This is a genomic window from Aeromonas sp. INTO2 (assembly GCF_049860605.1).
GTDB classification, from domain to species: Bacteria; Pseudomonadota; Gammaproteobacteria; order Enterobacterales; family Aeromonadaceae; genus Aeromonas; species Aeromonas caviae.
The window spans coordinates 2,774,445-2,886,201 of sequence record NZ_CP187588.1 but is presented as its reverse complement, the minus strand read 5'-3'; the positions used below and the strand labels follow the sequence as shown (position 1 = coordinate 2,886,201).

The window sequence follows — 111,757 nt, the reverse complement described above, 5'->3', positions numbered from 1 at the left end:
TGGGCACCAGCACCAGGTCGTTCACCACGTTGGTGTTGATCTCGGCCAGGTCGAATTTGACCTTGTGGTCACCCAGCTTCTCGACACCCTTGATCTGGGTCCAGATGGAGCGCTCGTCCAGCGCCTTGTTGGCCTTGACCAGGTTGAAGGAGAAGAGGATGTCGTCGGCGGTGAAGGCTTCACCATCGGACCACTTGACCCCTTCGCGCAGGTCGAAGGTGACGGATTTCAGATCATCGCTGAAGGCGTAGTGGGTGGCCAGACGATAGACGGGTTTGCCACCCTGCATATCGTTGAAGATCACCAGCGGCTCATAGATGAAGTGACGGGTGGTGTGGAGCAGACCCGCTTGCAGGAAGGGGTTGAAGTTCTTGACCCATGCGGTTTCCTGCTGGGCAACCAGGGTCAGCACCGTCTTGTTGTCGGCGGCCATGGCTGTACCGGTGGCACCGGCAAGCAGAGTTCCCAGCATGACTGAGGTTGCGATTTTGGATACTTTGGCAAGCATATTTTTTCCTTTCTTATTGGTCTTCCATGGTTTTGGAATGGAGCACCGACATCGCATGCTTGGATACCGGCCCTCGCTGTTGGTCAGGTTTTGCACCCTTGTAGTTGTGTCGTCCAACGCCCTTAGAAAAGCAGAATTAACAGGAAAACAACAACTCTTCATTTCGTCGATATCGTAAAAATTGCACGGCGCACGTCATTATCGTCAAAATGCATTTTAAATCCTTTTAAATTATAAAGTTGCATTAATTCTCACAAAGTAAAAAGTCACCTTGCCACTCCCTGTTACAACGATAATGTGAGCTGGATCGTGCTCGTTTTTTCCCCGTTGACACGGCTTATTTTTGCGCAGGAAACAAGCGGCTCATGTGGCAGGAGAGAAGTGTGCGCTGGTTCACGGGCGCGTGCGAAAAGGGGGAGGGGAGGGAGATCGGTGATGAGGGGCGGGACAGGGGATGACAGGGGGCATGCAAGAGCCTGACGGGCGGCGGACATTAAAAAAGCCAGTCGGTGAGACCGACTGGCTTTGAGGGGGAGTGGCGTGATTATTCCACCAGGCTGGCCCAGAGGTCGTACTCGTCCGCTTCGTCGATGCGGACCTTGACCATGTCGCCGGGCTTGAGGCCGGTTTCACCGTTCAGGTAGACCAGGCCGTCGATCTCGGGGGCATCGGCGGCGGAGCGGCCGGTGGCGCCCTCTTCGTCCACCTCGTCGATCAGCACCAGCATCTCTTTGCCCACTTTACGGGCCAGCTTGCGGATGGAGACCTGCTGTTGCAGCTCCATGAAGCGCTGGAAGCGTTCTTCCTGCACCTCGGCCGGCACCGGATCCGGCAGCTCGTTGGCCTTGGCACCCTCGACCGGGCTGTATTTGAAGCAGCCAACTCTGTCCAGTTCCGCCTTGTCGATGAAGTCCAGCAGCATCTGGAACTCTTCCTCGGTCTCGCCGGGGAAGCCGACGATGAAGGTGGAGCGCAGGGTGATCTCGGGGCAGATCTCGCGCCACTTCTGGATCCGCTCCAGGGTGCGCTCGACGGAGCCGGGGCGCTTCATCAATTTGAGGATGCGCGGGCTGGCGTGCTGCAGCGGGATGTCGAGGTAGGGGAGGATCTTGCCGTCGCGCATCAGGGGGATGACGTCATCCACGTGCGGGTACGGGTAGACGTAGTGCAGGCGCACCCACATGCCGAGCTTGGCCAGCTCTTCGCACAGGGCCACCATGCTGGTCTTGACCGGCATGCCGTCGTAGAAACCGGTGCGGTGCTTGACGTCCACGCCGTAGGCGGAGGTGTCCTGGGAGATCACCAGGATCTCCTTCACGCCAGCCTCTTTCAGGCGCTTGGCCTCGGCCAGCACTTCGCCGATGGGACGGCTCACCAGATCCCCGCGCATGGAGGGGATGATGCAGAAGGTGCAGCGGTGGTTGCAGCCTTCGGAAATCTTGAGATAGGCGTAGTGGCGCGGGGTCAGCTTGACGCCGTGGGCCGGCACCAGGCTGGTGAAGGGGTTGTGGGTGGGTTTTTCCACGTATTTGTGGACGTGGCCCAGCACCTCTTCATAGGCGTGGGGACCTGTGATCTCGAGCACCTTGGGGTGGATCTCGCGGATCTGGTTCTCTTTGGCACCCAGGCAGCCGGTGACGATCACCTTGCCGTTCTCGGCCAGGGCTTCACCGATGGCTTCCAGGGACTCCTGCACCGCGCTGTCGATGAAGCCGCAGGTGTTGACCACCACCAGCTCCGCATCGTCATAGCTGGGCACCACGTCGTACCCTTCGGTACGCAGCTGGGTCAGGATGCGTTCGGAATCGACCAGGTTTTTGGGGCAACCCAAGGAGACGAATCCTACTTTGGGGGCCTGTTTTGTGTTGGACATCGCTCAATCACTCTTAGGTGGCTCTTATTCAAGGGCGCGGATTTTACCGGAATGGCTAACCAAAAACTATACAGCCGACACGTCGGAAGCGAACAATCTCTTTGCCCGGGGACGCGGGGTGGGGCGGGCGTGACATGACCACGGGCAGGGAGGGGGCCGTCGCCAGTGCGGGCGGGATCACGATCCCTGTGCGCCGTCACCATTTGGCAGGAGGGGCAAAACGGGTGTCACTATACTCCCAACAGGCCTATCAGAAGGATGTGCGGGATGGAGAGTTCATTTGGTGAGAAAGTGCAGAACGTGCACGCCACCCTCAGGCAGCGGTTTGACAAGTTGAGCCGGGTGGCGATCGCCATCTACGACCCGCAGACGGACCAGCTCAAGACCTTTGCCCACAGCACGGACGGGGCTCGCCGCTGTTGCAGTACGAGGTCAGGCTGAGCGAGGTGCCTTCCCTGCGCTACCTGGCCGAGCACCAGCAGCCCAGGGTGCTCGATACCCTGGATTCCCTGCTGGGCTCCCCCTCCGAGCACAGCCGCAAAGTGCTGGCGGCCGGTTACGCGTCGAGCTATACCGAGCCGCTGCTGCTCAACAGTCGCTTGTTCGGCTTTCTGTTTTGCGATGCCAAAGAGCCCGGTTACTTCGATGGCGCCATTTGCGGTGAGCTGGCGGCCTATGCCCAGATCCTGGCGGCCATCATCGCGGTGGAGTTCTTCTCCATCCAGACCCTGAACGGGGCTCTGACCACGGTGCGGGAGTTCAGCCGCTACCGGGACGAGGAGACCGCCAATCACCTGCACCGGATGTCGGCCTATTCGCGGCTCATCGCCCGGGAGGTGGCGGCCCATTACCCCTTGAGTGACGAGGAGGTGGAGTTCATTCACCTCTTCTCCGAGCTGCATGATATCGGCAAGATTGCGGTGCCCGACGCCATCCTGCTCAAGCCGGGCAAGCTCACGGCCGAGGAGTACGGGGTGATGAAGACCCACCCCTTCAAGGGGCGGGAGATGATCGCCCTGATGATCCGCGAGTTCGGCCTGGACGGCATCCATCACACCGACATGCTGAAGAACATCATCGCCTACCACCACGAGCGTTTCGACGGTCAGGGCTACCCGGAAGGACTGGCGGGGGAGGCGATCCCCCTGGAAGCCCGCATCGTCGCGGTGGCGGATGTGTTTGACGCCCTCACCAGCGAGCGTCCCTACAAGCAGGCCTGGCCCCTCGAAACGGCCTTTGAATACCTCAAGACCCATGCCGGCAGCCAGTTCGACCCTGTCTGCGTCGCGGCGGCGCTGCAAAGCCGGGAGGCGTTTTGTGCCATCCACCGGCAATATCGGGATCCCGTGATCACCTGATTGCGCCCCCCTCTCTCCTCCCCGGTTTCTCCCGGATTCCCCAGGCCCCGTCATCTGATGGCGGGGCCCTGGGGCCCTCTCGTTTCATCGCCTTTTGGTGCATCCGGCGCCGGGGGTTGTTCTGCGGCATTGCGGCTTTGCGGCGGGGCAGGGCGCCGCGGTGAGCGGGGCGGCCAACGGGAGGATTGTCCGGGGTAAGGTCATAAGAGTGCCTTATAAAAAGAGGCCAGATATTAGCCGTATGACTGACATGAGGCCGCTGGCGGGCACGACATGGCCGGGGCGGCGCCTCTGGCGGCCCGTCCCGTCGCGATGTCGGCTCGGTGGTGGCACTTTGATCATTTCAATAATTCTTGTATAGTTGAAATGAAGCATCCAAGGGGGGAGACCCATGAACAAAGAGACGGCCACCAAGGTCTTTGAATCGCTGGCTTCCGGCATCCGGCTCGAGGTGTGGCGGCTGCTGGTCAAGGCCGGGCTGAAGGGGCGGGTCGCGGGGGAGCTGGCCGGCGAGCTCGACATCGCCCCCAATACCCTCTCGTTTCACCTCAAGGGGATGCTCAACGCCGGTCTCTTGTCGGTGGAGCAGGAGGGGCGCTTTCTGCGCTACCGCGCCAACATCCCCCTGATGCTGGGAGTGATCGCCTACCTCACCGAGGAATGCTGCGCCGGTCATCCCGAGGCGTGCGGCCTGCTGCCCGCCGGGCCCGGCAGCGCTTCCCGCGCCGAGGGGCCGTCGCCCTGCTGCGGCGAGTCGTAACGGGCCAGGGCTGTCGATGCCCATGTGCCGTGTCATTCATCTATTCAACCTGGGGTGCGAGCGTGGATCGCACCGGGAGTCATCATGTCTGCAAGCTGTGAGGCCAAGGCAGCCCCTGCCATCGGCTTTTTTGAACGTTATCTGACCGCCTGGGTCGCCCTCTGCATCCTGGTGGGCATTGGTCTGGGGCAGGGGTTGCCGAGTCTCTTCAAGGCCATCGGCGCCATGGAGGTGGCCAGGGTCAACCTGCCGGTGGGGCTGCTTATCTGGGTGATGATCATCCCCATGCTGCTCAAGATAGATTTTGGCGCCCTGCATCAGGTGAGGGGGCACCTCAAGGGGATTGGGGTCACCCTCTTCATCAACTGGCTGGTCAAGCCCTTCTCCATGGCCTTCCTCGGCTGGCTCTTCATCCGCGTGCTGTTTGCCGACTGGCTGCCGGCGGATCAGCTGGACAGCTACGTGGCGGGCCTCATCCTGCTGGCAGCGGCCCCCTGCACCGCCATGGTGTTTGTCTGGAGTCGCCTCACCAACGGCGATCCCTACTTCACCCTGTCGCAGGTGGCGGTGAACGACCTCATCATGGTGTTTGCTTTTGCTCCGCTGGTGGCGCTGCTGCTCGGGGTCTCCAGCATAGTCGTGCCCTGGGATACCCTGCTCACCTCGGTGGTGCTCTACATCGTCATCCCCGTCATCCTCGCCCAGCTGCTGCGCAAGGCCTTGCTGAGAAAGGGGCAGGCCCATTTTGACGGCGTCATGACCCGCATCCAGCCCTGGTCGGTGGCGGCCCTGCTGCTCACCCTGGTGCTGCTGTTCGCCTTCCAAGGCAACGCCATCATCGAGCAGCCGCTGGTCATCGCCCTCCTGGCGGTGCCCATCCTGATCCAGGTGCTGTTCAACTCCGGGCTCGCCTACTGGCTCAACCGCAAGGTGGGGGAGAAGCACTCGGTGGCCTGCCCTTCCGCCCTGATCGGGGCCTCCAACTTCTTCGAGCTGGCGGTGGCCGCCGCCATCAGCCTGTTCGGCTTTCATTCGGGCGCGGCGCTCGCCACCGTGGTCGGGGTGCTCATCGAGGTGCCGGTCATGCTGCTGGTGGTGCGCGTGGTCAACGCCAGCAAACCCTGGTACGAGGCGGGACTAAGGCGCTAACGGATGGCCACTAACCCATTTCTATTCACTTGAGTCATGAGAGACAGGCAAATGAGTGCAATCACCCTCTATCACAATCCAGAGTGCGGCACCTCCCGCAACACCCTCGCGCTGATTCGCAACAGCGGTGTGGAGCCCACCATCATTCACTATCTGGAGACACCACCCTCCCGCGACGAGCTGGTGGCCCTGATCGCCGCCATGGGCATGCCGGTGCGCGATCTGCTGCGAAAGAACGTGCCCCCCTACGAGGCACTGGGGCTGGCAGAAGATCGCTTCAGCGATGACGAACTGATCGACGCCATGCTGACCCACCCCATCCTCATCAACCGGCCCATCGTGGTCACCCCCCTCGGCACCCGGCTGTGCCGCCCGTCGGAGGTGGTGCTCGATATCCTGCCTGACCCGCAGCAAGGGGCGTTTGCCAAGGAGGATGGCGAGCAGGTGGTGGACGGTCAGGGTAAACGGCTTCGTTGAGCCCCTGCGCGTCAGCGTCTGACCCGCGCCGGGGGGATGCCCTTAACGGGCAGGCGCCAGATCTGCTACTGTGACCTTCGACTCATCACAGAGGGTGGAAACAATGAAGATTCGATTCCTGGTGATAGCCACGGCACTGGCGCTGGCCTCAACCCCCGGTCTGGCCGACTGGGCAAAGCTGAAGGAGGCCGCCTCCGACCTCGGTACCGCGGTGAGCGATACCAGCAAGGAGGCGTGGAAGGGGATCACCGATTTTTCCAAGGAGACCTGGGAGTCGGTGTCCAGCTGGGGGGCCGAGGCCTACAACAAGGCGGGGGCCTGGACGGCAGAGAGCGCGGCCACCGGCAAGGAGTGGCTGACCGCCGCCGACAAGAAGCTCGACACCATGCTCGAGCCCAAGACCCCGGAGGAGGCGAGAACCGCCCTCGATACCATGGCCGATACCGCCCTGGTGCGGCTGTTCAACGAGCAGCCCTCGGCCAAGTTGCTGTTTGACAAGGCTTATGGCTATGCGGTGTTCGACTCGCGCAAGTTCTCCCTGATGATCCACACCAATCAGGGGGCCGGAGTGGCCGTCAATCGCACCAGTGGCAAGCACACCTACATGAAGATGTTCGGTGCCGGTCTCGCGGCCGGGATCGGCGGCAAGTTCTACCAGCAGGTGATCCTGTTCGAAGACAAGGCGAGGTTCGATGCCTTCGTCAGCAAGGGGTGGGAAGCCACCTCCGAGGTGGGCGCCGTGGCGGGCAAGGAGAGCGCCGAGCTCACCGCCAAGTACAATGGCGGCATGGCCATCTACCAGATTGGCGAGAAGGGGCTGTTGCTTGACGCCAACATCTCGGGCTCCAAGTATTGGCTGGATGATGACCTGAACAAGTGATCCCTGCCGATCTGACTCGTTTTTTCTTGGAGGAGACCGAGGCGCACTCTGTTTACTTGTCGGGACTTGCAGTAAAAAGAGGGCCTTGGGCCCTCTTTTTCATGGGCGCCGCACAGAGTCCGGCGACCAGGAGAGCAAGATGACCCATGAGGCCGAGCAGGATCGGATGGCTGCCCACCGCCGGGAGTGGGACAAGCAGAGCATCTATCTGCGGCGGCGGCTGGGCGATCCCCCCGGATCTGCGACCTGATCCCCGGATGGCCGGTGCCCGCCGGCCTGATCGCGCCCCGCTTTTATCCCTGATCTCGAGATCTCGCTCTGGTTGGCACCTTTATTGCTTCAAGCCAGTCAGTGTCAATGATTTGTCTGGGAAGGGAAGATGGAAATTAGCGCAAGCAGCCTGATGCAAGAGATGCAGGCCCTCAAGGTGGAAGCCGGTGCCACGCCGTTGACCCAGCCCGGTCGTCCGGTCAGCTCGGATTTCGGCCAGATGCTGCAACAGGCCCTGGACAACGTCAACGAGTTGCAGGGCACCGCCAACGATCTGCGTACCCGCTTCGATCTCGGCGACAAGTCGGTGGATCTCTCCCAGGTGATGATCGCCGGCCAGAAATCCTCCATCGCTTTCGAGGCGACGGTGCAGGTGCGCAACAAGATGGTCGATGCCTACAAGACCATCATGAACATGCCGGTGTAACTCGGGCCCATGGCGACCGATCATCATGAAGATGTCAGCAACAAGGACATAAACCGTGGCAACTGATCAAAACGGCGATCTGCTGATCAACAACGAGGGGGCGGCCGCCCTCGACGAGCACGAGCAGAAGAGCTCGGCGCTGGGCTTCCTGTCCAACACCGATGTGTTGCGCCAGATCACCCTGATCCTGGGGCTGACCATCTGTCTGGCCATCGCTGTCTTCATCCTCTTGTGGGGCAAGGAGCCGGAGATGCGTCCCCTCGGCACCTTCACCACCCAGGAGCTGGTCTCCACTCTGGATTACCTGGATCAGCAGAAGATCCCCTATCAGGTGGATGGCAAGAGCGTGCTGGTCAGTGCCGAAAACTATGCGGATATCCGGTTGCGCCTGACCCGCGCCGGTCTGGCCAACAACAGCGACGCCAGCAACGACGGCGAAGCCATCCTGCTCAAGGACTCCAGCTTCGGCGTCAGCCAGCGCATGGAGAGCGAGCGCCTGAAACTGAGCCGCGAGCGCCAGCTGGCGAGCGCCATCGAGCAGTTCCAGAACGTCGCCAAGGCCCAGGTGCTGCTGGCCATCCCGAAAGACAACGTGTTCGCCCGCAACGAACGCAAGCCCAGCGCCACCGTGGTCCTGAGCCTCAAGGGCAACGCCCTGGGCCAGGGTGAGGTGGACTCCATCGTCGACATGGTCGCCTCCGCCGTTCACGGTCTGGAGCCGACCCGCGTCACCGTGACCGACCAGAACGGTCGCCTGCTCAACTCCGGCTCCCAGGATCCCCTCTCTGCCCAGACCCGCAAGGAGTTTGCGATGCAGCAGAAGCAGGAGCTCGAATACAAACAAAAAATTGACGCCATCCTGATCCCGGTGCTGGGGGCCGACAACTATACGGCGGAGGTGGATCTCTCCCTCGACTTCTCCCAGCAGGAACAGACCCGCAAGACCTACAACCCGGACCTGCCGGCGGTGCGCTCCGAAATGACCATGGAAGAGAACAGCGCCAGCGGCAGCAACGGCGGGGTGCCCGGCGCCCTCTCCAACCAGCCGCCCGCCGCGTCCAACATTCCCGAGCAGGCCGCCGGCGGGGAAGGAACCGCCTCTTCCGGCCGTTCCCGCAAGGAAGCGACCCGCAACTTCGAACTGGATACCACCGTCAGCCACATCCGGCGCCAGCAGGGCGGCATTCGCCGCATGACGGTGTCGGTGGCGGTGGATTACAAGGCCATCCCCGGCGCCGACGGTGCCGTGACCCGGGAAGCCCGCAGCCAGGCCGAACTCGATACCCTGCGCCGTCTGCTGAGCGGCGGTCTGGGCTTTGACGTGACCCGGGGGGATACCCTGGAGGTGGTCGCCATTCCGTTCAACCGCCCGGAACTCGAGACCGTGGCCGACATTCCCCTCTACGAGCAGCCCTGGTTCTGGCGCGCGGTGCGCATCGCCGCCTCCGTGCTGGTCATCATAGTGCTCATCGTCACCGTGGTGCGACCCATGCTCAAACGCCTGCTCTACCCGGACGCCAAGCCGGAAGGGGAGCTGGATTTCGACAACCACACCGTGCTGGGTGGCGACGACGAACTGAGCCTGCTGGCCGCCCAGGCCGAGGCCGAACCGGTATTCGGTCTGCGGGATGGTCAGCTCAAGCTGCCTGACCTGCACCGTGACGAGGATCTGCTCAAGGCCGTGCGCGCCCTGGTAGCGAACGAACCTGACCTGGCCGCCCAGGTCATCAAAGAATGGGTAACCAAAGATGCCTGAAGAGAATAAAAGCCAGGTCACCGGCAACGACATCACCGAAAGCCAGCGCCTGATCCTGGATCAGATGGGGGGCATGGAGATGGCGGCGGTACTGATGCTGAGCCTCAACGAGGAGGACGCGGCCCAGATCTTCCGCCACCTCGAGCCCAAGCAGGTGCAGCGGCTCGGCATGTCCATGGCCTCCATGTCGGATTTCAGCCACGATCGGGTGGCGGCGGTGCATCGTCAATTTATCGACGACATCCAGAAGTACACCAACATCGGCATCGGCAGTGAAGACTTCGTGCGCAAGGCCCTGGTGGCGGCGCTCGGGGAGGACAAGGCCAGCAACCTGGTGGATCAGATCATCCTGGGGTCAGGTGCCCGCGGCCTCGACTCCCTCAAGTGGATGGATGCCCGCCAGGTGGCCAGCATCATCCAGAACGAGCACCCGCAGATCCAGACCATCGTCCTCTCCTATCTGGAGCCGGAGCAGTCCGCCGAGATCCTGAGCCAGTTCCCGGAGCAGGTGCGCCTGGATCTGGTGATGCGCATTGCCAACCTCGAAGAGGTGCAACCGGCGGCGCTGCAGGAGCTCAACGACATCATGGAGAAACAGTTCGCCGGTGCAGCCGGTGCCCAGGCGGCCAAGATGGGCGGCCTGAAGGCGGCGGCCAACATCATGAACTACCTGGACACCAACATCGAAGGGCAGCTGATGGACTCCATCCGCGAGTCGGACGAGGAGATGAGCCAGCAGATCCAGGATCTGATGTTCGTGTTCGAAAACCTCATCGACGTGGACGATCGGGGCATCCAGACCCTGTTGCGGGAAGTGCCCGGGGATCTGCTGCAACGGGCCCTCAAGGGGTCGGACGACCAGATGCGGGAAAAAGTATTCAAGAACATGTCCAAGCGGGCCGCCGAGATGCTGGCGGACGACCTCGAGGCCATGGGGCCGATCCGGGTCTCCGAGGTGGAGGCCGCCCAGAAGGAGATCCTCTCCACGGCGCGCCGCCTGGCGGATGCGGGCGAGATCATGCTGGGGGCGGGTGGTGGCGAAGAGTTCCTCTAAGCCATGGGCCATGGAATGTGCGATGATGTCGGCCCCTGTACCCGGCCCTCGATAGGAGTCTCTTCGGCACATGAATGACAAGAACAGCAAACTGCGCGGCTATCTGAGGCCCGAGTCCGACACGGCGCAGATTGAGACCTGGGGCTGGCCAGAGATGGAGACCGAAGCCGAGGTCGAGACCAATGCCCTGGGGCTGGCTCCTGACTGGTATCGTCAGGAGCAGGCCGATGCGGCCCTGCCGGAAGAACAACCCGAAGAACCCGCCCCCAGCATCACCGCCGAAGAGGTGGAGGCGATTCGTCAGGCCGCCTGGGAAGAGGGGATGCGCGATGGGCGCGAGGCCGGTTTTGCCAAGGGACTGGAAGAGGGCAAGCTCGAAGGCTTGCAGCAGGGCCACCAGGCCGGGCTGGAGCAGGGCAGGGAAGAGGGACTCGCTATGGGGCGGGAGCAGGTGGAGCTGGAGATAGCCCGCTGGCAAGCCCTGGTCTCACGCCTGGCCACTCCCCTTGGCGAGATGGACGAGGCGGTGGAGCAGCAGCTCATCGCCCTGGTGCAACAGCTCGCCCGCGCCCTCATCCGCCATGAGGCGCAAACCTCCCCCACGCTGCTGCTGGAGGCCCTCAAGCAGGGGTTGGCCCTGCTCCCTGCCGCCGAGCAGGGGGTCACCCTGATGCTGCACCCGGAGGACGTGACCCGGGTAGAGGCCGCTTTTGGCGCCGAGGAGTGCGCCAGGCGCCACTGGCGGCTGCAAAGCGAGCCCACCTTCTCCCCCGGCGATCTGCAACTGGCCACCGAGCTTTCCAGCATCGATCTTACCCTCTCCGGGCGCATCGATCAGCTGCTGCGCAATTTCCTGCGTGACAACGCGAGCTGAGCCATGGCCCGGTTCGAACCCGTCGTGCAGCGCCCTGCTGACGGCATCATCAGGCACCCATCGTCGGAGGCGACATGACGGCATCCCTTCTTGATCGGCTTAAAGGCTACCGGGTTCGCGAGCAGGCCCCCATACCGCCGGTGGCGGGCAAGCTCACCCGGGTGGTGGGGTTGACCCTGGAAGCCATTGGCTGCCGCGCCGCCATCGGCTCCCTGTGCCGCATCGATACCCAGGATGGGGCCCTGGAGGCCGAGGTGGTGGGGTTTGCCGGGGATCGCCTGTTCTTGATGCCGAGCGAGCAGCTCAAGGGGGTTATTCCCGGCGCCCGGGTGGTGCCCGTCACCGAAGATCACGGCATTCCGGTGGGCATGAGTCTGCTTGGCCGGGTCATCGACGGTATCGGCCAGCCCCTGGACGGGCTCGGCCCCATCCTCTCGTCCCAGACGGTGCAGTTCGCCCAGCACCGCATCAATCCCCTGGCCCGTCGCCCCATCCATCAACCCATGGACGTGGGGGTACGGGCCATCAATGCCGTGCTCACCGTGGGCCGGGGTCAGCGAATGGGGCTGTTCGCCGGCTCCGGTGTCGGCAAATCCGTGCTGCTTGGCATGATGACCCGGGGCTCGGTGGCGGATGTCGTCGTGGTGGGCCTCATCGGCGAGCGGGGCCGGGAGGTGAAGGAGTTCATCGAGGAGATCCTCGGCGCCGAGGGGCGCGAGCGCGCCGTGGTGGTGGCCGCCCCTGCCGATGCCTCGCCGCTGATGCGCCTCAAGGGGTGCGAGACGGCGCTCGCCATCGCCGAGTATTTCCGCGAGCAGGGGCTCAACGTGCTGCTGCTGATGGACTCCCTCACCCGCTACGCCCAGGCACAGCGGGAAATTGCACTGGCGGTGGGGGAGCCGCCGGCCACCAAGGGCTATCCCCCCTCGGTGTTTGCCAAATTGCCGGCGCTGGTGGAGCGGGCCGGCAACGGCAGCGACGGCCAGGGCTCCATCACCGCCTTTTTCACCGTGCTGACGGAGGGGGACGATCTGCAGGATCCCATCGCCGACGCGGCCCGGGCCATCCTCGACGGCCACATCGTGCTGGCGCGGGAGCTGGCGGATGCGGGCCACTATCCGGCCATCGACATCGAAAAATCCATCAGCCGGGTCATGCCCATGGTGACCTCACCGGAGCACATGGAGCTGGCGCGCACCTTCAAGCAGTTCTACTCCCTCTACCAGCAGAACCGGGACCTCATCACTATCGGCGCCTACAGCCAGGGATCGGATCCGCGCATCGACCGGGCCATCATCCAGAAACCCTATCTGGATCAGTTCTTGCAGCAGAAAATGCGCGAGGTCATTCACTACGATGAAGGCCTGCAATCCCTGCAACTGGTGGCCATGCCCCTGATGCGTTGACCGGTGGAGAGCCCTTATGAGTAAAGGATTGACGTTGCTGGCGAGTCGGCTGGAGGAGGCCGAACAGCAGGCCGCCATGGCGCTGGCCAAGGCCCAGCAGGATCTCAAGCTGTTCATGGATCAGCAAAACGCCCTCAACCAGTATCGCCAGATCTACCACCAGCAGTGGACGGAGCGCGGTCTGCAGGGGATCAGCCCCCAGCAGAACAGCCAGTATCACGCCTTCATCAACAAGCTCGAAAACGCGGCGACCCAGCAGTACCAAGGGGTGTTGCAGGTGCGCGAGGCACTGGCCGAGTGCCGCACCCAGTGGCTCGAAGCCCAGCAGCGGCGCAAGGCGGTCGAGCTGCTGCTGGAGAAGAAGGCGGACAAGGTGCGCCAGAAGGCCCAGCGCCAGGAGCAGAAGATGCTGGATGACTACGCCATCCTGCGTCGTTATCACCAATCTGGCCTGTAATTTGCTTTCTTCCGGTCATGCGAGGCCGATGGGCCAAGCCATGACCGCACGTGCGGCCGTCACCGAATCGTCGTCAGGGATCCCAGCATGATACAGACCCCCTTGATTAGCACTCTCCCCCAGGCGCCTTCTGCCGATGGCAGCGCCACCCTGCTGGCTCCCACCGTCGGGGGCGAAGGGGGCGTGCAGCCGTCAGGCGAGGGCAAGGCCGCCTTCTCGCAAGCCATGGCCATGGCCCAGCTGATGGGCAAGGCGCCAGCCAGTCAGGGCAATCCACCACTACAGGGCCCCGCCGAGGGCGCCCGGGAGGGGCTTGCTCCGGCTGCCAAATCTTTGGCGTCTGACGAGCCCGCCACCGAGTCTGCGTCTTCCTTGAAGGGGGCGGACGACGAGGGCGAGCTGCCTCCCGACGACTTCCTGCAACAGTTGCAAGCCTCCCTGCGCCAGGATGTGAGCCTGGTGGTGCCCCCGACATCGCCCGCCATGGCCGGTGAGGCGGCGGCGCCTGTGGACGGCAACCCCTTGCCGCCTGGCGCCGCTGCGCCTGGGATGGCAGAGGGGGTGGGAATGGCAGAGGACGTGGGGTTGGCAGAGGGCGTGGAGGCGGCAGAGGGGAGCGCCTCCCTGCCGCAGATGGCGCCAGAGCGTCAGCATGAAGGGAACAAAACGAAAGCCATCCCCGGTGCGGCCCAAGGCGCCAGCGCCGTGCCGAGCGGTCAGGGGGCTCTGCCGCTGGGGGCGGAAGAGCCCCCCTTGGCCGATGACGCTGCCGTGGCCGACCAGGGCGGAGCGACCCGCCAGCCCATGGCAGGGAAGGGAGCGGAGCCGGATGCCAAGGGGGCCGAGCCCCCTCTCTCGGGTCAGGAGCGTGCCGCCCTGCTCGCCAAGGTGGTGGCAGGAGAAAACGCCCAGGCTCCCACTGTCACCCGGGCTGACTCATCGCAAGAGGCACGGGTGACCAATCCCCTGGCGTCGGCCGGACAGGGGGCAACCGCTTCCCGTGCCACCAGCGCCTATGGCGATGGCGTGATCCGGACGGTGGCGCAGGGGCCGGCCCCTGCGGCCACACTGGAGTCCGTCCCGCCCGCGACGGCGGCAGGGGCAGAGAAGGACGCCCCTGTCGCCGGTGAGGCCAGACAGGCCGAGGCCGCGAGCGGGCAGGGAGCCCGTGCAGGGGCCGAGCCTGTAGCGAATGCAGGGAGCAGCCAGCCCGTGACGACGGAGGACCCGGCCCCAGTCCAGGCGGCGCCGCAGATCCTGGCCCGTCACGAATCCCAGGGGGCACAGGCCCCCCTGACGGCCCTCTCGGCAGGCCTGGACCAGATGGAGAGCGCCCCCGTGGTGGCCGCCGGCGTTGCCGTGTCGGTGAAGCCCGCGGTGGACAAGTCCCGGCTCGAAGAGCTGGGCAAACAGTCGGGGATGGAGGTCAAGGGCAGTGAACCCGCCGAGGGGAGCCAGCCTTTGCATCAGGCACAGAGCCAGGTTGGCGAGAACCGACCGCTGGCCGAGTCGACCGTCAGACGGGAACCTCAGAGCCTGCCCCACCTCAAGCTGGCGACCCCTGAGGCCCCCGAGCAGCTGCACCACAAGGTGAACCTGATGCTGGCGGACAAGCTGCAACAGGCGGAGATCCAGCTAGACCCCCTGGGGCTTGGCAAGATGAAGATCCAAATCCAGATGGATGCCTCCAGCCAGGCCAGCGTGCACTTCGTGGTGCAGCATGGCCAGACCCGTGAGATGCTGGAGCAGGCCATGCCGCGCCTGCGCGACATGCTGGCAGGGCAGGGGATCCAGCTCGGCCAGACCGTGGTGCAACAACAGGCGCAGCAGCAAGCCTTCCAGCAGCAGGGGCAGTCATCCTCCCAGGGTCAGTCCGGTTTCGGTGACCAGGGGCGACAGGGGGGAAATGGCGGCGGCAGCGATGGCAGAGAGGCCGAGGGGAGCGCTCGCAACCTCACGCTGCTGGTGGAATCGGCAAACGATGCCGGAATCGATTTCTATGCTTGATGCATTCTTAAGTAAGTTTATGATACCGAACAAGTTTGAGACTAGGGTGGACAAGGGATGGCAGACGATAACGAACTGACGCTGAAGGATCCGGCGGCAGGCAAGAAAAAGAAGCTGATCATGATAGTCGCCCTGGCCGTCGTGCTCCTTGGCGGGGGCGGCGCCGGCGCCTGGTTCATGCTCGCCGGTGGGGATGAGCCCGCTGCCGAAAAGAGCGAGGCCAAGCCTGAGGCGAACACGCCCCAGCCCTCGCTCTATGTGGGCATGCCCCGTCCCTTCGTGTTCAACGTGGCGGGAGGCCAGCGGGATCGGCTGGTGCAGATCAAGATCCAGCTGATGGTGCGCGGCACCGCCGACGAAACCCTGGCCAAACAGAACATTCCCCTGATCGAAGGCACCTTGCTGCGGGTCTTCAGCTCGGCGACCGCCGAACAGCTGATGACCTTCGAGGGCAAGGAGAAGCTGCGTCAGGATTCGCTGGAAGAGTGCCGCCGGGTGCTGAACGACCTGGTCTCTTCTCCCGTAATCGAACAAGTGCTGTTTACCGGCTTTGTCATGCAATGAAAGGTGAAGCGTGAGCGATCTGTTAAGTCAAGACGAGATTGATGCCCTGCTGCACGGCGTCGACGATGTCGAGGAGGAGGAGCTGGGAGCAGCCGGGGATCCCGGGATCGCCCAGTTCGACTTCTCCTCCCAGGACCGCATCGTCCGCGGCCGCATGCCGACCCTGGAGCTGGTGAACGAACGGTTTGCCCGCCACATGCGCATCAGCCTGTTCAACATGATGCGGCGCACCGCCGAGGTCTCCATCAACGGCGTGCAGATGCTCAAGTTCGGCGAATATGTCCACACCCTGTTCGTGCCCACCAGCCTGAACATGGTGCGTTTCCGCCCCCTCAAGGGGACGGCGCTCATCACCATGGAGGCGCGGCTCGTCTTCATCCTGGTGGAGAACTTCTTTGGCGGTGATGGCCGCTACCACGCCAAGATCGAGGGGCGCGAGTTCACCCCCACCGAGCGGCGCATCATCCAGATGCTGCTCAAGCTGGTGTTCGAGGACTACAAGGATGCCTGGGCGCCGGTGATGGACGTGGGCTTTGAATACCTCGACTCCGAAGTGAACCCGGCCATGGCGAACATCGTCAGCCCCACCGAGGTGATCGTGGTGAGCTCCTTCCACATCGAGCTGGACGGCGGCGGCGGTGACTTCCACGTGGCCATGCCCTACTCCATGCTGGAACCCATCCGCGAACTGCTGGATGCGGGGGTGCAGAGCGACAAGGGGGATACCGACGTGCGCTGGAGCAAGGCCCTGCGCGACGAGATCATGGACGTCAAGGTGGAGCTCAAGGCCAAGCTGCTGGAGACCGAGCTCTCCTTGCGTGAGCTGATGGAGCTCAGACCCGGGGACATCATCCCGGTGGAGATGCCGGAGAACCTGCTGGTCTTTGTGGAGGATCTGCCCACCTTCCACGCCAAGATGGGGCGCACCAAGGAGAACGTGGCGCTCAAGATCACCGACAAAATCAAGCGCCCTGACGGGGTCAAGACAGAGATGCATCTGGTGACCCGCGGGGGCGTGCGCATTGATGGCGAAGCCGAGCTGGAAGAGCTCGAGCGAAGCATCTCTGATAAACACCCTGATTGATCCTCCCCTCGGGGGAGGTGTTGCAACACTGAGGAATTGAAGATGAGCGGAACCGATGACGAGCAGGATTTGATGGCTGACGCCTGGGCGGCCGCACTGGAGGAGCAGGTTACGGCCGAAGCCAAGCCTGCCCCCCTGGAGGAGTTGAAGGACGAAGCCCCCATCAGCGCCGAAGAGCGGCGCAAGCTGGACACCATTCTGGACATCCCGGTGACCATCGCCATGGAAGTGGGCCGCAGCCAGATCAGCATTCGCAACCTGCTGCAACTGAACCAGGGCTCGGTGGTGGAGCTGGATCGGGTGGCGGGTGAACCCCTGGACGTGCTGGTCAACGGCACCCTGATCGCCCACGGCGAGGTGGTGGTGGTGAACGACAAGTTCGGTATCCGCCTTACCGACGTCATCAGCCAGATTGAAAGGATCAAGAAGCTCAAATGATCCGTGTGCTCCCGTTGTGGCTGTTTTCCCTGCCTGCCCTGGCCAACCCGGGGGTAGGGGCCAATCCCCCCAGCCTCACCTCCTGGCTGCTCTCCAGCCTGATGGTGATCGGCCTCATCCTGGTGCTCGGCTTTCTGCTCAAGAAGAGCAAGCTCTCCCAGGTGATGGGAGGGGGCCAGATGAAGGTCATCGCCACCCTGCCCCTTGGCTACAAGGAGAAGCTGATGGTGGTCAAGGTGGGCGGCCAGCAGCTGCTGGTCGGGGTGACGCCGCAGCAGGTCAACTTCCTCTATCGCCTGGAGGAGCCGCTGGACGAGAGCCAGCCCCAGGCGTTCTCCGAGCAATTGGGCAAACTGATGGGCAAGCATGAAAAACGTTAACTGGACAGGGTGGCTGGCACTGCTCTCCCTGGTGCTCTCGCCCCTGGCGATGGCCCAGGACGGCATGTCGGCACTCACCGTCAAGACCATGGCGGATGGCAGTCAGGAGTACAGCCTGACCCTGCAGGTGCTGGCGTTGATGACCGCGCTCTCCTTCCTGCCGGCCATGGTGATCATGATGACCTCCTTCACCCGGATCATCGTGGTGCTCGGCATCCTGCGCCAGGCCATCGGTCTGCAGCAGAGCCCCTCCAACCAGGTGCTGATCGGCATCGCCCTCTTCATGTCGTTTTTCATCATGTCGCCGGTGCTGGATCGCATCAACAACGAGGCGCTGCAGCCCTATCTGGCCGAGACCATCGGGGCCAAGGAGGCCCTGGAGAAGGCGGAGCTGCCCATTCACCAGTTCATGCTGGCCCAGACCCGGGTCAAGGATCTCAATACTTTCATGGAGATAGCGAACGTGCAGGTGGCCGAGCCTGCGGACGTGCCGCTACGGGTGCTGATCCCGGCCTTTGTCACCAGCGAGCTCAAGACCGCTTTCCAGATAGGCTTCATGTTGTTTCTGCCTTTCCTGGTCATCGATCTGGTGGTCGCCAGTATCCTGATGGCCATGGGGATGATGATGCTCTCCCCCATGCTGGTCTCCCTGCCGTTCAAGCTGATGCTGTTCGTCATGGTGGATGGCTGGAACCTCATTCTGGGCTCCCTGGCCACCAGCTTCGGGCTGGGCTCAGGTGGTTAGGGGAGGGCAGACCCTCCCCCTGGCTCTCCCCTTCACTCGGGGAGGGCGCGAGGCCTCTCTTTCTCTCGAAGGAGGAGGCCGGGAGGATGCGGCCCTGGGCAAACCCATCACAAGGAGCGAGCAATGAGTCCTGAAACCTTCGTCGACGTCTTTCGCGAGGCGCTTTGGCTGGTGACCATCATGGTGTGCGCCGTGATCCTGCCGAGCCTGATGGTGGGGTTGGTGGTCGCCATCTTCCAGGCCGCCACCTCCATCAACGAACAGACCTTGAGCTTCCTGCCCCGTCTGGTGGTCACCCTGCTGGCCCTGGGAGCGGGGGCCCACTGGGGATTGCAGAGTCTGATGGACTTCTTCCAGCTGATGGTGAGCCAGATCCCCGAGGTGGTGGGCTGATGCCAGCCAAGGGCCACCCTTTCGCTCTGGCAGACCGGTGCCTGCGTCCTCCCGTTGGCCTGCCCCTGCCGGGAGTGCCGCTGTCATGACCTACACCACGGCGCTCATCATGGAGTGGCTCTCCTCCATCCTCTGGCCCCTGGCCCGGGTGAGCAGCCTCCTGATGGTGATGGCGGTCTTTGGCAGTCGGCTCGCCCCCGCCCATATCCGTATCGGCCTGGCGCTGGCGATCACCCTCATCATCGCCCCCCTGCTGCCCCCCATGCCGAAGATCGAGCTCTTCTCCCTCGGCAGCTTCCTGGTGCTGGGGCAGCAACTGCTCATCGGCATCGCGCTCGGCCTCATGACCCAGTTCCTGCTGGAGACCTTCGTGATGGCGGGTCAGGTCATCGCCATGCAGACCAGCCTGGGCTTTGCCACCCTGGTGGACCCCATGAACGGCCAGTCGGCTCCCGTCGTGGGCCAGTTCTACCTGATGCTGGCGACCCTGGTGTTTCTCGCGGTGGACGGCCACCTGCTGATGCTGCGCATGGTGGTGCTGAGTTTCGAAACCCTGCCGGTATCTGACAGCGGGCTCACCCTGCCTGCCATCCGCAGCCTGGTGAGCTTTCTCGGGGTCATGTATCAGGCTTCTCTGGTGATGGCGCTTTCGGCCATCATCGCCCTGCTGCTGATCAACTTCGCGTTCGGGGTGATGACCCGTGCGGCCCCCCAGCTCAACATCTTCAGCATCGGCTTTGCGGTCAGCATGATGTCGGGCCTGTTCATCCTCTGGCTCACCATAGGTGGCTTCATGGGACACTTCGACGCGCTCTGGGAGCGGGTGCAGGAGACCAGCTGCGAGCTCATCAACGTTCAGTGCTTCGGGGGCCAGCATGACTGAGGCCCTCCCGGTTGCGGCCCTTTTGCCGCCAGTCTGGCGGGCCGCCAGTCGGCTGATGCCGGCAGGAGGCCAGCATGGCTGATACCGATCAGGAACGCACAGAACAACCCACGGGCAAACGACTGCAACAAGCCCGGGAAAAAGGGCAGATTGCACGTTCCAAGGAGCTGGGTACCGCCAGCGTCCTGCTGGCGACCGTGTTCGGCCTCCTGATGATCAAGGAGAGTCTGGCAGGGGCCATGATCAAGGTACTCACCATGGGCTTTACCCTGGACCGGGATCAGGCGTTCGACCCCAATGCCATGGGGGCCATGGTGCCTGCCCTGCTGGGGGAGCTGATCCAGCCTCTGGGGCTGCTGTTCATGCTGGTGATCATCGCCGCCTTCGTCGGCAACACCCTGCTCGGCGGGATGAACTTCTCCTCCGAGGCCATGCTGCCCAAGTGGAGCAAGCTGAGCCCCCTGAGCGGCATCAAAAGGATGTTTGGGGTGCAATCCCTGGTGGAACTTGTCAAATCCATCGCAAAAGTGGTGTTTATTAGTCTGTTCGCCTGGTGGATGCTGTCAAGCCAGTTCAACCATCTGCTGAATCTCTCTCTCGAGGGCTTTCCCGGCGGCATCGTCGATGCCCTGGACCTGCTGCTCTGGATGCTGATCATCCTCTGCTGCGCCCTGATCCCCATTGTCGCCATCGACGTGCCGTTCCAGAGCTGGAACCACAATCGCCAGCTCAAGATGACCAAGCAGGAGATCAAGGACGAGTTCAAGGACAGCGAAGGCAAGCCCGAGGTCAAGGGGCGGATACGCCAGTTGCAGATGCAGATGGCCATGCGCCGCATGATGGGGGATGTCCCCAAGGCCGATGTGATCATCACCAACCCGACCCACTACTCGGTGGCGCTCAAATACGATGCGGGCAAGCCGGGGGCGGCGCCCAAGGTACTGGCCAAGGGGGTCGACGAGGTGGCGATGAAGATCCGGGAGATCGGGCGCGAATACGACATCCCCGTCATGTCCTCCCCGCCGCTCACCCGGGCCCTTTACCACGCCACCGAGATTGGCCAGGAGATCCCGGAGGGGCTCTTCGCCGCCGTCGCCCAGGTGCTGGCCTATGTCTATCAGCTCAAGAAGTTCCGCCGTGGCCGCGGCCGGCGTCCGACCCCCATCGCCACGGATCTGCCCATTCCACCCGAGTTTCGCAAATAACGCAGTGGAGGCAGCCTGATCCCGGGTGCTCTCCCTTGCGCCCCCGCGTTTCGCAAATAAAGCGGTGGGATGTCCCCACCATCCGATCTCTCCCTTGTGTCGAAAACAAGGCCGCAATCTCCCTGTCGAGGCGCGGCGCCTCGCCCCATGGCCTGGGCTGGCCTTTGGCCGGCTTGGTGAAGGCAGCTTCCCCCTGTCACCATTCCCCGTGACGCCAACGACGGACTTCTGACAGCGTTAAAATAAAAGCCATATAGATCAATGCATTGAATCCTTGGCTTGATATTTGCTTTAATCCGTCATTGGCAGTTTATCATTGAGAAGCACGATGGGATTCAAAGCGGGACTGGGCCGTTTCAAAGAGTACAAGTGGCTGCTCAGCAGAGGGGTAGGGACGCCGCTGCTGGTATTGGCCTCTCTGGGGATGGTGGTACTCCCCATTCCGCCCCTGATGCTGGATATCCTCTTCTCATTCAACATCGCCCTCTCCATCGTGGTGCTGCTGGTGGCGGTCTATACCCGCCGCCCCCTGGAATTTGCCGCCTTCCCCACCGTCTTGCTGATCGCCACCCTGCTGCGGCTCGCCCTCAACGTCGCCTCCACCCGGGTGGTGTTGCTGGAAGGCCACAACGGCAGCGCGGCGGCAGGCCATGTGATCGAGGCGTTCGGCAACGTGGTGATCGGCGGCAACTATGCCGTGGGCATCATCGTCTTCATGATCCTGGTGATCATCAACTTCGTGGTGGTCACCAAGGGGGCGGGCCGGATCTCAGAGGTGAGCGCCCGCTTCACCCTTGACGCCATGCCCGGCAAGCAGATGGCCATCGATGCGGATCTGAACGCCGGTCTCATCAACCAGGAAGAGGCCAAGAAGCGCCGTCAGGACGTGACTCAGGAAGCGGACTTCTACGGCTCCATGGACGGTGCCTCCAAATTCGTGAAGGGGGATGCCATCGCGGGCATCATGATCCTCTTCATCAACATCATCGGCGGCTTCATCATCGGCATGATGCAGCACCAGCTCACCTTCGGCGAAGCGGCCCAGGTCTATACCCTGCTCGCCATCGGTGACGGTCTGGTCGCCCAGATCCCCTCGCTCCTGCTCTCCATTGCCGCGGCCATCATCGTCACCCGTCAGAATACCGACCAAGACATGGGAACAGCGGTACTCGGCCAACTGTTCGAAAATCCCAAGGCGCTGGTGATCTCCGCAGGCATCCTGCTGATGATGGGCAGCGTGCCCGGCATGCCGCACCTGGCTTTCCTGAGCCTGGGGGCGGTGGCGGCGGCGGGCGCCTGGTGGCTGCTGCGCCGCGAGAAGCAGAACAAGGCGAAGGCGGCGAGCGGCGAACTCATGCCGGCCCAGGGGGATGCCCCGGTGGAGCAGAAGGATCTCAGCTGGGACGACGTCATGCCGGTGGACATCATCGGCCTGGAGGTGGGTTATCAGCTGATCCCGCTGGTGGACAAGAATCAGGGGGGCGAGCTGCTCAACCGGATCAAGGGGGTGCGCAAGAAGCTCTCCCAGGAGCTGGGCTTTCTGGTGCCTGCCGTCCACATTCGCGACAACCTGGATCTTGCCCCCAACCAGTACCGCATCACCCTGATGGGCGTGAGTACGGGGGAAGCCACCGTCTATCACGACAAGGAGATGGCCATCAACCCGGGGCAGGTGTTCGGCCAGATCCACGGTATCGCCACCCAGGACCCGGCGTTCGGGCTGGAGGCGGTCTGGGTCGCCAAGGAGCAGGTCTCCCAGGCCCAGACCCTTGGCTACACCGTGGTCGATGCGGCCACCGTGGTGGCTACCCACCTGAGCCAGATCCTCTCCAACCATGCGGCGCTGCTGCTGGGTCATGACGAGGTGCAACAACTGCTCGACATGATAGGGAAGCATCAGAGCAAGCTGGTGGAAGGACTGGTTCCCGAGGTGATCAGCATGGGCAACCTGGTGAAGGTATTGCAGAATTTGCTCAATGAAGGCGTGCCAATTCGCGATATGCGCACTATCCTGCAGACCCTCGTGGAATATGCGCCCCGCAGCCCGGACCCGGAAGTGCTGACCGCAGCCTGCCGGATCGCCCTGCGTAGATTGATTGTGCAGGAGATTGCCGGCCCCGAGCCCGAGCTGCCGGTGATCACCTTGTCACCAGAACTGGAACGTATATTGCATCAATCCCTGCAAGCAGGTGGGGGAGATGGCGCCGGTATCGAACCGGGACTGGCGGAGCGGATGCAACGCTCCCTGGTGGAAGCCACTCAACGACAAGAACTGGAAGGCCAGCCGGCCGTGCTTCTGACATCGGGGATATTGCGCAATACCCTGGCGAAATTTGTCAAGAATGCCATTCCTGGATTACGCGTGCTGTCCTATCAGGAAGTGCCTGACGACAAGCAGATCCGCATCGTCAGTGCGGTGGGACAGGGCTAGTTAGCGGAGATGACGGGTGAAGATTAAGCGGTTTTTTGCCAAAGACATGCGCACGGCGCTGGCCGAGGTCAAGGAGACTCTCGGACCCGATGCCGTCATCATGTCCAACAAAAAGGTCACCGGTGGGGTGGAGATAGTCGCGGCCGTCGATTATCAATCCCAGGTACCGGGGCCCAAAGACGCGCCGGTTCGCCGTCAGTTGAATGAAGAGAGCGTCAATATCTCGTCTGCGGGCAAGCAGATGACGAGGTCGGCGCCACCCAAGGAACAGAACGAATACTACGCCGATACCCTGGCGGCCCTGCTGGCACGCCAGCAGAAGCTCAATCCGGCCAACCCGGCGGGTGGCAATGCCGCACCGGGATCATGGTCTGGCAACGGAGGCAACGGTCAGCCGGCCTCGGCCTCCTGGCCCGCCAATGGCGCTGCCGGCACCCAGTCCGCCGGACTGGCGGGCGCGGCCAGTGCTCCCAGAACCCTGGCCGAACAGGGCCAGTGGGGCGCCGCTCCCGAGCCCGCCAAGCCCAAGGCCCGTCCTGCCGCCGCCCCGCGCCAGGCCCAGTCCGCCCAGCGAGATCAGGAGATGGAGGGGATGCGCAAGGAGATGGCCAGCATCCGCAAGCTGCTGGAGCACCAGATCTCCGGCCTGATGTGGCAGGAGGTGGAACGCCGCGAACCCATGCGCGCCCTGCTCATCAAGGAGCTCAAGAAGATGGGGTTTGACGACGCCTTCGCCGATCAGCTGGCGGGCCTCATCCCCGAAGACATGCCGATCCATCAGGCCATGGCCCAGCTGGCCGAGGTGCTGACGGCCCAGCTCAAGATCAGCGAGGACGAGATCCTGCGTCAGGGAGGGGCGGTGGCCCTGCTCGGACCGACCGGGGTGGGCAAGACCACCACCATCGCCAAGCTGGCGGCCCGCTTTGCCATGAAGTATGGCGCCGAGCAGGTGGCGCTCATTACCACGGACAACTACCGGATCGGGGCCCACGAACAGCTGCAGACCTATGGTCGCATCATGGGTTGCCCGGTGCGTCAGGTGCGGGACGCCGAAGAGCTGGCCAGTGCCCTCTATCAGTTCCGCCATCGCCGGCTGGTGCTCATCGACACCGCCGGGGTGGGTCAGCGGGATATCCGCCTGACCGAACAGCTCGACACCCTGGTGAAGAATGCCAAGGTGCGTATACGCAGTTATCTGGTCATGTCGGCCACCTCCCAGCGACGGGTGATGCAGGAGGCGGTGGATCACTTCCGGCGCATTCCGCTCTCCGGCTGCATTCTGACCAAGCTAGACGAGAGCCTGAATCTGGGTGAAGTGATCAACGTGTGCATTCAAAACGCCCTGCCCATCAGTTACATCACCGACGGGCAACGGGTGCCGGAAGATATTCAAGTTGCCAACGCGGCGCTGCTGGTCGGTGCCGCCATGGGGTCGCTGGAACGGGAAGCAGAAGATCCCTATTTCTGGGGATCGGGTTTTGGCGAATCCGAAGATTCGGAGTTTTATGAGTAACATGTATATGGATCAGGCGAGTGGTCTGCGCAAAATGCGTCAAAACAATCGAGTGAAAGTGATCGCCGTGTCCGGAGGCAAGGGGGGCGTCGGCAAGACCAACGTGACCCTGAACGTGGCGGGAGCCATGGCCGCCCAGGGCAAGCGGGTGTTGGTGCTGGACGCCGACCTTGGCCTGGCCAACGTCGACGTCATGCTGGGGCTGAGGGTGCATCGCAACCTCTCCCATGTGCTGGCGGGGGAATGCACCCTGGATGACATCATCGTCGAGGGGCCCTACGGCATGATGATAGTGCCAGCCACCTCGGGTACCCAGTCCATGGTCGAGCTCTCCCCGGTACAACATGCCGAGCTCATCCGCGCCTTCAGCGAGATGAAGACCCAGGTGGACGTGTTGCTGGTGGACACGGCGGCGGGGATTTCCGACATGGTGCTGAGCTTCACCCGCGCCGCCCAGGACATCATGGTGGTGGTGTGCGATGAACCCACCTCCATCACGGATGCCTACGCGCTCATCAAGATCCTCTCCAAGGATCACGGTGTGTTCCGCTTCAAGGTGGTGGCCAACATGGTCCGCTCCCTGCGCGAGGGGCAGGAGCTGTTCGCCAAGCTGACCCGGGTCACCGACCGCTTCCTGGATACCTCCCTGGAGCTGGTGGCCTGCGTGCCTTACGACACCAACCTGCGGGCCGCGGTGCGCAAGCAGAAACTGATAGTTGAGGCGTTTCCAAAATCCCCTGCCGCCCTGGTATTTCGTGCCCTGGCGAACAAGGCGGCGAGCTGGCCCATCCCGAATCAGCCGGGCGGCCACCTCGAATTTTTCCTGGAAAACTTGTTGCAAAAGCCGGTCATAACACAGGAAGACTCCCGTGAATAAAGCCCAAGCATACTTGCGTCATCAGGATTCCTACGTGCTGGTCGAGCGACACGCTCCGCTGGTCAAGCGGATTGCCCAGCATTTATTGGCTCGCCTGCCAAGCAGTGTCTTGCTGGATGACCTGATCCAGGCAGGTATGATTGGGCTGCTCGAAGCTTCCCGCAACTTTGACGGCAGCAAGGGCGCCAGCTTTGAAACCTATGCCGGCATCCGCATCCGTGGTGCCATGCTCGACGAGATCCGCCGTGGGGACTGGGTGCCCCGCTCGGTGCACCGCAACAGCCGTGCCATCGCAGAAGCGATCGAGAACGTGGAGCAGGCCCATGGCCGGGATGCCAGAGACACCGAGGTGGCCGCCAATATGGGGGTGTCCCTCGGGGAGTACCATGCCATGCTGCAGGATGTCTCCTGCGGCAAGATCATCGGCATTGAGGATCTGGGCGTCAGTGAAGATGTCATCGGTCATCCCGATGACGGCAACGGTCAGGGAGGATTCGACGATCTGGCGGCCGAACGCTTCCAGGGGGCTCTGGCCGAGCACATCGCCCGCCTGCCGGAGCGGGAGGCGCTGGTGCTCTCCCTTTATTACGATGAAGAGCTGAATCTGCGCGAGATCGGTGAAGTATTGAGTGTGAGTGAGTCTCGGGTGAGCCAGATTCATAGTCAGGCCATGCACAGGCTGCGCGCCCGTTTGCGAGATTGGAATTTATAAGTGGTTGTACTGGCTACACTGGAGCACAACTCTAAGGCATAATCCGCACCATAAAACCTGCGATCTGCATCATGTAAGTGAGCCGTCTTGGCGGCTATTTAGGAGGAACTTTGGACAAGAACATGAAAATCCTCATCGTCGATGACTTTTCAACGATGCGCCGGATTATCAAGAACTTGCTGCGTGACCTGGGATACAACAATACCCATGAAGCAGACGATGGCAACACGGCGTTGCCGATGCTGAAAAATGGCGACTTCCAGTTCGTGGTCACCGACTGGAACATGCCCGGCATGCAGGGCATCGACCTGCTCAAGGCGATTCGCCTCGACGACAAGCTCAAGCACCTGCCGGTTCTGATGGTGACTGCCGAAGCCAAACGCGAGCAGATCATCGAAGCCGCCCAGGCCGGGGTCAATGGCTATATCGTCAAGCCGTTCACCGCTGCCACCCTCAAAGAGAAGCTCGACAAAATCTTTGAACGTATCGGCTAAGGAGCGGCAGGGATGAAGGCCAAAACGAGTGCCATGATCTCGCTTGACCAGGCAAGGATGCTGGTTGCCCACCTGGAGCGGGAAGAGTTTGAACAGGCCGATACCATCCTCGCCGATGTGTGCGCCCCCAATGCGGCGGCCCTGTTTGACAAGGTGGGGCAGCTGACCCGCCAATTGCACAACTCATTGCAGGATTTTCGCCTGGATCCCAGGATCCCCGACCTGGCCACCCATGAGATCCCGGATGCCCGGGAGCGTCTGAGCTATGTCATCGACATGACGGACAAGGCGGCCAATCGCACCATGGATGCGGTCGAGGCAAGCCTTCCCATCGCCGATCGACTCAACGACAACATTCAGCTGGTCATGCCCAACTGGAATGCTCTGATGAGCCGGGATCTCGAGCTGGGTCAATTCAAGGCGCTGTGCCATCAACTGAATGATTTTATTAAGGCTTCTGAGACGGATGCCGATAAGTTACGACAACTGCTGACGGAAATTCTGATGGCTCAGGATTTCCAGGACCTGACCGGTCAGATGATCCGCAAGGTGATCAAACTGGTGCAGGAAGTTGAAACGAAGTTGATAGAGATGCTGACCATGTTCGGTGAGGGCGTTAGCGACAATTCGGCACGTAGCCTGCCAGCGAGCGGCATCGAGGCGGAAGGCCCCATCATGAACCCGCAGACCCGCTCAGATGTGGTCAATGGTCAAGATGATGTGGACGATCTGCTGTCTAGCCTGGGATTCTAATGGAGTGACGCATGGCCTTCGAAGTTGATGAAGACATACTGCAAGACTTTTTGGTCGAAGCATCAGAAATATTGGAACAGTTGTCTGAACAACTGGTCGACTTGGAAAAGCGGCCCGATGACAAGAACCTGTTGAACGCCATCTTCCGCGGCTTCCACACCGTCAAGGGGGGAGCGGGCTTCCTCTCCCTCACCGAACTGGTGGATGTCTGTCACGGTGCCGAGAACCTGTTCGACATGCTGCGCAACGGCAAGCGGACCCTCAGTGCCGAGCTGATGGATGTCATCTTGCAGGCGCTGGATGCCATCAACGTCATGTTTGCCCAGGTCCAGAACCGCGAAGAGATAAGCCCCGCTTCTCCCGATCTGCTGCACGATCTGCACGAGCTGTGCAAGCCGGAAGGGCAGGAGCAGCTGCGTACCGCCAGCGTGGCGGCCCAGCCAGCACCCGAGCCTGAGCCCGAACCAGAACCCGAGGTCATCGCCGAGGTGGCGCCTGTCGCCGTCAATGGCGGTGGCTCCATCGACGAGATCTCCGCCGACGAATTTGAACGCCTGCTCGATGAGCTGCACGGTGTCGGCAAAGCGCCGACGGTCTCTGCCGCCCCCGTGCTGAGCGGTTCAGGTGACATCACAGACGACGAATTCGAAGCCCTGCTCGACCAGCTCCATGGTCAGGGCCAGCACGGTGGTGCCCCCGATCTGGCCCCCCTGCAGTCGGTCCAGAAAGAGGTGGACGAGCTCATCGACGACGACGAGTTCGAGCGCCTGCTGGATGAACTGCACGGCCGTGGCCAGGCGCCCCAGCACAGTCTGGCGTCTGCTCCTGCGCCCGCTCCCGAACCCAAGGCCCCGGCACCCGCTGCCCCCGCAGCCCCGGTGACGCCGCCCAAGGCGCCTGTGGCCGCCAAACCCGCGCCGGCAGAGCCCCCAGCGCCAGCCAGGGCCGCCCCCGCCAAGCAGGCGGCTCCCGCCGAGAGCAGCGCGGTACAGAGCGATACCACGGTGCGGGTGGATACCAAGACCCTGGACGTCATCATGAACATGGTGGGCGAACTGGTGCTGGTGAGAAACCGCCTGGTGAGCCTCGGCATCGCCAGCAATGACGAAGAGATGTCCAAGGCTGTCGCGAACCTCGACGTCGTGACCGCCGATCTGCAGGGCGCGGTCATGAAGACCCGCATGCAGCCTATCAAGAAAGTATTCGGCCGCTTCCCGCGCGTGGTGCGCGATCTGGCTCGTACCCTCAAGAAGGAGATCGAGCTGGTGATGGTGGGTGAGGACACGGATCTGGACAAGAACCTGGTGGAGGCTCTGGCCGACCCCCTGGTTCACCTGGTGCGCAACTCCTGCGACCATGGCGTCGAGATGCCGGACGTGCGCGAGAAGGCGGGCAAGCCCCGTCAGGGCACCATCACCCTGAGCGCCTCCCAGCAAGGGGACCACATTCTGCTCTGCATCGAGGATGACGGCGCAGGGATGGACCCGGAGAAGCTCAAGTCCATCGCCATCAGCCGTGGCGTGCTCGATGCTGACAGCGCGGCGCGCATGAGCGACAACGATGCCTACAACCTGATCTTCGCCCCCGGCTTCTCCACCAAGTCGGAGATCTCCGACATCTCCGGCCGTGGAGTGGGCATGGACGTGGTGAAGACCAGCATCGTCAGCCTCAATGGCTCGGTGCACATCGATTCCACCTGGGGCAAGGGCACCCGTCTCGAAATCAAGGTTCCCCTGACCCTGGCCATTCTGCCGACCCTGATGGTGGAGGTGGGTCAGCAGACCTTCGCCCTGCCCCTCGGTTGCGTGAATGAAATTTTCCACCTGGATCTGAAAAAGGCCAACGTGGTGGATGGCCAGCTCACCATCATCGTCCGTGACAAGGCGATTCCGCTGTTCTACCTGCACAAGTGGCTGGTACGCGGTGCCGGCAAGACGGCCCGCCAGGACCAGGGGCACGTGGTCATCGTCCAGATAGGGACCCAGCAGGTGGGCTTCGTGGTAGACAACCTCATCGGTCAGGAAGAGGTGGTGATAAAGCCCCTGGACAACCTGCTGCAAGGTACCCCCGGCATGGCCGGCGCCACGATTACCAGCGACGGCGGCATCGCCCTCATTCTGGATGTGCCCAGCCTGCTCAAGGCCTATGCCCGTCGCCACTGAGCGCCAGGCTCAAGGAGTTAAAAGAATAACAATGGCAGTCAAGGTATTAGTGGTCGACGATTCGAGTTTCTTCCGCCGTCGGGTCAGCGAAATCATCAATCAGGATCCCCTGATGACGGTGATCGACACGGCCCAGAACGGGCGGGAGGCGGTAGACAAGGCGCAGCAGTTGCGGCCCGACGTCATTACCATGGACATTGAAATGCCGGTGCTCGACGGCATCAGCGCCGTGCGCGAGATCATGGCCAAGTGTCCGACCCCCATCCTGATGTTCTCCTCCTTGACCCACGAGGGAGCCAAGGCAACTCTGGATGCGCTGGATGCGGGCGCCCTCGATTTTCTGCCCAAGAAGTTTGAAGACATCGCCCGGGACAAGGACGAAGCCGTCAACCTGCTGCAGCAGCGGGTCAAGGAGATCGCTCGCAAACGCTTCCTGATGGCGACCCGGCCCCGTGCCCCCGAGCCTGCCGCCCGGCCCGCCGTCACGGGGACCCTGAATCGCCCCTTGGCCGAACGCCAGCCCGAGCCTGCGCGGGCAGCGGCGGCTCCCGCCGCGTTCAAGCGCAGTGGCAAGAGTTACCAGCTGGTTGCCATCGGTACCTCCACCGGCGGGCCGGTGGCACTGCAGAACGTGCTGACCAAGCTGCCGGGGGATTTCCCTCATCCCATTCTGCTGATCCAGCACATGCCGGCCACCTTCACCGCTGCCTTTGCCGCCCGCCTCAACGGGCTGTGCCAGATAGGGGTCAAGGAGGCGCAGGATGGCGACGTGCTCAAGCCGGGTCAGGCCTATCTTGCCCCCGGTGGCAAGCAGATGTTGCTGGAAGGGCGCGGGCCCGGTGCCCGTCTTCGCATCATCGATGGCAATGACAAGGTCAACTACAAACCCTGTGTGGACATCACCTTCGCCTCCGCCGCCAAGACCTATGGCGACAAGGTGCTGGCCATCGTCCTGACCGGCATGGGCGCGGATGGCCGCGACGGTGCCCGTCTGCTCAAGGAGCAGGGGGCGACCATCTGGGCGCAGGATGAAGCCTCCTGTGTGGTCTATGGCATGCCCCAGGCCGTTGCCAAGGCGGGCATAGCAAGCGAATCCCTGCCGCTGGATCGGGTGGCCCAGCGCATTCTGGTCGAGTTGGGCCGCTGACCATGGGCATGCTCGGCCTGGTGCTGGCGCTGGGGGCCGTCGCCATCGCCCAGTGGTGGCATGGCGGGAGCCTGCTGACCCTGCTGGATGGCCCGGCCTTTGTCATCGTCGTCGGGGGAACCTGGGGGGCGGTGATCTTGCAGACTCCCCGCAGGTACCTGCTCAGTGCCCTGAGGCAGGCTACCTGGATGCTGTTTCCGCCGCAGCTGGATCTTGCGGAGCAGGCCGAGCGCCTGAAGGCGTGGGCCCAGTTCGCCCGCCAGCAAGGCTTGCTGGCGCTGGAAAACCAGGCCGAGGCCGAGCCCGATCCCTTCACCCGCCAGGGGCTTTCCATGATTGTGGATGGCGTCTCCATCGAGGATATCCGCAGCCTGTTGGAGGCGGATATCGACATCGAGCAGGAGCGCAACGAGCACTCGGCCAGGGTGTTCGAGTCCATGGGGGGGTACAGCCCCACCATCGGCATCATCGGGGCCGTGATTGGCCTCATCCAGGCCATGTTTCATCTGGAGGAGCCAGGCACCCTGGGGGCGGGCATTGCCGTGGCCTTCGTCGCCACCATCTACGGGGTGGGCTTTGCCAACTTGCTCTATCTGCCAATTGCGAATCGGTTGCGCGCCTTCCACTACCATTACGGCCTCTATCAGGAGATGACCCTGGAGGGGCTTCTGGCCATCGCCCACGGGGAGAACGGCCCGCAGGTTGAAAGGCGGTTACGGGCTTATCTGAAAGGGGAGTAGCCATGCGCAAGCGCTATCGTTTGCACCTGCAAGGGCGAGAGCATCTCGATCGCTGGCTGGTCTCCTATGCCGATTACATGACGCTCATCTTCGCCCTTTTCGTGGTGCTCTACTCCGTTGCCATCGTCAACAAGGAGGAGTACCGCGCCGTCATCGAGGGCATGACCCAGGCCTTCAACCAGGCGCCGCGCAGCGATGGCCTGCTGGAAGGGCGGGGCAATGCCTTGTTGGACAACCCGGTCTCGGCCGCCCCCAGCCTGCTGGAGAGCCAGGCCTCTGCGTCCCCCTCGCGGGCACCCATCACGGGCACGCCCGTCTCGCAAGATGGCACGGCTCTTGCGCAGATCGACATGCAGATCCAGGAGTCCATGGGCGCCCTGGTCGATGCAGGGGTGGTGAAGCTTGCGCAGGATGACAACTGGCTGACGGTGGAGCTGAGTTCAGGTCTCCTGTTCAACAGTGGCAGCGCTTTTCTGGGGAGCAATGCCGCACCCGTGCTCGATACGCTTTCAGGTATTCTCAAACCGGTCGATAACTATGTCAGGGTGCGGGGCTACACGGATAACCAACCGATAAACAACGAAATTTTCCGCTCCAACTGGACATTGTCAGCGGCCCGTGCCGAGGCAGTGCTCAATGCCCTGGTGGGCAAGGGGGTGGCTCCCGGTCGGCTAGCCTACGAGGCGTACGGAGAGTTTTCCCCCTTCGTCGACAATGGCACCGAGCAGGGACGATTACAGAATCGCAAGGTGGTGGTCGCCATATCCAGGTTCGCCTGGGTGCCGCCAGCCCCCGTCAAACCGCTGACGGCGGCACCGGTGCAGGACGCACCGCAGAGTGTCGACAGTGAAAAGATCAGGGTGATCGCGCTGCCCGGTGGGGGCATACGCATAACAACAAGGCAGGATTGATACAGTGATTGTTTGGACGGTTGCCAATCAGAAAGGTGGAGTCGGTAAAACCACCACGGTCGTCTCCCTGGCGGGCATTCTGGCCCAGCGTGGCCAGCGGGTACTGCTGATCGACACCGACCCCCACGCCTCCCTGACCTCCTATCTCGATTTCGACTCGGACAGGCTGGAAGGCACCCTGTACGAGTTGTTCCAGGCGGCCAAACCCAGCGCCGAGCTGGTCAACCGGATGACCCTCAAGACCCGATTCGAGAACATCAGCCTGCTGCCCGCCTCGATTACCCTGGCCACGCTGGATCGGGTGATGGGCAACCGGGAAGGGATGGGGCTGGTGCTCAAGCGCGCTCTGCTGCGGGTGCAGGATCAGTTCGACTACGTGCTCATCGACTGTCCGCCGGTGCTGGGGGTCATGATGGTGAACGCGCTGGCGGCCTGCGATCGCATCCTGGTGCCGGTGCAGACCGAATTCCTGGCCCTCAAGGGGCTGGAGCGGATGATGAAGACCTTCGAGATCATGCAGCGCTCCAAGCGGGAGAAGTTCCGCTACACCATCATTCCGACCATGTTTGACAAGCGTACCCGTGCCTCCCTGATGACATTGCAGTCCATCAAGGAGCAGTATGGGGAGGCGGTGTGGAATGCGGTCATTCCCATCGACACCAAATTCAGGGATGCCAGTCTGGTGCACATTCCTCCCTCCATCTATGCACCGGGCAGCCGGGGCACCTATGCCTATGAGACCCTGCTCAACCATCTCGACGCGCTGGAGCGTCAACGGACCCAGGAGGTGATGCCGTGAGAGAGACCACCCAGGTTCGGGCCATGGACGACTATTTCCACTCCCTGCTGCTGGACGATGCCCTGCTGCGGGAAGATCCCGAAGACGAAGCACCGGCCCCTGCGTTGCAACGTCAGACCGTCGCCGTGCCGGAGGTGGCTGCCACCCCCTATCTTGAAGCCGATACCCGACTGGCCCAGCTGAGCGAGCTGCTTGCCCAGGTGGGACAGGTCCAGTTCGAGATGGATGCCCTGAGCCACGAAGATGTGCATGTCGAGCCATTCCAGCTCGAGGCGGAGGTGGTTGACAGTGAGCCTCTGGTCGCCCTGGCAGAGCCGGTGGTGGAAGCCGTGGCGGAGGAAGTCGAGCCCGTCGCCCTCGCGGTGGCAGAACCCGCGCCCGCCCTCGAAGCGGCGCCCGCACCGTCGACCTGGGAGAACCTGGATACCGGCAACGAGTTTCAGGCGCTCTTCTTCGACGTGGCCGGGGTGACGTTTGCGGTGCCTCTGACCGAGTTGGGGGGCATCCATCAACTGGGGGAGGTGACCTCTCTCTTCGGCCAGCCGGGCTGGTACAAGGGGATCATGACCTCCCGCGAGCAGAAGATGAACGTGGTGGACACGGCCCAGTGGGTCATGCCGGGCCAGCATCTGGAGATGGACGATTACAAATATCTGATTATGCTGGGAGAATCACCCTGGGGATTGGCCTGTCACCAGTTGAAGGGCACAGAACTGCTGCACCGGGACCAGGTGAAGTGGCGCCATCAGGAGGGCAAGCGCCCCTGGTTGGCCGGCATGGTCAAGGAGAAGATGTGTGCCCTGCTGCACGTCAGGGAGCTCTTGCTGCTGCTTGGCCGGGGCGTGAACATCGAAGGCCGCTGACAACGTCGGCATCGCCATGGTTTTATTGCTAATTTTACCCGTTGACGGGTTCATACAAGGATCAAGAAGATGACAGAGAAGCGCAATATTGCACAGAATCTGGCCGAAGACGAAGTGCTGCAGTGGGTGACCTTCCAGTTGGAAAATGAGACCTATGGCATCAACGTGATGCAGGTTCAGGAAGTGTTGCGCTACACCGAGATCGCTCCGGTCCCGGGTGCACCTGACTACGTGCTGGGTATCATCAACCTGCGTGGCAACGTGGTGACCGTCATCGATACCCGCTCCCGTTTCGGCCTGCCGGCCGGGGACGTGAGCGAGAACTCCCGCATCGTCATCATCGAGGCGGAGAAGCAGGTAATCGGCATCATGGTGGACAGCGTGGCCGAGGTGGTCTATCTGCGCTCCTCCGAGATCGATGCCGCCCCGGCGGTGGGCACCGAGGAGAGCGCCAAGTTCATCCAGGGCGTCAGCAACCGTGACGGCCAACTGCTGATCCTGGTGGATCTCAACAAGCTGCTCTCCGACGAAGAGTGGGAAGACATTGGTTCCCTGTAACAGGGACGGGAACGTGCGGACGGGGGCGATGGCACCTGTCCGCCTCCCTGTGACGGTAAGGTGATGGTTTGATGATTGAATTTGCAGCCTTGGGGTTGTCCTTGCTCGCACTGGTGCTGGCCCTTTACGGGATCCTGGGGCACCGTCGTCGCCAGCGAGAGTCCGAGGCCAGGGTGGAAGCGCTGCAGGGGCAGCTCGAGAGTCTGCGCAAGCAGATGATGGAGTTGCACACGGGCGCCATCGGTATGGGTCAGCGTCTGCAAGCCGCAGAAGGGGCCATGCAGAAGATCCACGACAGCCAGCAGGAGCTGACGTTGCAGGATCCGGAGCGCCGCCTCTACAGCCGCGCCGCCAAGATGGTGGAGCTGGGTGCCGATCTGGACGAGGTGATGAGCGAGTGCGAGTTGCCCCAGGCGGAAGCGGAGCTGCTTATTTCCTTGCGAAAGGGACGCAGCTGACGGATGTGTCGCGGGGAGGCCGGTGCCTCCCCGCTTTCTGTTCGGCCCGTGGCCACCTCTTTCTTGATGCCGGGACGGTGGATAATCCTTTGGCATCAATCTCTTTGGTGGGGGCGCGATCTTCCCCACAAATCCTGTTGATTATTGGCATCTTTGAAAAGACGCCTCCGGATCCTGTGTTAAGATGCAGGCCGCCTCATTTTCAACGATTACATCCCCATGCTGCTTCAAGCGAACAATCTGAGCTGCGTGCGTGAAGATCGCACCCTGTTTGAACATCTCTCCTTCGCGGTGCGTGCCGGGGATTTGATGCAGATTGAGGGTCCCAACGGGGTGGGCAAGACCAGCCTGTTGCGCCTGCTCACCGGCCTCTCCGAGCCCTTTGCTGGCGAGGTGTGCTGGAATGGGGAGAATATCCGCCATTGCCGGGATGAATACCACGCCAGCCTGCTTTACCTGGGCCATCAGCCCGGCGTCAAGGCGACCCTGACCCCCCTTGAGAATCTCTCCTTCTACCAGAAGCTTCATGGCCCTGCCGGGGACGGCGTGGATCTCTGGCGGGTGCTGGCCCAGGTCGGCCTCGCCGGTTTCGAAGACTATCCCGCGGGACAGCTCTCCGCCGGGCAGCAGCGACGGGTGGCGCTGGCCAGGCTGTGGCTGAGCGAGCGACCGGCGCTCTGGATCCTGGACGAGCCCTTCACCGCCATCGACAAGCAGGGGGTCAGGGTGCTGGAGCAGTTGTTCCTCGCCCACGCGGACAGGGGGGGCATGGTGGTCCTTACTACCCACCAGGATCTGACCCTGATGCAGGGACGGCTCAAGACCCTCTCTCTGACCTCGCTGTTGCAGGAGTAGCCCATGCTGCGCGCCGTCATACACCTTATTCACCGCGAGTTGCTGATGGCCCTGCGCCAGCGCGCCGACATCTTCAACCCGCTCTGGTTCTTCCTCATCGTCATCACCCTGTTTCCATTGGGGATCGGGCCCGAGCCCCAGTTGCTGGCCCGCATCGCTCCCGGCATCATCTGGGTGGCGGCCCTGCTGGCGGCCATGCTCTCCCTGGAGCGGCTGTTTCGTGACGACTTCAGTGACGGCGCCCTGGAGCAGATGATGCTGATGCCTCATCCCCTGGGGTTGCTGGCCCTGGCCAAAGTAATCGCTCACTGGTTGCTGACCGGTCTGCCGCTGTTGCTGGTCTCCCCCTTGCTCGCCATCCTGCTCTCCCTGGAGCTGAAGACCTATCTGGCCGTGGTGGCCACCCTGGCGCTCGGTACGCCGGTGCTGAGCCTGCTCGGGGCGGTCGGAGTGGCGCTGACCGCAGGGCTGCGCAAGGGGGGCGTGCTGCTCAGCCTGTTGCTGCTGCCGCTCTATATTCCGGTGCTTATCTTCGCCACGTCCGCCATCGACGCGGCGAGCATGGGACTGCCCTATGCCGGTCAGCTCGCCATCCTGGGGGCCATGCTGGTGGGGGCATTGACCCTGACGCCCCTGGCCATCTCGGCGGCGTTGCGGGTGAGTGTCAACTGATTGATTTGGTGAAAAGATTTTCGTTTGAAGCCTTGTTAGGGGCGAGATAGTTGAGATAGATCAAGGGGATGGCTGCTTATTGCTTTCGGGGGATATGATGTTTTTCCCCCATGGGTATGGTAGCCCTCGCCACTTAAAAATTAATAACTGAAAGGTTTCGTGAGCTATGTGGAAATGGTTGCACCCTTATGCCAAACCCGAGCGCGCCTATGGGCTGGCCGGCACCCTGCTGCCCTGGTTTGCCGTGACAAGCCTGCTCGCCTTCATCATCGGCACCGTCTGGGGGCTGGCTTTCGCACCCGCCGATTACCAGCAGGGCGACTCTTTCAGGATCATCTATATCCATGTGCCTTCCGCCATCCTCTCCATGGGCGCCTACTCCACCATGGCGGTGGCCGCCTTCATTGGCCTGGTGTGGCAACTGCGCATGGCAGACATGACGGTGGCGGCCATCGCCCCGGTGGGGGCCGTCTTCACCTTCATTGCCCTCTTTACCGGCGCCGCCTGGGGCAAACCCATGTGGGGCACCTGGTGGGTGTGGGATGCCCGGCTCACCTCCGAGCTCATCCTGCTGTTCCTCTATCTGGGTGTCATCGCCCTCTACAACGCCTTCAGCGACAAGGTGGTGGCGGGCCGCGCCGCCGGCATCCTGGCGCTGGTCGGGGTGATCAACCTGCCCATCATCCACTACTCGGTGGAGTGGTGGAACACCCTGCACCAGGGGGCCACCATCACCAAGTTTGACAAACCCTCCATCTCCCCCGAGATGCTGTGGCCGCTGCTCATCATGATCCTGGCGTTCGCCGCGTTTCTCGGTGCCCTGACCCTGATGCGTTTTCGCAATGAGCTGCTGATGCGGGAGTGGCACCGCCCCTGGGTCGCCGACATCGCCAGGCAGGAGAAGTAAGCATGCACTTTGCCTCGTTCAGTGATTTCATGGCCATGGGAGGCTATGCCTTCTACGTCTGGCTCTCCTTCGGTCTGACCCTGCTCTGCCTGGTCGGCATCGTCATTTCCACCCGGTTGAAGACCCGCAGCCTGCTCGGCGAACTGCGCAACAAGCAGGCTCGGGAGGCACGCCGCAAGGCAGCCCAGCAGATGGAGAACACCCTATGAACCCGCGCCGCAAGAAACGCCTCACCATCATCCTGGCCATCAGCCTGGGCCTTGTCAGCGTGATTGGCCTGGTGCTCTATGCCCTGAGTCAGAACATCGACCTCTTCTACACCCCGAGCGAGCTGGTGGAAGGGAAGGGGCCGGAGAAGATCAAGCCCGAGGAGGGGCAGCGCCTGCGCATCGGTGGCCTGGTGGTGCCGGGGTCTGTGGTGCGGGATCCCCAGAGCCTCAAGGTAGCCTTCAAGCTGGTGGACAACGGCGGCCATCTGGTGACGGTGGAGTTTGACGGTATCCTGCCGGACCTGTTCCGCGAGGGGCAGGGCATTGTCGCTCAAGGCACCCTCAAGGATGCCACCACGGTCGCCGCCTTCGAGGTGCTGGCCAAGCACGACGAGAACTACATGCCGCCGGAAGTGGCCGACGCCACCAACGGCATGCACTTCAAGCCCGAATACACAGAGGCGCAGTTGCAGGGAGCCAAGCAATGATGCCGGTATGCGCCAAGAATTCACTTCTTTATACCGCCAAATCGGCAGGTTTCTCCGTGCAATCGAGAGGGAATAGTCAATGATCCCGGAATTAGGGCAGTTCTCACTGATCCTGGCCTTCGCCACCGCCCTGCTGCTGGGCAGTTACCCGCTGATCGGGGCCCATCTCGGTCGTCTTGGCATGATGTCGGCGGCCCGCCCGCTCGCCTACAGCCAGTTCCTGCTGCTGCTGCTGTCGTTTATCTGCCTCACCTGGGCCTTTATCGACAACGACTTCACCGTGCAGTACGTGGCCACCAACTCCAACAGCCTGCTGCCCCTGCAATACCGCATCTCGGCGGTGTGGGGAGCCCATGAAGGCTCGCTGCTGCTCTGGGTGCTGACCCTGGGGGGCTGGACGGCGGCGGTAGCCCTCTTCAGCCGTCGCCTGCCGCTCGATGCGGTGGCGCGGGTACTCGGGGTGCTCGGCCTTATCTCGGTGGGCTTCACCGCTTTTGTGCTGTTCACCTCGGATCCTTTCACCCGCACCCTGCCGTATTTCCCGGTGGACGGGCGGGATCTCAATCCGCTTCTGCAGGATCCCGGTCTCATCTTCCACCCCCCCATGCTCTACATGGGCTACGTGGGCTTCTCGGTGGCCTTCGCCTTCGCCATCGCCTCCCTGATGACGGGGCGTCTGGACGCCACCTGGGCGCGCTGGTCCCGTCCCTGGACCATGGCGGCTTGGGTCTTCCTGACGCTGGGCATCGTGCTCGGTTCCTGGTGGGCCTATTACGAACTCGGCTGGGGCGGCTGGTGGTTCTGGGACCCGGTGGAAAACGCCTCCTTCATGCCCTGGCTGGCGGGCACGGCCCTGCTCCACTCCCTCGCGGTGAGCGAGAAGCGCGCCACCTTCAAGGCCTGGACCGTGCTGCTGGCGCTCTCGGCCTTCTCCCTGAGCCTGCTCGGCACCTTCCTGGTGCGTTCCGGCGTGCTGGTGTCGGTCCATGCGTTTGCCTCGGACCCGACCCGGGGTCTGTTCATCCTGGGCTTCCTGCTGGCGGTGATAGGCAGCTCCCTATTGCTGTTCGCCTTCAAGGGCTCTCAGGTGAAGAGCCATGGCAAGCATGAGCTGTGGAGCCGCGAGACCCTGCTCCTTGGCAACAACATCCTGCTGGTGGCGGGCCTGCTCACCGTGCTGCTCGGCACCCTGTTGCCCCTGGTGCACAAGGAGCTGGGGCTTGGCAGCATCTCCATCGGCACCCCCTTCTTCAACCACATCTACAGCTGGCTCATCATCCCCTTCGCCCTGCTGCTGGGGGTGGGCCCCCTGTTCCGCTGGCGCCGCCAGGATCTCGGTGAGCTCAAGGGCAAGGTGATGCTCGCCCTGGTGCTGAGCCTGGCCGCGGCTCTGCTGTTGCCCAAACTCTTTGCCGAGGCGTTCAAACCCTGGGCTGCGCTCGGTATCGGGCTTGGCGTCTGGATCATCGTCACCAGCGTGCAGGAGACCTGGGCGCGGGCCACCCACAAACACGGTTTTGCCACCGGCGTGCGCAAGCTTGGCAACAGCCACTGGGCCATGATCCTGGGGCACGTGGGGCTCGCGGTGAGCATCATCGGCATCGCCTGCACCCAGAACTACAGCATCGAGAAGGACCTGCGGATGCAGGCCGGCGATCGCGTCCAGTTCGCCGATTACGAGTTCGTCTTCACCGGCATCAAGGAGAAGAACGGCCCCAACTACGACGGTTTCAAGGGCGTGCTGGAAGTGCACCGGGATGGCAAGCAGGTAGCCCTGCTCAAGCCCGAGAAGCGGATGTACACCGTGAGCCGCATGCCGATGACCGAGGCGGCCATCGATGCGGGGGTTACCCGGGATCTCTATGCGGCGCTCGGCGAGCAGCTCGACAACGGCGCCTGGGCGGTACGGATCTACTACAAGCCCTTCGTGCGCTGGATCTGGTTCGGCGGCGTCTTCATGGCCATCGGCGGCGTGCTGGCCATGCTGGACAAGCGCTACCGTTTCGGCCGTCGTGACGAGGAGACCAAGGCATGAGCAAGAAGACCTGGCTCTATCTGCTGCCCTTCATCATCTTCCTGATGGGGGCCGTATTCCTGTTCAAGGGGCTCTACTCCGATCCCACCAAGCTGGAATCCGTGATGGTGGACAAGGAGGTGCCCGTGTTCACCCTGCAGGACATCTATGACCTGGGCAAGCAGCACGACAGAAGCATCTTCAAGGGGCGCCCCATGCTGCTCAACGTCTGGGCCACCTGGTGCCCGACCTGTTACGGGGAACACACCTACCTCAAGGAGCTGGCGGGGCAGGGGATCTACATCGTCGGCATGAACTACAAGGACGAGCGTGACAAGGCCATCAAGTGGCTGGCGGAGCTTGGCAATCCCTACCAGGTCAACCTCTATGATCCGGACGGCATGCTTGGGCTGGATCTCGGTGTCTATGGCGCGCCCGAGACCTTCTTCATCGACAGCCAGGGCATCATCCGCTATCGCCACGTGGGGGACATCAACCCAGACGTCTGGGCCAGTACCCTCAAACCCATCTTCGATGCCATGAAGTGAGGCCTCCCCGATGAAAACACTGATTGCATCCCTGTTGTTGCTGGCCGGTCTCGTCTGTGCCGGACAGGCCCGCGCCGCCATCGATGTCTACACCTTCGAGAGCGACGCCCAGGAGCAGACCTTTCGCGAGCTGACTAAGGAGCTGCGCTGCCCCAAGTGCCAGAACCAGGACATCGCGGATTCCAACGCCGGGCTTGCCAAGGATCTGCGGGACAAGACCTACCAGATGGTGCGCGAGGGCAAGGAGAAGCAGGAAGTGGTGGACTACATGGTGGCCCGCTACGGCAACTTCATTCTCTATGATCCCCCCCTGATGGCCTCGACCCTGATCCTCTGGCTTGGCCCCTTGCTGGTCATCGTGATTGGCGTCGTCACAGTGGTGGTGCGAAGCCGCCGCCATGCCCCTGCTCCCTTGCAACAGCCTGAAGGCACCCTGAGTGCAGAAGAGCAGGCCAGGCTGTCCGCCCTGCTCAAAGAGGAAGAGAAACCATGACCCCATTCTGGATACTGGGTGCGGCCCTGCTGGTGCTGGCGAGCCTGGCGCTGATCGTGCCGCTCTGGCGTGGCGAGGGCAGGCAGAGCATCAGTCGCTCGGCCCTCAACAAGCAGCTCTATCGCCAGCGCCTGCTGGAGATAGGGGAGGAGCGGGAGCAGGGGATACTGGCGGAGGAGCCGGAATCCCTGGTGGAGCTGCAGCGCAGCCTCCTGGACGACATTCCCGACGTGGAGCAGACCGCCCGTGGCGGCAAGAGCCTGATCTGGATCCCCGGTGTGCTGGTGCTGGCGGTGGTGAGCATCGGCCTCTACGCCAAGCTCGGCGCCTGGCAGGAGGTGAGCCGCTGGCAGGATGCCAGCAGCCGGTTGGGGGAGCTCAGCAATCGCATCCTGGTGGAGCGCGACACCCGGGTGACCGAGCAGGATCTGCTGGACTTCACCCTGGCCCTGCGAACCCGGCTGAAAGAAGAACCGAACGACTACCGTGGCTGGCTGCTGCTGGGGCGCCTGACCCTGGATGGCAATGATCCCGAGATGGCCCGCGAGGCGCTGGAGCGTGCCTACGCTCTCGCGCCCCAGAAGGCCATGGTGGCGGTGCCCTATGCCCAGGCCCTGATGATGACGGGGGAGGAAGCCCGTGCGGATCAACTGTTGCAGGCGGTCATTACCGAGGACCCGGCCAACATCGAGGCTCGCTCCGTCCACGCCTTCATGGCCCTGCAAAAAGAGGATTTCCAGACCGCCCTCGACCGCTGGCAGGGGATGTTGCCGCTGCTGGAGCCGGGCTCGGCCCGCTACACCATGGTGGAACGCTCCATGGAGTACGCCAGGCAGCAGCTTGGCCAGCGTGGCATCGCCGTGACTACCCCGTCTGCCGAAGGCCAGGTACAAGCCGAGGTGCTGGCGGTGAAAGAGGGGGAGTTCCCCCTGCACATCACCCTGGCGCCGGGCATCAAGATGCCGGAAGATGCCCATCTGTTCGTCTTTGCGGTGATCCCCAACGGTCCGCCCATGCCCATCGCGGTCAAGCGCATTGCAGGCCCGCATCTCCCGCTCACCCTCTCCCTGGGGGACGGGGATGCCATGATGGAGGGGAGCAAGCTGGCGGCCCATGCCGAGCTGCAGTTCAAGGCGCGCCTCTCCCGGGGCGGCAACGTCATGAACAAGGAAGGCGCCTTTGAAGGGGTTTCGGTCACCGTGCCGACCAGCACCATCCCCACAGCGCCGATTGACATCCGCATCGATCACGCCCTCTAATACGCTTTTGGCCCACCCCTTGGGGTGGGCCCCCTGTATAATTCATATCAATACCCAAAAAAATCTTAGGACTTTCATATGTATCTGCGTTCAGGAGCATTGGCGGTGGCATTGCTGCTCGCGGGCTGTGCGGGCGGCCCTCCCAAGCCGGGCCCGGAGAGCCTGGATCTCGGTGAGACCCCGAGCCGCCCCGGGGCATCCAGCACGGCCAGCGATCCTCGCGACCCCTTCCAGGGGCCCAACCGTGCCATGTGGGCCGTCAACTATGACGTGCTGGAGCCCTATGTAGCGCGCCCCGTGGTACACGGCTATGCCCGCTATGTCCCGCAAGGAGTGAGGGACAGCATCGAGAATTTCGTGGACAACTTCGACGAACCGAGCAGCATGGTAAACCACCTGCTGGTGGGTGATCTGAAAGGGGCCGGTACTAACCTGGGCCGCTTCACCCTCAACACCACTGTGGGCCTGCTCGGTCTGTTCGACGTGGCCAAGCATGCGGGCCTGGCTCGCAACACGCTGGAAATGGACACCGTGCTCGGCAAGGCCGACATCGGGGATGGCGCCTATCTGATGGTGCCGGTCTACGGTCCCACCACCACCCGTCAACTGGTTGGGGATACCATTGATACCATCTACTTCCCCTATGCCCTGCTGACCTTCCCGCTGAAGGTGGTGCACTGGGCGCTGGATGGCCTCGGTACCCGCTCCAAGCTGATCGATCAGGAGCGCATCATCGACAACGCGCTGGATCCTTACGCCCTGACCAAGGACTTCTACTTGCAGTACAACGATGGCAAGGTGACGGGTCGCAAACCCGAGCTCCAGGAGCAGAAGCCAGAGGCGGCGTATGATGGCAACCTCGACGATTACATGGACGAGATAGACCAGTAAGCACGGTCATCTTCCACAAGGCGCCTACGGGCGCCTTTGTTGTCGATGGCAGGTATTCGACCATAAAAAAACGCCCCGCAAGTGCGGGGCGTTTTGGCAAGAAAGGCTTATCAGGCAGCCAGGTTCTTGGCCACGAATTCCCAGTTGACCAAGGCCCAGAAGGTTTCCATGTACTTCGGACGCAGGTTGCGGAAATCGATGTAGTAGGCGTGTTCCCACAGGTCGACGGTCAGCAGCGGGGTGGTACCGGCTTCGGTCAGCGGGCAACCGGCGTTGGAGGTGTTGACTATGGCCAGGGAGCCGTCAGCCTTTTTCACCAGCCAGGTCCAGCTGGAGCCGAAGTTGCCGATGGCAGACTTGGTGAACGCATCCTTGAACTCGGCGAAGGAGCCGAAGGCCTTGGTGATGGCATCGGCCAGGGCGCCAGTGGGCTCGCCACCGCCGTTCGGGGAGAGGCAGTGCCAGTAGAAGGTGTGGTTCCAGATCTGGGCAGCGTTGTTGAAGACGCCACCAGTGGAGGTCTTGATGATCTCTTCCAGAGACTTGCCTTCAAACTCGGTACCCGGCACCAGGTTGTTCAGGTTGACCACGTAGGTGTTGTGGTGCTTGCCATGGTGGTATTCCAGGGTTTCCTGGGAGATGTGCGGTTCCAGAGCATTGATTGCATAGGGCAGAGCGGGAAGTTCGAAAGCCATTTTCTACTCTCCATTGGCTGGTCCGTGCGAAGGCGACGGTTGCAAGACATTGCGTACTCTTTTCTATCTTGAAAAGAATTGTTCTTGAAATGAGGGGGCCAGACGGCCCAAAGCCCGTCGATTGTAGCAGTATCAAAGATGGGCGAACAACCCTTGATTCTTGCCATGATCCGGATCAAGCTGCGGCGTATTGATGCATGACTTCTTTCATTCGCAACGGTTTGCCAGTTTGTGGTCTGCCCGGATTGCAGTAGAATGGCCGCCGAAATCGCTCCAGTGAGGCATTTATGGAAACTATTGAAAAGATCAAACAGCAGTTGGCTGAGAATCCCATCATCCTCTACATGAAGGGATCCCCCAAGCTGCCCAGCTGCGGTTTCTCTGCCCAGGCCTCCCAGGCCCTGATGTCCTGCGGCGAGCCTTTCGCCTATGTCGACATCCTGCAGAACCCGGACATCCGCGCCGAGCTGCCGAAATTCGCCAACTGGCCCACCTTCCCGCAACTGTGGGTCGAGGGTGAGCTGGTCGGTGGTTGCGACATCATGATCGAGATGTTCCAGGCCGGCGAGCTGCAGACCCTTATCAAGGAAACTGCCGCCAAGCACAAGCAGGATGACGCTGCTGCCGAGTAAGGCCGCATCCATACCATGCAAAAAGGGGAGCCACTGGCTCCCCTTTTCTTTGTGCCCACGACAGACATCAGGCGATGCGTTCGAGGCGCGCCATGTAGAAGCCGTCGAAGCCGGTCTCGGCCGGGCTGACGTTGTGATCGCCGATCAGGCGGAAGTGCTCGTTGGCGGCGAGGAACTTGTCCACCTGCTGGCGGTTCTCCTCGGGCAGGATGGAGCAGGTGGCGTAGACCAGCAGGCCGCCCACCTTCACCATCTGGCTGTAGCGCTGCAGGATCTCCTCTTGCAGGGCGACCAGCACCGGCAGGCGCTCGGCGGTGTCGCGCCACTTGGCATCCGGGTTGCGCTTGAGCACGCCAAGGCCGGAGCAGGGGACGTCCAGCAGCACGCGATCGGCGCTTTCTTTAAGGCGCTTGACGGTCTTGCTGCTGGTGATGACCCGGGTCTCCACGTTGTGGGCACCGGCGCGGCGGGCGCGCTGCTTGAGGTTCTCCAGTTTCCACTCTTCCACGTCCATGGCCAGCAGACGACCCTTGCCCTGCATCATGGCGGCCAGGTGCAGGGTCTTGCCGCCGGCACCGGCACAGGCGTCGATGACCCGCATGCCGGGCTTGACGTCGAGGGCCGCGGCCACCAGTTGGGAGCCGGCATCCTGCTGCTCGAAGCAGCCATCGGCAAAGGCCTGGGTACGGAACAGGGCGGCGTCCGAGGTCACTTGCAGGGCGGTCTCCACTCCGTCGACGGGCACTGTGGTGACATGCTCTTTGGCCAGCATGGCTTGCAGCTCGTCCCGGGTGCACTTGAGGGTGTTGACCCGCAGGTAACGCTTGGGCATCCAGGCCAGGGCGGCACGCTCGGCCGGCCAGGCGTCGCCCAGTTGCTCGCTGCCGAGTTTTTCCAGCCAGGCAGGGCAGCCGTCCATCAGCACGGGGTTCTTCTTGGCCTCGGTCAGGCGGCGGCGGAACGCCTCCTCGTTGAAGCGATCCAGGGTCGGGTGGTTGGGCTGATCTATCTTGTGGAAGGCGTGCCAGCTGTGCAGCAGCGGCCAGACATTCTTCTCCGCCTGACGGACCTGGATGCCGGTGAGGAAGCAGTAGAGGCTGAGGCGGCGCAGCAGATCGCCGGTGACCAGGGCAATCCTTGCCTGTTCTTGCGGTTTGAGTTCGATGCCGGAGAAGTGACGGGCATAGGCGCGGTCGAGGGTAAGACCCTGACCCAGCACATCGTCAACGATGGCAACGACCAGATCCCCGAAACGGGGCAACAGTGGGGACTTGAGCATGAGATTAACCTTGGCCAAAGAAAGAGTGAACCGGCCCCGTCGAAGAGGGGTTCTGGAACGGACAAATCCGCGCCATGATAGGGGCTAGTCTGCATTGGTGCAACCTTCCCCATTCGGGGAATGTACAGAGGATGTTGCTGGACTAATCGGACCAGCGGGCAAATGATGCCGTGGCAGTTCAGGTGAATCCGTTTAAAAAGGAATTAAAAAGATGCAGTTGATGAAATATTCTCCGCTGGCGGTGCTGGTGGCGGGTCTGATGACGTCCGGCAACCTGATGGCCGGCGAGTGGCATACGGTCACGGCGCGGGCCACCGCCGCCGATGGGTACGAGGTGAGGGCCAGCCAGTATCGCATCGTCACCGTCTCCACCGATTACCTGGCTGCCCTGAAGGGGGGCGAGCGCCGCCTGACCCTGCCCCTGCCGGATGGCAAGGAGGTGACCTTCAGCCTGCAACCCTATGATCTGCTGCCGGCGGATCTGGCCGCCAAATATCCCGATATCCTGGCCTTCAAGGGGTACAACGAAGCGGCGCCGGGCGAGACCGGGCGCTTCGATCTCGGTCCCCAAGGATTCCACGCCATGTTCAGCCATGAAGGGAAAATGGTGTTCGTCGATCCCCTTCGCAATGGGGAAGGCTATGCCGTCTATTACCAGCAGGATGCCCACAGCCGGCTGGAAGAAGAGGCGGACAAGGTGATCGGGGGCGAGGCCAAAAAGCTGGCCCGCCAGGTGCTGGTGGATGGCAACGAGCGCAAGCGCTATGTCATCGCCATCTCGGCGGCGGGGGAGTACACCCAGTATCACGGCGGCACCGTGGAGGCGGGTCTTGGCGCCATCACCACCCTGCTCAACCGGGTCAACGAGGTCTACCAGCGTGACGTGGCGGCCGAATTCCAACTCGCCAGCGGCAACGACACCATCATCTTCACCGACGTGGCGAACGATCCCTTCAACAATGATGACGGCGATATCGATGCCAACATGCAGGTGCAGGCCGATGCCCTGACCAAGGGGCTGGGGGCCTTCGACATCGGCCATGTGGTCAACACCGGTGGCGGCGGCCTGGCGGGACTGGGCGTACTCTGCACCCCTGACAAATCGGCGGGGATGACGGGCTCCTCCGAGCCGGTGGGGGATGCCTTCTTCATCGACTACGTGGCCCACGAGATTGGTCACCAGTTCGGGGCAGACCACACCTTCAACGGCACCACAGGCAGTTGTGGCGGCGGCAACCGGGAACCAAGCCAGGCCTGGGAGCCGGGCAGCGGCAGCTCCATCATGGCCTATGCGGGGATCTGCGGAGACGAAGATCTGCAGCCCCACAGCGAGCCCTATTTCCACAGCAAGTCCATCGAGCAGATGCGGGCCCACATGGCCACGGAGCCAAATTGCGGCACCCCGTTGGTGCTGGTCAACAATGCGCCCCAGGTGGCGGCAGGCAATGACTACGTCATCCCTGCGAACACCCCCTTCGTGCTCAAGGGGGCGGGGGCCGATCTTGACAGCGATCCGCTGAATTACACCTGGGAGCAGATCGATCTGGGGACGGAGTCGAGCAGCCCGGCCACCATGGTGGACGACGGCAGCCGTCCGCTGTTCCGTTTCGTGGCGCCGACCAGCGTGCCGGAGCGCACCCTGCCGAGTCTCACCTCCCTGCTCACCAACACCCTGGCGATAGGGGAGGCCTGGCCTGCCACCAACCGGGACCTGAACTTCCGCCTCACGGCGCGGGACGGCAAGGGCGGTGTCGCCAGCGATGACATGAAGATCCAGGTGGTCAACACCGGCAAGGCCTTTGCCCTGACCAGCCCGGTGGTGACCCCCCTGGGGGCGGGCAAGACGCAGACCATCAGTTGGGAAGTGGCCGGCACCAATGCCGCCCCCATCAACTGCAGCAAGGTGGATCTCTTCATGACCCGGGACGAGGGGGCAAACTGGACTTCCCTTGCCAGCGGCAAACCCAACTCGGGCTCGGCGAGCGTCACCATCCCGGCGGGCCAGGATGGCACTGCCCGCTTGAAGGTGGCGTGCAGCGACAACATCTTCTTCGCCATCAGTCCCCTCAAGCTCTCGGTCACCCAGCGCGGTGAAGAGGGGGGAAGCGGTGGCGGCGGTGCCCTCGGCTTCTGGACCCTGGCCCTGGCGTTGCTGGGCTGGCAGCGGAGGCGGGCATGAGACTGGCCGGGGTGCTGCTGCTCACCCTGCTCGGTGGTTGTCAGGCCGATGCAGACACCCTGGAACAGGCGGTCAGCGCCAGCCTTGCCAGGCAGGATTACCGGCTGATCGTGCGGGCCGGGCGCGGCGAGGTGGCGCCCGGGATCGCGGCGGATCAGCAGGCGGCGGCCAAGGCGCGCTGCGGCGTGCGCTATCTCGATGGATTCGGGGATGTCATCAAGCCGGATCAGAAGGAGGCCCATGCCAGGCTGAGCGCCTATGCGGCGGACTACAACCGGCGCATGCTGGCCCATTGCCCGCCGGTTGACGGCAAGCAGTAGGCTGACGGTCATCGGCATAAAGAGGGAGGCATGAGCCTCCCTCTTTTTTTGCTCCGCCATTTGGCCGCCCCGAGGCTTGTACCCATGGCGCGCTCGTCGCACAATGCCTGCACCCATCGCCGCACGGGCGGCAGAGAAAGAGAGAAGGAAAATCAAGATGATGGATGTGGCTGATCTGCGTCGCGAATACACCAGGGGTGGACTGCACCGGGCCGATCTGCCGGCCGAGCCCCTCGCCCTGTTCGAGAAGTGGCTGGCCCAGGCTTGCGAGGCCAAACTGACCGATCCCACCGCCATGGTGGTGGGCACCGTGGATGCCGATGGCCAGCCCTGGCAGCGCACCGTGCTGCTCAAGCACTACGATGCCGAAGGCATGGTGTTCTACACCAACATGGGCAGCCGCAAGGCGCATCAGCTGGAGGGCAACCCCCGTATCAGCCTGCTCTTCCCCTGGCACACCCTGGACAGACAGGTGCACGTGACCGGTCGGGTGGAGAAGATGAGCACCTTCGAGGTGATGAAGTATTTCCACAGCCGTCCCAAGGACAGCCAGATCGCCGCCTGGGTCTCCAAACAGTCGACCCGCATCTCGGCCCGTGGCGTGCTGGAGGCCAAGTTCCTCGAACTCAAGCAGAAGTTTGCCAATGGCGAAGTGCCGCTGCCGAGCTTCTGGGGTGGTTTCCGGGTGCGCATCGACACCGTCGAGTTCTGGCAGGGCGGGGAGCATCGTCTGCACGATCGTTTCTATTACACCCGCGAGGGGGACGGCTGGCACATCGAGCGCCTGGCGCCCTGATGAACATCGCCCGGCTCAAGAATTTCACCGAGATAGTGAAGAACAACTTCAACATCTCGGCGACGGCGGAGAAGCTCTATACCTCCCAGCCGACCCTCAGCAAGCAGATGAAGATGCTGGAAGAGGAGCTGGGGCTGGCGCTGTTTACCCGCAAGGGCAAGAACCTGTCGGGCCTGACCCCCATGGGGGAGCAGGTGATGGAGCTGGCCAGGGGAGTGGTGGCCCAGGTGGAGCAAATTGGCCAGCTTTCCCTCGGGGATCAGCTGGCCACCAGCGGGGTGCTGCGCATCGCCACCACCCACACCATGGCCCGCTACAAGCTGCCGGCGGTCATCACCGAATTCTCCCGCCGCTACCCCGAGGTGAGCATCCAGCTGCATCAGGGAGCCCCTGCCCAACTGGCGCAGATGGCGCAAAACGGGGATGTGGAGATGGCCATCGCCACCGAGTCCATGCACCTGTTCGACGAGCTGGCGACCGTGCCCTGCTATCGCTGGGGGCGCAGCGTGGTGGTGCCCCACGGCCATCCGCTGCTGGACTGCCAGCCGCTGGCCATGGCGGATCTGGCCCGGTATCCCCTCATCACCTATGTGTTCGGTTTCACCGGCCGCTCCAAGATGGACAAGGCGTTCGGACGCCATGGCCTCAGCCCCCGCATCGTGCTGACGGCCACCGACAGCGACATCATCAAGCACTATGTGCGCCTGGGGATGGGTGTCGGGGTGATCGCCACCTCGGCGTTCGACGAAGGGGACAGGGAGAGCCTGGTCTGCCTCAACATCGATCATCTGATCGCCTCGAGCGTGGCCCATGTGTGCCTGCGCAGGCACGCCCACCTGCGGGACTACATGTACGACTTCATCAACCTCTATGCCCCCCATGTGAGCCGGGAGACGGTGCAGCTGGCGCTGCTCAACCAGGGAACGCCCGCCCCGTCTGCGACCCTGCCCTGGCTCTGAAGGCCGTCAGGGGGAGTCAGATGTGCTGCATAGAGGCAAAAAAGAGAGGCCAATGGCCTCTCTTTTTTGTGATAAGTGGTGTCCTGCGCTGCCTTTTCCCGGTGATCCCTCTCTCCCGGCTATCGTGGTCACCATATTGACGGCGCTCCGGGTGCCGAGCCGCAGTTCGCCATCATCCAGCATGGCCTCGGGGTGCGGCAGCCCCCTTGCTGCTTAGGGGGGGCGGGTCGCCAGATTGACGAAGATCTGGGCACCGATCAGCAGGCAGTCATCATCCGGGTAGTAGGGGATTGACGTGGTGCTGGTAGTGGCAGATCCCCCTGGCCCGTCAGTCGACCCTGGTCGCCAGATTGACGAAGATCTGGGCTCCCACCAGCAGGCAGTCGTCGTCCAGGTAATAGGGGTTCGCGTGCAGGTAGTTGCAGATCCCCTTGGCCTGATTGCCGCTGCCGAGGAAGAACATGGCCCCCATGCGGCTTGGCGTGGCGTTGATCATGTAGCTGAAGTCCTCGCTGCCGGTCATGGGCTGGCCCTTTGCGTTGATCCCGTCGCTGGACAACACATCCGAGGCGGCTTGTTGCAGGCGCTCGCAGGCCTGGGGGTGGTTCTCCACTGCCGGGTAGCCGGCATGGACCATGGTGGTCTTGAAGCCGCGCAGCTCGCTCTGGGCGATGATGTCCCTGAAGCTGTTTTTCAGGATCTGGTCGGTTTCGGCGTCCATGGCGCGGATGGTGCCACGGGCCTGCACATGATCGGCGATGGCGTTGGGAATGGTGCCGCCGTTGATCATGCCGCAACCAAAGACCGCCGGGCTGAACGGGCTGGTGCGCTTGGCGACGATGTAGTCCATATCCTCGATGATCCGCACCGCCTCCCGGATGGCATCCAGCCCCTTGTGGGGGGTGGATCCGTGGGCGGAGATGCCGTGCACATCGAGCGTCCAGGCCGACCCCCAGGAGGACATGACCCCCTGGTTGAACTTGATGGTGCCCGTCTCCATGGCGCCGTCGTTGTGCAGGGCATAGACCTCGTCCACCCCCTTCATGCAGCCAAGCTCCACCATCTTTTCGGCCCCGGGGACGCGCATGTCCTCTTCCGCCATCTGGAAGATGAAGCGGACGTTGTACCGCAGGCGATCGCGGTTGGCGGCCAGAAACCTGGCGGCGGTCAGAGCGATCGCCATGTGGGAGTCGTGGCCGCAGTTGTGGGCCATCCCCTCATGGGTGGATTTGAACGCCACCTCGCTCATGTCGTGCATCTCCAGGCCATCCATGTCGGCACGAAAGGCAATGGTGGGCAGGGTGGGGTCGACCGCCAGATCCCCGTGAAAACCGGTGAAGCCGGGATACAGGGTGATCCTGTAGCCGAACTCTTCCATCAACCCACGGCAGTAGGCAGAGGTCTTGAACTCGGCCCCGGAGTATTCCGGGATGCGGTGCAGGTGGTGGCGCACTTCGTAGCTGAAGTCGCGCAGGGCCAACAGGTCAGGTTCGATATGGTAGTGGTTCATCAGATGATCCCTTGAATGGAGAAACCGAGCTGGGCAACCAGGGAGGCGCCAAAGAAGCAGCAGGTGGAGACGACCATGAAGATGAGGATCACCTTCCACGACATCTTCTTGAGCTCCTCCAGCTGACCGCCCACCGAGAGGCCGGCGAAGGCCAGGAGCGGCACGCAGCAGGAGAGGAAGGAGATCTTGGCCACGGCATCGATGAAGAGGCCGCGCACCGGGGTCTCGGGCAGGCAGATGAGAATGCCGATGATGGTGGCATAGGCAAAGGCCGGCAGGGAGGAGGGCAGGTAGCGCTTGGTCACCAGGGAGGCGAACACCACCAGGGACATGGCGATGAAGCTGTCCCCCATCTGCCACAGCGGCAGGCCCGAGGTCAGGGTCTGGGTGAACATGGCCAGCAGGATCGCCAGGAAGACGAAGCGCATATCCATCACGATGCTTTTCATGCTTTCTCTCCTTTGGCGGTCAGGGCATAGATTTTTTCAGCGAGCGGCAGACCCAGATAGGTGAGGGAGAGCGCTCCCAGGGCCGACGAGAGCAGGTTCGAGGCGGCGGCGATGCTGAGCACCTGCTGGGCCATCGCCTCATCGAGGCCGTTGATGAGGGCACCGGAGGCGGCGCTCAGCATGGAGCCGGATCCCACGCCGGAACCGGCGGCCAGGGCCAGGGGATGCAGCCCCGTGAGGGGGGCAATGCTGCCGAGCACGCTGAACCAGAGGGTGCCGATGACGGAGCCGCACAGGTAGATGGCGAGCACGCCGATGTACTCCTGGGAGCCGGTGCCGAACTTGCCCTGGATCACCGCGACCGAGGGTTCACGGCTGATGGAGGAGCAGGCCCCGATGGCGCGGCGGCCAAAGCCGAACTTCACCGCCAGCGGAATGGCGATGAGGATGGGCAGGAGGTTGCCTATCTCCTGCAGGAAGAGCGGTACGCCGACGCTCAGGATCATCTTGAGGTTGGGGATGATCATCCCCGCATACTGGGTCCCGAGGATCAGCAGGCTGAAACCCACCATCTTGCCGCAGAAGCCCTCTTCTCGCTCGGTGAAGAGCCTCTTCCAGCCGGGAATGCGATCCTTGACGGGCTTGGCGGAGACGATCATGCCGATGATGACGGCAAAGAGCATGGGCAGGATGGGGATGATGGCGATGCCGAGTCTGATCTCCTGCTTCCCGATGAGGGATTGGGCCACGAAGATCAGCAGGGCGGTCGCCAGGGTACTGACTACTACCGTTTTGAGTGGGCTGGTTGGCTGCATAGTGTGTTCTCTTGTTATCCGTTGTCCTTCATGGGCGTCTTTGGTCACGCCATGATGGGGGCATGATAGGAAGCGAGGAGGGGAAGGAATGTGACCGCCATCAAGTCAGCCATATGGCATTTTTTCATGGGGTATGCCGTTTAACCATGGTAAACATATGGTTTAACAACTCATTGGCAGCTGCTTATGCTGCCTCAGACAGGAGTGTGGTGCCGCCCGGGCACCCGGTGCCTGATCCGGGGGGGGATGTGGGGGAAGGAATGGATCTGTTGATAGAGGGCGCGCTCTGGCGCCCCTCCTGGCAAGCGGCGTTGCAGGCCTGGCAGCACCAGGGAAACCGCTGGTGGCTGCTGCTTGGCAAAGGGGAGGCGAGGGAGATGGCACCTTGGGCGGCCAGCCCGCCAGATGGCATTCTCCTTGCCCGCGACCTGCTTGCCGCCTGGCTGGGTGAGGCCGCCTCCCCGCTGATGGTGACACAGCCGGACCGGCAGATCCTGATCGCTGCCTCCGGCTCCCTGCTGACCCTGGCCAGAGAGAGCGGCTTGCTCACCCTGGGGCCCGCGGGGGCGGATCACCGCCTCGGTGCCGATGACGACCTCGGGGTTGCCCTGCAACGCCTGCTTGCCCGCCGCCTGATGACCCCGGTGCTGCGCGAGCCTGGCGGGCAGGACGCGCTGGTGCTGCGCCCCCTGCTGCCCGGCGATGAGAGCGCCATCCTGCGTTATTGTTCGGATGCGGCGCTCGCCCGCTATACCCTCAACATCCCCCACCCCTATTCGCCGGAGGCGGCGCGGGACTGGCTTGCCCTGAGCGGGCGCAAGGCTGCTCTCGGGCTGGGATGCACCTGGGCCCTGACTCTGCCCCAGGGGCGTGAAGACGAGCCCGCTCCCCTGGTCGGCACCCTCTCCCTGCACTGGCACGGGGAGCTGGCATGGTGGGTCGGCGTGCCCTGGCAGAACAGGGGGCTGGCCACCCGGGCCGCGAACCTGGTCAGGGCGTTTGCCTTCGAACAGTGGCACCTGCCTGCCCTCACCGCCCGCCACATGCCGGGCAACCTCGCCTCAGGCCGGGTGATGGAAAAGACTGGCATGCACCATGACGGGCGTCGGCCAGATCCGGCCGATGGCGCCCTCGAGCTCGATCACTGGCGGCTGGATCGCCCGGCGCGCCTGACGGATGCACGCAAAGAGGCGCTGGCCCCCTGGCTGGATGACGAGGAAGTGGTCGTGGCCATACTGCACGATGAGGGGGTGGCGCTCTTCATGGCGGGGGAGGCGACAGAGGGCGAGCAGACACTCAGCGGGCTGACGGTGCGGCGCTATCCCCTGGCCATGCTGGCGCCAGAGGCACCCGGGGTGCAGGCCCATGGTGGTGGCGCCCTGCTCAAGGAGTGCGGGGATCTGGGCCTCGCCTATCTGCGGCGATTGCGACAGCCTGACGACGGACGCTGATGGCTTGCGCAAGGGCGGTCATCGCGAAGCCTGGTGCGGGGTCTGTCAGGCGTTTTCCTGAGTCCGCCCTCCCATTTTCAGACAAAGGCAGTGAAGAGGCGCCCCACTTCTGTGGAATAATGGCCGCCCTGCTGTACGAGGAGTAACGCTGTATGTTGAGAACCGAGCGTCCCGGCGACATGCTGCCAGTCTATGAGCTGGTGAGTGCCGCCTTTGGTCGTCCCGACGAGGCCGAACTGGTCAACCGCCTGCGAGAATGTGGGGCCGCCGTGGTCACCATGGTCGAGGAGGAAGAGTACGAGTTCATGGGGCACCTGATGCTGAGCCCGATCACCATTGAGGGACAGGAAGGGCCCTGGCTGGGACTGGCACCCGTGGCCGTGCATCCCGACTGGCAGGGACAGGGCATTGGCTCGGATCTGGTGCGGGAAGGGCTGGACACGGCACTGGAGATGGACTGGAAGGCGGTGGTGGTGCTCGGGGATCCCGCCTACTACGCCCGTTTCGGCTTTCGGCCTGCCAGCGACTTCGGCCTGCACTGCATCTACGAGGTGCCGACGGAGTGTTTCATGGCGATGGAGTTGCAACCCGGCGGGCTCGACGGGGTAAGGGGCGAGGTGCTCTATCACCCCCTGTTCGATGAAGAGCCGGTGGAGTGACCGCCTGCCCATCCATGAAAAAGGACCCTGAGCGGGTCCTTTTTCGTGCCATGCCCATCGCTTGAATGGACGTCACTGGGCCAGTGATTTCAGCTGCTGCTTGCCCGGCGGGTTGTTCCAGTCGATGGGGCCGTGGGTGAAACGGTACTGAAGCCTCGGCAGACTCAGTTCCAGCCACTCCTCCCGGAAGTAGGCATAGCCCTGGTCCCAGTCCGGATCCTGCGCCCAGCCGGTCTGCAGGAAGTGGAGCCGGGTGCCCTGGCCCTCCGGCACGAAGCGCAGGCTGACCTGGGTCTTCTGTTGACGAATGTGGGGAAACTGGGGAGGGAAATTCCAGCTGAAGCTGAGCAGATCATGGGGCATGACCGCCATCACCCGGCACCCTTCGCTGCCACGCTCGCCGAGGGGAGCATCGGGTCTGAAATAGATCTCGAACGGTCCGTTGGGTTCCGGGACCATGAGGCACTCCGGCGCCAGAAAACTGCGCAGCCCGCTCTCCGTAGTCCAGGCCCGCCAGACATCGTCAATGTGGGCGGGTACCAGAATACTGCCTTCAATTTGCTTGTTATCCATAAATCAGTGAACCTCAAACCAGTCATGGACGGGACCTCGGCAGTATAGCCCCTGAGGCGATAAAATAGGCAGCCCTGTGTCACACGGTTACGTATTCAAGAGGGTCCACATTGCCGATTTGACAGCACGGCGGGATCCATCGAGAGTGGGAAGCGACAAGCACGCAACGCAAGGATGGTGTCATGATCAGAATGATGACGGAAGCTGACGAGCCCATGCTGGCGCAGCTCTTCCTCAAGGGAAGGCGCCAGGCCTTCCATTGGGTTGATCCCGCCCTGTTCCGGCTCGAGGATTTTGCCGAGCAGACCCGGGGCGAGGAGATCTGGGTGGCGGAGAAAGGGGGCAGCCCGTGCGGATTCGTCTCCATCTGGGGGGCCGAGAGCTTCGTGCATCATCTCTACGTGGTGGCGGACTGGCACGGGCAGGGTATGGGGCGGGCCTTGCTTGCCGCCGGCTTGGCCGGATACCCCTCCCCGGCCTCCCTCAAGGTGGCCATGCGCAACACCACGGCGATGGCTTTCTATCATCGCCTGGGCTGGGAGAACACCGAAGAGACGGGTCATTGCGACATCACGGGCCCCTGGCGTAGGCTGGTGTTGACGCCCGATGCCGCAGGGGAATAAGCCGCTGGCAGACTGCGGCAACCGCACCGCACATTGATCTCCAGCCCTGGCAGGGCATAAAAAAGCCACTTCGCGGGAAGTGGCTCTTCAACACATCCGGGGGAGGGTAGACCTTCCCTCGCTCAACCGATGATCACAGGGCCGCCACGGCCTCTCTTACCAGGGCGGCCAGCTCTTCCCACCTGCCCTCGTCGATGAGCTTTGCCAGCACCATCCAGGTGCCGCCGCAGGCGATCACGGCATTCAGCCCCAGATACTCCTTCAGATTGGCCGGCGTCACGCCGCCGGTGGGCATGAAGCGCACCGGATAGACGGCGCCCAGGGCCTTGAGCATGGCGGTGCCGCCTGACTGCTCTGCCGGGAAGAACTTGAGGTGGCGCAGCCCCATCTCCATGGCTTGCTCCACCAGGCTGGGGTTGTTGACACCGGGGATGATGGTGACGTCCTTGTCCAGGCAGTACTGCACTGTGGTCGGGTTGAAGCCGGGGCTGACGATGAAGTCGGCGCCCGCCGCAACGGCCGCATCCACCTGCTCGCGGTTGAGTACGGTGCCGGCCCCGATCAGCAGATCCGGGTAGGCCGCGCGCATCTGGCGGATGGCCTCTGCGGCGGCGTCGGTGACGTCGGCCCCTTGCAGGCGTGCGGCGAGATAACCGGCGCTGAAGGAGTCGCCCGCCGCCGTGGTGTCGATCACCTGTTTGGCGGACAACCGCAGGGCGGCGATTTCGATCCGCTGCGTTGCCGTGACCACCAGGCAACCTCAGAGCCGCGCTTGACGACGATCTCGCCCACCCCTAAGCCCTGGCTCCCTGGCTGCATTGCGAGCGCAACCCCTACTGGCGCAAGCTCCACGAGCATATCGACGACAAGGCCATCTCCAGATGGTGCGACGATCACGACCAGATCCTCAAGGCCCTGATGCGCAAGGATCCGCAGGCGGCCAAGCTGGCCATGTGGCAGCACCTGGAGAACACCAAGCAGATGCTCTTCCAGGCCACCATCTTCGATGACGAAATGGAGGATGACCGCTACCTCTTCTCCGAAAATCCCGTCGTTCATCTGACCCAGCCTTCCACTGCCAACGGCTAGTGGAAGATTCTCGGGGGCGAACCCTCGAGGTTGTTTCAACCCCATGGAGGCGCTGGGCTGATGGCGTGGCCCACAGCTCCCGGGCAAATTGCTGCTCCACTCGCCGGTTTTTGCTGGCGACGCCACCTGGAGCTGGCCCATGTCAAATGCAGCCACCCCTCGCAGAGCCTTTGGCCTGATCTGGAGATGTGCTGCGCTCGTGGGGCGGATACATCCTCTCAAGGTGAGAAAAAGGATACAAAAAAGGCCACTTCCTGCGAAGTGGCCCTTTCCAAACGTTTGGTGGCTGGGGGATGTTGAACTTGGTTGGTATGGTGTTGATTTTAAATAAAAAATGTCAATTCAGAAAATTATAATATACCTAACCGTATGCCTAACATCAGAACTACAGCAGAAAAGTGCTTATCTGGGCTGGAATGGCCATATGTGGTTAGTTGGCAGTGGAGGAAGTTTTAACCCTTGTCTTTTTCTAAAGGTAACTCTTGAGAAAGATGGCGCTCTCCGTTGTATCAGTTCCTCGTTTGGAAAAAGTTCCTCGTCCAAAATTTGCCTATCCTACGAGCCTAGGAAACCATCACCTGCAGGTGATGGTTTTTGGATTTGACCCCATTGAGTGGTGTGGCACAGGCTCAGATTTGCTGGCGTATTACTCACCCCGATATCGTAGTAGTTGCGCAGTTGGATCACTTGCAGACAAGCATTCAGAATGATCTGACTCAAGATATTCAGAATGAACTGGAACTGGTTCGTCAGGGCTTGCAGCATAAAGAGCAGGAATTGGCTAATTATGATCAATTGCTGACTCGTCTTGGCACGATGTAATTTGGGGTCTTTGATTGGAAAAGGCTCCCGCCATGGCGGGAGCCTTTCTTGTTTAGTTTTCTTTGCCGGATGTGATGAGTGCAGGGAGTGCCACTAGTGTGGCAGCACTTGAAGATCCGCACTCTTGAGCTTGAAGGTGCAGCCTTGCTGGATGAGCTCCTCCCGGTTGGCCAGCACCAGCGGGTAGAGCAGGGGATGGCTCTCATGCTCGTCGTTATAGCTGACTTGCATTCGCTCCAGTGCGTAGTGCATCAGGGGGATCCGCTGGGTGAGCTGAAGACAACCATCAGTCATGGCGTAGTCGCTGCCTATAATGGCTTGTTGCCCTTCACTGAGGCTTGGGTTGGGGATAACCACGGCGGTGACCTGGGTGTTCCACTCCAGATCCTGATCCCGGCCATGTGGAGAGGCGTCCAACAGTTCCGGCTCTGCGCGAAAGCGGCTCATCACAAAATCCAGATATTCCCCTTTCTTCTCGCAATAGGCGCGTACATGCCAGCGGATCCCGTCATAGACCAGGGTATGGGGTACGATATTGCGACCGCTCTGCTCCTCTGAGCTGAGCGAGACATAGTCCACATCCACCCGTAATTGCCCTCGAGCCGCCTGCACCAGGCCGCGCACGATTTTCGGATCGATATGGCGGTTTGGCACATCCAGGATCTCTATGTGGCCGTAGCGCAGGTCCATCAAGGGGAGAGTCAGGATCCCTGATTCGTGCTGACGCTGATATTGCTTCTCCCGGTGCAGCAGCATCAAGTATTCACCCAGCTTGCCTTCACTAAAGCGGGGGGCAAATTGCTCGGTGGGCTTGTATCCCTTCAGACTTTTGTCATAGACGAGCCCTTCTGGCGAGTAGTGGGCCAGGTAGTGGTTGATATCCCGTGAGGCCTGTTGGCGGCCGATGTTGAAGGCCGTCATCAGGTGATTGGTCGTCAGCCTGCCCTCCCACTGCAACACGATCTCCAGCAGACGAAAACGCAGGGTCTGATCCCAGGTGAGCTCTTTGGGTGCCATATGTGCTCCAAAATGCGACATGTGTATGTAACCAGTATCGTCATGAGTATACAGGCTACATATAATGAGTCCATCAAAAGCGGCGTCAAGGGAGTATGTCATGAATGGCAAGCCGGTTATCACCTACCCGTGTCAATCCTTGTGCCCTGCGCCATTGAGGGGAATGGTCGCCACAGCCAAAGGCGCCCTGCTTATGGCTGGCTACTTCAACCGTTCGAGCCCACAGCGTCCAGGCAGCAGCAAACAGAAGGTTCTCTGATACCCCCAACGCGCTAATGCCAGCAGTGCCACTACCTGAGCTACCGGGTGGTGTGTCAGCAACGGCATGACTCATTTCAAACGCCATCGTCACTGAGGTTCTATGAATTCAACGCTGATATCGGGTCAGTCGGCCATGCCGCTGATCAAGGGGATCTGTTGCCTGTTGCCAGCCGAGCAGGCGGGCGAACTTGCTACCCTGATCGCAGAAGAACAGGGTCGGTTGGGCGCTGTGCCATTGAAGGAAACCGGGGGATCGCGTCCCTGTACTGAACTGTGCAGAGTGGCACGTTTGGCTTTGCATATTGATCGGCATCGCTTGGATCGCACGGCTCTGCCCATCTATCAAGGGCGGGAGCAACTCATGGCAGGGGCCGCCGCATTGCTGGATGACGATATGACGCTTGCATGTGGTGATGCCATGCGGTTACTGGCATTGCAACTCGACAAGCTGCTGAGGGGAAGCCGTGGCAGCGCACAGGCCAAACTGGACGGACTCACCCTCAGTGCGATGGAGCAGAGGGCGTTGGCCGCTCAGTCCCCCAACACCGGTGCTGTGGTGCGGGGGAGCTGGCGTCGAAAGTCACGTAATCAACTTGGCCGAGGCAATTGGCTCGATGTGGTCGAAGCGGCGCTCTGGTGTTTCTGGCACAGCGACACCCTGCAAGAGGGCGAAGCCCTGCTTGGAGCGCTGCTGGGCGCAGATATCCGGGTTCGCATTGTCTATGGCATGTTAGCGGGGGCCTTTTACCTGGCAGATTCATCCGAGATGCGTCCCCCGCAGGTATCGAACTAACCCGCTATTTCCACCACTGGATAACAGGCGTCCCCCCACAGGGTTTGTGGGTGGGACATCATCAGCGCGATGATCACCGGGGTCAGCTTGCCTAACAGGTTTGCACAATCTTTAAGCTGCTTGCGATTGACCGAACCATTCCAGGTGGCGCCGCCATGCATCAGTTGATTCCGCAGGGTGTAGAGACGGTTAAATACGACCCCCAGCAACTGGGGGGTATTGCCGCTAGCCAGCGCCTGGGACGCCATTCTCTTGCCCTGTGCCAGCCGTTCCTTCCACTGTGTTTCACTTATCTTGCCGCTGTGAAAATCCCAGAAACTCTGCAGTACAACAGGCGTATCCAGCAAGATACGGATACTTCCCGAAAACTCCTGCCACACGAGCTGCTCGATCTGCCTGTGCTCATCCAGCTCGCACAGTTTTTCCAGAAAGGATTTAAAGGTTTCCTGCTCCGACAAGCGGCGATTGTCATCGATTTCGGTGGCATAGGCAGCGTTGAACGCAATCCAGAGAAAAATGAAGCGGCCATCTTCATCTTCTGCCATCTCTGCCCGCTGCAGCCAGCTCAATGCGCGATGCACACGCAACTTTAGGTTGGCAGGTGAGTGTTCACGCAGCGCCCGGTGACGAGTTTTCAACTGTTCAAAATTCAATGACGATCTCCTTCTCAATCAGATGAATAGCTAGCTTCTGTAACCATGACCCCAGCACACGGCATCTCTGCGACCTCAACGGGCTTGTGACGAACTGGCTGGAATAGCAAGGGGTAATAACAGCGGTTACTTTCGGATGACATCCTTCAGCTTAGCGATGGTCAGATCCACCAGGGTGGCCGGCGCTTGTTCAGGTGGTGCATGGTTACACTCGGGGCATGTTTCGAACCAGCTATGGCCGCGTACCAGTACGTCACTCTTGGGGGCAACCGTCTTGTGCCAGCCGCATTGAGGGCAGCGAAATGTCGTCGGGGGCGGGGGAATTGGCATGGCATTCCTCAAACTAAAACAAGTTCCATTTTGGTCCAGCATACCATACCTGAATCTTGATGAGTGTCGCTGTTCTCACAGATCTTAACGAGGTATAGCGCCTGCCTGAAAATACGACATGTGCAAAATCCCAGTATCGAAGCAGCCAGGGGGGATGGGTATAGTCAAGCTGACTTCCTCCACCTAAGGGAGGAGTTGGATGATGAACGGTCAAACTTGCTTACCGGGAGCTGTGCGCCGGGTATTGTTGGTGGCGCTGCAGCTCGGGCTATTGCCCCTGGCGGTGCTGGCAGCCAGTTGCACCTATCGGGAAGATGCATTGGGCAATACTCGTTATCAGTGTGACGATGGCAAGCGCGGTGCCTAGCGCGAGAATGCGTTCGGCAATATCAAAGACTCTGGCATCGGCATCACTTGGTGCAAAGACAGCTTCGGGAATCTGCGCGCTTCTGATGGCACCGTTTGCCGCACCAACTCCCAGGGTCTTCTCAGGTATGATGTGCAGAGCACACCACCAACCTTGTTTGAGGGTGACTGACATCATTATTGGCAATCGAACTGGCTTCAAAGACCTGGTATGAGTGGATACGCGACAAGGTGGTTGTTTCGGGTGAGGAAAGGGAGGGGGGCGTATGGAATTGCGATATGAAATTCAGGAAATTGGTACCAGCTTGTTGGTCGAAAACTGGCAGGCGGGGCTGCGCTGCCTCAGCCAGAGTGCAGGAAGTGCGGAATATCAGGATGCCCATCTGCCGCTGCCACTCTCCCATCTACCAGATCATTTTCTGGCCGGCATACCCGATGAGCTAAAGGGGGCGGCAGCCCCTTATGGCGAGCTGGCCTTGCGGCTCTTGTCGTTGGCACGACAGCATGCGTCTTGTGCCGAGCTGCTCAAACTCAGGCCCATCTTGCTGTTTTTGGCGGCGCTATATTGGCCGCAAGACAATTTACCCATCGTGAAACACGCAGCCTGTGGGCAGCGTGCGTTGTTGCACGCTATGGGGTTGGCGCCGCGCCGCAGTTTGCTCCGTTTTCTTGACCGCCTGCGGCTCAATCTTGCCATCGAATGGCAGCGTGATTATCTACGGCTCTTTCTATATGAGGAACCCGAGGCCTATCTGGCCCTGCGTCATGAGCCGAGAATTGGCCCCGTGCAGCTGTTCCTGCTGTTTCATGCGCCCGAGCTTACCGGCAGCGTACTGATCCGCTCGTTACCACATCATGATGACGGTGGGTTATGGCTCAGTCGTCTACTCGACCCGCTCAACCCTGCCCTAGCGTTGGCTCGAGCGGGGCGCTTTCCTGGCGACTGGCAGGCGTTGCGGAATATGGCGGATCTGACAGAGGTTGCAGCTACGGTCCTGAAGGTGGAGCAGGCAGATGATAGATCTCGCCAGTTTCAGTATCTGTGTGAGCGACTCAAGCTGGACGAACGGCACCCTTTGCCGGACTCAGCCCAGCGACTACGCCATCTGCAAACGCCCTGGTTACAGCAGGTGGCGAGTTGGCCAGAGCTGGATGCTGCCTGCGCACGAATGAACTCGCGCAGATGCGAACTTTGGTCACTGACCATGTTGAATGACATCTTGCGTGGACGGCAGGCGCTGTTTCGGCTCTGCTCGCCTCGGCGGAAGAAAACGCTTTGTTGGGTACGGATGTCGCTTGCGCAATCCGCCCCCGATCAACCTGCGTTCACTGCCTTGATTGAGGTCACAGGCCCCAAGGTGGGGCGGGTGTCCCGCTACTGGGTGCGCCGCTTGTATCGCCATCTTTCGACTCACCCCTTAAGCCTGCGGGCTTGATACCCGCCCCCTGAATAGGTCAAGGCCCCGATTGCAGATGCAAACGAGGGATGTGCCTGTTTTTGTTACATGTCTATACGTTCAGTATCGTCCATTGCCCTGGTGCGCGCTTTAATGGGCACCAGAGCGGTCATCTGGCAGCGTCGGTTGGTGAGAGAGGCATATCATGACAGCAATCAAAAAAAGTTCGGCCCTCAATGGGGTTGCGTGCGGGTATCTGTGGCAACTGCTGCGCACCATTCCCTCAGTGTATCCGCAGTTGCGCGAGATGGAGCCCCGCCAACTTGAGCAGTTTGAGCTGAGCCCCCAGGATCTCGCCAGCCGGCAGGCACTGCTGAAGTTGCTCAAGACCCGTGCCGCCGCTCCCAAACCCGTCTGTCTCTGGCACAACTGTGAGTTGCTCGATCGGCAGGTCGGTGAAGACTCGCCACTCAGCCTGGCCCTCTTGCGCTTTATCACTATCTACACCTTGCATCCTGGTCTGCAGCAGATGATTGAAGAGGCCGGTGATGCCGACAGACAGGGTAGCCGCTTGCCGCTGCTGGCGGCGATGATAGGCTATCCGCTAGAGGCACTGCGTCACTACCTCAGCGGTGCCAACTGGATGCGAGAGGTCGCCTTTCTCCATCGTGAGGCGGACTCTTTGTTGGGGGTGAGTATCAACATGGATCTGCTGTTGGCCGAAAAGCTGCTGACCCAGACGCTGGAAAAACCGGTTGAGTTGATCTCCGATGTGCTCGAGGAGATGCCCCCCAGCCAGCTGACGCTGGACGATTACGGCCATATGCAGCTGGGTGCCCTGGTTGAGCATGCTGGCATGCTGGATCAGCAGATGCCGTCAGGCTGGAATGCCCTGCTATGGGGAAAACCGGGCACCGGCAAGACGCAGCTTGCCTGTCTGCTGGCTGGGCTGGCCAACCTGACACTCTACACCTTGCGCAGCGAAGAGGATGCCAACGCCTTTCGCCGAAACGGTATGCAGAGCCGGGTGAGTGAACTGTTGCTGGCCCAGCGCCTGCTTGGACGCAATGGTAGCTGCATGTTGCTGGTCGATGAGGGGGACGATCTCCTGATGAGCGGCACCATCGCCAAAAACAGGCGCCACCAATTGCTGGAAGATAACCCAGTCCCGGTTATCTGGACCACCAATGATGTGGCGAGTATTGATGCCGCCTGTCTGCGCCGCTTCAACTGGTTGCAGCAATTCGAGTTTCCCAATCCCGACACCCGCATCCGCCTGTTTACCAAGGCAGTGCGGGGCCTCGGGATCACCCGGCAGCAGATCGCGCACTGGGCTGAGCGTACCTGGTTGTCACAGGCCGATATCCAGAGAGTGGCCAGTCTGATATGTAGTCTCGGGCTCAAGCGCAAGGATGCCGCAGATGCCATTGAGCACTGGCTGGATCAGCGTGAGCGGGCCTTTAACATCGAGTCGGATGAGTGCCCTGGCAATCCGATTGGCAAAAGGGCAGGGGGAAAATCTCAGACAAAAGAGGCGGCTTGCGCTTACCGGATGGAGGGCGAATTTGACGCAGGACTGCTCAACCTGCGAGGGCGTGACGGCCAGCTCCAGCAGGATATCGATATCGCCGAGCTGATGGTATCACTCAAACAGGCAAGAGAGGGCAGGATCTTGTTGCACGGCTTGCCGGGCACCGGCAAAACGGCGCTGGTTCATCACCTGGGCAAGCAGCTTGGCTGCGAGGTGGTACAGAGGCTGGGATCGGAACTGCTACACAAATATGTGGGTGAATCCGAACAGGCGATGGCGCAGGCATTTGTCGAGGCCAGAGAGCGTAACGCCATCTTGTTTCTCGATGAGGTAGACAGCCTGTTGACGGACCGCCGCAGCCATCACCAGGGCTGGGAAACCAGTCAGGTCAACGAGCTGTTGCAGCAGATTGAGCACTTCGACGGCATGCTGGTGGTGGCAACTAACTTTCTCGATCGTCTCGATACGGCGGTTGCCCGGCGTTTTGACTACCAGCTTGAACTCTGTCCGCTGCTGCCGGCCCAACTCCATGGCGCCCTGGAAGGCTGTGTCGATAAAGCGACCCTGCGCGAGATCGGATCATCCCTGCCCGGTCTGGGGGGCGTGACCCTCGGCGATATCGCGGTTCTCAAGCGCCGCCAGCGCCTGCAAAGGCGCAAGCTTGGAGCTGCCGAGATTCTGGGGATCTTGAAGACGCTGATCGCAGGTCGTGAGCGCGGTAATGCCAGGCCGATAGGCTTTTTGCAGGGCAGCCCGATGGTTTGCCAAGGTTAAACCAATATTGACATGGGGCAAGTGGGCACGCTCTGCTTGCTGCCTCTCAGTTAGGGAAGGTGCTAACAAGTCACTTGGCACAAAAACACACCATTCTAACTTATTGATATTAAATGGCTAAACTTTTTAGTTTTGGCACATAGGGTACTTATTCGCACCTTCCTTAGAAAAAATGTCAACCAAAGCGTTCATTCTTAGATATTTAAATATTTTTTCACTGTTATTGAAAAACGATACCATGAGCAGTAATGTATGCCAATTGGACCTGATAAATATGCGTACATCTTGACTTCTATGTAATCACATTCACAAATAAGGAAGTTATATGGTTTCTTTTGAACTGTTAGAGCAACTCCATAAATCTGACCTGCAATTTATTCTTAGGGCGAATGGCTTCACTGGTACCGGAAATAAGCATGAATTAATTGAGCGAGTGCTCAGCTCGCTATCTCTATCGCAAGCTTTAAATAGTCTAACCTTTACTAATGTTAAAACCTTGTGCTCATTTTTCAATATAAAGTATCAGGGCAAACAGGCATCTATAACAGCACTCTGTAATTTATGTGGCGCATCATCTGATACAAATAAGGTTGCCGATGTTGTACATGATGAAATATCATCAATTAAGAATGAGTTAAATGATATTGTCGGTTTGGCTGGTGTTAAAGGTAAAATAAAAGAACTCATTGCCTTCAGTGCTATTCAACAGAAAAGAAAAAATTTGGGCCTGGAGTCGGTTTCAGTTGGTAGACATATCGTTTTCACGGGTAACCCAGGAACAGGAAAAACAACAGTAGCTGGAATTATTGGCAGGTTATTCAAAGCTTATGGATTGGTGAGCCAAGGAGGATTCAGAGAGGTTAAGCGTTCAGATCTCGTCGGAGAATATATTGGAGAATCAGAAAAAACTACCAGTAAAATTCTGGAAGAAGCCAAGGGCGGGGTTCTCTTCATTGATGAAGCATATGCTTTAGCTGGCGAAAAGAATGACTTCGGCAAGGTCGTAATTGAAACTCTCATGGTTGCCATGGAGAAGTATCGTGACGATATTGTGATTATTGTTGCAGGTTATAAAGACGAAATGGAGCAGTTTTTGAATATGAACCCTGGCCTTAAGTCTCGGTTCAACTTTTTCATTGAGTTCGATGATTACAATGACGAGGAATTAGTCAGAATAGTCAAGGTAATGGCTGAAAAAAATGACTATTTAATAGAGAAAGAACTGGAAATAGCATTGCTTGATAAGTTTTCAAATTGCAGAAATTCCACCGACAAGTTCGCAAATGGCCGTCTTGCCAGAAATTTATTTGAGTCTATGTTATTGAAGCAGGCGATTCGTCTGTCTGAGACTGAAAGCTATGATGATGCCATGTTGCAGCTGTTAACAACAGCTGATTTATAATGGTTTATTTAGTGTCATTTAAATGGGCTAGTCCCTCTGTTTTCTGGGGGATTACTAAAACGGACATTCACGCCCATGTATGGAGATGGTATTCCGCACTCAAGAAGGGTAGCTCTACTTGGCGATGGTACTCGACTTGTTCTCTCGCCAGATCGTCTGTTGGGCTATGAAGCCAAGCATGAAGGCAGACTTGGCGGTTGATGTACTTTTGATAGCTGTCTGACGGTGCAAGCCAAAGCAGTCGGTACTTGTGCCTTCGGGTCAGGGCAGCCAATCCCCCGGTAGGAAATATCTACTGTCGTGGGGGCAGTCCAGACCCCGTGCCTTGGCTGGCAAAGCCTACGTGCCCCAATCCCTTGGCGTTGATCTGGTCCATCACGGCCATCAGCGCATCCGATTGAGCGGACGACGGGGCAAACAGACCGGCCTGTTGCTGTCCCTTGGGGGTGAACTCACTCAGCATGACGCCCCCTTCTGATCGCGGTAACCGTCACGCGAATGCCAGCTTGCTCGCCGCAATAGGGCAAACGTTTGTCAAGCTGGCAGGCTCTCACAAACAATTACAGCTGCTGGCAACACAGACTATCGGCACGCGACTTTACTGTAGCGCGAGCCCTGTCAAGAAATACGTTCTGAAAAAAGGCATAATGTAGAATCACTTACTGAGAATGTTTCGTCTGACATGAGCACTATCACTCCGCACTACCGTAGTGTGCAGCAGTTACTGCAAAGCCAATCTTTTGCCATCGATGAGTACCAGCGTGAGTACAAGTGGGAAAAGGAGAATATCGAAGAGCTGTTGTCTGACTTGCAGGCCAAATTTTTTAGCCACTACAAGCCAGGCGACGAAACCACAGCCGTCAGCAGCTATGGCGAATATTTCCTCGGTTCCATCATCGTCAGCAAGCGCAACGGTAAGAACTATCTAATCGACGGCCAACAGCGGGTAACTTCTCTGACCCTGCTGCTCATATGCCTGTATCGTGCAGCCAAGATACAGAAACTATCGGTGGGAGGAACCGTTGCCCCGCTTATCTTTAGCGATAACTTGGGCAAACCCAAATTTAACCTCGACATACCCGAGCGACTGCCCGTCATCAAGGCGTTGTTTGAAGGTCAAGACTTTAATCCGGATGGTAAAGATGAGTCCATCCAGACCATGTACGCCCGCTACCGCGACATTGAAGCGAACGATCTGATCGCAGATCTGGGTGATGCACTGCCACATTTCATCTACTGGTTGTTGACCCAGGTAGGCTTGATCGAGATCGCGACGGATAACGACGGCTATGCCTACACAATCTTTGAAACGATGAATGACCGGGGTAAACCTCTGAGTCCGGTAGATATGTTGAAGGCCTATCTGCTGGCTCCGATTGAAGAACCGGAAGAGCGACTGCAAGCGAATCAGACATGGAAGAGAGAGGTGCTGGAGCTAATCTCTTGGGATGGCAACCACGAACCGGAACGAGATGCCAATTGTATTAAAGCTTGGCTGCGGGCGCAGTATGCCGAGAGTATTCGCGAACGCAAGGCTGGCTCAGTAGACAAAGACTGGGAGTTGATTGGTTCTGCATTCCACCGTTGGGTGCGTGACCATAGTGACCTGATGGGGCTTGGTAAGTCCCAGGGGAACCAGAAACTGATGGTTGAGAGTTTCCCGTTTTTCGCCAAGGCCTATCGGCACATCCTGCACGCCAGCAAGAATTACACACCCGGTATGAAGGCGGTTTACTACAACGCGCACAATGATTTCACTTGGCAGAGCACGGTATTGCTCGCTCCGCTAGTTGAAACCGATGATGACGATACAGTGAAACGCAAGTTGGCAGTGACAGCGACCTATCTGGACATTTGGTTGATGCGTCGAGTAGTGAATTACGTCCGGGTTGGGTACTCCAGCGTGTCTTACGCCATGTGGTTGTTGTGTCGAGAGATCCGGCGCAAAGCACTACCAGAATTAGTAACCATTCTCCAAAAGAGACTGGCGGATGATGAAGTGACATTCTCCGGCTATGAGGCAAAAGGGCGAACGGGCATTGATGGGTTGGGACTCAATCAGTTCAGTCGTCGTTATATTTACCATCTGTTGGCACGGTTAACAGAGGCGACCGAAGTCGGAGCGGGGCGTACCGAGACATTTGATAAATTGGTGGATCGCTCTCTTAAGAACCCATTCGATATCGAGCACATTTGGGCAGATGATTACGACGTACTGAAGGGGCAGTTCAGCACCGAGCAAGAGTTTCAGGATTGGCGCAACCATGTTGCTTCGCTTTTGTTATTGCCTGCAGATGTTAATCGGAGCCTACAAGACAAGCCGTTCCCTCAGAAGCGGATGCACTACGCCAAACAGAATTTCTACGCCGCGAGCCTAGGGAAGGTGCGAATAAGTCATATGGCACGAGAGCATTTACTGGTAACTCATTGATATTAAATGACTAAAATTTTCATTTTTTGTTCGTGGGATACTTGTTCGCACTTTCCCTAGATGCCAGCGCGTATGAACATCAGCCACAGTTTCAGCAGTTTGCGACCCAACACCAGTTGCCTTTCAAAGCCGCCGAAGTATTTGACAAAACTCAGCAACAGGCGCGGCGTGAACTCGTTGCGGAGCTAGTGGAATTGATCTGGTCTCCGGATCGCTTAAGTGAAGCCGTTTATGCCTGACCGATCGCAGCAGCCAAGGTAAGAGACTGATGGAGCTTATTGACAACATTAACCGCCTGCTCGGTGACGATCTTAAACAAACCCTCAGACCCGGAGCTCGGCTGAAAATCGCAGCGTCATGCTTCTCGATGTATGCCTTTGAAGCGCTGAAGGCAGAACTTGAAGTAATCGATGAGTTAGAGTTCATCTTCACCTCGCCCACCTTCGTTGCCAACGAAGTCACCGACAAGATCCGCAAGGAGCGTAAGGAATTCCACATCCCCAAGCTCGATCGGGAGCGCAGCCTCTACGGTAGCGAGTTTGAAATCCAGTTGCGCAACAAGCTTACTCAACGAGCCGTAGCCAAAGAGTGCGCAGACTGGATTCGACGTAAAGCGGTGTTCAGGAGTAACCGTACCAAGGCGCCAATGCAGCAGTTTGCCTGCGTGCAAGCCAGCGAGGCAGACACGGCTTACATGCCCTTACATGGTTTTACGGCCGTTGATTTGGGTTACCAGCAGGGCAATGCCATTTCCAATCTGGTCAACAAGATGGATGAAGCCCCCTTTGCTGCTACGTATCTCGGTCTGTTCAACCAGATTTGGAATGACCCTGAGAAACTGGAGGACGTGACCGCTCAAATTTGTGAGCACATAGCCTCGGTGTATCAAGAGAACTCGCCCGAGAGCATCTACTTCCTGATGCTCTACAACATCTTCAACGAGTTCCTTGACGATATTGATGAAGATGTACTGCCCAATGATCGTACTGGTTATCAGGACACGCAGATCTGGAACAAGCTGTTCAACTACCAGAAAGATGCTGCAACCGGGATCATCAACAAGCTAGAGACCTACAGCGGCTGCATCCTTGCCGACAGCGTCGGTTTGGGGAAGACCTTCACCGCGTTAGCAGTCATCAAGTATTACGAATTACGTAACCGCTCGGTGCTGGTGCTGTGCCCAAAGAAGCTGGCCGACAACTGGCTCAACTACAACCGCAATCTCAAAACTAACCTCTTCGCCCGTGATCGCTTTAACTACGACGTCCTTTGCCACACCGATCTGTCCCGTACCAGTGGTGAGTCTTTCGGTACGCAGCTGAATCGGATCAACTGGGGCAACTACGATCTGGTGGTCATCGATGAGTCTCACAACTTCCGTAACAACAACGCCTACAAAGAAAAAGAGACCCGTTATCAGACGTTAATGCGCAAGGTGATTCAAGAGGGGGTGAAGACCAAGGTGCTGATGCTGTCGGCCACACCAGTCAACAACCACTTTGCCGATCTCCGCAACCAGTTAGCATTGGCCTACGAGGGTGACTCTGAAAACCTGAGTAAGAAACTGCGCACGAGCAAATCGGTGGAAGAGATCTTCCGTAATGCCCAAAAAGCCTTCAATGCGTGGTCAACACTACCACCTGAAGAGCGCACCGCACGGGCCATTTTGGACTCGCTGGATTTCGACTTTTTCGAGTTGCTCGATAGTGTCACCATTGCTCGCTCACGCAAACATATCCAAACCTTCTACGACACCAAAGACATCGGCCAATTCCCTGAACGACTCAAGCCTTTGTCATTCCGTTGCCAGTTGACTGATCGCCCAAACGTGTTGGGCTTTAACGAGATTTTCGAGCAACTTTCCCAACTTAAGTTGGCCGTCTACACGCCAGCGGCTTACCTGTTGCCAAGCAGAGTCCAGAAATACATTGATCGCTATAACGATCAATCTGGCGGTAAGCATGGCAACCTAAGTCTGGTCGGGCGAGAACAAGGCCTACAGGCGTTGATGACAGTGAATCTGCTTAAGCGGCTGGAGAGCTCAGTAGAGTCTTTCCGGTTGACTCTCCAATCACTGCGGACCAACCACGATGCCATGCTCGCTCGAATTGCAGCATTCAACCGAACTGGCGGGGTTGCAACGGTGGGTGACCTTACCGATATCCTGGATAGACTGGATGCTGAAGAAGACGAACTGCCGACGCTGAGCGATGAAGCCGGGGAGATTGGCGGCAAGGTCAAGATCAGTCTGGCGGATATGGACCTGCTCTCCTGGGAACATGAACTCAAGCGGGACGTGCAGATCATCGGAGTGTTATTGGAAGAAATGGGCAAAATCACGCCCAAAGACGATGCCAAGTTACAACACCTGAAGGCCCACTTGCTGGAGAAGATTGCCAACCCCATTAACCCCGGCAATAAGAAAATCCTGATCTTCACCGCCTTTGCTGACACTGCCGACTATCTCTACGCCAACCTTGCGCCCGAGATGCTTGCCTGTTTCTCGATTCACACCGCCAAAGTGACCGGCACAGGAGCGCCTCAATCGACCGTTAAACATCGTGGGCAAAGGCGTAGCTATGACTTCCAAGAGTTGCTAACCCTATTTTCGCCACGGTCCAAGGAGAAAGCGGTAGTGATGCCAGATGAACCCGTCGAGGTGGATCTGCTGATAGGCACCGACTGCATCTCCGAAGGGCAAAACCTGCAAGATTGCGACTACCTGATCAACTACGACATTCACTGGAACCCGGTGCGCATCATTCAGCGTTTTGGCCGGGTCGATCGTATCGGCTCGCTTAATAGCTGCATCCAGCTAGTTAACTACTGGCCCGATATCTCGCTCGATGAATACATCAACCTCAAAGAGCGCGTCGAAAGCCGCATGATGATTGCCGATGTGACGGCAACGGGGGACGATAACGTCCTCTCAGCACAGGCCAACGATGTTTCATACCGCAAAGAACAATTGCGTCGGTTACAAGAAGAAGTGATCGAACTGGAAGAGTTGAAGACCGGTGTATCCATCACCGATCTGGGTCTCAACGATTTTCGGATGGACTTGCTCAATTACATCAAAGTCCACGGTGACTTGGGTAATGTACCGAGTGGGATGCACGCCGTCGTGCCCGCCAATCCCGACATGGGGCTCCGACCTGGGGTGATGTTCACGCTACGCAATCGCAATACCGATATCGGCATTAATCAGCACAATCGGTTGCATCCCTACTACCTCGTGTACATCGATAGCGAAGGAGAGGTCGTCCACGATCATACCGAGATCAAGCGCCTGCTCGATCTGGTGAGAACCTGCTGTAAGGGGCAGGCTAAACCCATGACGGCGGTATGCGATCGCTTCAATCAAAACACCGCCGATGGGCGCAAGATGCAGGCTTATTCCGATCTTCTGGGCGCATCCATTCGCTCGATGATCGAGGTAAAGGAAGAGAAGGATCTCGACAGCCTCTTTGGGGGCGGCAAGACCACGGCACTGACCAATACCATCACCGGCCTAGATGACTTCGAGCTGATTAGCTTCCTCGTTATCCAGGAGGAGCAATGAGCCAAAACGCCAGCTGTCAGCATCCCGCGCTGATTGCGTACCCTAAGCAGGCTGCTTTTGGCCGTGTGTTGCCAAAAAACAAGATCTACGAACACAGCGGCGCGAATGCCCGGCTCAAAGAGTTGTTCGTCGAGCAGGTGGAGCAAATCGTCTGGCAATATAAGCTGGCGCCGGAAACCATCAATCTGCCGTCCCGCGCAGCAGTCCCTGAAATCCAAGTCTTCAGCATTCAACTGAAAACCGCTGAATTGCACCAGGATGTATTGCGCTGTATCGACGGTGCGGTGCCTTTCCCCATCATCTTCGAGCTGCACCAGGGTGAAGGAGAGCGAACGCAGACCCAAGTGGTGGCCGCGTACAAGCGTCCGGCCATATCGAGTCGGGGAACGAGTGGGAAGGCGGACACTAGCAGCTGGGTGCTATCGGATTACTTTGCAACTAATTGGTTGCCAGCGACGACAGCACGTTCTTCTTTGCCACTGGGCATCGATATGGCGGTACTATACGAGGCCTTGCTACAGCGCTTGCTCCCACTAAGGGCCAGACCACAAGAGATGCTGGCCGATCTGATTGTCCGAGTGGATCAGGTCGCTGCCAAACGCCGCACTATCGAGAAGGTCCAAGCGCGCATGGCCCGAGAAAAGCAATTTAACCGCAGGGTGGAGATTAATGCAGCACTTCGTAAGTTGAAGGTTGAATTGGAAGAGCTCAAATAATGGCTGAAGGTAAGTTTAGGGAGTCGAAACTGAAATGAAGATTCAATCCGTTCGTATCAGAAATTTCCGGGCATTAAAAGACGTTACTATTCCTTTTGACTCCGTAACAACCTTCATTGGGCCAAACGGTGCTGGCAAGTCTACTGTGCTTCGGGCTCTCGACTGGTTCTTCAACGGCAAGCCAGGTTCGCTGACGGAAAAGGATTGCTCATTTGGGGCGATTGACCAAGACATTGAAGTTCAGGTCACATTTTCGGACCTCACTGAAAAAGACCGTGAGGCTCTTGGCAAGTATGCTCCAGAAGGCATCAGTACGTTCACCGCATGGAAACGTCGATCTTCTGATGGTACTGAGATGCTTTCTGCCAATGCAAAAGGCTTCCCTGACTTCAACGCTATCAAGGCGGCTAGTGCTGTAGCGGAGAAGAAGGCGCTATATGTCAATCTCAAGACTAGCCGCCCAGAGCTAGAGCTCCCGACAGCCAATACCGGTACGGCCATTGAACAGGCAATGACCATTTGGGAAGCAGCGCATACAGATTTGCTCGAAGACGCACTCGAATCTTTGCAAACTAACTTTTTCGGTTTTAACAGCGGCGGTAAAATGAGCGGGCTCTTTGACTTCGTGTTGGTCACAGCCGACCTTAGGGCCAGTGAAGAATCGCTTGATGGTAAGTCGAGTATCATCGGGCGAATTCTTGAACGTTCAGTGGACCGCGCAGCAGCTGATGAGGAGATTGCGAAGATCGTCGAGGAGTCACGAGCACAGCAGCAAAAAGTGTATGAGGAGAAGTTCAAGGGGCAGCTCGAAGCAATAACGTCGCAGCTTAACGAGGTCGTGGCGTCTTATTCGCCGGGGCGATCAGTAACTGTTTCCCCAGCTGAGGTGGAGCTTAAAGCCCCTAAGACAACCTTCGAAGTAGCTGTGCTAGATGGTACAACTGAGACGGCCGTTGACCGACAGGGACATGGCTTCCAACGGACGATTTTGATCTCGGCACTTCAACTACTGGCGCAGTCTGGGGCTGCTTCAGCGGAAGGGGTTATCTGCTTGGCGATTGAGGAGCCGGAGCTCTTTCAGCATCCGATCCAAGCTCAGGCCTTCGCGAAGGTACTCCGGGCTCTTGCGGAGGATTCAAGCAAACGCATCCAGGTGGCTTATGCGACGCATAGCCCCTACTTCCTTGAGGCTCGCCATTTTGATCAAGTTCGGCGGCTGACGAGATCATCTGGCGAGGCTCCGGTTGTTTCTGTTCACTATGCAACGATTGCTGATGTTAAAACCCGGCTTCTGGGAATTGTTGACGGTGATGTAGTTGAACGTCGGCTCGATCACAACGTGGCTGATCAGCTCGCAATTGCACTGTTCGCGAATAGGGCCTTCCTTGTTGAAGGGCCAACAGAGTCATCCGTGTTCTATGGCATTGGAGACAGAGCTTCTCCTGGAGCGCTTGAAGCAACTGGTGTTTCGATTGTGCCCGTAGGGTCAAAGACATCCATACCACTTGCCCATGCGATCCTCACTGCGATAGGTGTACCTGTGTACGCGCTCTTTGATGCAGATGGTGGGTTTGAAGCGCGATCCAAGGCGAAGGGCAAGAAACAAGGCGATATTGATAAAGAACGAATCAACCATGCCAATGAGAATCGCAGGTTGCTCCGGTATTTCGGAATGCTGGAAGAAGATTTCCTATCCGACATCGTTGCTGACGAAGTAGCGGTCTTTGAAGATCACCTCGAAACATTTCTCTTGGAAAACTGGCCTGAATGGATTACTACCTGCAGCGAAGTCGAGGCTGCTGCGGGTATCAGCCTCGCCAAGAATCAACTCGCATACCGAACAGCAACGCTCAATGCCGAAGGCGTCGTTCCTGAGATGCTGTTGCAAATTTTGGCCAAGGTGGAGGGGAAATAATCATGCACGAGATCATCTGCCCACACTGCAAAAAGGCATTCAAGATAGATGAAGCCGGGTACGCAGACATCCTAAAGCAAGTTCGTGATAGCGACTTCGAGCAGCAGTTGCACGAGCGGCTGGAACTGGCCGATCAAGATAAGCGCAATGCCGTTGAGCTTGCAGAGGCCAAGATCACCACGGAGTTGCAAAAAGCGGCGTCGGTGAAAGAATCTGAAATCCAGGAACTAAAGGCTAAGCTCGATGCCAGCGAGGTCGCGCAGAAACTCGCTGTCAGTGAAGCGCTGGGGGCTGTAGAGAAGGACCGGGATGCGCTGGCAAGTGCATTGGAGAAGATAACGCAAGAGAAGGAGGCTGCTGCTCAACTGGCTGAGGCCAGACTCCTGAACGAGCGGCAAAAAGCGGCCGCCGCCAAGGATTCTGAACTCCAGGAGTTGAAGGCCAAGCTTGAGGCTAGCGAGGTAGCCCAGAAACTTGCCGTTAGCCAGGCACTGAGTGTTGTTGAAAAGGATCGTGATGCACTGGCGAGTATGTTGGAGAAGTTGAAGCACGAGCAGGAAACCGCAGCTCAACTGGCCGAAGCGAAGCGCCTGAGCGACTTGCAGAAAGCCGCTGCCATCAAGGATGCAGAGATCCAGAGCCTGCAAGCCAAGCTCGATGCGGGGGAAGTCGCACAAAAGCTCGCCCTCAGCGAAGCGCTTAGCGTGGTTGAGAAGCAGCGTGACGAACTGAAGAACGGGCTTGATCGGGCCGCGCTTGAAAAGCAGCTCGCCGAGACGGCGCTCAAGGACAAGTACGAGACACAGCTTAAGGATCGTGACGATGCCATCGAGCGTCTGAAGGATCTGAAGGCGAAGCTATCGACCAAGATGGTGGGTGAAACCCTGGAGCAGCATTGCGAGATCGAGTTCAACCGTCTCCGGGCCACTGCGTTTCCTATAGCCTACTTCGAGAAGGACAACGACGCGCGCACCGGCAGCAAGGGAGACTACATCTTCCGCGACCTGGATGAATCAGGGACCGAGATTGTCTCGATCATGTTCGAAATGAAGAACGAAAGCGATGAAACGGCCACCAAGAAGAGGAATGAAGACTTCCTTAAGGAGTTGGACAAGGATCGAATCGAAAAAGGCTGCGAATATGCGGTGCTAGTCTCTCTACTTGAACCCGACAATGAGCTCTACAACGCCGGGATCGTCGACGTGTTTCACCGCTACCCGAAAATGTATGTCGTTCGTCCACAGTTCTTCATTCCGATCATCACTCTGCTGCGCAATGCGGCGATGAAATCGCTCCAGTACAAATCGGAGCTGGCGCTGGTGAAGGCGCAGAATATCGACATCACCAACTTCGAGACTCAACTCGACGATTTCAAGACCACATTCGGTCGCAACTGGCGTCTCGCTTCAGAGGGCTTTGAGGAGGCGGTCAAGCGTATCGATGAGGCCATCAAGGACCTGGAAAAAACGAAAGAAGCGTTGCACAAGTCGGCCAACAACCTGCGGCTTGCCAATAACAAGGCCGAGGATCTCACAGTCAAGCGCCTGACGCGCGGTAATCCAACCATGGCGGCAAAGTTTGCCGAACTCAAGCATAATGCCGCATCTGAGGCGGAATAGGCCAATTATTTTAGCCGCTGCCTAGCACTGATGCAGAGCGCTGCGAAGCAGCGCAATGACTAAACGGAACGAATGATGGAAAAAATGAAAATGCACTCCCCCAACCTGACTCAAGAGAACATTGCCCGTTTGCGCGAGCTGTTTCCGGGCTGTGTGACTGAGGCCAAGGACGGGGATGGCAGCGTAAAGCTGGCGGTGGATTTTGACCAACTGCGCCAAGAACTCGCCGAATCCATCGTCGAAGGGCCACAGGAGCGTTATCACCTCAACTGGCCGGGCAAGCGCGAAGCCTTGCTCACGGCCAATGCTCCCATAGCCAAGACGCTGCGCCCCTGCCGAGAGGAAAGTGTGGACTTCGATACCACACAGAACCTGTTTATCGAGGGCGATAATCTCGATGCCTTGAAGTTGTTGCAGGAAAACTATCTTAGTCAGATCAAGGTTATTTACATCGATCCACCCTATAACACAGGGAGCGATTTGGTTTATCTGGATGATTTTGCTACAAGTTCAGACGAGTACCTGAAATCATCAAATCAGGTCTCCACCGATGGAGGAAAGCTAGTAGTCAATACGGAGCGCAATGGTCGCTTTCACTCGGACTGGCTTAGCTTTATGTATCCGCGCTTGAAGATTGCCAGAACCCTTCTCAGGGACGACGGTGTCATCATGATTAGTATTGACGACTCAGAGGCTTCCAATCTTAAGTCTATTTGCTCTGAGGTCTTTGGAGAGTCAAATTTTGTCGCCAGCTTGGTCTGGGAGAAGGGCAGGAAGAATGACGCAAAACTTGTATCGGTCGGCCATGAATACATTCTTCTTTATTGCAAGAATAAAGAATTATTAAAACAAAGAAAAACTAAGTGGCGAGAGGCGAAGCCTGGCGCAAAAGAAATCCACGATGAATATCTACGCCTGCGAAAAAATCATGGCAATGACAATCAAAAAGTGGAGGCAGCACTGCGTGATTTTTACGACTCGCTCCCGAAAACACACCCATCGAAAAAGCATTCTCGCTATAACAAAGTTGACGAGAAAGGTGTATGGCGTGACGACAATATGTCATGGCCAGGTGGAGATGGTCCGAGATATGAAGTTCTACATCCGGTGACAGGGTTAGCGTGTGCCATTCCTGATGGAGGATGGAGATACAGCACTCAGGAAAAGATGCAGGAGATGATAAATCAAGGGAAGGTTGTCTTCAGGGAAGATCACTCAGAGCCTCCTATTCGAAAAACCTACTTAATCGAAACAGATCTTGGACCTGAAGAAGATGAGGATATCGATTCGGATGACCTATCAGAAAATGACGAGTCGGAAGATCTACCAATTCAGGTGGCTGGAAGTTACTTCTATAGAAGTGCGCTGCAGGCCAGTAGCGAGCTGACAAAAATGTTCGGCTCCAAAATATTCAGTAATCCGAAAGACCGTGAAGTATTGGCGCGATGGATTAACTATGTCGGAACAGAAGACGGGGATATTGTACTTGATTTCTTCGCTGGTTCTGGAACAACAGGGCACGCAGTAATGCAAATTACGGCAACCGAGAAAAAGAATCTGCGCTTTATTCTTGTTCAACTTCCAGAGGCAATCAACCCAAAGGCCAAAGGCGCCAAGGGTGCCATCAAGACCCTGACGAAGCTCGGGAAGACGGCACACATTTCTGAAATCACTAAAGAGCGACTTCGTCGAGCTGGTCAGGAAATTGGAAGGAATGCCGATGGCAATAGCATAGATATTGGCTTTCGCGTCCTGAAGATCGACTCCTCCAATATGGCCGACGTTTACTACCAGCCCGATGCGCTGGATATGGCTAACCTCGATCTGTTTGTGGAGAACATCAAGCCGGATCGCACGGCGGAAGATCTGCTGTTCCAGGTGATGCTGGATTGGGGCGTCGATCTGGCGCTGCCGATTGCCAAGGAAGTAATACAGAGTAAAGAGGTGTTCTTCGTCGATGGCAACGACAGCCATATGGCGCTGGCGGCTTGCTTCGATACCCACGGTGGAGTTGATGAGGAGTTTGTCAAGGCGCTGGCTCAGCGGCAACCGCTGCGGGTGGTGTTCCGCGATGCTGGCTTTAAGAGCAGTGCGGTCAAGATCAATGTGGAGCAGATCTTCAAACTGCTGTCGCCTGCCACCGACGTGAAGTGCATCTAAGGAGGGCGACATGCTAAATAGTCTAACCGGCACCGCATTGGATCGTCTGACGATTCGGGGATTCAAATCCATTGAAGCGCTGGAGCAGCTTGAGCTCAAACGCCTTAACGTGATTGTCGGGGCCAATGGCGCCGGCAAGAGCAACCTGATCGCCTTTTTTCGCATGTTGCGCGCCTTGATGGATGGCAACCTCAATCGCTTTGTCCGCGATAGTGGCGGGGCGGGCAATCTGCTGTTCAATGGCCGAAAAGTCACCTCGTCGATGTTTTTCGAGACCCACTTTGGTGCTCGCGGCTACCGCTTTACCCTAGTGCCAACCCCCAGTGATGAGTGCGCGATCGAATCCGAGGCTCGGTATTATTTTGGAGGTTCTTCCGGCTGGTGGACGTTGGGAGATAGTAACGACGGCAAGTCGAAGATGGTCGCCGAAGTGCTGGAAAATAGACCTGATGCTCGTTTCTCGCGCCCCGTGTATGACGCTATCTCCTCCTGGCAGGTTTATCACTTCCACGATACCAGTCAGAGCGCGGGAATGCGCAATTACGAAATCGTGCAGGATAACAAGGTGCTGCGCATGGACGCCGCCAATATCGGTGCCTTTTTGCTTAAATTGCGCGATCAACATGGGGATGACTATCGGGCGATCGTCGATGCGGTGCGCCTCGTCACCCCCTTCTTTGATGACTTCATTCTTGAGCCGCGCACCAGCGGCGCACGGGAAGAGGTCAATCTGAGCTGGCTGCAAAAGGGGTCTGACTATCCCATGCAGCCTTATCATCTCTCCGATGGTTCGATTCGCTTTATCTGTCTGGCGACGGCCCTGCTGCAACCCAATCCTCCCTCCACCATCATCATCGACGAGCCTGAGCTTGGGCTGCATCCGGCAGCCATCGTCATTCTGGCGGAGCTTATTCAACAGGCCGCCCAGCGTACCCAGGTGATCGTGGCGACCCAATCTCCGGCTCTGCTCGATCAATTTGCCATTGAGGATATCGTGGTTGCCAATCGTAAGGGCGGGGCTTCGACCTTCGAGCGCCTGAGCGAGCAGGACTATGCCCACTGGCTGGATAACTACTCGGTGGGTGAGCTTTGGACCAAGAATGTGATCGCCGGGGGCCCGCGCTATGAGTGATTACATCGAGGTCTATGCGGTGGTGGAGGGGCGTAGCGAGCAGATCTTCGTTGAGAAGCTGCTAGCGCCTTATCTGGCCGAGAAGCAGATTTATATTCAGGCGACCCAGGTAAGCAAACCGGGCCAGAAAGGGGGCGATGTACGTTTTAGTCGCGCCATCAATGATATCGAGGGCTTTCTCAAGCAGCGGCCCGATACCTACGTCACCACGCTGGTCGATTACTACGGTATCAAGGAGTGGCCCGGTCTTGAGAACGTACCCAAGCGGCAGTCCCCATCCATCATCGCCGCGCATTTGAACCAAGCGACCAAGGCCGAGGTGATCGGTAAGTTTGCGGCCCAGCAAGCCGAACAGCGTTTTATCCCCTATATGGCGATGCACGAGTTTGAGGCGCTGCTGTTTAGTGACAGCGCCATTCTGGCCGACGAGTTGGGCATTGCCGAGGAGCAGGTCCGGCGTGTGCTCGCCGAGTGTGGTGAACCCGAGGCGATCAATAACGGCCCGACCACCGCCCCCTCCAAGCGGTTGGATGGTTGGTCTCCTAAGGGGGAGTTTGCCAAAACCACGAAAGGGATCGCCATTGCCGAGCGGATCGGTATTCCCCAGATGCGGGCGCAGTGCCCGCTGTTTGACGGCTGGCTCGGTGAGCTTGAAGCATTGGTAGGATAAGCATGAAACTCAAATTTAAACACCAGCCCTATCAGGCCCATGCAGTGCAGGCGGTCGTCGATATCTTTAAGGGACAACTCCCGGCCTCTGCTGCCGCCATGAGTTACCGTATCGATCCTGGTAAAGCCAAGAAAGGAACGGAAGATCTCTTTGCAGTGGGCGGTGGCTTCAAAAACGCCGATCTCACGCTCAGCGACAGCGCTCTGCTGGACAATATCCATCAGGTGCAGCGGGTTCAGAACTTGCCGCTGTCAGATGCCTTGGTCAAGACCAAGGTGGCCAAGCTGAATCTCGACATCGAGATGGAAACAGGCACGGGCAAGACCTACTGCTACATCAAAACGATGTTTGAGCTCAACAAGCAGTATGGCTGGAGCAAGTTCATCATCGTGGTGCCCAGTATTGCCATTCGCGAAGGGGTAGCCAAGTCGCTGGAGATCACCGCCGATCACTTCCTGGAGACCTATCACAAGAAGGCGCGTTTCTTTATCTATAACTCCAAAGAGCCGCACCACTTGGAGAGCTTTTCATCGGATGCCGGTATCAATGTGATGGTGATCAACGTACAGGCGTTCAATGCGACCGGCAAGGATAACCGCCGCATTTACGAAGTGCTCGATGATTTCCAGTCACGGCGACCGATCGATGTGATCAGCGCTAACCGCCCCATCTTGATCCTGGATGAGCCGCAGAAGATGGAAGGTGGCAAGACGCTGGATTCGCTGGTGAATTTCAACCCCTTGATGGTGCTGCGTTACTCCGCCACCCACAAGACCAACCACAACAAGATCCACCGGCTCGATGCGCTCGATGCCTACAACCAGAAGCTGGTGGAGAAGATTGCGGTGCGCGGTATCTCGGTGAAGGGGTTGGCGGGCACCCATGCTTACCTCTATTTGCAGGCCATTGAGATTTCAAACAAAAAGCCGCCGGTGGCGGTGGTGGAGTTCGAGCAAAAGCTCTCTGGTGGTAATATCAAGCGGGTTACCCGCAAGCTCGGCAAGGGCGACAACCTGTTCGATCTTTCCAATGAGCTTGAGCAGTACCGCGATGGGTTCGTGGTCTCTGATATCAATGCCAACAGCGATACCCTGAGCTTTACCAATGGTGTTGAGCTGGTGGTGGGCGATGCCATGGGTGATGTGGATGAAAGAACGCTGCGCCAGATCCAGATCCGCGAAGCCATCAAGGCCCACTTTGATAAGGAGGTGGTGCTGTTTAGCCAAGGCGTGAAAGTCTTGACGCTCTTTTTCATCGACGAGGTGGCTAAGTATCGTGATTACAGTGCCAGCGATGAGAAAGGGGAGTATGCCCGGATCTTTGAAGAGGAGTACGCGCTCTATCTGAAGGATCTGCTGCGCCATGAGACGCCCTACACCAAGTACCTGCAAGGGATTCCTGCTGAGAAGACCCATCAGGGCTACTTTTCTATCGACAAGAAAACCAAGCGCGATGTGGATTCCAAGGTGGCGGCTCGCGGCGAGAATGCGGGTCAGTCTGATGATGTGGACGCCTACGATCTGATCCTCAAAGACAAGGAGCGGCTGTTGTCACTGGCTGAGCCGGTGCGCTTTATCTTCTCTCATTCGGCATTGCGCGAGGGTTGGGATAACCCCAACGTGTTTGTGATCTGCTTCCTCAAGCATCCGGATTACAACAATGTGGTCACTCGTCGCCAAGAGGTTGGGCGTGGTTTGCGTCTGTCTGTGAATCAGGATGGTAATCGCATGGATCACCCGGCCACCGTGCACGATGTGAACGTGCTAACCGTGGTCGCCAGCGAGAGCTACACCGACTTCGTGGCGGCGCTGCAAAAGGACATCAGCGATTCGCTGTTGGCACGACCACGTATTGCGGATAAGGCATTCTTCACTGGAAAAATGGTCACTACACCAACGGGGCCGGTTGCCGTGACGGAAGACCAGGCGAGCGATATCGAGTTCTATCTGATCCAAAACGGCTATGTGGACAAGAAGCGCAACGTGACCGAGAAGTACCACCAAGCCAAAAAAGATCACGCCTTGGCCGATTTGCCAGAGGAACTGGCCCCGCTCGGTGATCAAGTATTCAAGCTGGTGGACAGTGTCTTTAGCGAGAGCCAGTTGCCCGACATTGGGGATGACCGCCGCCCGAAGCAGAATCCACTCAACGCCAACTTTGAAAAGCAGGAGTTCAAAGCCTTGTGGGATCGCATCAACCGCAAGGCAGCCTACAGCGTCGAGTTCGATTCGGACGAGTTGGTGCAGAAGACGATTGCGGTGCTTAACAGCAAGGGCTCAGACGGATTGAAGGTCACGCCGTTGCAATACACCATCCAACAGGGTGAGCAGATTGGTTCGGTTACCTACGATGGTCTTCAGGAAGGTAATACTTTTAAGTTGAAGGTCACGGAGACTCAGGCTAGTTACGCCTCCATCCAGTCCGCCGTAAAATACGATCTGATTGGCAAGTTGGCTGAGGGGACACAGCTTACCCGCCGCACTGTCGCACAGATGCTCAAGGGACTCGATGCTGATGTATTTGCTCAGTTCAGGACCAACCCGGAGAGCTTTATCGCTGAGGCCATTCGCCTCATCAACGAGCAGAAAGCCACGGTGATCATCGAGCACTTGGCCTATGACCCGACCGAAGACAAGTTCGAGCTGGATATCTTCACGACCGGCCAGAGCAAACAGGACTTCAGCAAGGCCGGTGAAAAGCTCAAGCGCCACATCTACGACTACGTGGTGACGGATTCCAACATCGAGCGCAAGTTTGTTGAGGAGCTGGACGCCAGCAAAGAGGTGGTGGTCTACGCCAAGCTACCTCGGGGCTTCTTGATCCCGACGCCGGTCGGCGACTACAACCCCGACTGGGCGATCTCGTTTAAGGAGGGTTCGGTCAAACACATCTACTTCGTGGCTGAAACCAAGGGGTCAATATCGTCCATGGATCTGCGGGAGATCGAGAAAACCAAGATCAAATGCGCCCGTAAATTTTTCGACGAAATGAACCGCCGCTTCGCTCCGGAAAATGTGAAGTACGACGTGGTCGATAGTTTCGGCAAGTTGATGGCGGTGGTGAAGTAATTGGGCTAGTTCCCCCCATTTACTGAGTCACGTATCGTGCAGGTGAAAAAAAGAAGAGCCAGACCGAGTTCAATCGGTCTGGCTCTTCTCATGTGGTTGCTACCGCTAAATGGTTGAATTTCAGCTAGTCAGTTTCAGTGAAAGGGCACCATCTATGTCGGCTTTACACCTCTGTGGCTTGAACACTGCCGCTTTCTTGCTGGTAAACATCGAGATAGAGATAGCCATAGCTGGCCCGTGGATTGGCCAGGCAGACCCATTCCCCTTGCCTCAATGTTACCAATTTATCTTGGTCGCTCAGCAGTTCCCCTTGTTGAAATAGTTTGCTAAGACGCTCAATAAACCCCGGTAAAACGGTGTCGATGTCGGTGAGCCACTGCTCGTCGGCCTCGCCATAGACGCCGCTGCGATCCCAGAGCAGGGAGACTCCGCTTCGTTCGACAATGGCTCGTGCGCCAAAACGGGGCTGAACCTGGGTGTGTAATCCCCAACTGCCTATCGTGCTCATGTTTTTACTCCAAATGAGGGTGGGTCCTTGCACAGGTCATCGCAGACCATGCTCATTACTCCCGAAAAGGACGGCCTGATCGGCGCAACTGTTACAAATGTCCACGCTCTGCCAGTGACACCACGCCCTCCGCCTGCATATTCCGGCCGATCATGAACACCAATTCCGATTCAACGTGAACACCATTTCCGGACCAATATGAACGCTCATTCCGGTTCAACCTGAACACTTCGCCCCTCCTTTCCGGAAACAGTGTTCAACATCCCGGAATCACTGTTCACATTCACCGGAATCATCCTTAACGCATTGATTTAAAAACCTTTGATACGCTCTCCCTTTTGCCAGGGAAGAGCCTATGTCTGCCAAGAGGATTGCAATGCGTAAAATTCGTGAAGTACTGCGACTGCGGCTGGAAGCTGACCTCTCTGTTCGCCAAATCAGTATCTGTACCAAGGTCAGTGTCGGCTCCATCCAGAAACTCCTCAAAAGTGCCCAGGCGCTCGGCCTTACCTGGCCCTTACCTACCGAGCTTGATGATGGCCGACTGGCTGCCCTGTTCTATCCGCAGGCCGATACCACCATCTCGGCCCGCCATGTTGTGCCGGATTGGCCCTCTGTCCATCAGGAGCTCAAGCGCAAGGGGGTCTCCAAACAGCTGCTCTGGGAGGAGTACACCCAGCGCTATCCCAATAGCTGTTACAGCTACTCCCAGTTCTGTGACCGTTACAAGTCCTGGTGTCAGTTGCAAAAGCGCTCCATGCGCCAGATCCACAAGGCGGGGGAAAAGCTCTTTATCGACTACTGCGGGCCCACGGTGCCCATCGTGTCGCCGACTACGGGTGAGGTCCGTCAGGCACAAGTCTTTGTCGCCGTGCTCGGTGCGTCCAACTACACCTTTGCCGAGGCCACCTGGTCACAGTCACTGCCGGACTGGCTGCAAAGCCATGTCCGTGCCTTTGAGTTTTTCGGCGGGACACCGGCACTGCTGATCCCCGACAACCTCAAGAGCGGTGTCAGCAAGGCTTGCCGATACGATCCCGAGCTCAACCCCAGCTACCAGCAGTTGGCCGAGCACTATCAGGTGGCGGTGATGCCAGCTCGTCCTTACAAGCCCAAGGACAAGGCCAAGGCAGAGGTGGGTGTGCAGATCGTCGAGCGCTGGATCCTGGCCCGTCTACGCCATCAGACCTTCTTCTCGCTTGCCGAACTCAACCAGTGCATCCGTGCCTTGCTGAACGAACTCAACGAGCGTCCGTTCAAGCAACTGCCCGGTAACCGACGTGACGCATTTGAGCAGTTGGACCGCCCGGCACTGGGACCACTGCCGGTGCATCCCTATCGCTATGTCGCCATCAAAACGGTCAAGGTCAACATCGACTATCACGTCAGCTATGAGCAGCACCATTACTCGGTGCCACACCAGTATGTGGGTCAGCAACTGGAGCTCCATGCAGGCGACACACTGCTTCAGGTCTATCACCAGCAACAGCTGGTCGCGAGCCATCCGCGTAAAACCATCCCGGGGATGAGCACACTCCCTGAGCACATGCCGGAACGTCACAGCAAGCAGCAACGCTGGACCCCAGGGCGTCTTAAACAGTGGGCTGCTGACATCGGACCGAGCACCTTGTGCTGGGTTAGCGAACGGTTGGAAGAGAAAGCCCATGCCGAGCAGGCATACCGACTCTGCCTGGGGCTGCTGAGTCTTAGCCGGGAATATCCGCCATCACGGGTTGAAGCCTGTTGCCAGTTGGCCAACCGGGAAGGTCTGGTGCGACTCAAACAGCTCAAGTCGGTGCTGACCAGTGGCCGCGACCAACTGCCCGCAAGCCCGCTGAGCTACCCAGAGTTACCGCAAGAGCACGAGAACATCCGTGGCCCCCAGAGCTTCCACTAAAGAGGATACGTCCCATGACCCAACAAACGCTGACCCGCTTGAGACACCTGAAACTGACCGGCATGGCGGATGCCGTGCAACAACAACTGGAACAGGCAAGTACCTACGAAGGGCTGCCCTTCATCGAGCGGCTAAGCCTGCTGGTCGAACACGAACAACTGAGCCGGGAGCAGCGTAAACAAGCTCGGCTGGTCAAGCAGGCGAGGCTCAAACTCCAGGCCACGGTGCAAGAGGTGGACTACCAGTCTGCACGCAACCTGGAGCGGTCACAGGTGGCAAACCTGGCCCAAGGAGAGTGGCTGCGCCGGGGCCAGAACCTGCTCATTACCGGCCCCTGTGGCTGCGGAAAAACCTACCTAGCCTGTGCGCTGGGCTACCAAGCCTGTCAGCAGGGGCACAGCACTCGTTACTACCGGCTGCCGCGTCTGCTACTTGAGCTGAGCCAGGCCAAGGTAGATGGCAGTTACGCCAGACTGCTGGGTCAACTGGCAAGGATAGAGCTGCTGATCCTGGATGACTGGGGACTGGAAGCGGTGAATGCCGAGCAGCGCAACGCCCTGCTGGAGATCATGGATGATCGGTACGGGAAATACTCGACGGTCGTGGTCAGTCAGCTGCCAACGGAAGAGTGGTACGCGAGCTTGGGGGACAACACTCTGGCAGATGCGATCCTGGACCGGCTGATGCACAACGCTCACCGGCTGTCACTGAAGGGAGAATCGATGAGAAAGAGGAGAAGTGAGTTGACCCAATCTGAACACTCGAGTTAGAAACGGGGTGACGTGAGCGCGTTAAGGATCAGGGTGTTCACGTTGGCCGGAATGGCTGTTCAACTTCGCCGGAATACGCACCGCCCCCACCACCAGATGATCCAGCGTGCGGATATCGACCAGCGCTAGGGCGCTTTGCAGTCGCTGAGTGATCTCGATATCTGCACGGCTGGGTTCTGGGTAACCTGAGGGATGGTTGTGGACCAGCATCAGCGCGGCGGCATTGTGGTGCAGCGCCCGCTTGACCACGTCGCGGGGGTAGACGGTCGCAGCGGAGAGGGTGCCGAGAAACAGCTCCTCGTAGGCCAGGATCCGGTGCTGGTTATCGAGGAACAGTGCGGCGAACACTTCGCGATCCCGCGTTTGCAGCAGCCCTTGTAGCGCGTGGTGGGCCAGATGCTTGTCGGTGAGGGCCACGCCTTTGGCGAGCTTCTGGCGGGCCAGTGCCTGGGCGATGGTGAGCAAGTCGTCGTCGGTGACTAAGTCGGTCACCCGATAAGTGCCGGGTTGCTCCCCAGCACTGAGTTTGTGATGCAACATGATTCATTCTCCAAAAGCGTTCGCCCCACTGGCCGGTGGGGTGTGTTTTGCGATAAGGGGGGTGGTGATTGCGATGAGTGGGTCAGTGATTGGCAGAGCGCAGCCTTTGCTGTGTCAGGTCGTGCAACGGGATCTGGTAACTGGTGGCCAGCAGGTTGCCGATGCCATAAAGCCACTCCCGTTCCGGGTGATCGCACAGCCATTCGGCCAGTGCGTCACCCCGTTCGGTCTGATAGCGCAGATAGAGGGCGTAGCCATCGACCCGTAGACCGTAGTCCAGCACCACCTGGGTCTGCCCCCCGTTGTCGTGAACCCCCTCCAGCTCAAGGGCGAGCAGTGTTCTGGTCATCGGCACCTTCCTGATGGGGTAAGGGGTCACTCTCCACGGTAAAACCGCGATGAATACAAATGCGTTGCAGGTCAGCCAGAAAGCTGGCCAGTACCCTGGGCTGCTCGGTGAACGGGACCGGCCCTGCCTGGCAATGCCAGAAACACCTGCGCTTGGGATCAACGCAGATCTCATCCACCGGTTGGCTCATGGTGCGCCAGTCGTCAGCATTGCTGATGGTGAGCAGTTGCCACTGAACCCCAGACCAACGCACTTGTAAGGTGACGGTGCGGGCATGTGGGCTACCAGGTGTCAGATGCAGCAACCAGCGTTTGCCACTTTGTGTGGGCCTTAATTTTGCTTTGATAGTGATCTGTCCCAGCCACTGGCGTGAGTAGTGCGAAAGCGCTAATTCTTGGCTCATTGCAACCTCCTAATCTCCAGTGACCGAAACGGTGAAACACTCCAACCGGCAGTAGGCAATGAAGTTGCTCTGCCAGATATCGAACAACTCCCGGGCTTCAGCCAGCCGTAGCGGCCCCCAGCCCAACATGGTGTGTTCCCCGTCGAGGAAGTTGAAATCAAGCTCCTTGCAGAGCTCGGCATCCTGGCCCAGTCCCTGGTAACTGAAATCGGTGACGTAATCGACCAGCCAGTCGTCAAGACCACGTACCAAGCGGATCTCGACCGGGTGGACGCCACCCTGTTCAGCGCTGTAACCGGGGTTACGGAAGTTGAAGGTCAGCTGGGTGCAGCGCCCCAGATCGAGATCGGTACGTTCGGCTTCTTGGCTGAGCAGGGCCAGTAGAGCCTGACAAACGGGCAGGGCAAAGCCGTCCCGGTAGAAGGGAATAGTCATAGGTTGTGCTCCTTGAAAGTGTGAGGTAGCGGCAGTGGCTCAGTCGGTGAGCCAGGACCAGAGGCGGCTTACTGCGTGGGCGGCTATTACGCCAGTTGCCAGGGGGACCCAGCTTGGCGAAGTCGCGAGGGTGGTCAGGGTGATAGCGGAGGTGGCGAGCGTTATGCAATCAGATGCTGTGCGTTCTCGGGTCAACACGGCCGTAGCTGGGGGCATGATGGTGGTCTGCTGAGTGCGAAGGGCTGCTTTAACCACCGCTGTTGCTACTTGGCTGATCTGTGGCGAGTGGTGGAGACCTTGGATGCACCACATCACGAAGTGCTCACAGTTACTGAACAACACATCGTACCGATGCTCGCCCAGTCGTGTACGGGCACGTTCGAGGCTCTCTGTTCGGCCATACCGCCTGACAGGGCAAAATTTGCACCAGACCGGCTTACCATCGGAAAACTCATCCAGAGAGGTCATCACAATTTCACCGGGTAGGCCGAGATTAGGCCCCTGATAGTGGATGACAAGGTCGCCCCCGACATAGAGGCCATGGTGGGTATAACCGAGGTGAGCGGTCACCAGATGATCGCCTGGGGTGAATCGAGACATGAAGTTAACTCCTTGTGGTCAGACATAAAAACGAAGCAGGGCACCTCGTGGGTGCCCTGTTATCAGTGTGGAAAAGTGACGACGTTATTTGTGCAGCATCAGGGTACGAGAATCCCAGATCCAGGTTTCGGCGGGGTTGCCTGGCAAAGCTAATGTGAAGCCGTTGGTATCATGCGTCAGCTTGCCAAGATCGCTGCAGGTGCCGAAGGTGGGAGTGAGCAAGGGAAGCGTATCCGAGCGGATGACGGCTAGCTGATAGAGCATCGGACAACCAACTCCCCCGGTGTTGAGTTCGAGCAACACGGCTTTTCCCTGAGTCAATGGTTGCTCATGTTTGATGGTAATAGAGTGGTACATGTCAGTATTGAGCAGGACCTGCTCGCCATTGGTTACCACGATGGTGCCGTCGTCTTGCGGGCTAATGGATAGCCCTGGTGAGGCCGGGGCCGAGAATTTGGGCTCGAAATAGACACTCCCGTTTGAGTAGGTCACCATGGCGCCGTTGAGCGATACCTGTTTCCCTACGAGCTCGATAAGCCCTCCCTCATTGTCTGCATCGGTGAGTAATTCCACATTCCCTTTGCCTGGCACCGCTATCCAATATTTCAGACTGGCATAGCCGAGTGTTCCGCTGATGGTAGTAGGGATTTTCGATTCAATCTGTAGCGCATAATCGGCAGCAAAGGCAGTGACTGAGCAACTTAGCAGAGTTGCCATCGTTACCGCACGTAGAGTTCGTATTATCTGCATGCTTGAGGATCTCATTGGTGGGGGCGCTTGGCGCTCGTTAATATGATGTTGATCGTGTCGGTTTTGCGGTTATTCACCAAATGTGTATGTCACCTCACCGAGGTCAGTCACTAAGGTAGCACTGAACACTGTGCAGGACTCGTATCGAGCCGCAAACGTCACTCCTTGGCCCAACTTGAGTTTGAGAGGGAAGGTGCTGCCGATGCCGAAATCGTGTTTAGCCTCAATCACCCTGCACCCTGGTTCGCCATCATTAATTACTACCTTCTCGATGATGACTTGGGCATTTTTTGTGACTACATAAATCTGTGGCCGTCCGATGGCTGTGTGAGTGAGTTCGACTTCAAATGTGGGGCCGCCAGAACCGCCACCACAGGCGCTGAGTGTTAACATGCTGGCTAGTAGCAGGGCATATCGGTAGATATGGGGCATAACGGTTTCCTTGTTGTTGCAGCACGGTCAAGCTTGTCTCCGAGTTGCTGGAAACAAGGACTTGGCCTTGAAGATAAATGCCTGGTTTTGTTGCTTTTCCGCACTGCCTTGAAATGGCATGACTGGAAAATACTCAAGTCCAACCTTTTGAGGTGGTCTTCCGAGCTTCGGATGTCAGTTAGGCGCTACTCGACCATGACGGTCGAGTAGCGGTCTGATGGCTGGCATCAACTTGAGCGAGGTAGAGTTATGCGCTGCAACTGCTGAGCATGATCAGCGAGAAGGTCACTAGCCAACACCAGAAATAGGTCGGCTTTTGTTGCAATGCCTTGGCGCGCTTCCAGAGATACACCGGCACGAGCCAGACCATTTTGCCAAATTGCTGTGTGTTGACGCCGGCTTTGCGCAGCGTACGTTCATCCCAGTAACTCAGTGCGATATTGATGATCAGTGAGATGTAGAAGAATGAGCCTTCCGCCACTGCGTTCGCGGCTTGGTCCGTATCATGGTATACGGCACCGGCGACAAAGCCTTCGCAGAAAATACCGATGATGGGCGCAAAAGCCAAAATCCAGATCAAGGTATTACTAATCGCAATTGCAGGTAGCGCTGGAGGGGTCGATGACGGCGGAATATCGGCGGCCAGCGGAGTCGCATGTAGTGGCAGCCATTGTGGCTGGCTCTGGTGCCATACCAGCGTCTGGTGACTGATATCTCCGGCGCCAAGTAAGCCTATCAACTGCTCCTTCATGATCGGACCAATCCGTTGACCATTCTTCTCGTAAAACCATTCACTCATTTGATTATTCCTTTAATTGCCTGTGGTGGTTGATGCCTGTGCTGCGAAAACAGACTGGATACCTCTCCACAAACCCGCGAAGAGTTAAAAAGCCCCTCACATAAGACTTATGTGGTTGATGTTCATCCCTTTAAGTCCCTCATGTCAATGGGTCCTTATTCAACGATATAGGTTGATTGGAGGACTTATGACGAACATCAAAGTTGAGCTGCTCGCTAAAAGCGTGGGCAAGGCGATCGGGCGGCAGCGCCAGCAGGCGGGATTGACCCAGGATCAGGTGGCAGAGCATCTCAATATCGGGATGGAAGCCGTCTCCCGGATGGAGCGCGGTATCGTAGTGCCGACCATTGCCCGACTGGCTGAACTGGCTCAGCTGTTTGAGTGCGAGCTGGCCGATTTCTTGCGCGAAACCAGCCCGCGCCCAACTGAGCAGGGTATCGTCTTGGGGCAGAAGTTAGCCCGGCTGGACAGTGCCGACCGGGCGTTGCTGCTGGAGACGTTTGAACGGTTGGTCGAGCGCCTGGCCAAATCCTGAGTTAGGGCGCACCGGGTATCGGTGTAGCACCTTTACCCAATTTATTGGTTAACGGGGATGCCCGTGCTCGCGTTCCCCGTGGTTGGGCCACTGTTTGCGGTGCCGGTTCGGCAGTCGAATGTTCCCCTTCCTCCACCTGGGGGTAAAACTCTTCCAGTAGCATTGGCACCTCTTCATCCACATCCTCGAACTGACCATTACGCAGCAAGGCTCGGGCCACCGTTTCCATCTCGCTAATCGTCAGCCCGGCCTCATCGTCCTGCATCGATTCCTGCCGTGCTTGGCCGACTGCCTCCGTCAGAGTCAGCTCGTCCCGCAGAGTCAAATCCACGTAGTAGACCGGGGTGCGGTAGGACTGGGTGGTGCTCTTGGCCCGTAGCCGTAAGGTCAGCGGCAGATAACGGGTCAGGCCGCCACTCACCGCCTCGAAGTACTTGAGGCGTGCCGCCAGGGTCCGTACCGAGTTATAGCCTGTGGTACGAAAGATAAAGCTGCCGAGCTCATCCCCCTGCCCCTCCACAAATAGGTTCAGTCGTCCGTACAACTTGCAGCCCTGTTGCTGGCCGTAAAGGCAGCGCTCCGGGCCGGGGCAGCACACCTCTTCCATCCCCTGTGCGCCGACTCGTCTCGCCAGCTCCCCGTTGCCGACACAGAGCGGCCGCCCAGTCTGGCGGTCAAAGGCGCTGTACTCCGCCCTCAGGTTCAGATCGCTGTCATTGAACAGCACCCGCACCGGAATGGCGCGGATCTTGGCCTGCTCATGCCCTTGAGCGAACTGCTGATGCAAGGGATGGAGCAACCATCCCCCTTTCTGCTGTACCTGGGTGGTGAGGGTGAAACTGTCGTCCTTCTCAGGCACCCATTTCCCCTCTTTCTGTACCAGCCTGCCGATACAGATCCGCCCGATCACGGGTGGGGTAATCGCCAGTCCTTTGATCATGGTGTGTGTCTCCTGGCCGCGTGAGCTGCCTGAATGGTGAAACGGCGTGAGCCGGGCACCGGTTTGACGTAGTGGCTGAGCAGGTCGGGATGATCCTGCCCGAGCCGTTCCAAGTCCGGGGCCAGCCGATCCTTGCTGCGTTTCCAAGTGATCTTGCCGTCGGCAAAGAGTCCTGCCGTAGCCTCTCCCAGCGTGGCCTGTAGCCGCTGCTTGATCTGTGATTCGCGTAGCTCCACTTCCTCCTTGTGTTCGCGCAGATGCAGCAACTCCCCGAACAGCTGGTTGAACTCGGGTGAATCGGAGAGATCGACGGTTTCCCCGTCATCACGGGGAAATAGCCAGGCTAGCGCCGATCCTGCATCCTCCGAGCCATCGGGCTCGGGCTGCTGGTTGCTAGTGACTTGCTGCCAGAACTGCGCCTCACGCTCGGTGAGATCCCGGATCTTCTCCTCGTCGCGCTCGATGCGGTAAATCCGAAAATCTTGACCCCCGATCAGTACCGCCACTTCCGCCCAGGCATGACCGGTGACGGCGAGCTGATGGAGTACCTGACACTGGTAGGCGACCGGTACGCCCTCCTCCCATTGGGGGGCACTGTGATAGCTGGCAGTCTTGATTTCGAGGATGCCGGGGCCGTCGGGGTGGCCCACCACCTCCCGGTCGAGATTGGCGAGCATAAACAGGTGCTCGGGGTGCTGTAGTACCGCATTGACCCGGCGCACCCGATAACCGGTGCGCTTGGCGTAGACCTGCGCCAACACCGGTTCGAGCTCGATACCCCACAGCACAGCTTCTTTGTGGGAGATATCTTCCGGCTCCTTACGCCCGGTCTTTTCCAGCCACAGTGACAGCGGGCATTTATAGGGTGAGAGGCCCACCGCAACGGCGGCATCGGATGAACCTAGCCCAAGCTTGCGGATCGCCAACCACTGCTTGCGAGAGAGGTCGGTGGTGGAGGCTAAGCGAATAGCCTGACCGTATTTGGCTTTTGCTTTCATCATTACTCCTTGTCAGCGGCATAAACGTCCCCGCCCGGCCTGATGGCTGGGTAGGGGTCTATGACGGGGAAATGAAATAAAACTGAGTGCGGGATTACTGCAGCAGTGTAAGGGCTTGATTGAGGGCCTGAGACTTTAGCTGAGCCCCCTGACCGAACCAGGCGGAATCGAGGCGATAGTCCTGACTGCGAGCACGACGGTGATGGTCCACATATTCGGTGACCGCATTGACCAAGCCCCAAGCGGTATTCTGGGAACTGGCTAACTCCGAGCCCATGCCTGCACCTTGATACAACTCATGGAGCTGTTGAACAGGGCGAGTAAGGATGATTTGATTATCTGCATCCAGCGGTTGGGCCAGCAAGTCGCTAAAGAAACGTAACGCCTCTTCTGGGGCGACAGGCCGGGCAGCCAATGCCTTGGTCTGGGTTTTGAATTCATCCCAGTGGGAAAGTCCCAACCCTAATTCCTGTTTGACAACAGCCGGGTCAAATGTCGTCGAGTGAGAGACTTTGACTGCGCCAGCGCTATTACGCAACGCCATTTGCAAGGTGTTATTGCAGACCACCCGCAACGAGGTAAATTGCGCCGTGGTGCAAAGTGTACCGTCACAACTGGTTGCCAGCAGCAGATAGGACTTCACCAGGTCATTGCCTTTGAGTTTCAAGTCTTGGCCGGTACGGGCCAGCGCCCACAGCTTTCGGCCACCTTTAAGTGAGCCTGCGGTTTCTAATTCAAAGCCGCCGATTTCCACTAAATCCTGATAGAAGTGCAGCACCTCATGGGGCTGTACCACGTTATAGCGTTGGGAGACCACCGAGAGCGGTTCGAGTGTATCGGATCGGAAGAGCACCTTACTGCCGCGATAGGGGCGAATATGGAGGGCATCGGAAGCAACGTTAAACATTACGTCGCTCTGCTCGATGGTCCAGTCCATACCGGCAGCTTTAAGCCAGATCTCCAATGATTGTTGTGGGGGCAAGATATTTCCGAGGCCGTGCCAGGGCGCTAGGCCAGTGTAGGCCATGGTATCGATGAGGTGTGCCATAAATCAATCTCCAATGAAAATGGGACTATATAGAACAGTCCCAAGGTAGGTTCACCGAGAGAATATATATCTGAAATTTATTTGAATGGAAGTAATGGGAGCGCCAGATGACAGCACCGCACCATAAAATTAGATGGTGCCATATGAGAGTATGCAATGGCATCCAGTTGCATTTTTGAGACTCATTAGTGTGCGCAATTTTTGATATTCCAGATATTTTTGATATTCGTATCTGAAAGTATCTGGATAGAGCTTACTTGATTGGTTGCTGGAGTCATGATGACAGGGGGGAGGAGAAATAACCATACACCTGAATTGATGCTGTGGGATTGTGGCGCTGTAATGTCACCAGTGCCTCAATCCACGTTTTGGCAACCGACTCCATCCCTGAAAATAATACATGAAATAAAAACGCATTTAAACAATTCTCGCAGGTATATTTGAAATTGATGTGCATCAACAAGTAATCATTCACTAGAGAGGGTACGAATAAGTACCCTCTTCAAAGAAACTGAAAATTTCAGTCCTTTCAGTTCAACTGATTGCAGATGCATTTTTTGTGTTTAGTGAATTATTCTCATCTTCCTTAGGTAAAGGGTGTTTATACCTGAACAATAACTCTACAACATTAGTCTTTTTACCCAACGCAATAATATTATCAACATCATCCCCAGGAACAAACAATAACAATATGATAGTTGAATAGTCCAAGAGGCAAACACCGAGAGAAGATCCTGTAATGCCTCGGATTAGATTATCATTTAATTCTGCTCTAGGGAAGGTGCGAATAAGTCATATGGCACGAGAGCATTTACTGGTAACTCATTGATATTAAATGACTAAAATTTTCATTTTTTGTTCGTGGGATACTTGTTCGCACTTTCCCTAACTAGCGCCAAGTATAACGTGATGGCTACGCTGACATATGCATGTCTATAAGCATGCACCACTATAGGAGACGTATGCGCTACTAATGGTGTCTCACACACCACATTATAACCGGTTGCATTGCATAGATTTGCGTAAGCAAATAAATCACTAATAGATAACGCACGATAGCACCATAACTCTGCATTCATTAATGCAGGGTAGGGATATCTACGCTCACTCACCTTCTATAGCGTATCGCTAGGAAGGTGGGTGTTAATTAAATTAATAAAGAGATAGCTATGTTGAACCACTTCCAACGTTCGGTATTCAAGATGAAGCAGTTTATTAGTGTACAGATCTAGTTATCACCTGACACCGGCCTCAAACCGGTGTCTTGTTTACGCTACTTTAGTGCGCACTTCCTTCGGTATCAATTTCAGACCCTTTTTGAACATGCTGTAGGGAGTCTGTCCTTCCATCATCCTGCCTTGATGTGGCCGCTGGGTGTTGTAGTGATCCAGATAGCTGTCCAGGTCTGTCTGCATCTGCTCTACCGACTCATACCAGGTTGTCCTCCCCTTGATACGGAAGTGTTCATCCAGCAGGGTGCGATGTAGCCGCTCGATAAAGCCGTTGCTCTGCGGCCTGCGTACCTTGGTGGTCCGGTGCTCAATCCCCTCCAGTTGCAGGAACAGCTCGTAGGGGTGATGGTCAGGGCGCCCGCAGAACTCGCGCCCGTTATCTGACAGGATGGTATAGACCCGCGCCTCGTGAGCCTCGAAGAACGGCAGGACCGTTTCGTTGAGCACATGGACCGAGGTCACCGGCAGCTTGCTGGTGTAGAGCCGTCCCCAGGCGTGGCGGCTGTAGCAGTCCAGTACGGTTTGCAGATACACCTTGCCCACCCCCTTGAGTGCGCCGACGAAGAAGGTGTCGACCGCCACCAGTTCCCCGGTGTAGTGAACCTCAATTTGGCGTTCGCGAAACTCGGGGCTGAAGCGCTCGAGCAGGCGGATCTGCTCGTCATTGAGCTCAATCGTCTGTTCCCTGTGGGTTTTCTCGAGGCGCAACAAGCGGTCATGCTTGGAGAGCAAGTCGTGACGTTGCCACACGCCACGCACACCGCCCGCACTGACGTTGATGCCTTGCAGAGCCAGTTCTTGCGCGACCCGCAGCGGGCCATGGGTTGGTCTGGTGAGAGAGTAATCGAGGATAGCCTGTTCAATCTCGGGAGCGACCCGGTTGGGATGCGCCCCTTTACAGCCGGGTAGTTTGTCGAGCAAGCCCTCGGCGCCATAGGTCTGATAGTTACGGCGAATTTCGTAGAACTGCTGACGGCTGTAGCCGATGAGCTTGCAGGCTTTGCTGACGTTATTGAGCTCTTTGGCGAGCTCTAGCAGACTGAGTTTACGACGTGCTACTTTCTCGTTGGTGGTCATACGGTGACTCCGGATAACACGGTAGGGGTACCGTTTTGTTATCCGGTTTGAAGCCGTATGACCACTCCCTTTTGTGGGCAACTGTCAGGTGAATACCATCTCCATACATTATTAGTCAATGCGAAGACAGTTACGGCCCCATGAATTGCACCTATTTGAGGCGTAGTCTGGATGTTGTTTTCGATACCCTTACCAGGTATCCCCGTGTTTATGCACTGCGGGTAGATCTGCGTTTCGCTGTTGAGTCACCTGAAGATGATGCTGACACGCTGACCTGTCTCCAGCGGGCTGACCCGTCAGTGATTACTCGCTTTATGGAGTCTCTGAAAAGCCAACTGCGTGCGGACCACTATCGTCAGAAACGCCGTGGTACTCCGTCTCTGCCGGCCTTTATCTGGTGTCGGGAGCAGGACTCCTCAGCATCTCCCCATTACCACCTGATGCTGCTCTTTAACAAAGACGTCTATGCCTTCTTGGGAGACTATCGGGACTATGACGCTAACAACATGGGAACCAGGATCCAGAAGGCGTGGTGCAGCGCTCTGAGCCTCCCTTATCCTGATAACGCGATGTTAGTGAATTTTCCTGATAATCCGCAGTACCGGTTTGATCGCAAGTCAGTCCGAGATAGAGATGATAACTTCAACGCATTTCTATTTCGTATGGCGTACCTGAGTAAAAAGAATACGAAGAGCGGCGGCGATGGTTATCGAAACTTCGGTACCAGCCAACTGACCCGAGCTGAGCATTGATTTATTAGGGTGGCAAATGAAGCTTGCATCAAGTGTGTTTACAGATACCCGATCGTTACGGTCGGCATTAAAGGGATTGTCATCGGAGGATTTGTTAGCACTGAATGCTGAAATCGAGGCGATAGCGCTGGAGCGCATTGAGGAAGAGGAGGCTGCGAGGGTAAGAGCACATGAGCGGCAGCAGGTGATCGCTGACATTAAAGAATTGCTCGCTTTAGAGCGTATTAATCCTGAAGAGCTGTTAGCGTTCACCAGATGCCCTGTAAGCTCGTCTAAGCGAAGCCGGAAACTTGGGTAGTATAAACAACAGCTGCTTCTGTATGAACGTTCTAGTAGCATTTACGGAGATGACTAGTCTGTTAAGCACAGCGAGGGGACCAATCCCCTCGTTTTTATGTGTTGCGTATAAATACAACAAATTCAAATGGACACTGATGACGACAGAATGCTAAAACGATAATTAATGGCATTTGCATCGATGAGGTGTAATAGCGTAAAATTCAACACTGTTATTACTACCTGAATCGTGCTGTTCACTATTCAGACCAGTCACCAGAACGATCCAGATTGAAAGACCTATATCACCAGAGTCAGTAGCTATCCATGTGGCTGACGGTGTGCCCCTTATTGAGAGATCTTAATCATGACTGAATTTCTGAAAGTGTTGCTGAATATCCGTAGCTTGCGGGCTGCATTGCGTGAGCTCTCCTTTGAACAGTTGCAAGAAGCGAATGAGAAGTTCTCCTCGATTTATAACGAGCGGGTTGCTGAGATAGAAAAGACCCGCGCAGCCGATGCCGAGCGTTTGGCCAAGCTGGCCGAATTCCAAGCAATGCTGGCTGATGCTGGCATTGACCCTACTGAGCTCGTACAGGGCGTTCCAGCCGGGAAAGCTCAACGTGATGGCACGAAACGTGCTCCGCGTCCGCCGAAGTATCGTTATATGGCAAATGGTGAAGAGCGCACCTGGACCGGCCAGGGACGCACTCCTAAAGCGTTGGCCGCCATGCTGGAGCAAGGCAGGCAGTTGGAAGAATTCCTGATTTGATGTCAAAAGGACTGGCTAACCAGTCCTTTTTCTATTGCGTTGTTGAGTTATTGAAACTTAGCTCAGCTGACATTTGACGATGGCAACCACGTCAGTGCTGAACCGACTCTGGATGCTGCATCGATATATTCTGACCACCAGACCATCATTTCTCGGCGACGTTCCAGATAATCCGTGCGGTTGTATGCGCTACGGACTTCATCTTTGTCAGAGTGCGCCAAGGCAGCTTCTATAACGTCTCGATCAAATCCTCTCTCGTTCAGGGTGGTGCTGCCCAAGGCTCGCAGGCCGTGAGCGACCAAGGTCCCTTCATATCCCATTCTTTTCAAGGCCGCATTGGCTGTTTGCTCGTTGGTGTGCGTTTTAGGATTACGGATACCAGGGAAGATAAATTCACGATGGCCGCTGATCGGTCGCATGAGGTCCAGGTAGGCAAGTGTCTGCGGCGTCAAGGGCACGTCATGACCTCTGCGCTTCTTCATTCTCTCTGGTGGGATCCGCCAGAGTTTCTTTTCCATATCGATCTCTGCCCACCGGGCTCCGGCCGCCTCGCTGGGGCGAGCCAAGGTATGCAGGCTCCATTCGATAAGGCAGCGGGTCTGCAAATTGATGCTGGCCTTGGAAAGCCGGTTCATCAGTTCTGGCAACTGGTTGGGGTTGATGCTGGGCATGTGCTGTTTGGCTGGCCGCTGAAAGACCTTGCTTATCCCCGAGCAAGGGTTGGCATCGATCAGACCAGAGTTGACGGCGAAGGTCATGATCTCGTTCACCCGCTGGGTGAGACGACGCACAGTTTCGAGTTTACCTGCAGCGGCGATGGGCTCGATGATCTTGATCGCTCTCTGAGCCTTGATCTCCATAACAGGCACAGTGCCAAACTCGGGGAACAGATACATTTCGAGCGAACGCCAGAGATCCTCGGCATAGGCCGGGGTGACGGAAGGACGCTTAACATCAAACCAGCGCTTGGCGACGGCTTCAAAGGTGTGCTCGCTCTGTGATAATGCGGCGGATGCTTGCTCATCACGGTGATGCTGGGGATCAATGCTTTGCAGTAACAGAGATTTGGCTTCGGAGCGTTTCTCTCTCGCTTCAGCCAACGACATCTCCGGCCAGGAACCAAAGCTGATCATGTTTCTCTGTTTAGTTAGGGGGCGGTAGTAACGCAGGCGCCACAACTTGGAGCCATTGGGCTTGATGACGAGCTCCAGACCAGCCCCGTCGCAGAGGGTGTATTCCTTCTCTTTGGGCTTGGCTGCTTTGATCTCGGTTGGGGATAAGGGACGGGTGATACGAGGCATAGGCATACGCTCCGGAAGGCATACAAAACGATATGCCTAACGATATGCCTAAAAGGGCTGGATGGCAACGCACCCCATTGGACAGCATAAGACAACAAAAAACCCGCAAAGCCTTATGCTATGCGGGTTTCTTGGACTTCGTTGGTCACTGTTGGACCGGTATTTGGTGGAGCTGGGGGGATTTGAACCCCCGTCCAAAATTACTACATCCTCGGTACTACATGCTTAGTCACTCTTTACATTCGCCAACACGCTGCGGAGAGACACGCCACGCATTGACTAGCTCGATTGGTTTTAATGCTTCCGCCCCGAGCAGGACTTCCACACGATCCTGTGAAGGATGACCTTCCATTTCCCTAGGACACAGGCAAGCTAGGGGAGAAGGGCTCAGCGCAGGTTATTAAGCTGCGAGTGCGTAGTTTTCGTCGTTTGCGACTATTTTTTTGCGGTTTATTAACGAGGCCTACCGCACCTCGGCATGCACCTTGGGTTTCGTGAATCTTGTCGAATCCAGAATCAGCCCCAAGTTGTCAAAAGGGATTGTACGCAAAAATCCTGTCATGGCAAGGCGTTGATGGCAATCGACCGGCCTTGGCCGGTCGATTGCTGGTTTATTGGACGCCTTGCCATGGCGGGTGGCGCACAATCAACCGCGGTGTTTGTTTTTCATGATGCGGGCTTTTTCCCGATCCCATTCACGGGCCTTGGTGTCTTCCCGCTTGTCGTGTTCTTTCTTGCCCTTCACCAGGCCGATCTCGACCTTGACCCAGCACGCTTTCCAGTAGAGGGCCAGCGGCACTATGGTGTAGCCCTGACGAGCGGTCAGGCTCTCGAGCTTGTCGAGTTCACGGCGACTGAGCAGCAATTTGCGGGTGCGGGTCGGATCGCATACCACGTGGCTGGAGGCGGCGTTCAGCGGCAGGAAGCTGGAGCCGAACAGGAAGGCTTCCCCCTGCATGAAGATGACATAGGCTTCGCTGATGTTGGCCTTGCCCGCCCGCAGGGACTTCACTTCCCACCCTTGCAGGGACAGGCCGGCTTCCACGCGCTCTTCGATGAAGTACTCGTGACGGGCGGTTCTGTTGAGTGCAATGGTGCTGGACCCGGCTTTGTTTTTACTGTTCTTTTTGCTCATGACGGGGGCCTTAGGCAATGTTTAGGAAGGCGCATTATACGTGGGTGGCGGCGGCTGTAAAACGCACAGCGCTCCGAGTGGCGGCTTTGTGAGCAGTTCGATGACGATTTTGAGGGAAGGGCGGGGCGAGAGCGGACCACACTGGCCGGAAAGTGTGCGATTGCCCTGCTTGGTGACCCGCGAACAGTTTCGGCGGTGATTTTGGCTGACAAGGTGATAAAATCGGGCCGATTGGATGAGGAAAACCCATGCCCCGTATTACTCGCAGTGCCCTGGTGATGTTCAGCGCGGAACAGATGTTCCGGCTGGTCAATGATGTTGATGCCTATCCTGAGTTCCTGCCCGGCTGTGTCGGCAGCCGTGTTCACGAGTCGCGTGAAGACTACATGATGGCCTCGGTCGATGTGGCCAAGGCGGGTATCGCCAAGACCTTTACCACGCGCAACCAGCTCGATGCCAATCGCACCATCAAGATGGAGCTGGTGGAGGGGCCTTTCAGCAAGCTGGCGGGATGGTGGACCTTCACACCCCTGGACGTGGATGCCTGCAAGGTGGAGTTCGATCTCGACTTCGAGTTCACCTCCAAGCTCATTGAGCTGGCCTTTGGCCAGATCTTCCGCGAGCTGGTGAGCTCCATGGTGCTTGCCTTCTCCAATCGTGCCAAGGTGGTTTACGGTGTCTGAGCTCCTCAATATCGAAGTGGCCTATGCCCTGCCCGAGCGGCAGACGGTGCTGTGCATCCGGGTCGCGCCCGAGACCAGCGTGCTGGCGGCCATCGAACAGTCCGGCATCCTGCAAAAGCACCCGGAGATCGACCTGTCGGTCAACAAGTTCGGTATCTACAGCCGTCCGGTGAAGGGCACAGAGTCGGTGCAGGAGGGGGATCGCATCGAGATCTACCGCCCTCTCATCGCCGACCCCAAGGAGATGCGCAAGAAGCGGGCGGAAAAAGCCAAGGAAGAGGGGCGTGCCGATGTGGTCACCGGCGGGCGGCCCGATGTGCACCGCAAGCGAGACGATGCCGGCACCTGACGGGTGATGGGTTGTGACAAGGGGCGCCGTGGCGCCCCTTTGTGATCGTCTCGCCCGGCACGGGGCATCACAGGGTGAGCAGGCGCTCGTTTTCCACCGTCTCTATCCCGCTCTCCTGGATGGCAAGGCGCGCCATGGCGTGCGCCACCTGACTGGCCTCGATGGCACGCCAGCGGCGCAGCGACCCGAGCAGCAGGGGCTTTACCAGCGGATAGATGGCCTGGATGATCTGCTCCGAACGGCGCGCAGGTTCGCGATGGCCGAGCAGCATGGCCGGGCGCAGGATGACGAGCCGCTGCCACTCCTGAGCCAGCAGGGCCTGCTCCATCTCGCCCTTGGTGCGGGGATAGAGGGCAGGGGAACCCGGGTTGGCGCCCAGACTGGAGACCACCAGCAGGCGGCGGCAGCCGTGGCAACGGGCGAGCGCGGCAACGGCCAGCACATAGTCGAAATCGACCCGGCGAAAGGCCTCGGCCGAGCCGGCATCCTTGCGGGTGGTGCCTAGGCAGCAGAAGGCAATGTCCACAGGGGAGGGCAGCGTCAATCTGTCCAGCGCGTCGAACGAGGTGGGCAGCCAGGTGCGTCCCGGAGCGGGGTCGCCCGGTTTGCGGCAGAGCAGGAGGAGGTCGTGCTCCGTCCCCAGCTCGCGCAGCAAGGCTTTGCCAATCAGACCGGTGGCGCCGGCAATCAGGAATCGACTCATGATGATCTCCTCGGGGCAATGAGGTATCCAGAGTGTGGCCTGGCGACATCACCGGGGCCAGAGAGAACAAAACCGGCAGAAGCCGGTTTTGTAATGTCATCTAGAGCGGTGTGGTGAAGGCGGCAGGGAGAGGGAAATCACCGGTCACGGTGGCCAGTCTGTCACCCACGAAGTTGAGGGTCAGCTCCTTGCGCTCCTTGTCGCCCCGACCGGGCTGGAACTCATAGAGGTAGTACCAGGTGTTGGGGTCAAAGCTGTCGCGCAACATGGGAGAACCCAGCACGAACTCGACCTGTTCGCGGGTCATGCCCTGGCGCAGCTTGTCGACCTGCTTTTGTTCCACATAGTTGCCCTGGGGAATATCGATGCGATAGACCAGGCTGCAACCGGACAGGGTGAGGGCGGTCAGGGCCGCGGCAATCAGGTGTTTCATCCGCATATCGGGTTCAGATCATCCATACAGTCTTTTTAGCTCGGCAAATCATACCCACTCCCCGTGCGGAAGTAAAAAGCCATTGATCCATCAGCCAATAAAAAGGACCGCGTGGCGGCCCTGGCAGATCTTGCCCCCTTACATGGCGGCGCGGAAGATGGCGACGATCTCCGCGTGAGTCGCCTGCCTGGGGTTGGTGAGACCACAGGCATCCTTGAGCGCATTGTTGGCCAGCACGTCGAGGTCGTCGGCCCTGACCCCGAGCTGCTCCAGACCGGCGGGGATCTTGACGTCGCGAGCCAGTTGCCGGATGGCGTCAATGGCTGCCGCCGCACCCTGCTCATCGCTCATGGCGCTCACATCCACCCCCATATGACGGGCCACATCCTTGAGCCGGCCGGCGCACACCCGGGCGTTGTAGGCCTGGACATGGGGCAGCAGCACCGCATTGCACACCCCGTGGGGCAGGTCGTAGAAGCCCCCGAGCTGGTGAGCCATGGCGTGCACATAGCCCAGGCTTGCGTTGTTGAAGGCCATGCCGGCCAGGAACTGGGCATAGGCCATCTGCTCACGGGCATGGAGATCCTCCCCCTGATGCACGGCGGTGCGAAGGTGTTCGGCAATCAGTGCGATGGCCATCACGGCGCTGGCATCGGTGACCGGGGTGGCGGCGGTGGAGACATAGGCCTCGATGGCGTGGGTCAGGGCATCCATGCCGGTGGCGGCGGTGAGGCCGGCGGGCTTGGCCAGCATCAGTTCCGGGTCGTTGACCGACATCAGCGGCGTGACGTGCTTGTCGATGATGGCCATTTTCACCTGACGGGATTCGTCGGTAATGATGCAAAAACGGGTCATCTCGGAGGCGGTGCCGGCGGTGGTATTGATGGCGATGAGCGGCAACTGCGGCTTGGCGGAGCGATCCACCCCCTCGTAATCCTTGATGCTGCCCCCATTGGCGGCCACCAGGGCGATGCCCTTGGCGCAGTCGTGGGTGAGCCGCCGCCGAGCGAAATGACGCAGTCGCAGCCGTGGGCCCGGATCATCGCAAGACCCGCCTCGACGTTGGCCACGGTGGGATTGGGTCTGGTCTCGTCGAACACCACGGCGTCGATGCCGTGCTCGGCCAGGAGGGCGGCGAGCCGGCCCACCACGCCAATCTGGCCCAGGATCTTGTCGGTGACGATGAGCGCCTTGCGATAGCCATGTCCTTGGATATCCGCTGCCGCTTCCTGCAGGCAGCCCGCCCCCATCAGGTTGATTGCGGGAATGTAGAACTTGAATGTCGCCATGATGGACTCCGTATGATTAGCCATTAAGTGGTATGCGGGCGCCAACATAACAGCGTCGGAGGGGATGAGAAGGGGTCAATGGTATCTCGTTTGCAACTTTGTGGACTCGATCGCGCTCTTTAAATGGACGGTCGCTCAAGGCTTGACAAGGGATGGGAGAGCAAAAGGAGCGTAAAAACGTTTTTCAAGAAATTCATCATCTTAGCAAACGTTTCGCGCCATTTTTGTCAGCTTTGAAGCGCAGAAGTGTGAGGCGCATCAAGGAATTGGAAAGCGCTTTCGACCATAGTTGGCGCCTCCCCGGATGAGGGGACACCGGCTTGAAAGTACCGTAAAGAATCACCTTAACTGCACTCGGCTGCCATGCGGCGGGGCGCAACCAGGAGTCCACTATGTCTGATGTATTTCACTTGGGTTTGAAAAAAGCGGATCTGCAAGGCGCCACCCTGGCGATCGTCCCCGGTGACCCCGAGCGCGTGAAGCGCATCGCAGAGCTGTTGGACAACCCGGTGCACCTGGCCAGCCATCGTGAATTCACCACCTGGCGCGGCGAGATGGACGGCAAGGCCGTGATCATCTGCTCCACCGGTATCGGTGGCCCGTCCACCTCCATCGCGGTGGAAGAGCTGGCCCAGCTGGGTATCCGTACCTTCCTGCGCATCGGCACCACCGGCGCCATCCAGCCGCACCTGAACGTGGGCGACGTGATCGTCACCACCGGCTCCGTGCGCCTCGACGGTGCCAGCCTGCACTTCGCGCCGATGGAGTTCCCGGCAGTGGCCGACTTTGACTGCACCACCGCCCTGGTGAATACAGCCAAGGAGCTGGGCTCCAAGCTGCATGTGGGCGTCACTGCTTCTTCTGACACCTTCTACCCGGGTCAGGAGCGTTACGACACCGTATCCGGTCGCGTGGTACAACGTTTCCAGGGTTCCATGAAAGAGTGGCAAGCCATGGGCGTGCTGAACTACGAGATGGAGTCCGCGACCCTGCTGACCATGTGTACCAGCCAGGGCCTGCGTGCGGGCATGGTGGCCGGTGTCATCGTGAACCGTACCCAGCAGGAAATCCCGAACGCCGAAACCATGGCGAAAACCGAATCTGATGCCATCAAGATCGTGCTGGGCGCCGCCCGCAAGCTGATCTGATAGCCCTCTTTGTAACAAAGAGTACCGAGTGGGGGGTGGGGGCCGTTGCGAAAGCGCGGCCCCTATCTTTATCCGCCGTTTGCCCCTTTTGCCTTCCTGACCCTGCTTTCCCCCTTCTTCGTTACCCCTGTTGCACCGTCATGGCCGCCAGTGCCTGCGCAAAGGGCGCTTCACAGCAGATCTGTACCGCTTCGCCGCTCACCGGGTGCACAAAACCGAGTTCACTGGCGTGCAGCATCAGTCTGGGGGCTCGTTCGCAGCCGGGCGGGAGCAGGCCGCCATAGAGATCGCATCCCAGGATGGGATGGCCCAGCCACTGGCTGTGGATGCGCAGCTGGTGGGTGCGCCCGGTTTCCGGTACCAGCCTGACCCGGGTCAATGGCACCGGCTGGCCTGCCCCCTCCAGGGTGAGCCGCTCCATCACCCGATAGCGTGAGCGGGCGGGTTTGCCGCTGGCGGCGCAGATGCTCATCAGCGGGAACAGCGCCGGATCCTTGGCGATGGATGCGTCGATGACGCCCTCATCCACCGCCAGATGGCCGCAGAGCAGTGCCTCGTAAGCCTTGCTCACGGTGCGCTGGCTGAACTGGTGGCAGAGCAGGGCGTTGATGCTCTTGCTTTTGGCCACCACCATGACGCCCGAGGTGCCAAAGTCGAGGCGGTGCACCAGGGTGCAGCCGGGGTAATCCTGTACCAGCCGGTAATGGACCGAATCGAGGTTCTGCGGGTTCTTGCCCGAGAGGCTCAGCAGGCCGCTCGGCTTGTTGATGAGCAGCAGATGCGCATCCTCAAACAGGATCTCGATGGTGGCGGCGCAGGGCGGGGCGATGAAGGTGTCGACGATGACGGACATGGGGCAGCCGGACGATGAAGGGGGAGGGATCATACCCGAACGATTGCGGCGCGGCGAATCTGGATGTCCGCTCCCAAGGCCTGTCGCCAAGTACTTGATCTCGTTGGTTGAGGCGTTTTGTGACTCCCTCCTGAGTTCATCTGGCCATCTCTTGCTAAGGTATGGCTCCCTGTCATGTTGTAAGGAGTCTGTCCATGGCGTTGCCCGTTATTCTCGATTGCGATCCCGGCCACGATGATGCCATCGCCCTCATTCTGGCGCTGGCGAGCCCCGAGCTGAAGGTGCTGGCGGTCACCACCAGCGCGGGCAACCAGACCCCGGACAAGACTCTCAACAATGCCCTGCGCATCCTGACCCTGCTCGGCCGCGACGACATCCCGGTGGCGGCGGGGGCAGCCAAGCCCCTGGCCCGTGAGCTCATCATCGCCGACAACGTCCACGGCGAATCGGGGCTGGACGGCCCAGAACTGCCGGATCCCGCCTTTGCTCCCCGGGCGATGAGCGCCCTTGAATTGATGGCAAGGTGTCTGCGCGAGAGCCCGGAGCCGGTCACCCTGGTGCCGACCGGGCCGCTCACCAACATTGCCCTCTTGCTGGCGGCCTACCCCGAGCTCAAGCAGAAGATCGCCCGCATTGTGCTGATGGGGGGCGCCGCCGGTGCGGGCAACTGGACCCCCGCGGCGGAATTCAATATTTATGTGGATCCCGAAGCGGCCGATATGGTCTTCAAGTCGGGGCTGCCCATCACCATGTGCGGGCTGGACGTGACCCACGAGGCCCAGGTGATGGACGAGGATATCGAGCGGGTACGCGCCATTCCCAACCCGGTGGCGCAGTGCGTGGCACAGCTGCTCGACTTTTTCATGATCTATCATCGGGATCCCAAGTGGGGATTTGCTGGCGCGCCGCTCCATGACCCCTGTACCATCGCCTGGCTGCTGGCGCCCTCCCTGTTTCACGGGGTGGAGTGCCGGGTCGATATCGAAACCGGCGGAACCCATACCCTGGGGATGACGGTGGTGGATCGCTACGACCTGACCGGCAAACCGGCCAATGCCCTGGTGCTGCTGGGGCTCGACAGAGTCGGTTTCATCGAGTTGCTGGTGCAGCGACTGCGCTCATTTGGTTGACATCCTGGACATCGGATAAGGGGTTGGGAATGTGGAAAGGGACGTTGGCGCTGCTGACATGCATGCAACTGACGGGTTGCGCGACCCCGTTCGAGAAGATGTGGCAGGGGCTGGCGACCTGCGAGCTGGACACCCTTCATCTCGACATCGAGACCGGGCGCCCGGCCAATCCGCAGCTCGCCATGTATACCCCTGACAAGGTGAGCGAGGGCTTTGCCTGGTACAAGGTCCATCAGGAGTTGCACGGCCTGCCCATCGTCGGTTTCCTGGTGCCGGCCTCCACCTTCGAGGTACATGCCCTCTTCGTGGATACCCCCATCGCCAATGCCCGCAGGCTGACACATAACGCCTATGGCAGCGAATTTTCCGACGAGAGGCTGCATGACGAGGGGATGGCCCCCCTGTTGCTGCGCGACCCCAACAATCCCAAGCGCTCCATCATCGACTGCACCCGGGGTGAGTCGGCGGAGCCGCTGCCGGAAGCGTCTTTCGGCGAAGGGGAGTGAGCCCGGGGGAGGGCAACGGGATATCAGGCCAGACAAGAAAGGGGCCAGCCGCAAGGCTGGCCCCTTCTCTATGGGAGCAGACCCGGGTCCGGGGTGTCAGGGATACCCCAGGGTCTGCCTGATGACGGGAAGCTGCGCAGCAATCCAGGCCGGATTGATGGGCCCCCAGTCGCTGATGCGGTAGTGCCCCTGCAGATGGCGAGCCCCCTCGGTCTGCTCGAAGGCGCACTGGATGTCGAGCTCCGCCAGGGCGCTGAGGGTGTCCTGGGCGGTGCGGCGCGGCATGCCGGTCGCCTCCATGATGGCGGGCACGGTGTCCGTGCCCTGACTGATGAGGTGAGCCACGTAGAGCCGGCGATAGAAGCTGGTGCGGGTCTTGCTCGGCTCGCTCATATCTCGTCCTCGAGGCGATCGAAGTAGCGCCAGGTGGCGATGGCCGCCTTGCCCATCACCAGGGCCCAGACACCGAACCAGAACCAGCGGAAGAAGCTCCAGGTGGAGGCATCGGGCTCGGTGCTCGCGATCTTGGTGACGTTGGGGAACATGGAGAACATGTTCACGCGCCAGCCGTAGGAGGTGATGATGGCCAGGCGTTTTTCGAACTCCATGGACTTGGCCTTGGCCTGGACGTCGGCGGCGTTGAACTTGAAGTAGAAGGGCCAGCCCCATTCGGTGTCTTCATTGCGAAACACCCGGATCTTCTCGCCGGGGCGCTCGGTGTAGATGTAATAGACGTCGGTGGTGGGGCCGTCAGCCGGGTTCTTCTGGCTGATGGGGCCATCCTTGTCGGTGCGCTTCACCTCCACCCCGGTGATGGTGGCGATGGTGTGTTCCGGCAGATAGAAATCGAGCCAGAGTGCGGAGAGCAGGGCGATGAGGCCGAGCGTGATAAAAGCGGGTTTCTTGAACTTCAGGCTCATGATGATCTCTCGATGAGGGGGAGTGACGTGCCTCTACCATACCCACATTTGCGAATGCAGCCCAGCCCCCAATGACACCTTGATGGCAAAAACCCGTTTTAAACAGGAGGCGTGAAGGGGAGGGGCAAGTGCGGGGCCAGCGCCGGGCCCCGCGGTATCGAAGAGATCCTCGCAGTATCAGAGCTGGAACTGGGCGAGCTGCCTGCGCTGCTGCTCGGCGAGCTGTGACAGTTCGTGACTGGCGGCGGCACTCTGGCTGATGCCGGCAGCGTTCTGGTTCACGATCTCGTGGATGTTGGTGAGGTTGCGGCTGATGTCGGCGGTGACGCAGGATTGTTGTTCTGCCGCGGTCGCCACCTGGGCGTTGGCACCGTTGATCTGGTTGACCGCGTCAGTGATGCCCCCCAGCAAGGCCTGTACCTCGGCGGAGAGCTGCCGGTTGTGGCCGAGGATCTCCAGGGTCTGCTGCACGCCGCTGTTGGCGGAGAGGGACTGGCTCTGCAACTGCTCGATGATGGCCTGGATCTCCTTGGTGGAGTCCTGGGTACGGGCAGCCAGCAGGCGCACTTCGTCGGCCACCACCGCAAAGCCGCGGCCGCTTTCACCGGCGCGGGCCGCCTCGATGGCGGCGTTGAGGGCCAGCAGGTTGGTCTGCTCCGAAATGCTCTGAATGACTTCGATCACCTTGCCGATCTGCTCGGACTGGGACTTGAGCCTGGCCACCACAGTCGCGGCGTTCTCCAGACTGCCCGCCATGCGGCCGTTGGCCTCGATGCTTTCGGCAAACAGGGCCAGCCCCTGCTCGACCCGACTGTTGGCATCCCGGGCCAGCTCGTCGGCCAGGGCGGCGTTGTGGTTGACGTTGTCGGCGGTGCTGGCCAGCTCGGTGACGGCGGAGGCCACCTGTTCGGTCTCACCCCGCTGCTGCTGGGCGTTGACCTCTGCCTGGGTCATCACAGCGGCAAGCTCGGTGGCGGCGGAGGCCACATTGCCGCTGATGCCGGTCAGGGTCTGGATGGTGTTGGCAAGCTGGCTCAGGGTCCGGTTGATATCCCTGGCGAGCTGGCCCAGCTCGTTGTTGCCTTCGGCATTGGCACGCACGTTGAAGCGGCCGAGGGCGACGGCGTGCATCACCTCCTGCAACTGGCCGATGGGCTGCACGATGCGCCCGGAGATCCACCAGCCACCCAGCAGGGCCGCGATCAGGGTGCCCCCCATCAGCAGCAGGGTGCGCAGCAGGGTCGCGCGGTCGTGGGCCTGCTCCTCGGCAATCTCAGTCTGGGTCAGCTGATTGATGTGGACGGACATGGCATCGATCTGCTTGATGAGCGCCTCCCCCAGATCGCGAAAGTGCAGGCGGGCCTGCTCATAGGCGGCGGGATCGCCACTGCCTTGGTACTTGGCGGTCAGCAGGGGCAGCATGCTGCTGCGGGTATGGCCGAGGTAGGCCTGCAGGGCGGCCGCGACCTGACGGTTGTCCTGCTCGGCACCGGTGACAACCAGTCTGGTCAGGATGGCGCCAATCTCCTGTTCGGCGGCGGAGAGCTGGGCCGGCAACTGGGCGAAGAGGGCCTCATCGTAGAGGCCGTAGATGGCGTTGGTGCGCAGCCGGTAGGTGGCGTGGATCAGGGCCGCAATGTCGTCCTTGTGGCGGGTGACGCTGGCGGTGGTTTCATTCATGTCCTGAATGGCACCGTCGATTTCCTGTTTGCTGATCACGGCCATCAGCAGCATCAACAGGCTGGCGAGCAGGAGAGGGATAAGCACTTGAAGACGAATGGACAGATTATTCAATGACATGAAAGATCCTAACCCGAAAGAGGAGTGAGGCGGTATCTTACACA

At 59.1% G+C, this 111,757-nt stretch carries 111 protein-coding genes, 1 other RNA gene and 4 pseudogenes (1 of these 116 running past the window's edge); 81 read left to right on the top strand and 35 right to left on the bottom strand.

The window, feature by feature from the left end:
• Both ACPW74_RS13570 and rimO read right to left on the bottom strand, forming a co-directional pair.
• Positions 1-508: the beginning of an ABC transporter substrate-binding protein gene (locus ACPW74_RS13570; protein WP_010673906.1), read on the bottom strand. The gene continues 1,175 nt to the left of window position 1, outside the view; 508 of the gene's 1,683 nt are visible here — the first part of the coding sequence; it begins with the start codon at positions 506-508; its stop codon lies beyond the left edge, outside the window.
• 544 nt (positions 509-1,052) lie between these two features.
• On the bottom strand, positions 1,053-2,381 hold the full coding sequence (gene rimO, locus ACPW74_RS13565; RefSeq protein ID WP_041215595.1) for a 30S ribosomal protein S12 methylthiotransferase RimO: 1,329 nt from the start codon (positions 2,379-2,381) through the stop codon (positions 1,053-1,055).
• 267 nt (positions 2,382-2,648) lie between these two features.
• Here rimO and ACPW74_RS13560 point away from each other — a divergent pair.
• From ACPW74_RS13560 to ACPW74_RS13345, 44 genes and pseudogenes are all read left to right on the top strand, one after another.
• A pseudogene (locus tag ACPW74_RS13560) lies at positions 2,649-3,739 on the top strand (HD domain-containing phosphohydrolase).
• A 391-nt stretch (positions 3,740-4,130) separates the two neighbouring features.
• On the top strand, positions 4,131-4,499 hold the full coding sequence (locus ACPW74_RS13555) for an ArsR/SmtB family transcription factor (RefSeq protein ID WP_041212620.1): 369 nt from the start codon (positions 4,131-4,133) through the stop codon (positions 4,497-4,499).
• An 84-nt stretch (positions 4,500-4,583) separates the two neighbouring features.
• Positions 4,584-5,648, top strand: a complete 1,065-nt coding sequence (arsB, locus tag ACPW74_RS13550; protein ID WP_010673911.1) for an ACR3 family arsenite efflux transporter — start codon at positions 4,584-4,586, stop codon at positions 5,646-5,648.
• A 51-nt stretch (positions 5,649-5,699) separates the two neighbouring features.
• Positions 5,700-6,125, top strand: coding sequence for a glutaredoxin-dependent arsenate reductase (gene arsC, locus ACPW74_RS13545; RefSeq protein ID WP_102948474.1), 426 nt, complete (start codon positions 5,700-5,702; stop codon positions 6,123-6,125).
• Positions 6,126-6,228: 103 nt separating this feature from the next.
• Positions 6,229-7,005 (top strand): beta cell expansion factor BefA, encoded by a 777-nt coding sequence (befA, locus tag ACPW74_RS13540; protein WP_052815838.1) that lies wholly within the window; start codon positions 6,229-6,231, stop codon positions 7,003-7,005.
• 379 nt (positions 7,006-7,384) lie between these two features.
• Positions 7,385-7,702: a flagellar hook-basal body complex protein FliE gene (gene fliE, locus ACPW74_RS13535; protein WP_029314161.1), complete on the top strand. Its 318-nt coding sequence runs from the start codon at positions 7,385-7,387 to the stop codon at positions 7,700-7,702.
• 55 nt (positions 7,703-7,757) lie between these two features.
• Positions 7,758-9,458 (top strand): flagellar basal-body MS-ring/collar protein FliF, encoded by a 1,701-nt coding sequence (gene fliF, locus ACPW74_RS13530; protein WP_041212623.1) that lies wholly within the window; start codon positions 7,758-7,760, stop codon positions 9,456-9,458.
• Complete coding sequence (gene fliG, locus ACPW74_RS13525; protein ID WP_010673917.1) at positions 9,451-10,512, top strand: flagellar motor switch protein FliG; 1,062 nt, start codon at positions 9,451-9,453, stop codon at positions 10,510-10,512. The genes fliF and fliG overlap by 8 nt, the downstream gene beginning before the upstream one ends.
• Positions 10,513-10,582: 70 nt before the next feature.
• On the top strand, positions 10,583-11,386 hold the full coding sequence (gene fliH, locus ACPW74_RS13520) for a flagellar assembly protein FliH (protein ID WP_042878970.1): 804 nt from the start codon (positions 10,583-10,585) through the stop codon (positions 11,384-11,386).
• Positions 11,387-11,460: 74 nt separating this feature from the next.
• Positions 11,461-12,792 carry a flagellar protein export ATPase FliI gene (gene fliI / locus ACPW74_RS13515; protein ID WP_290435406.1) on the top strand — a complete coding sequence of 444 codons (1,332 nt, stop codon included), beginning with the start codon at positions 11,461-11,463 and terminating at the stop codon, positions 12,790-12,792.
• Positions 12,793-12,808: 16 nt separating this feature from the next.
• On the top strand, positions 12,809-13,249 hold the full coding sequence (gene fliJ / locus ACPW74_RS13510) for a flagellar export protein FliJ (RefSeq protein WP_039039911.1): 441 nt from the start codon (positions 12,809-12,811) through the stop codon (positions 13,247-13,249).
• A gap of 87 nt (positions 13,250-13,336) precedes the next feature.
• Entirely contained in the window at positions 13,337-15,256 is a 1,920-nt protein-coding gene (locus ACPW74_RS13505; protein ID WP_319892691.1) for a flagellar hook-length control protein FliK, read from the top strand.
• A 57-nt stretch (positions 15,257-15,313) separates the two neighbouring features.
• Positions 15,314-15,820 (top strand): flagellar basal body-associated protein FliL, encoded by a 507-nt coding sequence (gene fliL, locus ACPW74_RS13500; RefSeq protein WP_010673922.1) that lies wholly within the window; start codon positions 15,314-15,316, stop codon positions 15,818-15,820.
• Positions 15,821-15,830: 10 nt separating this feature from the next.
• The gene (gene fliM / locus ACPW74_RS13495) at positions 15,831-16,904 is read left to right on the top strand and encodes a flagellar motor switch protein FliM (RefSeq protein WP_010673923.1); all 1,074 of its coding nucleotides are present in this window, start codon (positions 15,831-15,833) and stop codon (positions 16,902-16,904) included.
• A gap of 42 nt (positions 16,905-16,946) precedes the next feature.
• Positions 16,947-17,342 (top strand): flagellar motor switch protein FliN, encoded by a 396-nt coding sequence (gene fliN / locus ACPW74_RS13490; protein WP_010673924.1) that lies wholly within the window; start codon positions 16,947-16,949, stop codon positions 17,340-17,342.
• Complete coding sequence (fliO, locus tag ACPW74_RS13485; protein ID WP_010673925.1) at positions 17,339-17,722, top strand: flagellar biosynthetic protein FliO; 384 nt, start codon at positions 17,339-17,341, stop codon at positions 17,720-17,722. The genes fliN and fliO overlap by 4 nt, the downstream gene beginning before the upstream one ends.
• Positions 17,709-18,467, top strand: coding sequence for a flagellar type III secretion system pore protein FliP (gene fliP / locus ACPW74_RS13480; RefSeq protein ID WP_048207230.1), 759 nt, complete (start codon positions 17,709-17,711; stop codon positions 18,465-18,467). Before fliO ends, fliP begins: the two co-directional genes overlap by 14 nt.
• Positions 18,468-18,590: 123 nt before the next feature.
• Complete coding sequence (gene fliQ, locus ACPW74_RS13475; protein ID WP_010673927.1) at positions 18,591-18,860, top strand: flagellar biosynthesis protein FliQ; 270 nt, start codon at positions 18,591-18,593, stop codon at positions 18,858-18,860.
• A gap of 85 nt (positions 18,861-18,945) precedes the next feature.
• On the top strand, positions 18,946-19,743 hold the full coding sequence (gene fliR / locus ACPW74_RS13470) for a flagellar biosynthetic protein FliR (protein WP_010673928.1): 798 nt from the start codon (positions 18,946-18,948) through the stop codon (positions 19,741-19,743).
• A gap of 74 nt (positions 19,744-19,817) precedes the next feature.
• Positions 19,818-20,948 carry a flagellar biosynthesis protein FlhB gene (gene flhB, locus ACPW74_RS13465; RefSeq protein WP_010673929.1) on the top strand — a complete coding sequence of 377 codons (1,131 nt, stop codon included), beginning with the start codon at positions 19,818-19,820 and terminating at the stop codon, positions 20,946-20,948.
• Positions 20,949-21,276: 328 nt separating this feature from the next.
• Positions 21,277-23,379 (top strand): flagellar biosynthesis protein FlhA, encoded by a 2,103-nt coding sequence (flhA, locus tag ACPW74_RS13460; RefSeq protein ID WP_010673930.1) that lies wholly within the window; start codon positions 21,277-21,279, stop codon positions 23,377-23,379.
• Positions 23,380-23,395: 16 nt separating this feature from the next.
• The gene (flhF, locus tag ACPW74_RS13455; protein ID WP_041212630.1) at positions 23,396-24,892 is read left to right on the top strand and encodes a flagellar biosynthesis protein FlhF; all 1,497 of its coding nucleotides are present in this window, start codon (positions 23,396-23,398) and stop codon (positions 24,890-24,892) included.
• Position 24,893: 1 nt separating this feature from the next.
• On the top strand, positions 24,894-25,769 hold the full coding sequence (locus tag ACPW74_RS13450) for a MinD/ParA family protein (RefSeq protein ID WP_041215585.1): 876 nt from the start codon (positions 24,894-24,896) through the stop codon (positions 25,767-25,769).
• Positions 25,762-26,481, top strand: a complete 720-nt coding sequence (locus ACPW74_RS13445) for an RNA polymerase sigma factor FliA (protein ID WP_041212632.1) — start codon at positions 25,762-25,764, stop codon at positions 26,479-26,481. The genes ACPW74_RS13450 and ACPW74_RS13445 overlap by 8 nt, the downstream gene beginning before the upstream one ends.
• Before the next feature lie 122 nt (positions 26,482-26,603).
• Positions 26,604-26,975: a chemotaxis response regulator CheY gene (gene cheY, locus ACPW74_RS13440; RefSeq protein WP_425278782.1), complete on the top strand. Its 372-nt coding sequence runs from the start codon at positions 26,604-26,606 to the stop codon at positions 26,973-26,975.
• 12 nt (positions 26,976-26,987) lie between these two features.
• On the top strand, positions 26,988-27,728 hold the full coding sequence (locus ACPW74_RS13435) for a protein phosphatase CheZ (protein WP_010673935.1): 741 nt from the start codon (positions 26,988-26,990) through the stop codon (positions 27,726-27,728).
• Positions 27,729-27,739: 11 nt separating this feature from the next.
• Positions 27,740-29,890, top strand: a complete 2,151-nt coding sequence (locus ACPW74_RS13430) for a chemotaxis protein CheA (protein WP_425858200.1) — start codon at positions 27,740-27,742, stop codon at positions 29,888-29,890.
• A 31-nt stretch (positions 29,891-29,921) separates the two neighbouring features.
• On the top strand, positions 29,922-31,037 hold the full coding sequence (locus ACPW74_RS13425; RefSeq protein WP_202040718.1) for a protein-glutamate methylesterase/protein-glutamine glutaminase: 1,116 nt from the start codon (positions 29,922-29,924) through the stop codon (positions 31,035-31,037).
• 2 nt (positions 31,038-31,039) lie between these two features.
• Positions 31,040-31,777: a flagellar motor protein gene (locus ACPW74_RS13420; protein WP_042016381.1), complete on the top strand. Its 738-nt coding sequence runs from the start codon at positions 31,040-31,042 to the stop codon at positions 31,775-31,777.
• Positions 31,778-31,779: 2 nt separating this feature from the next.
• Positions 31,780-32,688, top strand: a complete 909-nt coding sequence (locus tag ACPW74_RS13415) for an OmpA family protein (protein ID WP_041215581.1) — start codon at positions 31,780-31,782, stop codon at positions 32,686-32,688.
• Positions 32,689-32,692: 4 nt separating this feature from the next.
• Entirely contained in the window at positions 32,693-33,487 is a 795-nt protein-coding gene (locus ACPW74_RS13410) for a ParA family protein (protein WP_010673940.1), read from the top strand.
• Positions 33,484-34,350, top strand: a complete 867-nt coding sequence (locus ACPW74_RS13405) for a chemotaxis protein CheW (protein ID WP_048207241.1) — start codon at positions 33,484-33,486, stop codon at positions 34,348-34,350. The genes ACPW74_RS13410 and ACPW74_RS13405 overlap by 4 nt, the downstream gene beginning before the upstream one ends.
• A gap of 69 nt (positions 34,351-34,419) precedes the next feature.
• The gene (locus ACPW74_RS13400) at positions 34,420-34,908 is read left to right on the top strand and encodes a chemotaxis protein CheW (RefSeq protein WP_010673942.1); all 489 of its coding nucleotides are present in this window, start codon (positions 34,420-34,422) and stop codon (positions 34,906-34,908) included.
• Positions 34,909-34,979: 71 nt separating this feature from the next.
• On the top strand, positions 34,980-35,366 hold the full coding sequence (locus ACPW74_RS13395; protein WP_010673943.1) for a DUF2802 domain-containing protein: 387 nt from the start codon (positions 34,980-34,982) through the stop codon (positions 35,364-35,366).
• Positions 35,367-35,585: 219 nt separating this feature from the next.
• Positions 35,586-36,221 (top strand): cytochrome c biogenesis heme-transporting ATPase CcmA, encoded by a 636-nt coding sequence (gene ccmA / locus ACPW74_RS13390; protein ID WP_319892683.1) that lies wholly within the window; start codon positions 35,586-35,588, stop codon positions 36,219-36,221.
• 3 nt (positions 36,222-36,224) lie between these two features.
• Positions 36,225-36,893: a heme exporter protein CcmB gene (gene ccmB / locus ACPW74_RS13385; RefSeq protein ID WP_010673945.1), complete on the top strand. Its 669-nt coding sequence runs from the start codon at positions 36,225-36,227 to the stop codon at positions 36,891-36,893.
• 166 nt (positions 36,894-37,059) lie between these two features.
• Complete coding sequence (locus ACPW74_RS13380) at positions 37,060-37,800, top strand: heme ABC transporter permease (RefSeq protein ID WP_010673946.1); 741 nt, start codon at positions 37,060-37,062, stop codon at positions 37,798-37,800.
• A 2-nt stretch (positions 37,801-37,802) separates the two neighbouring features.
• Positions 37,803-38,009 (top strand): heme exporter protein CcmD, encoded by a 207-nt coding sequence (ccmD, locus tag ACPW74_RS13375; protein ID WP_039039901.1) that lies wholly within the window; start codon positions 37,803-37,805, stop codon positions 38,007-38,009.
• Complete coding sequence (gene ccmE, locus ACPW74_RS13370) at positions 38,006-38,497, top strand: cytochrome c maturation protein CcmE (protein WP_048207244.1); 492 nt, start codon at positions 38,006-38,008, stop codon at positions 38,495-38,497. The genes ccmD and ccmE overlap by 4 nt, the downstream gene beginning before the upstream one ends.
• Positions 38,498-38,576: 79 nt before the next feature.
• Positions 38,577-40,532: a heme lyase CcmF/NrfE family subunit gene (locus ACPW74_RS13365; RefSeq protein ID WP_048207245.1), complete on the top strand. Its 1,956-nt coding sequence runs from the start codon at positions 38,577-38,579 to the stop codon at positions 40,530-40,532.
• On the top strand, positions 40,529-41,059 hold the full coding sequence (locus ACPW74_RS13360) for a DsbE family thiol:disulfide interchange protein (protein ID WP_048207247.1): 531 nt from the start codon (positions 40,529-40,531) through the stop codon (positions 41,057-41,059). Before ACPW74_RS13365 ends, ACPW74_RS13360 begins: the two co-directional genes overlap by 4 nt.
• Before the next feature lie 10 nt (positions 41,060-41,069).
• Positions 41,070-41,552, top strand: coding sequence for a cytochrome c-type biogenesis protein (locus ACPW74_RS13355; protein ID WP_039039897.1), 483 nt, complete (start codon positions 41,070-41,072; stop codon positions 41,550-41,552).
• The gene (ccmI, locus tag ACPW74_RS13350) at positions 41,549-42,811 is read left to right on the top strand and encodes a c-type cytochrome biogenesis protein CcmI (RefSeq protein WP_319892677.1); all 1,263 of its coding nucleotides are present in this window, start codon (positions 41,549-41,551) and stop codon (positions 42,809-42,811) included. Before ACPW74_RS13355 ends, ccmI begins: the two co-directional genes overlap by 4 nt.
• A gap of 78 nt (positions 42,812-42,889) precedes the next feature.
• Positions 42,890-43,702 (top strand): VacJ family lipoprotein, encoded by an 813-nt coding sequence (locus ACPW74_RS13345; RefSeq protein ID WP_319892675.1) that lies wholly within the window; start codon positions 42,890-42,892, stop codon positions 43,700-43,702.
• Positions 43,703-43,812: 110 nt separating this feature from the next.
• Here ACPW74_RS13345 and sodB read toward each other — a convergent pair whose 3' ends face one another.
• On the bottom strand, positions 43,813-44,397 hold the full coding sequence (sodB, locus tag ACPW74_RS13340; RefSeq protein WP_010673954.1) for a superoxide dismutase [Fe]: 585 nt from the start codon (positions 44,395-44,397) through the stop codon (positions 43,813-43,815).
• 287 nt (positions 44,398-44,684) lie between these two features.
• Between sodB and ACPW74_RS13335 the strand changes: the two genes are divergently transcribed.
• Positions 44,685-45,029, top strand: coding sequence for a Grx4 family monothiol glutaredoxin (locus ACPW74_RS13335; RefSeq protein WP_010673955.1), 345 nt, complete (start codon positions 44,685-44,687; stop codon positions 45,027-45,029).
• Positions 45,030-45,096: 67 nt separating this feature from the next.
• Here the strand turns inward: ACPW74_RS13335 and ACPW74_RS13330 are convergent, their stop codons facing one another.
• Entirely contained in the window at positions 45,097-46,308 is a 1,212-nt protein-coding gene (locus tag ACPW74_RS13330; RefSeq protein ID WP_010673956.1) for an RsmB/NOP family class I SAM-dependent RNA methyltransferase, read from the bottom strand.
• Between the two features lie 211 nt (positions 46,309-46,519).
• On the opposite strand from ACPW74_RS13330, the gene ACPW74_RS13325 reads away from it, so the two are divergent.
• The 4 genes from ACPW74_RS13325 (at position 46,520) to ACPW74_RS13310 (ending at position 50,562) form a co-directional block, all read left to right on the top strand.
• Positions 46,520-48,487: a reprolysin-like metallopeptidase gene (locus ACPW74_RS13325; protein ID WP_319892673.1), complete on the top strand. Its 1,968-nt coding sequence runs from the start codon at positions 46,520-46,522 to the stop codon at positions 48,485-48,487.
• Complete coding sequence (locus tag ACPW74_RS13320) at positions 48,484-48,807, top strand: hypothetical protein (RefSeq protein WP_010673958.1); 324 nt, start codon at positions 48,484-48,486, stop codon at positions 48,805-48,807. The genes ACPW74_RS13325 and ACPW74_RS13320 overlap by 4 nt, the downstream gene beginning before the upstream one ends.
• 157 nt (positions 48,808-48,964) lie before the next feature.
• On the top strand, positions 48,965-49,603 hold the full coding sequence (pdxH, locus tag ACPW74_RS13315; RefSeq protein ID WP_010673959.1) for a pyridoxamine 5'-phosphate oxidase: 639 nt from the start codon (positions 48,965-48,967) through the stop codon (positions 49,601-49,603).
• Positions 49,603-50,562: a LysR substrate-binding domain-containing protein gene (locus tag ACPW74_RS13310; RefSeq protein ID WP_103261776.1), complete on the top strand. Its 960-nt coding sequence runs from the start codon at positions 49,603-49,605 to the stop codon at positions 50,560-50,562. Before pdxH ends, ACPW74_RS13310 begins: the two co-directional genes overlap by 1 nt.
• A 328-nt stretch (positions 50,563-50,890) precedes the next feature.
• Here the strand turns inward: ACPW74_RS13310 and ACPW74_RS13305 are convergent, their stop codons facing one another.
• Genes ACPW74_RS13305 through ACPW74_RS13295 form a run of 3 tightly spaced genes read right to left on the bottom strand, consistent with a single transcriptional unit; the run spans position 50,891 to position 53,336 of the window.
• Positions 50,891-52,072: a M20 metallopeptidase family protein gene (locus ACPW74_RS13305; protein ID WP_103261777.1), complete on the bottom strand. Its 1,182-nt coding sequence runs from the start codon at positions 52,070-52,072 to the stop codon at positions 50,891-50,893.
• Complete coding sequence (locus ACPW74_RS13300) at positions 52,072-52,521, bottom strand: hypothetical protein (RefSeq protein ID WP_043154511.1); 450 nt, start codon at positions 52,519-52,521, stop codon at positions 52,072-52,074. The genes ACPW74_RS13305 and ACPW74_RS13300 overlap by 1 nt, the downstream gene beginning before the upstream one ends.
• Positions 52,518-53,336 (bottom strand): DUF3100 domain-containing protein, encoded by an 819-nt coding sequence (locus tag ACPW74_RS13295; protein WP_010673963.1) that lies wholly within the window; start codon positions 53,334-53,336, stop codon positions 52,518-52,520. Before ACPW74_RS13295 ends, ACPW74_RS13300 begins: the two co-directional genes overlap by 4 nt.
• A 260-nt stretch (positions 53,337-53,596) precedes the next feature.
• Here ACPW74_RS13295 and ACPW74_RS13290 point away from each other — a divergent pair, with 260 nt between their 5' ends.
• Positions 53,597-54,787 (top strand): GNAT family N-acetyltransferase, encoded by a 1,191-nt coding sequence (locus ACPW74_RS13290; protein WP_043154515.1) that lies wholly within the window; start codon positions 53,597-53,599, stop codon positions 54,785-54,787.
• 152 nt (positions 54,788-54,939) lie between these two features.
• Complete coding sequence (locus ACPW74_RS13285) at positions 54,940-55,446, top strand: GNAT family N-acetyltransferase (protein WP_010673966.1); 507 nt, start codon at positions 54,940-54,942, stop codon at positions 55,444-55,446.
• A 72-nt stretch (positions 55,447-55,518) separates the two neighbouring features.
• Here the strand turns inward: ACPW74_RS13285 and ACPW74_RS13280 are convergent, their stop codons facing one another.
• On the bottom strand, positions 55,519-56,019 hold the full coding sequence (locus tag ACPW74_RS13280; RefSeq protein WP_010673967.1) for an SRPBCC family protein: 501 nt from the start codon (positions 56,017-56,019) through the stop codon (positions 55,519-55,521).
• A gap of 182 nt (positions 56,020-56,201) precedes the next feature.
• Between ACPW74_RS13280 and ACPW74_RS13275 the strand changes: the two genes are divergently transcribed.
• On the top strand, positions 56,202-56,642 hold the full coding sequence (locus tag ACPW74_RS13275) for a GNAT family N-acetyltransferase (protein WP_042880882.1): 441 nt from the start codon (positions 56,202-56,204) through the stop codon (positions 56,640-56,642).
• A gap of 133 nt (positions 56,643-56,775) precedes the next feature.
• Here the strand turns inward: ACPW74_RS13275 and eda are convergent, their stop codons facing one another.
• On the bottom strand, positions 56,776-57,393 hold the full coding sequence (gene eda / locus ACPW74_RS13270) for a bifunctional 4-hydroxy-2-oxoglutarate aldolase/2-dehydro-3-deoxy-phosphogluconate aldolase (RefSeq protein WP_319892668.1): 618 nt from the start codon (positions 57,391-57,393) through the stop codon (positions 56,776-56,778).
• Positions 57,394-57,443: 50 nt separating this feature from the next.
• Between eda and ACPW74_RS13265 the strand changes: the two are divergent.
• The 3 genes and pseudogenes from ACPW74_RS13265 to ACPW74_RS13255 all read left to right on the top strand — a co-directional run.
• Positions 57,444-57,554, top strand: a pseudogene (locus ACPW74_RS13265) (GntR family transcriptional regulator); the annotation flags it as partial.
• A 6-nt stretch (positions 57,555-57,560) separates the two neighbouring features.
• Positions 57,561-57,731: a hypothetical protein gene (locus tag ACPW74_RS13260; RefSeq protein ID WP_010673970.1), complete on the top strand. Its 171-nt coding sequence runs from the start codon at positions 57,561-57,563 to the stop codon at positions 57,729-57,731.
• A gap of 594 nt (positions 57,732-58,325) precedes the next feature.
• A complete protein-coding gene (locus ACPW74_RS13255) occupies positions 58,326-58,553 on the top strand; it encodes a hypothetical protein (protein WP_129146646.1) in 228 nt (75 codons plus the stop codon).
• Between the two features lie 93 nt (positions 58,554-58,646).
• Here ACPW74_RS13255 and ACPW74_RS13250 read toward each other — a convergent pair whose 3' ends face one another.
• On the bottom strand, positions 58,647-59,570 hold the full coding sequence (locus tag ACPW74_RS13250; RefSeq protein WP_041212653.1) for a WYL domain-containing protein: 924 nt from the start codon (positions 59,568-59,570) through the stop codon (positions 58,647-58,649).
• 361 nt (positions 59,571-59,931) lie between these two features.
• Here ACPW74_RS13250 and ACPW74_RS13245 point away from each other — a divergent pair, with 361 nt between their 5' ends.
• Positions 59,932-60,624, top strand: coding sequence for an ADP-ribosylglycohydrolase (locus tag ACPW74_RS13245; RefSeq protein ID WP_234887596.1), 693 nt, complete (start codon positions 59,932-59,934; stop codon positions 60,622-60,624).
• On the opposite strand, the gene ACPW74_RS13240 is transcribed toward ACPW74_RS13245, so the two are convergent.
• Positions 60,621-61,277: a HEPN domain-containing protein gene (locus ACPW74_RS13240; RefSeq protein WP_041212654.1), complete on the bottom strand. Its 657-nt coding sequence runs from the start codon at positions 61,275-61,277 to the stop codon at positions 60,621-60,623. The genes ACPW74_RS13245 and ACPW74_RS13240 overlap by 4 nt on opposite strands.
• Before the next feature lie 532 nt (positions 61,278-61,809).
• Between ACPW74_RS13240 and ACPW74_RS13235 the strand changes: the two genes are divergently transcribed.
• From ACPW74_RS13235 to ACPW74_RS13215, 5 genes and pseudogenes are all read left to right on the top strand, one after another.
• The gene (locus tag ACPW74_RS13235) at positions 61,810-61,974 is read left to right on the top strand and encodes a hypothetical protein (protein WP_232535685.1); all 165 of its coding nucleotides are present in this window, start codon (positions 61,810-61,812) and stop codon (positions 61,972-61,974) included.
• Positions 61,975-62,239: 265 nt separating this feature from the next.
• On the top strand, positions 62,240-63,409 hold the full coding sequence (locus tag ACPW74_RS13230) for a hypothetical protein (protein ID WP_041212656.1): 1,170 nt from the start codon (positions 62,240-62,242) through the stop codon (positions 63,407-63,409).
• Positions 63,410-63,575: 166 nt separating this feature from the next.
• On the top strand, positions 63,576-65,675 hold the full coding sequence (locus ACPW74_RS13225; RefSeq protein ID WP_041212657.1) for an AAA family ATPase: 2,100 nt from the start codon (positions 63,576-63,578) through the stop codon (positions 65,673-65,675).
• A 325-nt stretch (positions 65,676-66,000) separates the two neighbouring features.
• On the top strand, positions 66,001-67,077 hold the full coding sequence (locus ACPW74_RS13220; RefSeq protein WP_129146648.1) for an AAA family ATPase: 1,077 nt from the start codon (positions 66,001-66,003) through the stop codon (positions 67,075-67,077).
• A 94-nt stretch (positions 67,078-67,171) separates the two neighbouring features.
• Positions 67,172-67,369 (top strand): annotated as a pseudogene (locus ACPW74_RS13215) (DDE-type integrase/transposase/recombinase); the annotation flags it as partial.
• Here the strand turns inward: ACPW74_RS13215 and ACPW74_RS13210 are convergent.
• Positions 67,370-67,540 carry a DUF4113 domain-containing protein gene (locus ACPW74_RS13210; RefSeq protein WP_234887597.1) on the bottom strand — a complete coding sequence of 57 codons (171 nt, stop codon included), beginning with the start codon at positions 67,538-67,540 and terminating at the stop codon, positions 67,370-67,372. It abuts the pseudogene before it with no gap.
• A 219-nt stretch (positions 67,541-67,759) separates the two neighbouring features.
• Here ACPW74_RS13210 and ACPW74_RS13205 point away from each other — a divergent pair, with 219 nt between their 5' ends.
• From ACPW74_RS13205 to ACPW74_RS13165, 9 genes are all read left to right on the top strand, one after another.
• A complete protein-coding gene (locus ACPW74_RS13205; RefSeq protein WP_425858184.1) occupies positions 67,760-69,508 on the top strand; it encodes a GmrSD restriction endonuclease domain-containing protein in 1,749 nt (582 codons plus the stop codon).
• Positions 69,509-69,776: 268 nt separating this feature from the next.
• Complete coding sequence (locus ACPW74_RS13200) at positions 69,777-73,070, top strand: SNF2-related protein (RefSeq protein ID WP_041212659.1); 3,294 nt, start codon at positions 69,777-69,779, stop codon at positions 73,068-73,070.
• A complete protein-coding gene (locus ACPW74_RS13195) occupies positions 73,067-73,786 on the top strand; it encodes a DUF4391 domain-containing protein (protein ID WP_041212660.1) in 720 nt (239 codons plus the stop codon). Before ACPW74_RS13200 ends, ACPW74_RS13195 begins: the two co-directional genes overlap by 4 nt.
• 34 nt (positions 73,787-73,820) lie before the next feature.
• Positions 73,821-75,701 carry an ATP-dependent endonuclease gene (locus tag ACPW74_RS13190; RefSeq protein ID WP_041212661.1) on the top strand — a complete coding sequence of 627 codons (1,881 nt, stop codon included), beginning with the start codon at positions 73,821-73,823 and terminating at the stop codon, positions 75,699-75,701.
• Between the two features lie 2 nt (positions 75,702-75,703).
• On the top strand, positions 75,704-77,320 hold the full coding sequence (locus ACPW74_RS13185; protein ID WP_041212662.1) for a DUF2130 domain-containing protein: 1,617 nt from the start codon (positions 75,704-75,706) through the stop codon (positions 77,318-77,320).
• A gap of 75 nt (positions 77,321-77,395) precedes the next feature.
• Positions 77,396-79,480, top strand: a complete 2,085-nt coding sequence (locus ACPW74_RS13180) for a site-specific DNA-methyltransferase (protein WP_041212663.1) — start codon at positions 77,396-77,398, stop codon at positions 79,478-79,480.
• Positions 79,481-79,490: 10 nt separating this feature from the next.
• Positions 79,491-80,612 carry an AAA family ATPase gene (locus tag ACPW74_RS13175; protein WP_041212664.1) on the top strand — a complete coding sequence of 374 codons (1,122 nt, stop codon included), beginning with the start codon at positions 79,491-79,493 and terminating at the stop codon, positions 80,610-80,612.
• Positions 80,605-81,282 (top strand): DUF4276 family protein, encoded by a 678-nt coding sequence (locus ACPW74_RS13170; protein WP_041212665.1) that lies wholly within the window; start codon positions 80,605-80,607, stop codon positions 81,280-81,282. Before ACPW74_RS13175 ends, ACPW74_RS13170 begins: the two co-directional genes overlap by 8 nt.
• A 2-nt stretch (positions 81,283-81,284) precedes the next feature.
• The gene (locus tag ACPW74_RS13165) at positions 81,285-84,350 is read left to right on the top strand and encodes a type III restriction-modification system endonuclease (RefSeq protein WP_425858181.1); all 3,066 of its coding nucleotides are present in this window, start codon (positions 81,285-81,287) and stop codon (positions 84,348-84,350) included.
• Between the two features lie 163 nt (positions 84,351-84,513).
• Here the strand turns inward: ACPW74_RS13165 and ACPW74_RS13160 are convergent, their stop codons facing one another.
• Entirely contained in the window at positions 84,514-84,858 is a 345-nt protein-coding gene (locus ACPW74_RS13160; protein ID WP_050498278.1) for a type IV toxin-antitoxin system YeeU family antitoxin, read from the bottom strand.
• A 355-nt stretch (positions 84,859-85,213) separates the two neighbouring features.
• On the opposite strand from ACPW74_RS13160, the gene istA reads away from it, so the two are divergent.
• Both istA and istB read left to right on the top strand, forming a co-directional pair.
• Complete coding sequence (gene istA, locus ACPW74_RS13155) at positions 85,214-86,755, top strand: IS21-like element ISAs29 family transposase (RefSeq protein WP_001274811.1); 1,542 nt, start codon at positions 85,214-85,216, stop codon at positions 86,753-86,755.
• A 14-nt stretch (positions 86,756-86,769) separates the two neighbouring features.
• Positions 86,770-87,525, top strand: coding sequence for an IS21-like element ISAs29 family helper ATPase IstB (gene istB / locus ACPW74_RS13150; RefSeq protein ID WP_000194037.1), 756 nt, complete (start codon positions 86,770-86,772; stop codon positions 87,523-87,525).
• Between the two features lie 21 nt (positions 87,526-87,546).
• On the opposite strand, the gene radC is transcribed toward istB, so the two are convergent.
• The 8 genes from radC to ACPW74_RS13110 form a co-directional block, all read right to left on the bottom strand.
• A complete protein-coding gene (gene radC / locus ACPW74_RS13145) occupies positions 87,547-88,065 on the bottom strand; it encodes a RadC family protein (protein ID WP_425858180.1) in 519 nt (172 codons plus the stop codon).
• An 82-nt stretch (positions 88,066-88,147) separates the two neighbouring features.
• Positions 88,148-88,414, bottom strand: a complete 267-nt coding sequence (locus tag ACPW74_RS13140; protein WP_041211638.1) for a hypothetical protein — start codon at positions 88,412-88,414, stop codon at positions 88,148-88,150.
• Positions 88,389-88,817, bottom strand: coding sequence for a hypothetical protein (locus ACPW74_RS13135; RefSeq protein ID WP_129146649.1), 429 nt, complete (start codon positions 88,815-88,817; stop codon positions 88,389-88,391). The genes ACPW74_RS13140 and ACPW74_RS13135 overlap by 26 nt, the downstream gene beginning before the upstream one ends.
• Positions 88,818-88,826: 9 nt before the next feature.
• Positions 88,827-89,252, bottom strand: a complete 426-nt coding sequence (locus ACPW74_RS13130) for a DUF2787 domain-containing protein (RefSeq protein ID WP_041212668.1) — start codon at positions 89,250-89,252, stop codon at positions 88,827-88,829.
• 39 nt (positions 89,253-89,291) lie between these two features.
• Positions 89,292-89,852 carry a lecithin retinol acyltransferase family protein gene (locus ACPW74_RS13125; RefSeq protein ID WP_041212669.1) on the bottom strand — a complete coding sequence of 187 codons (561 nt, stop codon included), beginning with the start codon at positions 89,850-89,852 and terminating at the stop codon, positions 89,292-89,294.
• An 84-nt stretch (positions 89,853-89,936) separates the two neighbouring features.
• Positions 89,937-90,569 (bottom strand): hypothetical protein, encoded by a 633-nt coding sequence (locus tag ACPW74_RS13120; protein ID WP_232535758.1) that lies wholly within the window; start codon positions 90,567-90,569, stop codon positions 89,937-89,939.
• A 102-nt stretch (positions 90,570-90,671) separates the two neighbouring features.
• Positions 90,672-91,034 (bottom strand): hypothetical protein, encoded by a 363-nt coding sequence (locus tag ACPW74_RS13115; RefSeq protein WP_041212671.1) that lies wholly within the window; start codon positions 91,032-91,034, stop codon positions 90,672-90,674.
• A 247-nt stretch (positions 91,035-91,281) separates the two neighbouring features.
• Positions 91,282-91,833 (bottom strand): DUF4339 domain-containing protein, encoded by a 552-nt coding sequence (locus ACPW74_RS13110; RefSeq protein WP_041212672.1) that lies wholly within the window; start codon positions 91,831-91,833, stop codon positions 91,282-91,284.
• A 187-nt stretch (positions 91,834-92,020) separates the two neighbouring features.
• Between ACPW74_RS13110 and ACPW74_RS13105 the strand changes: the two genes are divergently transcribed.
• The gene (locus ACPW74_RS13105) at positions 92,021-92,368 is read left to right on the top strand and encodes a helix-turn-helix domain-containing protein (protein WP_041212673.1); all 348 of its coding nucleotides are present in this window, start codon (positions 92,021-92,023) and stop codon (positions 92,366-92,368) included.
• A 1-nt stretch (position 92,369) separates the two neighbouring features.
• Here the strand turns inward: ACPW74_RS13105 and ACPW74_RS13100 are convergent, their stop codons facing one another.
• The 4 genes from ACPW74_RS13100 to ACPW74_RS13085 all read right to left on the bottom strand — a co-directional run bounded on the left by ACPW74_RS13100 (position 92,370) and on the right by ACPW74_RS13085 (position 97,663).
• Positions 92,370-93,308 carry a hypothetical protein gene (locus ACPW74_RS13100; protein ID WP_195879274.1) on the bottom strand — a complete coding sequence of 313 codons (939 nt, stop codon included), beginning with the start codon at positions 93,306-93,308 and terminating at the stop codon, positions 92,370-92,372.
• A complete protein-coding gene (locus ACPW74_RS13095; RefSeq protein ID WP_041212675.1) occupies positions 93,305-94,306 on the bottom strand; it encodes a YqaJ viral recombinase family protein in 1,002 nt (333 codons plus the stop codon). Before ACPW74_RS13095 ends, ACPW74_RS13100 begins: the two co-directional genes overlap by 4 nt.
• A gap of 94 nt (positions 94,307-94,400) precedes the next feature.
• On the bottom strand, positions 94,401-95,354 hold the full coding sequence (locus ACPW74_RS13090; protein ID WP_041212676.1) for a DUF932 domain-containing protein: 954 nt from the start codon (positions 95,352-95,354) through the stop codon (positions 94,401-94,403).
• Positions 95,355-96,622: 1,268 nt separating this feature from the next.
• Positions 96,623-97,663, bottom strand: a complete 1,041-nt coding sequence (locus ACPW74_RS13085; RefSeq protein WP_042017433.1) for an IS481-like element ISAs19 family transposase — start codon at positions 97,661-97,663, stop codon at positions 96,623-96,625.
• Positions 97,664-97,803: 140 nt separating this feature from the next.
• On the opposite strand from ACPW74_RS13085, the gene ACPW74_RS13080 reads away from it, so the two are divergent.
• The 3 genes from ACPW74_RS13080 to ACPW74_RS13070 all read left to right on the top strand — a co-directional run bounded on the left by ACPW74_RS13080 (position 97,804) and on the right by ACPW74_RS13070 (position 99,463).
• Positions 97,804-98,415 carry an inovirus Gp2 family protein gene (locus ACPW74_RS13080; RefSeq protein ID WP_129146679.1) on the top strand — a complete coding sequence of 204 codons (612 nt, stop codon included), beginning with the start codon at positions 97,804-97,806 and terminating at the stop codon, positions 98,413-98,415.
• A gap of 16 nt (positions 98,416-98,431) precedes the next feature.
• Positions 98,432-98,713, top strand: coding sequence for a hypothetical protein (locus ACPW74_RS13075; protein WP_213390262.1), 282 nt, complete (start codon positions 98,432-98,434; stop codon positions 98,711-98,713).
• Positions 98,714-99,058: 345 nt separating this feature from the next.
• Positions 99,059-99,463: an H-NS family nucleoid-associated regulatory protein gene (locus ACPW74_RS13070; RefSeq protein ID WP_010673971.1), complete on the top strand. Its 405-nt coding sequence runs from the start codon at positions 99,059-99,061 to the stop codon at positions 99,461-99,463.
• Positions 99,464-99,525: 62 nt separating this feature from the next.
• Here ACPW74_RS13070 and ACPW74_RS13065 read toward each other — a convergent pair whose 3' ends face one another.
• From ACPW74_RS13065 to smpB, 3 genes are all read right to left on the bottom strand, one after another.
• Positions 99,526-100,764, bottom strand: coding sequence for an integrase domain-containing protein (locus tag ACPW74_RS13065; protein ID WP_041212680.1), 1,239 nt, complete (start codon positions 100,762-100,764; stop codon positions 99,526-99,528).
• Positions 100,765-100,928: 164 nt separating this feature from the next.
• Positions 100,929-101,288: a transfer-messenger RNA gene (gene ssrA, locus ACPW74_RS13060) on the bottom strand.
• A 122-nt stretch (positions 101,289-101,410) separates the two neighbouring features.
• On the bottom strand, positions 101,411-101,899 hold the full coding sequence (gene smpB, locus ACPW74_RS13055) for an SsrA-binding protein SmpB (RefSeq protein WP_010673973.1): 489 nt from the start codon (positions 101,897-101,899) through the stop codon (positions 101,411-101,413).
• A gap of 248 nt (positions 101,900-102,147) precedes the next feature.
• Between smpB and ACPW74_RS13050 the strand changes: the two genes are divergently transcribed.
• Together ACPW74_RS13050 and ACPW74_RS13045 are read left to right on the top strand one after the other, a co-directional pair.
• A complete protein-coding gene (locus ACPW74_RS13050) occupies positions 102,148-102,582 on the top strand; it encodes an SRPBCC family protein (RefSeq protein WP_425858173.1) in 435 nt (144 codons plus the stop codon).
• Positions 102,575-102,931: an RnfH family protein gene (locus ACPW74_RS13045; protein WP_039039886.1), complete on the top strand. Its 357-nt coding sequence runs from the start codon at positions 102,575-102,577 to the stop codon at positions 102,929-102,931. The genes ACPW74_RS13050 and ACPW74_RS13045 overlap by 8 nt, the downstream gene beginning before the upstream one ends.
• A gap of 67 nt (positions 102,932-102,998) precedes the next feature.
• On the opposite strand, the gene ACPW74_RS13040 is transcribed toward ACPW74_RS13045, so the two are convergent.
• The 3 genes and pseudogenes from ACPW74_RS13040 to yiaY all read right to left on the bottom strand — a co-directional run bounded on the left by ACPW74_RS13040 (position 102,999) and on the right by yiaY (position 105,356).
• Positions 102,999-103,634 carry an NAD-dependent epimerase/dehydratase family protein gene (locus tag ACPW74_RS13040; RefSeq protein WP_425858171.1) on the bottom strand — a complete coding sequence of 212 codons (636 nt, stop codon included), beginning with the start codon at positions 103,632-103,634 and terminating at the stop codon, positions 102,999-103,001.
• Between the two features lie 100 nt (positions 103,635-103,734).
• Entirely contained in the window at positions 103,735-104,073 is a 339-nt protein-coding gene (locus ACPW74_RS13035) for an outer membrane protein assembly factor BamE (RefSeq protein ID WP_029314185.1), read from the bottom strand.
• Positions 104,074-104,205: 132 nt separating this feature from the next.
• Positions 104,206-105,356, bottom strand: a pseudogene (yiaY, locus tag ACPW74_RS13030) (L-threonine dehydrogenase).
• Positions 105,357-105,748: 392 nt separating this feature from the next.
• On the opposite strand from yiaY, the gene udp reads away from it, so the two are divergent.
• Complete coding sequence (udp, locus tag ACPW74_RS13025; protein WP_010674037.1) at positions 105,749-106,504, top strand: uridine phosphorylase; 756 nt, start codon at positions 105,749-105,751, stop codon at positions 106,502-106,504.
• A 121-nt stretch (positions 106,505-106,625) separates the two neighbouring features.
• Here the strand turns inward: udp and ACPW74_RS13020 are convergent, their stop codons facing one another.
• Complete coding sequence (locus ACPW74_RS13020) at positions 106,626-107,390, bottom strand: RluA family pseudouridine synthase (RefSeq protein WP_161653435.1); 765 nt, start codon at positions 107,388-107,390, stop codon at positions 106,626-106,628.
• A 161-nt stretch (positions 107,391-107,551) separates the two neighbouring features.
• Here ACPW74_RS13020 and rihA point away from each other — a divergent pair, with 161 nt between their 5' ends.
• Positions 107,552-108,487, top strand: a complete 936-nt coding sequence (gene rihA, locus ACPW74_RS13015) for a pyrimidine-specific ribonucleoside hydrolase RihA (protein WP_048207269.1) — start codon at positions 107,552-107,554, stop codon at positions 108,485-108,487.
• 29 nt (positions 108,488-108,516) lie between these two features.
• On the top strand, positions 108,517-108,993 hold the full coding sequence (locus ACPW74_RS13010; RefSeq protein WP_045525252.1) for a hypothetical protein: 477 nt from the start codon (positions 108,517-108,519) through the stop codon (positions 108,991-108,993).
• Between the two features lie 96 nt (positions 108,994-109,089).
• On the opposite strand, the gene ACPW74_RS13005 is transcribed toward ACPW74_RS13010, so the two are convergent.
• The 3 genes from ACPW74_RS13005 to ACPW74_RS12995 all read right to left on the bottom strand — a co-directional run bounded on the left by ACPW74_RS13005 (position 109,090) and on the right by ACPW74_RS12995 (position 111,713).
• Complete coding sequence (locus ACPW74_RS13005) at positions 109,090-109,386, bottom strand: winged helix-turn-helix domain-containing protein (RefSeq protein ID WP_039039881.1); 297 nt, start codon at positions 109,384-109,386, stop codon at positions 109,090-109,092.
• The gene (locus ACPW74_RS13000) at positions 109,383-109,913 is read right to left on the bottom strand and encodes a DUF1523 family protein (protein WP_039039880.1); all 531 of its coding nucleotides are present in this window, start codon (positions 109,911-109,913) and stop codon (positions 109,383-109,385) included. Before ACPW74_RS13000 ends, ACPW74_RS13005 begins: the two co-directional genes overlap by 4 nt.
• Positions 109,914-110,090: 177 nt before the next feature.
• Positions 110,091-111,713, bottom strand: coding sequence for a methyl-accepting chemotaxis protein (locus ACPW74_RS12995; RefSeq protein ID WP_109112419.1), 1,623 nt, complete (start codon positions 111,711-111,713; stop codon positions 110,091-110,093).
• Between the last annotated feature and the right edge of the window lie 44 nt (positions 111,714-111,757).

Bases quoted from the DNA above. Each gene is read 5' to 3' on its own strand.
- ACPW74_RS13165 (WP_425858181.1), top strand. From the start codon at position 81,285: ATGAAACTCAAATTTAAACACCAGCCCTATCAGGCCCATGCAGTGCAG.
- fliH (WP_042878970.1), top strand. From the start codon at position 10,583: ATGAATGACAAGAACAGCAAACTGCGCGGCTATCTGAGGCCCGAGTCC.
- ACPW74_RS13130 (WP_041212668.1), bottom strand. From the start codon at position 89,252: ATGACTATTCCCTTCTACCGGGACGGCTTTGCCCTGCCCGTTTGTCAG.
- ccmI (WP_319892677.1), top strand. From the start codon at position 41,549: ATGACCCCATTCTGGATACTGGGTGCGGCCCTGCTGGTGCTGGCGAGC.
- ACPW74_RS13420 (WP_042016381.1), top strand. From the start codon at position 31,040: ATGGGCATGCTCGGCCTGGTGCTGGCGCTGGGGGCCGTCGCCATCGCC.
- ACPW74_RS13125 (WP_041212669.1), bottom strand. From the start codon at position 89,852: ATGTCTCGATTCACCCCAGGCGATCATCTGGTGACCGCTCACCTCGGT.
- fliG (WP_010673917.1), top strand. From the start codon at position 9,451: ATGCCTGAAGAGAATAAAAGCCAGGTCACCGGCAACGACATCACCGAA.
- ACPW74_RS13120 (WP_232535758.1), bottom strand. From the start codon at position 90,569: ATGGCAACTCTGCTAAGTTGCTCAGTCACTGCCTTTGCTGCCGATTAT.
- ACPW74_RS13160 (WP_050498278.1), bottom strand. From the start codon at position 84,858: ATGAGCACGATAGGCAGTTGGGGATTACACACCCAGGTTCAGCCCCGT.
- ACPW74_RS13040 (WP_425858171.1), bottom strand. From the start codon at position 103,634: ATGAGTCGATTCCTGATTGCCGGCGCCACCGGTCTGATTGGCAAAGCC.
- istB (WP_000194037.1), top strand. From the start codon at position 86,770: ATGACCCAACAAACGCTGACCCGCTTGAGACACCTGAAACTGACCGGC.
- ACPW74_RS13325 (WP_319892673.1), top strand. From the start codon at position 46,520: ATGCAGTTGATGAAATATTCTCCGCTGGCGGTGCTGGTGGCGGGTCTG.
- fliQ (WP_010673927.1), top strand. From the start codon at position 18,591: ATGAGTCCTGAAACCTTCGTCGACGTCTTTCGCGAGGCGCTTTGGCTG.
- ACPW74_RS13400 (WP_010673942.1), top strand. From the start codon at position 34,420: ATGACAGAGAAGCGCAATATTGCACAGAATCTGGCCGAAGACGAAGTG.
- befA (WP_052815838.1), top strand. From the start codon at position 6,229: ATGAAGATTCGATTCCTGGTGATAGCCACGGCACTGGCGCTGGCCTCA.
- ACPW74_RS13020 (WP_161653435.1), bottom strand. From the start codon at position 107,390: ATGATCCCTCCCCCTTCATCGTCCGGCTGCCCCATGTCCGTCATCGTC.
- ccmD (WP_039039901.1), top strand. From the start codon at position 37,803: ATGCACTTTGCCTCGTTCAGTGATTTCATGGCCATGGGAGGCTATGCC.
- ACPW74_RS13345 (WP_319892675.1), top strand. From the start codon at position 42,890: ATGTATCTGCGTTCAGGAGCATTGGCGGTGGCATTGCTGCTCGCGGGC.
- fliJ (WP_039039911.1), top strand. From the start codon at position 12,809: ATGAGTAAAGGATTGACGTTGCTGGCGAGTCGGCTGGAGGAGGCCGAA.
- flhB (WP_010673929.1), top strand. From the start codon at position 19,818: ATGGCTGATACCGATCAGGAACGCACAGAACAACCCACGGGCAAACGA.
- ACPW74_RS13285 (WP_010673966.1), top strand. From the start codon at position 54,940: ATGTTGAGAACCGAGCGTCCCGGCGACATGCTGCCAGTCTATGAGCTG.
- ACPW74_RS13245 (WP_234887596.1), top strand. From the start codon at position 59,932: ATGAATTCAACGCTGATATCGGGTCAGTCGGCCATGCCGCTGATCAAG.
- ACPW74_RS13115 (WP_041212671.1), bottom strand. From the start codon at position 91,034: ATGCCCCATATCTACCGATATGCCCTGCTACTAGCCAGCATGTTAACA.
- istA (WP_001274811.1), top strand. From the start codon at position 85,214: ATGTCTGCCAAGAGGATTGCAATGCGTAAAATTCGTGAAGTACTGCGA.
- ACPW74_RS13000 (WP_039039880.1), bottom strand. From the start codon at position 109,913: ATGAGCCTGAAGTTCAAGAAACCCGCTTTTATCACGCTCGGCCTCATC.
- arsB (WP_010673911.1), top strand. From the start codon at position 4,584: ATGTCTGCAAGCTGTGAGGCCAAGGCAGCCCCTGCCATCGGCTTTTTT.
- ACPW74_RS13435 (WP_010673935.1), top strand. From the start codon at position 26,988: ATGAAGGCCAAAACGAGTGCCATGATCTCGCTTGACCAGGCAAGGATG.
- ACPW74_RS13085 (WP_042017433.1), bottom strand. From the start codon at position 97,663: ATGACCACCAACGAGAAAGTAGCACGTCGTAAACTCAGTCTGCTAGAG.
- ACPW74_RS13220 (WP_129146648.1), top strand. From the start codon at position 66,001: ATGGTTTCTTTTGAACTGTTAGAGCAACTCCATAAATCTGACCTGCAA.
- ACPW74_RS13230 (WP_041212656.1), top strand. From the start codon at position 62,240: ATGGAATTGCGATATGAAATTCAGGAAATTGGTACCAGCTTGTTGGTC.
- ACPW74_RS13065 (WP_041212680.1), bottom strand. From the start codon at position 100,764: ATGCCTCGTATCACCCGTCCCTTATCCCCAACCGAGATCAAAGCAGCC.
- rihA (WP_048207269.1), top strand. From the start codon at position 107,552: ATGGCGTTGCCCGTTATTCTCGATTGCGATCCCGGCCACGATGATGCC.
- arsC (WP_102948474.1), top strand. From the start codon at position 5,700: ATGAGTGCAATCACCCTCTATCACAATCCAGAGTGCGGCACCTCCCGC.
- sodB (WP_010673954.1), bottom strand. From the start codon at position 44,397: ATGGCTTTCGAACTTCCCGCTCTGCCCTATGCAATCAATGCTCTGGAA.
- ACPW74_RS13110 (WP_041212672.1), bottom strand. From the start codon at position 91,833: ATGAGTGAATGGTTTTACGAGAAGAATGGTCAACGGATTGGTCCGATC.
- ACPW74_RS13135 (WP_129146649.1), bottom strand. From the start codon at position 88,817: ATGAGCCAAGAATTAGCGCTTTCGCACTACTCACGCCAGTGGCTGGGA.
- ACPW74_RS13275 (WP_042880882.1), top strand. From the start codon at position 56,202: ATGATCAGAATGATGACGGAAGCTGACGAGCCCATGCTGGCGCAGCTC.
- ACPW74_RS13365 (WP_048207245.1), top strand. From the start codon at position 38,577: ATGATCCCGGAATTAGGGCAGTTCTCACTGATCCTGGCCTTCGCCACC.
- ACPW74_RS13280 (WP_010673967.1), bottom strand. From the start codon at position 56,019: ATGGATAACAAGCAAATTGAAGGCAGTATTCTGGTACCCGCCCACATT.
- ACPW74_RS13195 (WP_041212660.1), top strand. From the start codon at position 73,067: ATGAGCCAAAACGCCAGCTGTCAGCATCCCGCGCTGATTGCGTACCCT.
- ACPW74_RS13090 (WP_041212676.1), bottom strand. From the start codon at position 95,354: ATGGCACACCTCATCGATACCATGGCCTACACTGGCCTAGCGCCCTGG.
- ACPW74_RS13260 (WP_010673970.1), top strand. From the start codon at position 57,561: ATGCGCAAGGATCCGCAGGCGGCCAAGCTGGCCATGTGGCAGCACCTG.
- rimO (WP_041215595.1), bottom strand. From the start codon at position 2,381: ATGTCCAACACAAAACAGGCCCCCAAAGTAGGATTCGTCTCCTTGGGT.
- ACPW74_RS13190 (WP_041212661.1), top strand. From the start codon at position 73,821: ATGAAGATTCAATCCGTTCGTATCAGAAATTTCCGGGCATTAAAAGAC.
- ACPW74_RS13300 (WP_043154511.1), bottom strand. From the start codon at position 52,521: ATGAAAAGCATCGTGATGGATATGCGCTTCGTCTTCCTGGCGATCCTG.
- ACPW74_RS13305 (WP_103261777.1), bottom strand. From the start codon at position 52,072: ATGAACCACTACCATATCGAACCTGACCTGTTGGCCCTGCGCGACTTC.
- ACPW74_RS13095 (WP_041212675.1), bottom strand. From the start codon at position 94,306: ATGAAAGCAAAAGCCAAATACGGTCAGGCTATTCGCTTAGCCTCCACC.
- ACPW74_RS13250 (WP_041212653.1), bottom strand. From the start codon at position 59,570: ATGGCACCCAAAGAGCTCACCTGGGATCAGACCCTGCGTTTTCGTCTG.
- flhA (WP_010673930.1), top strand. From the start codon at position 21,277: ATGGGATTCAAAGCGGGACTGGGCCGTTTCAAAGAGTACAAGTGGCTG.
- fliI (WP_290435406.1), top strand. From the start codon at position 11,461: ATGACGGCATCCCTTCTTGATCGGCTTAAAGGCTACCGGGTTCGCGAG.
- ACPW74_RS13555 (WP_041212620.1), top strand. From the start codon at position 4,131: ATGAACAAAGAGACGGCCACCAAGGTCTTTGAATCGCTGGCTTCCGGC.
- ACPW74_RS13235 (WP_232535685.1), top strand. From the start codon at position 61,810: ATGAACGGTCAAACTTGCTTACCGGGAGCTGTGCGCCGGGTATTGTTG.
- ACPW74_RS13200 (WP_041212659.1), top strand. From the start codon at position 69,777: ATGGAGCTTATTGACAACATTAACCGCCTGCTCGGTGACGATCTTAAA.
- ACPW74_RS13205 (WP_425858184.1), top strand. From the start codon at position 67,760: ATGAGCACTATCACTCCGCACTACCGTAGTGTGCAGCAGTTACTGCAA.
- ACPW74_RS13295 (WP_010673963.1), bottom strand. From the start codon at position 53,336: ATGCAGCCAACCAGCCCACTCAAAACGGTAGTAGTCAGTACCCTGGCG.
- udp (WP_010674037.1), top strand. From the start codon at position 105,749: ATGTCTGATGTATTTCACTTGGGTTTGAAAAAAGCGGATCTGCAAGGC.
- radC (WP_425858180.1), bottom strand. From the start codon at position 88,065: ATGTTGCATCACAAACTCAGTGCTGGGGAGCAACCCGGCACTTATCGG.
- ACPW74_RS13185 (WP_041212662.1), top strand. From the start codon at position 75,704: ATGCACGAGATCATCTGCCCACACTGCAAAAAGGCATTCAAGATAGAT.
- ACPW74_RS13180 (WP_041212663.1), top strand. From the start codon at position 77,396: ATGGAAAAAATGAAAATGCACTCCCCCAACCTGACTCAAGAGAACATT.
- fliR (WP_010673928.1), top strand. From the start codon at position 18,946: ATGACCTACACCACGGCGCTCATCATGGAGTGGCTCTCCTCCATCCTC.
- ACPW74_RS13010 (WP_045525252.1), top strand. From the start codon at position 108,517: ATGTGGAAAGGGACGTTGGCGCTGCTGACATGCATGCAACTGACGGGT.
- ccmB (WP_010673945.1), top strand. From the start codon at position 36,225: ATGCTGCGCGCCGTCATACACCTTATTCACCGCGAGTTGCTGATGGCC.
- ACPW74_RS13505 (WP_319892691.1), top strand. From the start codon at position 13,337: ATGATACAGACCCCCTTGATTAGCACTCTCCCCCAGGCGCCTTCTGCC.
- ccmE (WP_048207244.1), top strand. From the start codon at position 38,006: ATGAACCCGCGCCGCAAGAAACGCCTCACCATCATCCTGGCCATCAGC.
- ACPW74_RS13070 (WP_010673971.1), top strand. From the start codon at position 99,059: ATGACTGAATTTCTGAAAGTGTTGCTGAATATCCGTAGCTTGCGGGCT.
- ACPW74_RS13320 (WP_010673958.1), top strand. From the start codon at position 48,484: ATGAGACTGGCCGGGGTGCTGCTGCTCACCCTGCTCGGTGGTTGTCAG.
- ACPW74_RS13430 (WP_425858200.1), top strand. From the start codon at position 27,740: ATGGCCTTCGAAGTTGATGAAGACATACTGCAAGACTTTTTGGTCGAA.
- ACPW74_RS13290 (WP_043154515.1), top strand. From the start codon at position 53,597: ATGGATCTGTTGATAGAGGGCGCGCTCTGGCGCCCCTCCTGGCAAGCG.
- ACPW74_RS13050 (WP_425858173.1), top strand. From the start codon at position 102,148: ATGCCCCGTATTACTCGCAGTGCCCTGGTGATGTTCAGCGCGGAACAG.
- ACPW74_RS13355 (WP_039039897.1), top strand. From the start codon at position 41,070: ATGAAAACACTGATTGCATCCCTGTTGTTGCTGGCCGGTCTCGTCTGT.
- fliE (WP_029314161.1), top strand. From the start codon at position 7,385: ATGGAAATTAGCGCAAGCAGCCTGATGCAAGAGATGCAGGCCCTCAAG.
- ACPW74_RS13415 (WP_041215581.1), top strand. From the start codon at position 31,780: ATGCGCAAGCGCTATCGTTTGCACCTGCAAGGGCGAGAGCATCTCGAT.
- ACPW74_RS13310 (WP_103261776.1), top strand. From the start codon at position 49,603: ATGAACATCGCCCGGCTCAAGAATTTCACCGAGATAGTGAAGAACAAC.
- ACPW74_RS13100 (WP_195879274.1), bottom strand. From the start codon at position 93,308: ATGATCAAAGGACTGGCGATTACCCCACCCGTGATCGGGCGGATCTGT.
- ACPW74_RS13075 (WP_213390262.1), top strand. From the start codon at position 98,432: ATGAAGCTTGCATCAAGTGTGTTTACAGATACCCGATCGTTACGGTCG.
- ACPW74_RS13425 (WP_202040718.1), top strand. From the start codon at position 29,922: ATGGCAGTCAAGGTATTAGTGGTCGACGATTCGAGTTTCTTCCGCCGT.
- ACPW74_RS13330 (WP_010673956.1), bottom strand. From the start codon at position 46,308: ATGCTCAAGTCCCCACTGTTGCCCCGTTTCGGGGATCTGGTCGTTGCC.
- fliP (WP_048207230.1), top strand. From the start codon at position 17,709: ATGAAAAACGTTAACTGGACAGGGTGGCTGGCACTGCTCTCCCTGGTG.
- cheY (WP_425278782.1), top strand. From the start codon at position 26,604: ATGAAAATCCTCATCGTCGATGACTTTTCAACGATGCGCCGGATTATC.
- ACPW74_RS13450 (WP_041215585.1), top strand. From the start codon at position 24,894: ATGTATATGGATCAGGCGAGTGGTCTGCGCAAAATGCGTCAAAACAAT.
- ACPW74_RS13035 (WP_029314185.1), bottom strand. From the start codon at position 104,073: ATGCGGATGAAACACCTGATTGCCGCGGCCCTGACCGCCCTCACCCTG.
- ACPW74_RS13005 (WP_039039881.1), bottom strand. From the start codon at position 109,386: ATGAGCGAGCCGAGCAAGACCCGCACCAGCTTCTATCGCCGGCTCTAC.
- ACPW74_RS13210 (WP_234887597.1), bottom strand. From the start codon at position 67,540: ATGCTGAGTGAGTTCACCCCCAAGGGACAGCAACAGGCCGGTCTGTTT.
- ACPW74_RS13360 (WP_048207247.1), top strand. From the start codon at position 40,529: ATGAGCAAGAAGACCTGGCTCTATCTGCTGCCCTTCATCATCTTCCTG.
- smpB (WP_010673973.1), bottom strand. From the start codon at position 101,899: ATGAGCAAAAAGAACAGTAAAAACAAAGCCGGGTCCAGCACCATTGCA.
- ACPW74_RS13175 (WP_041212664.1), top strand. From the start codon at position 79,491: ATGCTAAATAGTCTAACCGGCACCGCATTGGATCGTCTGACGATTCGG.
- ACPW74_RS13380 (WP_010673946.1), top strand. From the start codon at position 37,060: ATGTGGAAATGGTTGCACCCTTATGCCAAACCCGAGCGCGCCTATGGG.
- pdxH (WP_010673959.1), top strand. From the start codon at position 48,965: ATGATGGATGTGGCTGATCTGCGTCGCGAATACACCAGGGGTGGACTG.
- ACPW74_RS13170 (WP_041212665.1), top strand. From the start codon at position 80,605: ATGAGTGATTACATCGAGGTCTATGCGGTGGTGGAGGGGCGTAGCGAG.
- ACPW74_RS13080 (WP_129146679.1), top strand. From the start codon at position 97,804: ATGAATTGCACCTATTTGAGGCGTAGTCTGGATGTTGTTTTCGATACC.
- ACPW74_RS13105 (WP_041212673.1), top strand. From the start codon at position 92,021: ATGACGAACATCAAAGTTGAGCTGCTCGCTAAAAGCGTGGGCAAGGCG.
- fliL (WP_010673922.1), top strand. From the start codon at position 15,314: ATGGCAGACGATAACGAACTGACGCTGAAGGATCCGGCGGCAGGCAAG.
- fliO (WP_010673925.1), top strand. From the start codon at position 17,339: ATGATCCGTGTGCTCCCGTTGTGGCTGTTTTCCCTGCCTGCCCTGGCC.
- fliN (WP_010673924.1), top strand. From the start codon at position 16,947: ATGAGCGGAACCGATGACGAGCAGGATTTGATGGCTGACGCCTGGGCG.
- ccmA (WP_319892683.1), top strand. From the start codon at position 35,586: ATGCTGCTTCAAGCGAACAATCTGAGCTGCGTGCGTGAAGATCGCACC.
- ACPW74_RS13140 (WP_041211638.1), bottom strand. From the start codon at position 88,414: ATGACCAGAACACTGCTCGCCCTTGAGCTGGAGGGGGTTCACGACAAC.
- ACPW74_RS13335 (WP_010673955.1), top strand. From the start codon at position 44,685: ATGGAAACTATTGAAAAGATCAAACAGCAGTTGGCTGAGAATCCCATC.
- ACPW74_RS12995 (WP_109112419.1), bottom strand. From the start codon at position 111,713: ATGTCATTGAATAATCTGTCCATTCGTCTTCAAGTGCTTATCCCTCTC.
- ACPW74_RS13225 (WP_041212657.1), top strand. From the start codon at position 63,576: ATGACAGCAATCAAAAAAAGTTCGGCCCTCAATGGGGTTGCGTGCGGG.
- ACPW74_RS13395 (WP_010673943.1), top strand. From the start codon at position 34,980: ATGATTGAATTTGCAGCCTTGGGGTTGTCCTTGCTCGCACTGGTGCTG.